The sequence below is a fragment of the Microbacterium testaceum genome, from assembly GCF_020781835.1.
GTDB lineage: Bacteria > Actinomycetota > Actinomycetes > Actinomycetales > Microbacteriaceae > Microbacterium > Microbacterium testaceum_H.
The window spans coordinates 338770-453443 of sequence record NZ_JAJGNJ010000001.1; the positions used below are offsets into that span (position 1 = coordinate 338770).

General features: G+C 70.1%; 108 protein-coding genes and 1 tRNA gene (2 of these 109 only partly in view). 43 read left to right on the forward strand and 66 right to left on the reverse strand.

What is annotated here, in order from left to right; translation table 11 throughout:
* The 3 genes from LL239_RS01620 to menC all read right to left on the reverse strand — a co-directional run.
* Positions 1 to 165, reverse strand: partial view of an ATP-binding cassette domain-containing protein gene (locus tag LL239_RS01620; protein ID WP_228161690.1) — the 5' end (the start) only. 846 nt of this gene lie to the left of the window's left edge; 165 of the gene's 1011 nt are visible here — the first part of the coding sequence; the start codon lies at positions 163 to 165; its stop codon lies beyond the left edge, outside the window.
* A gap of 142 nt (positions 166 to 307) precedes the next feature.
* Positions 308 to 1696, reverse strand: coding sequence for a glycine--tRNA ligase (locus LL239_RS01625; RefSeq protein WP_228161691.1), 1389 nt, complete (start codon positions 1694 to 1696; stop codon positions 308 to 310).
* A 79-nt stretch (positions 1697 to 1775) separates the two neighbouring features.
* A complete protein-coding gene (gene menC / locus LL239_RS01630) occupies positions 1776 to 2909 on the reverse strand; it encodes an o-succinylbenzoate synthase (protein ID WP_228161692.1) in 1134 nt (377 codons plus the stop codon).
* Positions 2910 to 3238: 329 nt separating this feature from the next.
* On the opposite strand from menC, the gene LL239_RS01635 reads away from it, so the two are divergent.
* Entirely contained in the window at positions 3239 to 4045 is an 807-nt protein-coding gene (locus LL239_RS01635; protein ID WP_228161693.1) for an SDR family oxidoreductase, read from the forward strand.
* A gap of 7 nt (positions 4046 to 4052) precedes the next feature.
* Positions 4053 to 4262 (forward strand): multidrug transporter, encoded by a 210-nt coding sequence (locus LL239_RS01640; RefSeq protein WP_228161694.1) that lies wholly within the window; start codon positions 4053 to 4055, stop codon positions 4260 to 4262.
* Between the two features lie 3 nt (positions 4263 to 4265).
* On the opposite strand, the gene LL239_RS01645 is transcribed toward LL239_RS01640, so the two are convergent.
* The 3 genes from LL239_RS01645 to LL239_RS01655 all read right to left on the reverse strand — a co-directional run bounded on the left by LL239_RS01645 (position 4266) and on the right by LL239_RS01655 (position 7003).
* Positions 4266 to 4958 carry a GNAT family N-acetyltransferase gene (locus LL239_RS01645; RefSeq protein WP_228161695.1) on the reverse strand — a complete coding sequence of 231 codons (693 nt, stop codon included), beginning with the start codon at positions 4956 to 4958 and terminating at the stop codon, positions 4266 to 4268.
* Between the two features lie 49 nt (positions 4959 to 5007).
* Entirely contained in the window at positions 5008 to 6324 is a 1317-nt protein-coding gene (locus LL239_RS01650; protein ID WP_228161696.1) for an MFS transporter, read from the reverse strand.
* Positions 6325 to 6436: 112 nt separating this feature from the next.
* Positions 6437 to 7003 carry a TetR family transcriptional regulator gene (locus tag LL239_RS01655; protein WP_228161697.1) on the reverse strand — a complete coding sequence of 189 codons (567 nt, stop codon included), beginning with the start codon at positions 7001 to 7003 and terminating at the stop codon, positions 6437 to 6439.
* 84 nt (positions 7004 to 7087) lie between these two features.
* Here LL239_RS01655 and LL239_RS01660 point away from each other — a divergent pair, with 84 nt between their 5' ends.
* The 3 genes from LL239_RS01660 to purU all read left to right on the forward strand — a co-directional run bounded on the left by LL239_RS01660 (position 7088) and on the right by purU (position 10601).
* A complete protein-coding gene (locus tag LL239_RS01660) occupies positions 7088 to 8206 on the forward strand; it encodes a zinc-binding alcohol dehydrogenase family protein (RefSeq protein WP_228161698.1) in 1119 nt (372 codons plus the stop codon).
* Positions 8207 to 8354: 148 nt separating this feature from the next.
* Entirely contained in the window at positions 8355 to 9557 is a 1203-nt protein-coding gene (locus LL239_RS01665) for a cobalamin-independent methionine synthase II family protein (protein WP_228161699.1), read from the forward strand.
* 156 nt (positions 9558 to 9713) lie between these two features.
* Positions 9714 to 10601, forward strand: a complete 888-nt coding sequence (gene purU, locus LL239_RS01670; protein WP_228161700.1) for a formyltetrahydrofolate deformylase — start codon at positions 9714 to 9716, stop codon at positions 10599 to 10601.
* A 66-nt stretch (positions 10602 to 10667) separates the two neighbouring features.
* Here purU and LL239_RS01675 read toward each other — a convergent pair whose 3' ends face one another.
* Entirely contained in the window at positions 10668 to 11630 is a 963-nt protein-coding gene (locus LL239_RS01675) for a serine hydrolase (RefSeq protein WP_267188770.1), read from the reverse strand.
* A gap of 48 nt (positions 11631 to 11678) precedes the next feature.
* The gene (locus LL239_RS01680) at positions 11679 to 13652 is read right to left on the reverse strand and encodes a M13 family metallopeptidase (protein WP_228161702.1); all 1974 of its coding nucleotides are present in this window, start codon (positions 13650 to 13652) and stop codon (positions 11679 to 11681) included.
* 92 nt (positions 13653 to 13744) lie between these two features.
* Between LL239_RS01680 and LL239_RS01685 the strand changes: the two genes are divergently transcribed.
* Genes LL239_RS01685 through LL239_RS01695 form a run of 3 tightly spaced genes read left to right on the forward strand, consistent with a single transcriptional unit; the run spans position 13745 to position 15996 of the window.
* Complete coding sequence (locus LL239_RS01685; protein WP_228161884.1) at positions 13745 to 15067, forward strand: MATE family efflux transporter; 1323 nt, start codon at positions 13745 to 13747, stop codon at positions 15065 to 15067.
* 51 nt (positions 15068 to 15118) lie between these two features.
* Positions 15119 to 15661 carry a hypothetical protein gene (locus LL239_RS01690; RefSeq protein ID WP_228161703.1) on the forward strand — a complete coding sequence of 181 codons (543 nt, stop codon included), beginning with the start codon at positions 15119 to 15121 and terminating at the stop codon, positions 15659 to 15661.
* A gap of 50 nt (positions 15662 to 15711) precedes the next feature.
* Positions 15712 to 15996: a hypothetical protein gene (locus LL239_RS01695; protein ID WP_228161704.1), complete on the forward strand. Its 285-nt coding sequence runs from the start codon at positions 15712 to 15714 to the stop codon at positions 15994 to 15996.
* Positions 15997 to 16006: 10 nt separating this feature from the next.
* Here the strand turns inward: LL239_RS01695 and LL239_RS01700 are convergent, their stop codons facing one another.
* The gene (locus LL239_RS01700) at positions 16007 to 16663 is read right to left on the reverse strand and encodes a TrmH family RNA methyltransferase (RefSeq protein WP_374197605.1); all 657 of its coding nucleotides are present in this window, start codon (positions 16661 to 16663) and stop codon (positions 16007 to 16009) included.
* A 202-nt stretch (positions 16664 to 16865) separates the two neighbouring features.
* Between LL239_RS01700 and LL239_RS01705 the strand changes: the two genes are divergently transcribed.
* Both LL239_RS01705 and LL239_RS01710 read left to right on the forward strand, forming a co-directional pair.
* On the forward strand, positions 16866 to 18143 hold the full coding sequence (locus tag LL239_RS01705) for an Nramp family divalent metal transporter (protein WP_228161705.1): 1278 nt from the start codon (positions 16866 to 16868) through the stop codon (positions 18141 to 18143).
* A gap of 9 nt (positions 18144 to 18152) precedes the next feature.
* Positions 18153 to 18788, forward strand: a complete 636-nt coding sequence (locus LL239_RS01710; RefSeq protein ID WP_228161706.1) for a metal-dependent transcriptional regulator — start codon at positions 18153 to 18155, stop codon at positions 18786 to 18788.
* 48 nt (positions 18789 to 18836) lie between these two features.
* On the opposite strand, the gene LL239_RS01715 is transcribed toward LL239_RS01710, so the two are convergent.
* Positions 18837 to 21731: an HAD-IC family P-type ATPase gene (locus LL239_RS01715; protein WP_228161707.1), complete on the reverse strand. Its 2895-nt coding sequence runs from the start codon at positions 21729 to 21731 to the stop codon at positions 18837 to 18839.
* 41 nt (positions 21732 to 21772) lie between these two features.
* Complete coding sequence (locus LL239_RS01720) at positions 21773 to 22720, reverse strand: SDR family NAD(P)-dependent oxidoreductase (RefSeq protein ID WP_228161708.1); 948 nt, start codon at positions 22718 to 22720, stop codon at positions 21773 to 21775.
* Positions 22721 to 22909: 189 nt separating this feature from the next.
* Here LL239_RS01720 and LL239_RS01725 point away from each other — a divergent pair, with 189 nt between their 5' ends.
* The 4 genes from LL239_RS01725 to LL239_RS01740 all read left to right on the forward strand — a co-directional run bounded on the left by LL239_RS01725 (position 22910) and on the right by LL239_RS01740 (position 24756).
* Positions 22910 to 23080 carry a CsbD family protein gene (locus LL239_RS01725; protein ID WP_228161709.1) on the forward strand — a complete coding sequence of 57 codons (171 nt, stop codon included), beginning with the start codon at positions 22910 to 22912 and terminating at the stop codon, positions 23078 to 23080.
* Between the two features lie 114 nt (positions 23081 to 23194).
* Positions 23195 to 24025 (forward strand): HAD-IIA family hydrolase, encoded by an 831-nt coding sequence (locus tag LL239_RS01730; protein WP_228161710.1) that lies wholly within the window; start codon positions 23195 to 23197, stop codon positions 24023 to 24025.
* Between the two features lies 1 nt (position 24026).
* Positions 24027 to 24599, forward strand: coding sequence for a YdeI/OmpD-associated family protein (locus tag LL239_RS01735; protein ID WP_228161711.1), 573 nt, complete (start codon positions 24027 to 24029; stop codon positions 24597 to 24599).
* A gap of 16 nt (positions 24600 to 24615) precedes the next feature.
* A complete protein-coding gene (locus LL239_RS01740; RefSeq protein WP_228161712.1) occupies positions 24616 to 24756 on the forward strand; it encodes a hypothetical protein in 141 nt (46 codons plus the stop codon).
* A 29-nt stretch (positions 24757 to 24785) separates the two neighbouring features.
* Here LL239_RS01740 and pyrE read toward each other — a convergent pair whose 3' ends face one another.
* Entirely contained in the window at positions 24786 to 25364 is a 579-nt protein-coding gene (pyrE, locus tag LL239_RS01745; RefSeq protein WP_228161713.1) for an orotate phosphoribosyltransferase, read from the reverse strand.
* Positions 25365 to 25572: 208 nt separating this feature from the next.
* Here pyrE and LL239_RS01750 point away from each other — a divergent pair, with 208 nt between their 5' ends.
* Together LL239_RS01750 and LL239_RS01755 are read left to right on the forward strand one after the other, a co-directional pair.
* Positions 25573 to 26415, forward strand: a complete 843-nt coding sequence (locus tag LL239_RS01750; RefSeq protein WP_228161886.1) for an exodeoxyribonuclease III — start codon at positions 25573 to 25575, stop codon at positions 26413 to 26415.
* 79 nt (positions 26416 to 26494) lie between these two features.
* A complete protein-coding gene (locus LL239_RS01755) occupies positions 26495 to 26725 on the forward strand; it encodes a hypothetical protein (RefSeq protein ID WP_228161714.1) in 231 nt (76 codons plus the stop codon).
* A 105-nt stretch (positions 26726 to 26830) separates the two neighbouring features.
* Here LL239_RS01755 and LL239_RS01760 read toward each other — a convergent pair whose 3' ends face one another.
* Complete coding sequence (locus tag LL239_RS01760; protein WP_228161715.1) at positions 26831 to 27403, reverse strand: NADPH-dependent FMN reductase; 573 nt, start codon at positions 27401 to 27403, stop codon at positions 26831 to 26833.
* Between the two features lie 146 nt (positions 27404 to 27549).
* On the opposite strand from LL239_RS01760, the gene LL239_RS01765 reads away from it, so the two are divergent.
* The 4 genes from LL239_RS01765 to LL239_RS01780 all read left to right on the forward strand — a co-directional run bounded on the left by LL239_RS01765 (position 27550) and on the right by LL239_RS01780 (position 31627).
* On the forward strand, positions 27550 to 28821 hold the full coding sequence (locus LL239_RS01765; protein ID WP_228161716.1) for a sensor histidine kinase: 1272 nt from the start codon (positions 27550 to 27552) through the stop codon (positions 28819 to 28821).
* Positions 28814 to 29512: a response regulator gene (locus LL239_RS01770; RefSeq protein ID WP_228161717.1), complete on the forward strand. Its 699-nt coding sequence runs from the start codon at positions 28814 to 28816 to the stop codon at positions 29510 to 29512. The genes LL239_RS01765 and LL239_RS01770 overlap by 8 nt, the downstream gene beginning before the upstream one ends.
* 106 nt (positions 29513 to 29618) lie before the next feature.
* A complete protein-coding gene (locus LL239_RS01775) occupies positions 29619 to 30503 on the forward strand; it encodes an ABC transporter ATP-binding protein (RefSeq protein WP_228161718.1) in 885 nt (294 codons plus the stop codon).
* Positions 30500 to 31627 carry an ABC transporter permease gene (locus tag LL239_RS01780; RefSeq protein WP_228161719.1) on the forward strand — a complete coding sequence of 376 codons (1128 nt, stop codon included), beginning with the start codon at positions 30500 to 30502 and terminating at the stop codon, positions 31625 to 31627. Before LL239_RS01775 ends, LL239_RS01780 begins: the two co-directional genes overlap by 4 nt.
* Positions 31628 to 31707: 80 nt before the next feature.
* On the opposite strand, the gene LL239_RS01785 is transcribed toward LL239_RS01780, so the two are convergent.
* Positions 31708 to 32397: a hypothetical protein gene (locus LL239_RS01785; RefSeq protein WP_228161720.1), complete on the reverse strand. Its 690-nt coding sequence runs from the start codon at positions 32395 to 32397 to the stop codon at positions 31708 to 31710.
* Positions 32398 to 32447: 50 nt separating this feature from the next.
* Positions 32448 to 34217: a glycoside hydrolase family 15 protein gene (locus LL239_RS01790; RefSeq protein ID WP_228161721.1), complete on the reverse strand. Its 1770-nt coding sequence runs from the start codon at positions 34215 to 34217 to the stop codon at positions 32448 to 32450.
* A gap of 115 nt (positions 34218 to 34332) precedes the next feature.
* Here LL239_RS01790 and LL239_RS01795 point away from each other — a divergent pair, with 115 nt between their 5' ends.
* Entirely contained in the window at positions 34333 to 35700 is a 1368-nt protein-coding gene (locus LL239_RS01795) for a glucose-6-phosphate dehydrogenase (protein ID WP_228161887.1), read from the forward strand.
* Positions 35701 to 35806: 106 nt separating this feature from the next.
* The gene (locus tag LL239_RS01800; RefSeq protein WP_228161722.1) at positions 35807 to 36391 is read left to right on the forward strand and encodes a nitroreductase family protein; all 585 of its coding nucleotides are present in this window, start codon (positions 35807 to 35809) and stop codon (positions 36389 to 36391) included.
* 143 nt (positions 36392 to 36534) lie between these two features.
* On the opposite strand, the gene rraA is transcribed toward LL239_RS01800, so the two are convergent.
* From rraA to LL239_RS01815, 3 genes are all read right to left on the reverse strand, one after another.
* Positions 36535 to 37002, reverse strand: coding sequence for a ribonuclease E activity regulator RraA (gene rraA / locus LL239_RS01805; protein ID WP_228161723.1), 468 nt, complete (start codon positions 37000 to 37002; stop codon positions 36535 to 36537).
* Between the two features lie 282 nt (positions 37003 to 37284).
* On the reverse strand, positions 37285 to 39486 hold the full coding sequence (locus tag LL239_RS01810; protein ID WP_228161724.1) for an ATP-dependent Clp protease ATP-binding subunit: 2202 nt from the start codon (positions 39484 to 39486) through the stop codon (positions 37285 to 37287).
* A 185-nt stretch (positions 39487 to 39671) separates the two neighbouring features.
* Positions 39672 to 40661 (reverse strand): GlxA family transcriptional regulator, encoded by a 990-nt coding sequence (locus LL239_RS01815; protein WP_228161725.1) that lies wholly within the window; start codon positions 40659 to 40661, stop codon positions 39672 to 39674.
* Between the two features lie 84 nt (positions 40662 to 40745).
* On the opposite strand from LL239_RS01815, the gene LL239_RS01820 reads away from it, so the two are divergent.
* Entirely contained in the window at positions 40746 to 40985 is a 240-nt protein-coding gene (locus LL239_RS01820) for a hypothetical protein (RefSeq protein ID WP_228161726.1), read from the forward strand.
* Here LL239_RS01820 and LL239_RS01825 read toward each other — a convergent pair.
* From LL239_RS01825 to LL239_RS01840, 4 genes are all read right to left on the reverse strand, one after another.
* Complete coding sequence (locus LL239_RS01825) at positions 40961 to 42166, reverse strand: glycosyltransferase (RefSeq protein WP_228161727.1); 1206 nt, start codon at positions 42164 to 42166, stop codon at positions 40961 to 40963. The two genes, LL239_RS01820 and LL239_RS01825, sit on opposite strands and share 25 nt — an antisense overlap.
* Positions 42167 to 42170: 4 nt before the next feature.
* Complete coding sequence (locus LL239_RS01830) at positions 42171 to 43379, reverse strand: glycosyltransferase (RefSeq protein ID WP_228161728.1); 1209 nt, start codon at positions 43377 to 43379, stop codon at positions 42171 to 42173.
* A 135-nt stretch (positions 43380 to 43514) separates the two neighbouring features.
* Positions 43515 to 45548 (reverse strand): ABC transporter ATP-binding protein, encoded by a 2034-nt coding sequence (locus LL239_RS01835; protein WP_228161729.1) that lies wholly within the window; start codon positions 45546 to 45548, stop codon positions 43515 to 43517.
* Positions 45545 to 47272, reverse strand: a complete 1728-nt coding sequence (locus LL239_RS01840) for an ABC transporter ATP-binding protein (protein WP_228161730.1) — start codon at positions 47270 to 47272, stop codon at positions 45545 to 45547. The genes LL239_RS01835 and LL239_RS01840 overlap by 4 nt, the downstream gene beginning before the upstream one ends.
* 294 nt (positions 47273 to 47566) lie before the next feature.
* Between LL239_RS01840 and LL239_RS01845 the strand changes: the two genes are divergently transcribed.
* Positions 47567 to 48160: a hypothetical protein gene (locus LL239_RS01845; RefSeq protein ID WP_228161731.1), complete on the forward strand. Its 594-nt coding sequence runs from the start codon at positions 47567 to 47569 to the stop codon at positions 48158 to 48160.
* Positions 48161 to 48509: 349 nt separating this feature from the next.
* Here LL239_RS01845 and LL239_RS01850 read toward each other — a convergent pair whose 3' ends face one another.
* The 5 genes from LL239_RS01850 to LL239_RS01870 all read right to left on the reverse strand — a co-directional run bounded on the left by LL239_RS01850 (position 48510) and on the right by LL239_RS01870 (position 54846).
* On the reverse strand, positions 48510 to 48953 hold the full coding sequence (locus LL239_RS01850; protein ID WP_228161732.1) for a heat shock protein transcriptional repressor HspR: 444 nt from the start codon (positions 48951 to 48953) through the stop codon (positions 48510 to 48512).
* 67 nt (positions 48954 to 49020) lie between these two features.
* Positions 49021 to 50013: a DnaJ C-terminal domain-containing protein gene (locus LL239_RS01855; protein ID WP_228161733.1), complete on the reverse strand. Its 993-nt coding sequence runs from the start codon at positions 50011 to 50013 to the stop codon at positions 49021 to 49023.
* 8 nt (positions 50014 to 50021) lie between these two features.
* Complete coding sequence (gene grpE / locus LL239_RS01860; protein WP_228161734.1) at positions 50022 to 50627, reverse strand: nucleotide exchange factor GrpE; 606 nt, start codon at positions 50625 to 50627, stop codon at positions 50022 to 50024.
* A 12-nt stretch (positions 50628 to 50639) separates the two neighbouring features.
* A complete protein-coding gene (dnaK, locus tag LL239_RS01865) occupies positions 50640 to 52508 on the reverse strand; it encodes a molecular chaperone DnaK (protein WP_228161735.1) in 1869 nt (622 codons plus the stop codon).
* Between the two features lie 553 nt (positions 52509 to 53061).
* The gene (locus tag LL239_RS01870; RefSeq protein ID WP_228161736.1) at positions 53062 to 54846 is read right to left on the reverse strand and encodes a DEAD/DEAH box helicase; all 1785 of its coding nucleotides are present in this window, start codon (positions 54844 to 54846) and stop codon (positions 53062 to 53064) included.
* A gap of 138 nt (positions 54847 to 54984) precedes the next feature.
* Between LL239_RS01870 and LL239_RS01875 the strand changes: the two genes are divergently transcribed.
* Positions 54985 to 56367, forward strand: coding sequence for an MFS transporter (locus LL239_RS01875; protein ID WP_228161737.1), 1383 nt, complete (start codon positions 54985 to 54987; stop codon positions 56365 to 56367).
* A gap of 188 nt (positions 56368 to 56555) precedes the next feature.
* Here LL239_RS01875 and LL239_RS01880 read toward each other — a convergent pair whose 3' ends face one another.
* A complete protein-coding gene (locus tag LL239_RS01880; protein WP_228161738.1) occupies positions 56556 to 57071 on the reverse strand; it encodes a MarR family winged helix-turn-helix transcriptional regulator in 516 nt (171 codons plus the stop codon).
* A gap of 107 nt (positions 57072 to 57178) precedes the next feature.
* Between LL239_RS01880 and LL239_RS01885 the strand changes: the two genes are divergently transcribed.
* A complete protein-coding gene (locus tag LL239_RS01885; protein ID WP_228161739.1) occupies positions 57179 to 57955 on the forward strand; it encodes a MarR family winged helix-turn-helix transcriptional regulator in 777 nt (258 codons plus the stop codon).
* A 96-nt stretch (positions 57956 to 58051) separates the two neighbouring features.
* On the opposite strand, the gene dcd is transcribed toward LL239_RS01885, so the two are convergent.
* Positions 58052 to 58657, reverse strand: coding sequence for a dCTP deaminase (dcd, locus tag LL239_RS01890; protein ID WP_228161740.1), 606 nt, complete (start codon positions 58655 to 58657; stop codon positions 58052 to 58054).
* Between the two features lie 195 nt (positions 58658 to 58852).
* Between dcd and LL239_RS01895 the strand changes: the two genes are divergently transcribed.
* A tRNA-Gly gene (locus LL239_RS01895) sits at positions 58853 to 58923 on the forward strand.
* A 141-nt stretch (positions 58924 to 59064) separates the two neighbouring features.
* Here LL239_RS01895 and LL239_RS01900 read toward each other — a convergent pair.
* Complete coding sequence (locus LL239_RS01900) at positions 59065 to 61575, reverse strand: MMPL family transporter (RefSeq protein WP_228161741.1); 2511 nt, start codon at positions 61573 to 61575, stop codon at positions 59065 to 59067.
* 111 nt (positions 61576 to 61686) lie between these two features.
* On the opposite strand from LL239_RS01900, the gene LL239_RS01905 reads away from it, so the two are divergent.
* Positions 61687 to 62268, forward strand: a complete 582-nt coding sequence (locus tag LL239_RS01905) for a TetR/AcrR family transcriptional regulator (RefSeq protein ID WP_228161742.1) — start codon at positions 61687 to 61689, stop codon at positions 62266 to 62268.
* A 122-nt stretch (positions 62269 to 62390) separates the two neighbouring features.
* Here the strand turns inward: LL239_RS01905 and LL239_RS01910 are convergent, their stop codons facing one another.
* From LL239_RS01910 to LL239_RS01970, 13 genes are all read right to left on the reverse strand, one after another.
* The gene (locus LL239_RS01910) at positions 62391 to 62672 is read right to left on the reverse strand and encodes a hypothetical protein (RefSeq protein ID WP_228161743.1); all 282 of its coding nucleotides are present in this window, start codon (positions 62670 to 62672) and stop codon (positions 62391 to 62393) included.
* Positions 62673 to 62759: 87 nt separating this feature from the next.
* Complete coding sequence (locus LL239_RS01915; protein ID WP_228161744.1) at positions 62760 to 63149, reverse strand: ester cyclase; 390 nt, start codon at positions 63147 to 63149, stop codon at positions 62760 to 62762.
* 224 nt (positions 63150 to 63373) lie between these two features.
* Positions 63374 to 64984: a GMC oxidoreductase gene (locus LL239_RS01920; RefSeq protein WP_228161745.1), complete on the reverse strand. Its 1611-nt coding sequence runs from the start codon at positions 64982 to 64984 to the stop codon at positions 63374 to 63376.
* A 16-nt stretch (positions 64985 to 65000) separates the two neighbouring features.
* A complete protein-coding gene (locus tag LL239_RS01925) occupies positions 65001 to 66500 on the reverse strand; it encodes an MFS transporter (RefSeq protein ID WP_228161746.1) in 1500 nt (499 codons plus the stop codon).
* Positions 66501 to 66630: 130 nt separating this feature from the next.
* A complete protein-coding gene (locus tag LL239_RS01930) occupies positions 66631 to 67407 on the reverse strand; it encodes an SDR family NAD(P)-dependent oxidoreductase (protein ID WP_228161747.1) in 777 nt (258 codons plus the stop codon).
* Positions 67404 to 68414, reverse strand: a complete 1011-nt coding sequence (locus tag LL239_RS01935; protein ID WP_228161748.1) for a fumarylacetoacetate hydrolase family protein — start codon at positions 68412 to 68414, stop codon at positions 67404 to 67406. Before LL239_RS01935 ends, LL239_RS01930 begins: the two co-directional genes overlap by 4 nt.
* Positions 68411 to 69421 (reverse strand): amidohydrolase family protein, encoded by a 1011-nt coding sequence (locus tag LL239_RS01940; RefSeq protein WP_228161749.1) that lies wholly within the window; start codon positions 69419 to 69421, stop codon positions 68411 to 68413. Before LL239_RS01940 ends, LL239_RS01935 begins: the two co-directional genes overlap by 4 nt.
* A complete protein-coding gene (locus LL239_RS01945) occupies positions 69418 to 70551 on the reverse strand; it encodes an FAD-dependent monooxygenase (RefSeq protein ID WP_228161750.1) in 1134 nt (377 codons plus the stop codon). Before LL239_RS01945 ends, LL239_RS01940 begins: the two co-directional genes overlap by 4 nt.
* A gap of 38 nt (positions 70552 to 70589) precedes the next feature.
* The gene (locus tag LL239_RS01950) at positions 70590 to 71582 is read right to left on the reverse strand and encodes a cyclase family protein (protein WP_228161751.1); all 993 of its coding nucleotides are present in this window, start codon (positions 71580 to 71582) and stop codon (positions 70590 to 70592) included.
* Complete coding sequence (locus LL239_RS01955; protein WP_228161752.1) at positions 71579 to 72526, reverse strand: fumarylacetoacetate hydrolase family protein; 948 nt, start codon at positions 72524 to 72526, stop codon at positions 71579 to 71581. The genes LL239_RS01950 and LL239_RS01955 overlap by 4 nt, the downstream gene beginning before the upstream one ends.
* A gap of 2 nt (positions 72527 to 72528) precedes the next feature.
* On the reverse strand, positions 72529 to 73545 hold the full coding sequence (locus tag LL239_RS01960; RefSeq protein WP_228161753.1) for a VOC family protein: 1017 nt from the start codon (positions 73543 to 73545) through the stop codon (positions 72529 to 72531).
* 105 nt (positions 73546 to 73650) lie between these two features.
* Positions 73651 to 74391: a hypothetical protein gene (locus LL239_RS01965; RefSeq protein ID WP_228161754.1), complete on the reverse strand. Its 741-nt coding sequence runs from the start codon at positions 74389 to 74391 to the stop codon at positions 73651 to 73653.
* Positions 74388 to 75434: a Gfo/Idh/MocA family protein gene (locus tag LL239_RS01970; RefSeq protein WP_228161755.1), complete on the reverse strand. Its 1047-nt coding sequence runs from the start codon at positions 75432 to 75434 to the stop codon at positions 74388 to 74390. The genes LL239_RS01965 and LL239_RS01970 overlap by 4 nt, the downstream gene beginning before the upstream one ends.
* 109 nt (positions 75435 to 75543) lie before the next feature.
* On the opposite strand from LL239_RS01970, the gene LL239_RS01975 reads away from it, so the two are divergent.
* From LL239_RS01975 to LL239_RS02000, 6 genes are read left to right on the forward strand one after another with little or no spacing between them, the layout of a single operon-like run.
* The gene (locus tag LL239_RS01975; RefSeq protein ID WP_228161756.1) at positions 75544 to 76818 is read left to right on the forward strand and encodes an ROK family protein; all 1275 of its coding nucleotides are present in this window, start codon (positions 75544 to 75546) and stop codon (positions 76816 to 76818) included.
* A 43-nt stretch (positions 76819 to 76861) separates the two neighbouring features.
* Positions 76862 to 77275 (forward strand): hypothetical protein, encoded by a 414-nt coding sequence (locus LL239_RS01980; RefSeq protein ID WP_228161757.1) that lies wholly within the window; start codon positions 76862 to 76864, stop codon positions 77273 to 77275.
* Entirely contained in the window at positions 77272 to 77721 is a 450-nt protein-coding gene (locus LL239_RS01985) for a hypothetical protein (protein ID WP_228161758.1), read from the forward strand. The genes LL239_RS01980 and LL239_RS01985 overlap by 4 nt, the downstream gene beginning before the upstream one ends.
* Positions 77722 to 77733: 12 nt before the next feature.
* Positions 77734 to 78291, forward strand: a complete 558-nt coding sequence (locus LL239_RS01990) for a hypothetical protein (protein ID WP_228161759.1) — start codon at positions 77734 to 77736, stop codon at positions 78289 to 78291.
* Complete coding sequence (locus LL239_RS01995; RefSeq protein ID WP_228161760.1) at positions 78288 to 79253, forward strand: sugar phosphate isomerase/epimerase family protein; 966 nt, start codon at positions 78288 to 78290, stop codon at positions 79251 to 79253. The genes LL239_RS01990 and LL239_RS01995 overlap by 4 nt, the downstream gene beginning before the upstream one ends.
* Positions 79250 to 80221, forward strand: a complete 972-nt coding sequence (locus LL239_RS02000) for a sugar phosphate isomerase/epimerase family protein (protein WP_228161761.1) — start codon at positions 79250 to 79252, stop codon at positions 80219 to 80221. Before LL239_RS01995 ends, LL239_RS02000 begins: the two co-directional genes overlap by 4 nt.
* Before the next feature lie 120 nt (positions 80222 to 80341).
* Here LL239_RS02000 and LL239_RS02005 read toward each other — a convergent pair whose 3' ends face one another.
* Together LL239_RS02005 and LL239_RS02010 are read right to left on the reverse strand one after the other, a co-directional pair.
* Positions 80342 to 81697 (reverse strand): MFS transporter, encoded by a 1356-nt coding sequence (locus LL239_RS02005; RefSeq protein WP_228161762.1) that lies wholly within the window; start codon positions 81695 to 81697, stop codon positions 80342 to 80344.
* 54 nt (positions 81698 to 81751) lie between these two features.
* Entirely contained in the window at positions 81752 to 82645 is an 894-nt protein-coding gene (locus LL239_RS02010; protein WP_228161763.1) for an alpha/beta fold hydrolase, read from the reverse strand.
* A 114-nt stretch (positions 82646 to 82759) separates the two neighbouring features.
* Here LL239_RS02010 and LL239_RS02015 point away from each other — a divergent pair, with 114 nt between their 5' ends.
* The 4 genes from LL239_RS02015 to LL239_RS02030 all read left to right on the forward strand — a co-directional run bounded on the left by LL239_RS02015 (position 82760) and on the right by LL239_RS02030 (position 87669).
* Positions 82760 to 83680, forward strand: coding sequence for a LysR family transcriptional regulator (locus LL239_RS02015; RefSeq protein WP_228161764.1), 921 nt, complete (start codon positions 82760 to 82762; stop codon positions 83678 to 83680).
* A gap of 125 nt (positions 83681 to 83805) precedes the next feature.
* Entirely contained in the window at positions 83806 to 84900 is a 1095-nt protein-coding gene (locus LL239_RS02020; protein WP_228161765.1) for a tartrate dehydrogenase, read from the forward strand.
* 25 nt (positions 84901 to 84925) lie between these two features.
* Positions 84926 to 86077, forward strand: coding sequence for a glycerate kinase (locus LL239_RS02025; RefSeq protein ID WP_228161766.1), 1152 nt, complete (start codon positions 84926 to 84928; stop codon positions 86075 to 86077).
* A gap of 275 nt (positions 86078 to 86352) precedes the next feature.
* Positions 86353 to 87669, forward strand: coding sequence for a cytochrome P450 (locus LL239_RS02030; protein ID WP_228161767.1), 1317 nt, complete (start codon positions 86353 to 86355; stop codon positions 87667 to 87669).
* A gap of 4 nt (positions 87670 to 87673) precedes the next feature.
* On the opposite strand, the gene LL239_RS02035 is transcribed toward LL239_RS02030, so the two are convergent.
* The 14 genes from LL239_RS02035 to LL239_RS02100 form a co-directional block, all read right to left on the reverse strand.
* Positions 87674 to 88660 carry a Gfo/Idh/MocA family protein gene (locus LL239_RS02035; protein WP_228161768.1) on the reverse strand — a complete coding sequence of 329 codons (987 nt, stop codon included), beginning with the start codon at positions 88658 to 88660 and terminating at the stop codon, positions 87674 to 87676.
* A gap of 149 nt (positions 88661 to 88809) precedes the next feature.
* A complete protein-coding gene (locus LL239_RS02040; RefSeq protein WP_228161769.1) occupies positions 88810 to 89673 on the reverse strand; it encodes a ThuA domain-containing protein in 864 nt (287 codons plus the stop codon).
* A gap of 4 nt (positions 89674 to 89677) precedes the next feature.
* The gene (locus tag LL239_RS02045; RefSeq protein WP_228161770.1) at positions 89678 to 90682 is read right to left on the reverse strand and encodes a sugar phosphate isomerase/epimerase family protein; all 1005 of its coding nucleotides are present in this window, start codon (positions 90680 to 90682) and stop codon (positions 89678 to 89680) included.
* 14 nt (positions 90683 to 90696) lie between these two features.
* Positions 90697 to 91887, reverse strand: coding sequence for a Gfo/Idh/MocA family protein (locus LL239_RS02050; RefSeq protein ID WP_228161771.1), 1191 nt, complete (start codon positions 91885 to 91887; stop codon positions 90697 to 90699).
* Positions 91884 to 92300: a C-glycoside deglycosidase beta subunit domain-containing protein gene (locus LL239_RS02055; RefSeq protein ID WP_228161772.1), complete on the reverse strand. Its 417-nt coding sequence runs from the start codon at positions 92298 to 92300 to the stop codon at positions 91884 to 91886. Before LL239_RS02055 ends, LL239_RS02050 begins: the two co-directional genes overlap by 4 nt.
* An 8-nt stretch (positions 92301 to 92308) precedes the next feature.
* A complete protein-coding gene (locus LL239_RS02060) occupies positions 92309 to 93091 on the reverse strand; it encodes a nuclear transport factor 2 family protein (RefSeq protein ID WP_228161773.1) in 783 nt (260 codons plus the stop codon).
* A 24-nt stretch (positions 93092 to 93115) separates the two neighbouring features.
* Entirely contained in the window at positions 93116 to 94150 is a 1035-nt protein-coding gene (locus LL239_RS02065) for a sugar phosphate isomerase/epimerase family protein (RefSeq protein WP_228161774.1), read from the reverse strand.
* 23 nt (positions 94151 to 94173) lie between these two features.
* A complete protein-coding gene (locus LL239_RS02070) occupies positions 94174 to 95277 on the reverse strand; it encodes a sugar phosphate isomerase/epimerase family protein (protein ID WP_228161775.1) in 1104 nt (367 codons plus the stop codon).
* Positions 95274 to 95681 (reverse strand): C-glycoside deglycosidase beta subunit domain-containing protein, encoded by a 408-nt coding sequence (locus LL239_RS02075; RefSeq protein ID WP_228161776.1) that lies wholly within the window; start codon positions 95679 to 95681, stop codon positions 95274 to 95276. The genes LL239_RS02070 and LL239_RS02075 overlap by 4 nt, the downstream gene beginning before the upstream one ends.
* A gap of 89 nt (positions 95682 to 95770) precedes the next feature.
* The gene (locus LL239_RS02080; protein ID WP_228161777.1) at positions 95771 to 97294 is read right to left on the reverse strand and encodes a GMC oxidoreductase; all 1524 of its coding nucleotides are present in this window, start codon (positions 97292 to 97294) and stop codon (positions 95771 to 95773) included.
* Positions 97291 to 98085, reverse strand: a complete 795-nt coding sequence (locus tag LL239_RS02085) for a TIM barrel protein (RefSeq protein WP_228161778.1) — start codon at positions 98083 to 98085, stop codon at positions 97291 to 97293. The genes LL239_RS02080 and LL239_RS02085 overlap by 4 nt, the downstream gene beginning before the upstream one ends.
* Before the next feature lie 116 nt (positions 98086 to 98201).
* Positions 98202 to 99038, reverse strand: a complete 837-nt coding sequence (locus tag LL239_RS02090; protein WP_228161779.1) for a carbohydrate ABC transporter permease — start codon at positions 99036 to 99038, stop codon at positions 98202 to 98204.
* Between the two features lies 1 nt (position 99039).
* A complete protein-coding gene (locus LL239_RS02095; protein WP_228161780.1) occupies positions 99040 to 100014 on the reverse strand; it encodes a carbohydrate ABC transporter permease in 975 nt (324 codons plus the stop codon).
* A 71-nt stretch (positions 100015 to 100085) separates the two neighbouring features.
* On the reverse strand, positions 100086 to 101378 hold the full coding sequence (locus tag LL239_RS02100; RefSeq protein ID WP_228161781.1) for an extracellular solute-binding protein: 1293 nt from the start codon (positions 101376 to 101378) through the stop codon (positions 100086 to 100088).
* A gap of 225 nt (positions 101379 to 101603) precedes the next feature.
* Here LL239_RS02100 and LL239_RS02105 point away from each other — a divergent pair, with 225 nt between their 5' ends.
* The 4 genes from LL239_RS02105 to LL239_RS02120 all read left to right on the forward strand — a co-directional run bounded on the left by LL239_RS02105 (position 101604) and on the right by LL239_RS02120 (position 106052).
* Positions 101604 to 102542 (forward strand): LysR family transcriptional regulator, encoded by a 939-nt coding sequence (locus tag LL239_RS02105; RefSeq protein WP_228161888.1) that lies wholly within the window; start codon positions 101604 to 101606, stop codon positions 102540 to 102542.
* 194 nt (positions 102543 to 102736) lie between these two features.
* Positions 102737 to 103900 carry an FAD-dependent monooxygenase gene (locus LL239_RS02110; protein ID WP_228161782.1) on the forward strand — a complete coding sequence of 388 codons (1164 nt, stop codon included), beginning with the start codon at positions 102737 to 102739 and terminating at the stop codon, positions 103898 to 103900.
* Between the two features lie 20 nt (positions 103901 to 103920).
* Positions 103921 to 105372: a GH39 family glycosyl hydrolase gene (locus tag LL239_RS02115; RefSeq protein ID WP_228161783.1), complete on the forward strand. Its 1452-nt coding sequence runs from the start codon at positions 103921 to 103923 to the stop codon at positions 105370 to 105372.
* Positions 105373 to 105428: 56 nt separating this feature from the next.
* A complete protein-coding gene (locus LL239_RS02120) occupies positions 105429 to 106052 on the forward strand; it encodes a TetR/AcrR family transcriptional regulator (RefSeq protein WP_228161784.1) in 624 nt (207 codons plus the stop codon).
* Positions 106053 to 106273: 221 nt separating this feature from the next.
* Here LL239_RS02120 and LL239_RS02125 read toward each other — a convergent pair whose 3' ends face one another.
* The 6 genes from LL239_RS02125 to LL239_RS02150 all read right to left on the reverse strand — a co-directional run bounded on the left by LL239_RS02125 (position 106274) and on the right by LL239_RS02150 (position 113338).
* A complete protein-coding gene (locus LL239_RS02125; protein WP_228161785.1) occupies positions 106274 to 106864 on the reverse strand; it encodes a hypothetical protein in 591 nt (196 codons plus the stop codon).
* Positions 106865 to 106971: 107 nt separating this feature from the next.
* Positions 106972 to 108447 carry a C-glycoside deglycosidase beta subunit domain-containing protein gene (locus LL239_RS02130; RefSeq protein ID WP_228161786.1) on the reverse strand — a complete coding sequence of 492 codons (1476 nt, stop codon included), beginning with the start codon at positions 108445 to 108447 and terminating at the stop codon, positions 106972 to 106974.
* An 11-nt stretch (positions 108448 to 108458) separates the two neighbouring features.
* Entirely contained in the window at positions 108459 to 109643 is a 1185-nt protein-coding gene (locus LL239_RS02135) for a GDSL-type esterase/lipase family protein (RefSeq protein ID WP_228161787.1), read from the reverse strand.
* Positions 109644 to 109648: 5 nt separating this feature from the next.
* Positions 109649 to 110950, reverse strand: coding sequence for a C-glycoside deglycosidase beta subunit domain-containing protein (locus LL239_RS02140; RefSeq protein ID WP_228161788.1), 1302 nt, complete (start codon positions 110948 to 110950; stop codon positions 109649 to 109651).
* Positions 110951 to 111170: 220 nt separating this feature from the next.
* On the reverse strand, positions 111171 to 112472 hold the full coding sequence (locus tag LL239_RS02145) for an MFS transporter (RefSeq protein ID WP_228161789.1): 1302 nt from the start codon (positions 112470 to 112472) through the stop codon (positions 111171 to 111173).
* A gap of 62 nt (positions 112473 to 112534) precedes the next feature.
* Positions 112535 to 113338: an SDR family NAD(P)-dependent oxidoreductase gene (locus tag LL239_RS02150; RefSeq protein WP_228161790.1), complete on the reverse strand. Its 804-nt coding sequence runs from the start codon at positions 113336 to 113338 to the stop codon at positions 112535 to 112537.
* An 82-nt stretch (positions 113339 to 113420) separates the two neighbouring features.
* Here LL239_RS02150 and LL239_RS02155 point away from each other — a divergent pair, with 82 nt between their 5' ends.
* Complete coding sequence (locus tag LL239_RS02155; protein WP_228161791.1) at positions 113421 to 114110, forward strand: GntR family transcriptional regulator; 690 nt, start codon at positions 113421 to 113423, stop codon at positions 114108 to 114110.
* A gap of 15 nt (positions 114111 to 114125) precedes the next feature.
* Here LL239_RS02155 and LL239_RS02160 read toward each other — a convergent pair whose 3' ends face one another.
* Positions 114126 to 114674 carry the 3' portion of an SDR family NAD(P)-dependent oxidoreductase gene (locus LL239_RS02160; RefSeq protein WP_228161792.1) on the reverse strand. It continues 186 nt past the right edge of the window, so the window shows 549 of its 735 coding nt (coding positions 187-735); its start codon lies beyond the right edge, outside the window; the stop codon is at positions 114126 to 114128.

Below are 114674 nucleotides of genomic sequence, written 5' to 3' on the forward strand. Positions count from 1 at the left end.
CATGCTGATGGTGGTGGTCTTGCCGGCACCGTTGGGGCCGAGAACGCCGTAGACGGTCCCGGCTTCGACGACGAGGTCAACGCCGTCGACGGCCCTGTTCGAGCCGAACGTCTTGACGAGCCCTTCGGCTCGCACCGCGGGAACGCGGGTGGTTGAGGTGGTCATGACGACAGGATGCGCCGGGCGCCCTGTCGCGCCGCTGTCACGGCGGGGGCGGTGCTGTCACGGCGCTGTCACGGGCGGACACCGAAGAAGAAGACCGGATGCCATGACCCCGGGTCATGGCATCCGGTCTCTGTCGTTGATCTCAGGCGCCGCGCAGGCGCTCCGCCAGGTAAGCGTGCAGGCCGTCGAGGGGGATGCGCTCCTGGCCCATCGTGTCGCGGTCGCGGACGGTCACGGCGTTGTCGTCGAGCGAGTCGAAGTCGACGGTGACGCAGTAGGGCGTGCCGATCTCGTCCTGGCGGCGGTAGCGGCGGCCGATCGCGCCGGCATCGTCGAAGTCGACGTTCCAGCCGGCCGAGCGCAGCGTGTCGGCGACTTCGCGGGCCAGGGGCGACAGGCGCTCGTTGCGCGACAGCGGCAGCACGGCGGCCTTCACGGGCGCCAGGCGCGGGTCGAGCTTCAGCACCGTGCGGGTGTCGGTGCCGCCCTTGGCGTTAGGCACCTCTTCCTCGCGGTACGCGTCGACGAGGAACGCCATCATCGCGCGCGTCAGACCGAACGAGGGCTCGATGACGTACGGGGTGTACTTCTCACCCGACGCCTGGTCGAAGTACGTCAGGCTCGAGCCCGAGGCATCCGAGTGGCTCTTCAGGTCGTAGTCGGTGCGGTTGGCGACGCCCATGAGCTCGCCCCACTCCTTGCCCGGGAAGCCGAAGCGGTACTCGACGTCGATCGTGCCTGCCGAGTAGTGCGCGCGATCCTCTTCGGGGACATCGAAGCGCTTCATGTTCTCGGGGTCGATCCCGAGCTCGACGAACCAGTTCCAGCACGCCTCGACCCAGTGCTCGAACCACTCCTGCGCCTCCGCCGGGGGCGTGAAGTACTCGATCTCCATCTGCTCGAACTCGCGCGTGCGGAAGATGAAGTTCCCGGGGGTGATCTCGTTGCGGAACGCCTTGCCCACCTGACCGACGCCGAACGGGGGCTTGCGACGCGATGCCGTGAGCACGTTCGAGAAGTTCACGAAGATGCCCTGCGCGGTCTCGGGCCGCAGGAAGTACAGGCCCGACTCGTCGTCGACGACGCCGAGGTAGGTCTTCACCAGCCCCGAGAACGCCTTCGGCTCGGTGTACTGGCCCTTCGTGCCGCAGTTGGGGCACGGAATGTCGGCGAGGCCGTTCTCGGCCTTGCGGCCCTTGCGGGCCTCGAAGTCCTCGATGAGGTTGTCGGCGCGGAAGCGCTTGTGGCAGTGCAGGCACTCCACGAGCGGGTCGGTGAACGTCGCGACGTGACCCGACGCCTCCCACACGCGCTTGGGCAGGATGATGCTGGAATCCAGCCCCACCATGTCGCCGCGGCCGCGCACGAACGTCTGCCACCACTGCCGACGGATGTTCTCCTTCAGCTCGGTGCCGAGGGGGCCGTAGTCCCACGCCGAACGCGAACCGCCGTAGATCTCACCGGCCTGGAACACGAACCCGCGGTGTCGAGCGAGCGAGATGACCTTGTCGAGGCGGGACTGTTCGGCCACGGTGGCTCCAATGGTCGGGAAAGCGGTGGGATGCCGCGAAAACGCGCGGGAACTCTAGTTTATCGAGCGGCGCCGCGCCTCATCGCGCGATCCGCTCGGTGCGCACCGTGAACGCGTCGAGCGCCGCCTCATCGATCTCGACGCCGAGCCCCGGTCCAGTCGGGACGCGCACGTGGCCGTCCTCGATGATGGCGGGCTCCGTCACGATGTCGCGGTCGTAGAAGCGGGCGGATGCCGAGATGTCGCCGGGGAGCGTGAAACCCGGGAGCGCCGCGAGCGCGGCGTTGGCGGCCCGCCCGATGCCGGTCTCGAGCATGCCGCCGCACCACACGGGGATCCCGGCGGCGCGGCACCGGTCGTGGATCGCGAGCGCTTCGAGGTAGCCCCCGACCCGCCCGGCCTTGATGTTGATGATCGCCGCGGCACCGAGCTGCAGCGCGTCGGCGGCGGCCTTGTCGGACACGATCGACTCGTCCAGGCAGATCGGGGTGGAGAGCCGCCGGGCCAGGGTCGCGTGGTCGACGATGTCGTCCTCCTGCAGCGGTTGCTCGATGAGCAGGAGGTCGAAGGCGTCGAGCCGTTCCAGCGTCGGGGCGTCCGCGAGGGTGTACGCGGAGTTGGCATCCACTTGCAGGGGAATGCCACCGAAAGCCGCCCGCACGGCGGCGGTGTCGTCGATGTCACGGCCCGGTTTGATCTTGATCTTGATGCGCACGTAGCCCTCGTCGAGGTACGCCGCCACCGCGTCGACGAGCGCGGCCGGGTCGCGCTGGATCCCGACCGAGACGCCGGAGGGCACGCGCTCCTTCTCCGCGCCGAGGTACTCGCCGAAGCTGCGGCCCTCGGCGCGCAGTGCGGCGTCGATCACGGCGAGCTCGAGTCCGGCCTTGGCCATGCGGTGCCCGACGACCGGAGCAAGGGTGCCGGCGACCTCCTCGGGCGCGAGCGTGCGGCGTTGGAGCAGGGCCGGCGCGAGAAAGCGGGTGAGCACGTCCCACGCGCCGTGCGTGTACTCGCTGGAGTAGGAGGGTTCCGCCTGCGTGACGACCTCGCCCCAGCCGACGCCGTCGGCGGTCTCCGCGCGGACGACGATCACCTCGCGCACGGTCTCGGTGCCGAACGACGTCGTGAACGGCGACACCAGGGGGATCTGCAGGACGCGCAGCTCGACGGCATCCAGGATCACGGGGGCGGCGGGGGTGCGGGGCGGCATGAGGGCAGGGTATCCGGCGTTGTGTCCCCGACCAGCCGCACACCTCCGGCAATTCGACCCACGCACGGACCCGGATGCCACGGCACCGACCGGTTCTGCAGGAGTTACGCCTCCCGCAACCCCTCGTACGCGGCATCCACGGACCCGCACCCGCATCCCCTCCGTCATGCCCCCGATCAGCCGCACAACTCCGGCACAACAACCCCGGCACGACCCGGATGCCAAGGCACCAACCGGTTCTGCAGGAGTTGCGCCTGCCGCCGTAACCCCTCGCGCGCGGCGTGGCAAGGCCGCTGTCGCGACGGGAACCCCCGCGTAGCGTCGCGGTCATGAGCGACTTCACTCCCCGTCACGCGATCGTCACCGGTTCGGACTCGGGCATCGGCGCCGCCACCGCCCTCGCGCTCGCCGAGGCCGGTATGGACGTGGCCATCACGTACCACAGCGACAAGGACGGCGCCGAGGAGACGGCCGAGGGCGTCCGAGCACGAGGCGGCCGCGCGATCGTCGCGCAGTTCGACGCGACCGATTTCGCCTCTGTGCCCGGCGCGGTGAACGCCATGGCCGACGACCTCGGCGGGCTGGACGTCTTCGTCAACAACGCCGGTGGCGGCATCGGCGGACCGTTCCTCGACCTCGACCTCGACACCTGGCGCACCGACATCGCGCTGAACCTCGACGGCGCCTTCCTCGCCCTGCACACGGCCGCCCGGCGGATGGTGAAGGCCGGCAACGGCGGACGCCTCATCGCGGTGTCGAGCGTGCACGAGCACCAGCCGCGCGTCGGGTCGGCGCCGTACGTCGCGGCCAAGCACGGCCTCGGCGGGCTCATCAAGACCATGGCGCTCGAACTCGGGCAGTACGGCATCACCGCGAACGCCGTCGCGCCGGGCGAGATCGCCACGCCCATCAACGACATGGACCCCGAGGATGCCGACCGCGTCCACCGTCCCGGCATCCCGCTCGGCCGCCCCGGAAAGCCGACCGAGATCGCCGACGTCATCCGGTTCCTGGCTTCGCCGTCGGGGTCGTACGTCACGGGTGCGAGCTGGGTCGTCGACGGCGGGATGCTGCAGATGGGCCCGCAGGCGGGATCGCACATGGAGTCGGACGCGTGGCGTTCGGCCGGAGAGTGAGGACGCGATGAGCGACGAGAAGAGCTTCGAAGAGAACCGTCACGACCAGCTGACCAGCGCCCCGAAGGCGACGGAAGAGGATGCCGCGCCGCGCTTCGATGTCACGAAGCACGACGGTGTCACCCGCATCGACGTGCGCGACGACGCCGCTGTGCGTCCGGGTCCCGGGCAGGGCGATCCCGCCGCCGAGAGAGACGAGCCTGTTTCGGGCGACTGACGCTCAGACCAGCAGGTAACCGCGCCGGTCGACGCCGCCGATGCGGAGACCGGATGCCAGGTGCTCCCGCAGCGCGTCACGCACGCGGTACCGCCACTCGGCGGCGGCCGTCGGGTCGCTGCGGCGGAGCGTCTCGACGTCATCGGGGATCTCGACGATCGCGCGCACCTCGTCGTCGCGGGGCGTCGGCGACGGCGGCTCGGCCACGGCCCACGACACCATCAGCCGGTCGGACTCGTCGCCGCGGTTGACGTCGTCCGGCATCTCGCCGTACTGATTCACCAGGTATTCGGTCGCGCGGGCGCCGAGGATCGCGAGGTTGAAGTGGGCGTTGCGGCGGATGAGCGGATCGAACGTCCAGGTGATGCGTCCGATCCCCCGCTCCAGCGCCCACTCGCGCTGATGCGCCTTGAGCTGCCGTCCGAGCCCGCGCCCCTGGTACCCGGGCAGGATGCCGGTGATGTGCGAGTGCATCGTGCGCTCAGCGGGCGGCCCGAAGAACGCCGCGGACGCGCCGATGATCTCGTCGCCGTCGTACAGCCCGACCACGTAGTTGCCGGAGTGCTCGAGCGCCCGCAGGATGTTCGACGGCATCGTCGCGCGATCGCCGACCCACACCTCGTCGAACAGCCGGGACCCGGCCTCGATCGCCTCCAGGGTGTCCAGCGGGCGGATGTCGATGCCGGTCGTGCTCATGCGTCGAGTCTGGCACCCGGGATGCCGTCCCGCCGTGCCGCTCGTCGCGTCAGCGCGGCAGCACTCCCCCGACATGGCGGATCGTGCGTCCGCGCTCGACGACGATCGCGATGCCCCCGACCAGCCACAGCGGCACCTGGGTGAGGAACGCCCAGCGGAAGGCATCCAGGGAGTACGTCTCGGGGGTGCCGGCGCCCTGGACGTCCATCGCGACTCCGATGAAGAGGATCGCGAGGAGTGCGGCGAGGAATCCGCCACCGTTGACGATGCCGGTCGCCGTGCTGAGGCGGTGACTCGGAGTGAACGTGCGCGCGTGGTCGAACGCGATCATCGAGGCCGGACCACCGGTGGACAGCGCGAACATCAGCACCACCAGAAGCCACAGGGGCGCCTGCCCCGGCCAGACGATCACGACGATCCAGACGACGGCTTGGAACACGACCGTGGGAAGCACCAGCCATCGGGAGCGTCGAGATGGATGCCGGCTCGACAGTGCCCCGATCACCGGACCGCTCAGGATGCTGAACAGCACCAGGGACGTCATCACGAGCGACGCCGTCGGCGGGGCGAGGCCCTCACCCGTGGTCAGGAACGGGAACCCCCACAGCAGCATGAACGCGGTGCCGGCGAACGGCGTGGTGAAGTGCGACCAGAACCCGAGTCGCGTGCCCGGGTGCGCCCACGACTCGCGGAATCCCTGCCGCAGATCGGCGGACGATTTCACGACGCGGATCGCTCCGGTCTGCGTGTCGACCGACGTGTCGACGGGGTCGTCCCGCCGTTCGGGCGGGCGATTGCGGATGATCGCGTACGTCAGCACCGCGAACAGCACGCCAAGTCCCGCAACGCTGCCGAACGCGACGCTCCAGCTCGTGGCGTGCAGCAGGGCGGCCAGCGGCACGACGGCGACGATCTGACCGAGCTGGCCGATGATGCCGGTGAGCTGCACGAGCACCGGGGCGCGCTGCGCCGGGAACCACGTCGCGATGACGCGCAGCACGCTCGGGAAGATCATCGCGTCGCCCGCCCCGATGAGAACGCGGGCCAGGATGCCGATCCCCACCGCATCGGCGAAGGCCATCACCAGCTGACCCGCCGCCATCAGCACCATGCCGATCGCGATCATGGGCCGCGCGCCGTAGCGGTCCAGCAGCAGGCCGACGGGGATCTGCATCGCGCCGTACACGAACAGCTGGATGACGGCGAACATCGACAACGCCGACGCGTCCGCCTGGAAGCGCGTCGCGGCATCCACACCGACCGCTGACAGCGACGTGCGGTTGATGATCGAGACGACGTACGCCAACACCCCGACCACCCACAGCGTCCACGTGCGCCAGCCGGGGCGTTCGAGGGTGCTGATCACGGCGAGTCCTGGGGGAGAGAGGGACGGATGCCACGGGAGGCGGCATCCCCCAGGCTAGCCGTGGGCACCGACACGGCGGGTCGATGCGACCTCGGTCGACGCCCCGCTCGCCTCAGTCCTCGGCGAGGACGTCGGACATTCCGGCGCGGACCGCGGCGAGGTGCTGCGTCAGCGGGGCACCTGCGTCGTCCGCCAGCCATTGCTCGAGCGCGATCTGCAGCAGCTCGACCGCGACTCCCGCGGTGACGCGCGCCGCGAAAGGATCGGCGCCGCGGGCGATGTATCCGTCGCGCAGGGCGTCACGGAGGTCGGCCTGCTTCTGGAGGTCGCGCTCGCGCAGCGCCGGCTCGGACTCGATGAAGCGGCGAGCGGCCTGCATCTGCGCGCGCCGCGGCTCGAACCGCTCGGCGGCGAGGCGGTGGAAACCCTCCCAGGCGATGGCGAACGGTGTCGCACCAGCGGGCGCGGCGGCGACCGCAGCCGCGGCGAGCGCGGGGATCTCGTCGTCGCCGAAGAACACCTCGCGCTTGTCGCTGAAATGCCGGAAGAACGTGCGACGCGTGAGTCCGGCCCGTTCGACGATGGCGGGCACCGTGGTCGCGTCGAAACCTCGCTCGGCGAAGAGTTCGAGCGCTGCGGAGCGGAGCCGCTCCCTCGTGTCCGGTGCCCACCTCGCCATGTCGACGAGCATAAGTGATGACTCGCAGTGTCATCGATGGACTACAGTGAAGACACTCAGTGTCATCACGCGTGGGAGGCATCCATGTCCGTTCACTCCGCCGCCGTGCTGCCCGCCCCGCGCGCGCCGCTCGACGTGGTCAGCGCGACCGTCCCGCAGCCGGCCGCCGACGAGATCCTCGTGCGGGTGCGCGCCGTGGGGATCAACCCCGTCGACTGGGTCATCCAGGGCACGAGCCGGGTCACGTACCGCTGGCTGCGGACCCCCGCGGTCCTCGGGTCCGACGTCGCCGGCGAGGTCGTCGCGGTCGGCTCGGGCGTGACGCGGTTCCGCGTCGGCCAACGCGTGTTCGGTCTCGCCACCGGAACCGACCGCGGCCGCGATCCCCTGCGCGAAGGCGCGTTCCAGGAGTACACGGTCCTGCTCGAACGCCTCGCCGCCCCCCTCCCCGACGCGCTGTCCGACGAGCAGGCCGCCGTCTTCCCACTCGGCGTGTCGACCGCCGCCTGCGCGCTGTTCCAGCCCGCCCACCTGGGACTCCGGATGCCGACCGGCGAGACGGCGGACGGTCAGGGCGGCGTCGTGGTGGTGTGGGGCGGATCGACCAGCGTCGGGATGAACGCCATCCAGCTCGCCCGCGCCGCGGGGTACGACGTCGTCTCCACGGCCTCGCCGCGCAATGCTCCGACCGTCCGGTCCCTCGGCGCCGACGCGGTGGTCGACTACCGCGCTGCGACCGCCGTCGACGACCTCGTCGCCGCGATCGGAGGCCGCCCGGTCGTCGGCGCGGTCGCCCTCGGCGCGGGTTCGACCGACGCGTGCATCGAGGTCCTCCGTCGCACCGGCGGCACGCGGCTGGCCATGGCGAGCACGCCCGTGTCCCTCGCGGAGCTCGTCGGTCGGCGGCACCTCTTCCCCGCGATGCTCCCCGTCTTCACGCGCATCGGTCTGACCACGGTCCGGTCGACACTCCGCGCCCGACGCGCCGGCATCCGGGCGGGGTTCGTGTGGGGCAGCAGCCTGCGCGACGACGAGGTCGGACCGACGCTGTGGGGTGCGGTGATCCCGCGCGCGCTCGCCGACGGGAGCCTCCGCCCGATGCCGGAACCGCTCGTCGTCGGTGAGGGCCTCGCGGAGATCCAGGGCGCGCTCGACCGTCAGCGGGCCGGGGTCTCGGCATCCAAGCTGGTCGTCCGCGTGTAGCTCGCGGGCCGCGTGCCGTTCAGCGGGGTGGGGCGGGGGCGAGGGTGTGCAGGTCACCGCAGACACCATCCGATGCCACACGGCGCAATGCGGATCGTCGTTCCGCGGCATCCGGGAGTAGGTTCGCACCGATCGACCGGAGGACCGTATGAGCATTCAGACCACCACCGCCGGCAGCCTTCCCCGGACGGATGCCCTCATCGCCGCGAACGCCGCACGCACGTTCGCCGAGGACGGCTTCACCTTCGCCCCGGGGGACGCCGCCTTCGACGCGCTCGTGGACGACGCGGTCGCCGACGTCGTTCGGCGGCAGCGCGAGGCGGGCATCACGCTCGTCGGCGACGGCGAGTTCGGCAAGGCCATGTCGAACGCCGTCGACTACGGCGCCTGGTGGTCGTACTCGTTCCAGCGGGTTAGCGGCCTCTCGCTCACCGAGGTCAACGCCTTCAACGAGCAGCCGGTGCGCTCCGGACCGGGCCACGTGCGCCTGACGTCGTTCGCCGACCGCCGCGACCGCGAGCTGTTCGCGGAGGCGTACACGAGCCCCGACAGCGGTATCGCGACCGGCAAGGTCGCCACCGCCTTTCCCACCACGACCGGCCCGATCGCGTACCGCGGCGCCTCCGCCGTCGCGTCGGACATCCAGCACCTCACCGCGGCGCTCGGCGAGGGCGAGACGGGGTTCCTCACCGCGATCGCCCCGGGCAGCGCTGCGCGCGTGCGCAACGAGTACTACACCACCGACGAGGAGCACCTGTTCGCGTGGGCGGACGCTCTGCGCGAGGAGTACCGCGCGATCGTCGACGCGGGGCTCATCCTGCAGCTCGACGACCCGTCGCTCGCCGAGAGCTGGGACCAGATCAACCCGGCCCCCTCGGTCGCCGACTACGTCGCGTTCACCCGCACGCGGGTCGAGGCCCTGAACCACGCTCTCGCGGGAATCCCCCGCGACCGCGTCCGCCTCCACCTGTGCTGGGGCTCGTGGCACGGTCCCCACGTGACCGACATCGAGCTCCGCGACATCCTGCCGGTCGTGCTCGAGGCGAACGTGGGACAGATCTCCTTCGAGGCGGCGAACGCGCGGCACGAGCACGAGTGGACGGTGTGGGCGGATGCCGACATCCCCGACGACCTGATCCTCGCCCCGGGCGTGGTGGGACACGCCACCAACGTCGTGGAGCACCCCGACCTGGTGGCCCAGCGGATCGAGCGCTTCGCCGGGATCGTCGGCGCCGACCGTGTCATCGCCTCGACCGACTGCGGCCTCGGCGGGCGCGTGCACCCGCAGATCGCCTGGGCGAAGCTCGAGGCCCTCGGCGAGGGTGCCCGCCGGGCGGCCGCGCGCGTCTGACGCCGGGTTCGGAGCGGTCGCGTCGGTCCCGGGCGCTGCGAATGGCCCGGGGGCGATGCCCGGCCCGCGCGGCCGCCCGTGGCCTCGGGGGCGATGCCAGGCCCCGAACCGACGGGCGTGTCCGCGGTGGCCGCCCGGGCACGGCAGAATGGTTCGATGGTCTCCGCGAGCCCCCACCTGCAGCCCGATCACGCGTGCCTCATCGTCCACGGCAGCGACACCCCCGGGATCATCGCCGCGGTCTCGGCTCTCATCGCTCGCCAGGGCGGCAACATCGTCGCCTTCGACCAGTACTCCGACGGCACCCGCGGCGGGGCGTACTTCCAGCGGGTGGTCTTCCACCGCCCCGATCTCGCGGCATCCCTGCCCGAGATCGAGGCCGACCTCGATCGCACGCTCAGCGACGGCTTCGACCTGGAGTGGAAGCTCACCGACCTGTCCACGCCGAAGCGCATGGCCATCCTCGCCTCCAAGCAGGACCACTGCCTGCTCGACCTGCTCTGGCGCCACCGCCGCGGCGACCTCCCGGTCAGCGTGCCGATGGTCGTGTCGAACCACACCACCTCTGCCGAGGACGTCCGCTCGTTCGGCGTGCCGTTCTTCCACGTCCCGTCGACGCCGGGTCCCGACAAGTCGGCATCCGAAGCACGCATCCTGGAACTGCTCGTCGGCAACGTCGACTTCGTCGTGCTCGCCCGCTACATGCAGATCCTCTCGCCCGACTTCCTCGAGAAGATCGGGGTCCCGGTGATCAACATCCACCACTCGTTCCTGCCCGCCTTCATCGGGGCGGAGCCGTACAAGAAGGCCAAGGAGCGCGGCGTCAAGCTCATCGGCGCGACCTCGCACTACGTCACGAGCGACCTCGACGAGGGCCCGATCATCGAGCAGGACACCATCCGCGTCACCCACGCCGACTCGGCCGCCGAGCTCGCCCGTCGCGGCGCCGACGTCGAACGTCAGGTGCTCTCCCGGGCCGTGCTGTGGCACGCCGAGGATCGCATCATCCGCCACGGCAACCACACGATCGTGTTCACGTCCTGACGCGCTGCCCCACCCCGGGGCGCGTGGCGTGCGGAGCGTGACGCTTCGTCGCAGAACACGGGCCCGTCAGAACACGTACTCCATCAGCTCCACACCGAGGACGCGGAACGCGTCGTGCGCGCGGAGACGGTGCGCGATCGAGAGATCGTCGAAGTTCACGATGAGCGCGTAGGCGACGCCGGCGCGGGGGCCGCCGAGCACGCCGGCCTCGGCGCGCACGCCCTCGGAACGCCCGGTCTTGTTGACGAAGAGCAGCCCGTGACGATCGTTCTCGTGCGCGAACGGATCGAGACCGGTCGCGGATGCCACGAGCGACAGGTCGTGGTTCAGGCTCAGCCACTCGGCCACCTGGGCGCTCACGCCCGGCGACACCACCGTCGAGTTGACCAGACCTGCGAACACCGCCGCCATCTCGCGCGCGGTGGACAGCGCGACGTGCGGGGCGTCGTCGGGTCCGCGATCATCGCGGAACCGGTCGAGCAGGGCGGTACGGCGCAGCCCGAGCTGCTCGATACGCGAACGAACCGAGGGCAGTCCGACCCGCTGCAGCAGCGCGTTGGCGGCCAGCGCGTCGCCGGCCGAAGCCGCCAGGACCGCCGCGTCCGCCAGGGGGAGCGCGGGGGCCTTCAGGTGCTGCCAGACTCCCCCCGCCGTCGCGCTGTGCACCGTGGCGCGGTCGACGATCTCGAGCGCGTCGACGCGGCCCGCCTCGATCGCGGCCGCCACCTCGATCAGCAGCGGGACGACTCCCAGCCCCCCGACCGGCAGGGTGACGAAGTCATCGCCCTCGAGCACCGCCGAGCCGCCGTCGAGGTCGTCGATGCGCACCGACACCTTCGCCCCGGATGCCGCGAGCTCGTCCAGCGCGCGGAGCGTCGCCGTGAACGACCGGCGTCCCGCCGCGGCGCGCCGAGGCAGGCGACGCGGTCCCTTCCGTGCGGACCCGCGGAGGGCCGGAGCGTCGCGTCGCGACGACTCCACAGGCCCCCCGGCGGGCTCGGGTGCGGCAGGCTCGGGAACCGGTGGCATGCCCACGAGCGTGGCTCCTTCCGGGTCAGAAGAGCAACAAACGCGACCTCACCAAATGGTGACGCGCTGGTCGGCGTCGAGCCACAGGGCGTCCGCCTCGGTGACCTCGAACGCGTCGTAGAACGCGTCGATGTTACGCACGATCTGGTTGCAGCGGAACTCGTTCGGCGAGTGCGGGTCGATCGTCAGCAGCCGGATGGTCTCGGCATCCCGGCCCTTCTGCTGCCAGATCTGCGCCCAACTGAGCAACAGCCTCTGGATGCCGCTGTACCCGTCGACCACGGGGCCGTCGGCCGGCTGGTCCTCGCCGAGCGACAGCCGGTAGGCGCGGATCGCGATGCCCAGGCCCCCGAGGTCGCCGATGTTCTCGCCGATCGTGAGGGCGCCGTTGACGTGGTGCTCCTCGCTCAGCCCCTGGGGAACGAGCGCCTCGTACTGGGCGATGAGCGCCTTGGTGCGCTCCTCGAACGCCGAGCGATCGGCATCCGTCCACCAGTCGCGCAGCGACCCGTCGCCGTCGAACCGGCTCCCCTGGTCGTCGAACCCGTGCCCGATCTCGTGGCCGATGACCGCACCGATACCGCCGTAGTTGGCGGCCGCATCGCGCTCGGCGTCGAAGAAGGGGTACTGCAGGATCGCCGCGGGGAACACGATCTCGTTCATGAGCGGGTTGTAGTACGCGTTGACGGTCTGCGGCGTCATGTACCACTCGTCCCGGTCGATCGGCTGGCCGACCTTCGCGAGCTGACGGTCGTGCTCCCAGACGTGCGCGCGGCGGACGTTGCCGACGAGATCGGCCGCGTCGATCTCGAGCGCGGAGTAGTCCTTCCAGCGCACCGGGTAGCCGATCTTCGGCGTGAAGGCGTCGAGCTTGGCGAGGGCACGCTCGCGGGTCTCGGGCGTCATCCACTCCAGCGACTGGATCGACTCGCGGTACGCCTCGATGAGGTTGCGCACGAGCACGTCCATGGCATCCTTCGCCGCGGGCGGGAAGTGACGCTCGACGTACACCTTGCCGACGGCCTCGCCGAGCGCCGCCTCGACCAGGCCGACGCCGCGCTTCCACCGCTCGCGGTTGACCGGCACACCGGTGAGCTGCGTGCCGTAGAACGCGAAGTTCTCGGCCACGAACTCCTCCGACAGGAACGCCGCGGCGGAGTGCACGACGGCGAACCGCAGCCACGCCTTCCAGTCCTCGAGACGGTCCTCGACGAGCAGCCCGCCGAGCGACTCGACGAAGCTCGGCTGGTACACCACGACCTCGGCGAAGGCGTCCTCGTGTCCGGGGGCCACACCCGTGCGCCACGGCACGAGATCGAGGCCGGCGAGACCGACCATCTCGTCCCACGTGCGCAGGTTGTACGTCTTCACCGCGTCACGGCTGTCCTCGCGCGACCAGTGGTGCGTCGCGAGCTCGGTCTCGAGCGCGAAGACGCGGTCGGCGGATGCCTCGGGCTCGGCGACCCCGGCCAGGCCGAACATGCGCTCGATGTGCGCGCGGTACGCGGCGCGCGTCTCGGCGAAGTTGTCGAGGCGGTAGTAGCTCTCGTCGGGGAGCGACAGACCGCCCTGGTAGATCACCGGCACGTAACGGGTGGGGTCGCCCGGATCGGGCTCGACGAAGAGCGTGAGCAGTCCGCTCACGCCGTCGCGCTCGAGCTCTCCGACGAGCCGGAGGAAGCCGGCGATATCGGACACGTCATCGACGCGCGCGAGCTGGTCGGCCAGCGGCGCCGCGCCCGCCTCTTCGATGCGGGCGGTGTCCATGAAGCTCGCGAACAGGTCGCCGATCTTGCGGGCTTCGCTGCCCGGTTCGGCCTGCTGCGACTCCTCCACGATGGTGCGCACGTCCTTCTCGGCCCGCTCGGCGATGAGATGGAAGCTGCCCCATCGGGCTTTGTCGTCGGGGATCTCTGTGCGCTCGAGCCAGCGGCCGTTCACGTGGCGGAACAGGTCGTCCTGCGGGCGGATCTCGTCGCTCAGTTCTTCGAGCGCGAGACCGGAGCGGGGGGTCTCGGTCATGCAGACAGGATATGTGCCCACGATCCACGACGGCTCCGGATGCCGGGCACACCGGCCGTGTCGGAGGCCCCCCTTAGGCTCGGACGGTGACCATCCCCGTACCGGCGACGCTGAACCGCGCGATCGTGCGGCTGGCCGTGCCGGCGCTGGGCGCCCTCATCGCCGAGCCGCTGTTCCTCATCGTCGACGGCGCCATGGTCGGTCACCTCGGCGTCGCGCCGCTGGCGGGGCTCGGCATCGCCGGCGCGGTGCTGCACACCGTCGTGGGGCTCATGGTCTTCCTCGCCTACGCCACCACCCCCGCCGTCGCCCGCCGGTACGGCGCGGGAGAACCGGGCCGCGCCGTGTCGGTGGGAATCGACGGGATGTGGTTCGCGCTCACGATCGGTGCGGTGCTCGCCCTGGTCGGCGTCCTGGCCACCCCCGCGCTGGTCGACGTGTTCGGAGCCGCCTCCGACGTCGCCGAGAACGCCCGGGTGTACCTGTCGATCTCGATGTGGGGACTCCCGGCGATGCTCGTGGTCTTCGCCGCCACGGGACTGCTGCGCGGCATGCAGGACACGGTGACGCCCCTGTGGATCGCCGGGCTCGGCTTCGGCGTCAACGCGCTGCTCAACGCCCTGTTCATCTACGGCTTCGGCTGGGGCATCGCCGGTTCGGCGGTGGGCACGGTCGTCGCGCAGTGGGGAATGGTGGGCGCGTACGTGGTCATCGCCACGCGCCTCGCCCGGCAGCACGCGGCCTCGCTGCGTCCCGAGGTCGGCGGCCTGCGCGGCACCGCCCGCTCGGGTGGCTGGCTGTTCCTGCGCACCGTGAGCCTTCGGGCGGCGTTCCTCGCGACGGTGGCGGTGGCCACGGGGCTCGGGTCGGCCGAACTCGCCGGATGGCAGATCGCCTTCACGATCTTCTCGACCGCCGCTTTCGCCCTCGACGCCCTGGCGATCGCGGCCCAGGCCCTCGTCGGCAAGTCGCTCGGCGCGGGCGACATCGCCGGCGCACGGCACGTCCTCTCCCGCACGGTGGCGTGGGGGCTGTGGTTCGGCGTCGCCGTCGGAGCGCTGGTGGCCGCGGCATCCGGGGTCCTCGGGCTCGTCTTCACCGGCGATCCCGCGATCGCGGCCCTGATCCAGCCGGCGCTCCTCGTGCTCGCCGTCGCCCAGCCCCTGGCCTCGTTCGTGTTCGTCCTCGACGGGGTGCTCATCGGCGCCGGCGACGCCCGCTACCTCGCGATCGCGGGCCTGCTAAACCTGGTGCCGTACATCCCGGCGCTCGTTCTGGTCGCGCTGTTCGCGGGCGGCGGGCCGGTGGGCCTGGCGTGGCTCGCCGCGGCCTTCTTCGGGGTCTACATGCTGGCGCGGGCCGCGACCCTGGGCCTACGCGTCCGCGGTCGCGCCTGGATGACGGCGGGTTCCTGAACGCACTTCGATGTCCACGCGACTCCCAGGAGGCGCGCGTACGGTGCGGGCATGAGGTCGACACCCCCGGCCCTGGTGGCCCTTCCCGCCCTGCTCCTCCCCGCGCTGCTCCTGCTCGCGGGATGCACCTCGACCGATACGGCGGCACCGACCTCCTCCTCCCCCTCGTCCACGGCGGAGACTCCCTCGCTCTCGCCCTCGGCTCCCTCGCCGGGCGCGACCCTGCCCGACGATGCGACGGGGCTCGAGCAGTGGGCGGCGGCCGCGCTGCCCGAGAACGGGCTGGGCGGCAGCACCGCGGTCGCACGCGGAACCGGCAGCGTCGGACCCGCCGGCGCCAGCGTCGACCTCGACCCGGTCGGCGGGTCGTGGGATGTCGTCGTCGCGTGCGAGAGCACCACCGGGGCGCCCCTCACCGTCGAGATCGACGGCGCCGCGGGAACCACGGCCGACGTCGCCTGCGGGACGCCCGGCGAGACCGGCGCCGCTCCCACGACGATCCGGTGGGATGCCACGGCGGCAGGCACACTGCGCGTGGACTCGACGACCGAGGCGGTGTTCGCCTACGAGGTGCATCCGCGCGCAGGAGGGTGAGTTCGCGCAAAGTTCACACGCTTGACACTCGACATCTCTATCCTGGTCGGATGCGGGGGCATGTGGCGGCAACGCTGATCGTGACCGTCGCGCTGATCCTGGCCATGGCCATCTTCTGCGCGGGCGGTTTCTACTTCGTGGAGTACCAGGAATGGGATGCCGCGTCCGCGGCATTCGTGTACCGGAGCCGACCGTTCTCGGTGGTGGTGCTCGGTGCGTCGGTCGTCGTCAGCGCCGTCGTGCTCTTCGGCGCGGCCCTGATGCTCCTGCGGACCGGTCGCGTCCACGGCTCGCCCGCGGTCGATGAGTGCCCCGCACGCACAGACGTGCACTGATCACGGTGGCTCACGCCCAGCGGCGGCACCACTCGTACATGACGACCGCCGCGGCCGAGGCCGCGTTGATCGACCGCGTCGACCCATACTGGGTGATCTCGATGACGCCCTCGGCCGCGGCGAGCGCTTCGGGGGAGAGCCCGGGCCCCTCCTGACCGAAGAGCAGGACGCAGGACTCGGGTAGGTCGGCACGGTCGACCGGCACGGACCCCGCGACGTTGTCGATCGCGAGAACGGGGAGACCCTGCCCGCGTGCCCACGCCGCGAACGCGGTCACGTCGTCGTGGTGTCGCACGTGCTGATACCGGTCGGTGACCATCGCCCCGCGGCGGTTCCAGCGGCGCTTGCCGATGATGTGCACCTCCGCCGCGAGGAACGCATTGGCGCTGCGGACGATCGAACCGATGTTGAGGTCGTGCTGCCAGTTCTCGATGGCGACGTGGAAGGGGTGCCGCCGCGCATCGAGGTCCGCGACGATCGCCTCCATCGTCCAGTAGCGGTACGCGTCGACGACGTTGCGCCGGTCTCCCTCGGCCAGCAGTTCGCGGTCGTAGCGCGGATCGTCGGGCCACGCGTCGGGTCCCCCGGGCCACGGGCCGACGCCGTGCAGGGGTGTGGGCTCCGTCTTCTCCGGCCCACCGTCCGCCGCGGCACTCTCGCGCCGCACGGGTTCTGCGACGTCGCCGGCCGGGGTCGCTCCCGAGGGTGCGGAGGTCGCGTCGCCGGGGTTCACGGGTCCAGGCTATCCGGCGCCGCACGGCGCGCCGCGGCGCCCGGACCGGGAGGGCTGCGCACGGGGCGCGGGGGCAAGTCGTCGACATCGCCCTGCTCCGCTTTTCGGTAACCCGAAATATCGCTAGGATTTCGGCATGCCGAAAACGATGGATGCCACGATCCCCCGGCGCGGCACGGGGCGGGCGATGTGGCTGCTGGGGCCCGCGCTGGTCGCGGGTGTGGCCTACCTCGACCCGGGGAACGTCGCCAGCAACATGACGGCCGGCGCCGTGTTCGGCTACCTGCTCGTATGGGTGGTCGTGCTCGGCAACGTCATGGCATGGCTCATCCAGTACCTCTCGGCCAAGCTCGGGATCGTGACGGGCGAGAGCCTGCCGCAGGTGCTCGGCAGGCGCATCCGCCGCCCGTGGGCGCGGCGAGCGTACTGGCTGCAGGCCGAACTGGTGGCGATGGCCACCGATGTCGCCGAGGTCATCGGCGGCGCGGTCGCGTTGAACCTGCTGTTCGGCATCCCGCTGCTGTGGGGCGGAGCGATCACGGGCGTCGTCTCGATCGGCCTGCTCGTGGTGCAGTCGCGGCGCGGCGCACGCGCCTTCGAGACGGTGGTCATCGGTCTGCTGCTCATCATCGCCGTCGGCTTCACCGCGGGGCTCTTCTTCGCACCACCCGACCCGGCCGGCGTGGTCGCGGGCCTGGTCCCCCGGTTCGACGGGGCGACGTCGGTGCTGCTGGCCGCCTCGATCCTCGGCGCGACGATCATGCCGCACGCGATCTACGCCCACTCGGCGCTCAGCCGCGACCGTTTCGCTCCCCCGCGACCCAGCCGGCCCGCCGATCTCGAGGCCGCCCGTGGGCTGTCGACGCCCCGACTGCTGCGCGCGACGCGATGGGATGTGACGATCGCCCTCGCGATCGCCGGCACCGTCAACCTCGCCATCCTCCTGCTGGCCGCGGCGAACCTCGCGGGCGTGAGCGGAACCGACAGTCTCGAGGGGGCGTACGCGGCGCTGCGCGACGGACTCGGTCCCGTCGTGGCGACACTGTTCGCGGTGGGACTGCTCGCCAGCGGCTTGGCCTCGACGTCTGTGGGCGCCTACGCGGGCGCCGAGATCATGCACGGGCTGCTGCACATCCGCGTGCCGTTGCTCGTGCGCCGGCTCGTCACCCTGATCCCGGCTCTCCTGATCCTCGGGGCCGGCATCGACCCCACCCTCGCCCTGGTACTCAGCCAGGTGGTGCTGTCGTTCGGCATCCCGTTCGCCCTCATCCCCCTCGTCGCCCTCACCGCACGGCGCGACGTGCTCGGCGCGTACCGCAATCGCGTGCTCACGACGGTCGCGGGGGTGGCGGCGTCGGTCTTCCTCGTCGCGCTCAACACCGTGCTCCTGTGGCTGGTGTTCACCGGCGGTTAGGCTGATCGCGTGGAATCGCCCGTGGCCGACGACTATCTCAAGGCCATCTACCACCACACCGAGTGGCAGGACGACCCCATCACGCCCTCGCAGTTGGCCGGTGTGCTCGGCCTCGCCCCCTCGAGTGTGACCGAGATGGTGAAGAAGCTCGCCGCGCAAGGTCTGGTGAGCCATCGCCCCTACGGCCCTGTGTCTCTCACGCCGGCCGGTGAGCGGCGCGCGGCGTCGGTCATCCGCCGCCACCGTCTGATCGAGACCTGGCTGGTGCGCGAGTTCCGCTACTCGTGGGACGAGGTCCACGACGAGGCAGAGGTGCTCGAGCACTCGCTCAGCGACCGGCTTCTCGAGGGCATCGACGAACGGCTCGGACGCCCGCGGTTCGATCCGCACGGCGATGCGATCCCGGATGCCACCGGCGCGGTGCACCGCGAACCCTTCGTGCTCCTCCAGGACGCGGCATCGGGTCACTCCGGCCGCGTGCTGCGGGTCAGCGACCGCGACCCCGCGCTGCTGCGCGCCCTGGTCGACCGGCGCATCGATGTCGGCCACGAGCTCGAGGTGGTCTCGCGCGACGTGGTGCGCGCAGACGGTGTCGAGGTGACGCTGCCCGAGGGCGCCGGCGGCTCGGTCTGGCTCACCCGCTGAGCTCACCGGCAGGGCGTGTCCACCGCCCTGAGGTGCGAGCCCGCCGATTCAGATCATCGGAGAAGGGTCCGCCGCCGAGACGCCGGGGCGGAAGTAGTGTCGCGCGGTCGGCGGGATCCAGACGGCTGCGACCACGGCGACCGCCGCGAGCAGCGCGACGGCGATCGTCGGGTCGAGCTCGGTGAGCGCCAACGCGAACGCCTGCAGGATCACGAGCACCGTGAGGTAGACGGTCAGCAGGGTCCGAGCCAGCCGGCTGCCGCGGGCGAGCGACGAACCGCCGGCGACAGTGAGCAGGCCCAGCAGGATCGTCGCCGCACCCACGAGCGATACGGGGAGGATGTCTTCGGCATCCATGTCGTAACGGGCGAGGAGCACGAGCACACCGAGGGCGGTGTTCGCGAGCCCGCCGAGGTACACGAGAACCACCGCGACGGTGACCAGGAGCGGTCGTCTGAGCGCGACGACGTTCGTCGCGGCCGCCTCGCCCGCGGCGGATCCCGGGAGCCCGTGGCGCGGTGACCGGGCGGACTCGCGCAGCATCCGCCGCACGAAGCGACGGTGGGCGAACCGCACGATCTCGATCGCGCCCACGGCGGCGATCACGACCCCGGTCACGAGCCACGCGCCGTCCTCCCCGGGGTCCTGCAGCTGGAAGAACTGCCCCAGCGCCGGGATCGTGAAGATCGCCGTGAGGGCGATGAACATTGCCCCGATCACGAGCACCTTCACGCGGGTGACCGGGCGGGAGAGCACCGTCAGCACCCAGATCGCCACGATCGCGAGGATGACCGTCGCTCCCGTCCGGAGCTGTTCCACACCGAGCCCCAGCGACATCGCCGCCCGCGTGTACAGGGTCAACGCCACGGCGATCACCAGCCCCGCCGGGATGGCGAAGCTCAACGAGCGCCGCAGGAAGCCCGGCACGTAGCGTTGGGCGTTCGGCAGCAGCGCGAGGAAGAACGCCGGGATGCCGATGGTGAGGCCGTCGGTGATCGACAACTGCCGCGGCAGGAACGGGAACTCCATGACGAGTGCGCCGAACAGCACGGCGAGCCCCGTCGCGTAGGCCGTCTTGGTGAGGAACAGCATCGAGACGCGCTCGATGTTCGCGATGACCTGACGCCCCTCGGCGACGACCGAGGGAAGGTGCGAGAAGCGCCCGTCCAGCAGCACGAGCCGCGCGACGGCCTTCGTGGCGGCGGCACCGGAGTTCATCGCGATCCCGATGTCGGCGGTCTTGATGGCCAGCGCGTCGTTCACGCCGTCGCCGGTCATCGCCACGACGTGCCCGCGGGCCTGAAGGGCCGTCACCATGCGCTTCTTCTGGTCGGGCGTGACCCGCCCGAACACCGTGTGCTCCTCGAGGATGCGGCCCAGTTCGCCGTCGTCGTCGGGAAGGCCGCGGGCGTCGTACCCCTCGTCGACGTCGAGCCCCACCTCGCGGGCGATCGCCGCGACGGTGCGGGGGTTGTCGCCCGAGATGACGCGCACGGCGACGCCCTGCTCACGGAAGTACGCCAGGGCCTCCGGCGCGTCCGGACGCACCGCCTCGACGAACGTGAGCACCGCCACGGCGACGGCACCGGCAGGAAGACGCTCGGCCGCGACGTCGGCGGCATCCAGCGGGTCGGCCGTATGGGCAAGAACGAGGGTGCGGCGTCCCGACGATGCCAGGCGGGTCACGGCCTCACCGAGCTCCGTCGCCGGGTCCGCCGCGGTGTCGCCGAAGACCATCTCGGGCGCGCCGAGCACCCACGTCCCCGCGGCGCCACCCGCGAACGACACCGCACTCCACTTGCGCGCGGAGGAGAACGGGATGCGCTCGGCGACGCCGAGTGGCGTGGTGACCGGGAACGGGTCACGGAGGCACTGCGCGGTCGCGTTGGCGTCGTCGGCCGCACCGTACCAGGCCAGCGCATCCCGCCAGCCGTCGATCGGCTGCAGCTCGAGCGCGGCGTCGAAACGGATCTCACCGGCCGTCAACGTCCCGGTCTTGTCGAGGCAGATGACGTCGACCCGTGCGAGCCCCTCGACGGCGGGCAACTCGTTGACCAGGACCCTCTTGCTCGCCAGCCGCGCTGCGCCGACCGCGAAGGCGATCGAGGTCATCAGTACCAGGCCCAGCGGGATCATCGCCGTCAGAGCGGCGATGGTGTTGACCACCGCCTGAGACCACGTGCCCTGCTGCCAGGCCCGCACCCATCCGCCCGCGACCATCATCTGCGCGTTGAGCACGAGCAGGCCGATGGGGCCGATGCCCCACCCGACCCACTTCAGGACGCGGTCGATCGAGGTGCGCAGTTCGCTGGAGACGAGCTGGAATCGCTTCGCCTCACTCGCGAACGTGTTCGCGTACGACTCGGCCCCGACGCGCGCGGCGCGGGCCGTCCCCTCACCCGCGACGACGATCGACCCCGACAGCGCTTCGTCACCGGGCCGCTTGTCCACGGCATCCGACTCGCCCGTCAACATCGACTCGTCGATCTGCAGCGCCCGCGACGAGGCCACGACCGCGTCGGCGGGGACCTGATCCCCCGCGCGCAGCACGAGCAGATCGTCGCGGACCACCTCTGCGGGGGCGATCTCGACGTCGACGCCGTCGCGGCGCACGCGCGCACGCGGAGCGTTCAGCAGCGCGAGGCGATCGAGAGCGGCCTTGGCACGGAACTCCTGCACGCACCCGATGACGGCGTTGGAAAGGGCCGCGACACCGAACAGCGCATCCTGCCACCGACCGAGCAGAAGCAGAACGAGGAAGCAGGCACCCACGATCCCGTTGAACAGTGTGAAGACGTTCGCCCGCACGATGTTCCACGCCGATCGGCTGCTGTCTGCGACGAAGGCATTGGCCTGCCCCGCGGCGACCCGCTCGGCGACGGCGGAGGCCGAGAGCCCGCGCACATCGCCGACGTCGGTGCCCTCGACGGTCGTCTGGTCCATGCGATCACTGTAGGGGCAGACCCCGACGTCGCAGGATCGCTTCAGGAGGCCGTGCGCCGCACCCTCTCGAACGGCCATCGGACGTGCGTCGCCGTCTCGCATGCACGCCAGAGATCGGCCCCCAGAGCCCCGTCGCGCGTACGCCGGGCCGGAGTGGCGGACCGGGGCGCACCGCGGGCCACGAGCGCGGGGCCGTACATCGATCCTCCCTCGGCGTGAGGATCGACCAGCGCCCGGACGAGCGCCCACGCCCCCTCGTCCTTGGACTGCGTGAAGGGGGCCTGCAGGTTGTCCACGAAGCGCGTGAGACGCGACGGCTCGTTCACTCCGCGGATGCCGCGCGTGCGGCCGCTCGTCGAGTACCCGGGATGCGCGACGAGGCTCTCCACCGGCACGCTGTGGGCGCGCAGCCGGCGGTCCGCCTCCAGTGCGAGCGCCGTGGTGGCGGCCTTGGACTGGACATAGGCCCGCCAGGGCGTGTAGCCCTCCATCAGTTCGGGGTCGGTGGGCACGTGCTTCCAGATGGACGTCGACATGCTCCCCACCCACACCATGCGCCCGCGCGCGGTGGCGAGGGGCGTGAGCAGCTCCCCCGCCAGAGCGAAGTGCCCGAGCACATTCGTCGCGAACACGCGCTCGTGACCGCCGGCCAGCTCGCGCGTCTTCGGTGGGTGCACGATGCCGGCGTTCATCAGCAGTCCGTCCAGCCGCCCGCGGGCGCGGACCGTCGCCGCAGCCGCGCGCACCGACCCGAGGTTGCTCGTGTCGAGCAGGAGCGTCTCGATCGAGGCATCCGGATGTGTCCGACGCACCGCCTCTTTCGCCCGCACGAGTCGGTTCGGATTGCGTCCCGTCAACACCACGTGCGCGCCCGCACCGGCGAGCTGTTCGCACGAGAAGTAGCCGAGACCGCGGGTGGCCCCGGTGACGAGGTACGCGCGGCCCGAGAGGTCGGGGAGGTTCCGGGGGTCCCACTCGTCGCGCGCCACCCTACGACCCTAACGAGATCGCCGGAGCCCGTCACCGGTTCATGCCGGATGCGGAATACCGATCGTGTGAACTTTTTCGCTCGATCGCGTGACGAACCACGCGCTCGTCTCGTCTCAGAACCGAGCGCTCCTGCTCCGCCGGGCCGGCCGGGCCCGCGCGACGTCTCACGCAACGGGAAGGAACCGATCATGGGTCTCGACGACAAGATCAAGAACGCCGCTGAGGGCATCGTGGGCAAGGCCAAGGAGGCCATCGGCAAGGCGACGGACAACGACAAGCTCGCCGCAGAGGGCAAAGCCGACCAGGCCAAGGCCGACGCGAAGAAGGCGGGCGAGAACGTCAAGGACGCCTTCAAGTAACTTCGCGGGCGCAGCGGGCCGTCGCGACAGGGCACGGCCCGCTCCGGTCCACCGGCGGCCATGTCGGCTCGGTTCACCGGCGGTCATGTCGGCGCGCGGGGCTAGGCTGAGGCCATGCGAACCCGTGGCGACGTGGAGTGCTGGCTGACCGATATGGACGGCGTGCTCGTTCACGAGAACACGCCTGTGCCCGGCGCTGCCGAGCTGCTCGCCCAGTGGCGGGCCGAGGGCACGCCGTTCCTGGTGCTGACCAACAACTCCATCTTCACGCCACGCGACCTCAGCGCACGGCTGCGGGCATCGGGGCTCGTCGTCCCCGAGTCCTCCATCTGGACCTCCGCCCTGGCCACGGCCGACTTCCTGCGCTCGCAGATGCCCGGCGGCTCCGCCTTCGTCATCGGCGAGGCCGGGCTCACCACCGCGCTGCACGAGGCGGGGTTCATCATGACCGAGACCGCCCCCGACTACGTCGTCGTCGGCGAGACCCGCAACTACTCGTTCGAGGCGATCACCAAGGCCATCCGCTTCATCCGCGACGGCGCCCGCTTCATCGCCACGAATCCGGATGCCACGGGCCCCTCGACCGAGGGGGTGCTGCCCGCGACCGGCGCGATCGCGGCACTCATCACCAAGGCGACCAACAAGGAGCCGTACATCGTCGGCAAGCCGAACCCGATGATGTTCCGCTCGGCGCTGAACCGGATCGGCGCGCACTCCGAGAACACCGGCATGATCGGCGATCGTATGGACACCGACATCGTCGCCGGTATCGAGGCCGGGCTGCACACCGTGCTGGTGATGACGGGGATCAGCGACGAGCGCGAGATCGAGAAGTACCCCTTCCGTCCCGACGAGATCCTGTCGTCCGTGGCCGAGCTCGTCCGCGACGAACCGGTCGAGACCGACCTCGCCGACGGCGAAGAGGGACTCAGCCAAGGACTCTGACATGGGCGCGCTCGACGACGGGGTCAAGGTTGCGGCCGTCGATGCCGCCGCCTGGGGCCGCTGGCTCGAGGAGAACCACACCGTGTCGAAGGGCGCCTGGCTGCTGCGCGGCCGCGGCACCGCCGCCAGTCGGTACATCGCCTACGAGGAAGCCATCTGCGAGGCACTGTGCTTCGGCTGGATCGACGGGCCGGTGCGCGTGTTCGACGAGGTCAGTTCGGGACTGTGGTTCGCTCCGCGACGCCCGAAGAGCGGCTGGGCGGCGACGAACAAAGCCCGCATCGCGCGCCTCGAGGCGGAGGGGCGACTTCGCCCCGCGGGCATCCGCGCGCTCGAGATCGCGCGCGCCAACGGCGCATGGGAGGTGCTCGACGGACCCGAGGCGGGCCTCGAGCCACCCGAGTTCAGCGCGGCACTCGACGCCGACCCCGCGGCGCGGGCCAACTGGGACGCGTTCCCGCCGTCGAGCCGCAAGTTCGGACTGACGCAGATCGCGATGGCGGTCCGCCCGGAGACGAGGCTCGCACGGATCGCCAAGATCGTGGCGGACGCCGCCGCGGGCAAGCGCCCCTGATCGGAAGGATGGACGCATGGACGACCGCACGCTCTGGCTTCTCACGGCGTTCCTCATCACCGCCGGGACGCTCGTTGCGTTCCTCGTGCAGTGGCGTCGTTCTCGGCGCGGAGGACGCCGAGACCCGTTCGACGGCCCGGGCGACGGCACCGACTGATCCGTCGCCCCGCGGCGACGGCATCCGGATCACTGCGGCTGCAGGCCCAGGTCGTCGAGGTCGATGGATGCCAGCCACTGCAGGCCCTCGGCCTCGATCGCGGCCTGCGCACCGGTCTTACGGTCGACGATCACGGCGACGGCGACGACCTCCGCGCCTTCGCGTCGCAGCGCCTCGACGGCCTTGAGCGCGGACTGACCGGTGGTGGACGTGTCCTCCACGACGACGACGCGCTTGCCCGCGACATCGGCGCCCTCGATCTGGCGCCCGCGGCCGTGGTCCTTCGGCTCTTTGCGCACGACGAACGCGTCGAGCGGGTGACCGGCGTGCACCGACTCGTGCATGACGGCGTTCGCGATCGGGTCGGCGCCGAGCGTGAGGCCGCCGACGGCGACGACGCCGTCGAGGTCCTTCACGAGGTCGAGCACGAGACGGCCGATCGCGGGGGCGGCGCGGTGATCGAGCGTGAGCTTGCGCATGTCGACGTAATACGTCGCCTTCTTGCCGCTCGAGAGCGTGAAGTCGCCGTGGAACACCGCCTCGTCGGAGATGAGGCGGATCAGCGCCTGGCGGTCGGCTTCGAGCTCGGGAGTGGAGGCGACGGTCACGGCGTCGAGTCTATTGCTCCATATGGACACGCCCCCGGTGATCAGAACAGATCAGGCCGCTGTCCGTGGCATCCGTACCGCGGACTTCCCGTCCGACACGCCGTGCCCGGGCCCGGCGAACGGCGTGTCGCCGACGGACCCCGCGCGACGGCCCGGGCTGCTCGCCGCGCGACCGGCGATGTCGGCGGCCGAAAGTAGGCTGGATGCCATGCGCCTGGCCACCTGGAACGTCAACTCCGTCCGCGCCCGCGTCGCCCGCACCGTCGAGTTCTGCGTGCGCGAGCACATCGACGTGCTGGCCATGCAGGAGATCAAGTGCAAGACGGAGCAGTTCCCCTACGCCGCGTTCGAGGAGGCGGGTTACCACGTCGTCGCGCACGGGCTGAACCAGTGGAACGGCGTCGCGATCGCCAGCCGTGAGCCGATCGACGACGTCGAGATCGGCTTCCCCGGCATGCCCGGTTTCGAGAAGGGCAAAGAGGGCCCCGACCTCCCGAAGGAGGCGCGCGCGATCGGCGCCACCGTCGACGGCGTGCGCGTGTGGAGTCTGTACGTGCCCAACGGCCGCGGCCTCGACGATCCCCACTATCGTTACAAGCTCGACTGGCTCGGGGCCCTCCGCCAGCACACGGAGGACACCCTCGCGGCGAACCCCGGTCTTCCCCTCGCGCTCACCGGCGACTTCAACATCGCCCCGACGGATGCCGACAACGGCGACCCCACGGTGATCGAGGGCGTGACCACGCACGTCTCGCCGCCCGAGCGCGCTGCGTTCGCCGCGTTCGAGTCCGCCGGGCTCAGCGACGTCGTGCGACCGCTCATCCCCACCGGCTACACCTACTGGGACTACAAGCAGCTGCGCTTCCCCCGCAACGAGGGGCTGCGGATCGACTTCATCCTCGGGTCGCCGGCGTTCGCCGACGCGGTGCAGGGCGCCGAGATCCACCGCGACGAGCGCAAGGGCGAGGCGCCCAGCGACCACGTGCCCGTCGTCGCCGACCTCGACCTCTCGCGCGACGAGGACGACGACCTCCCGATGATCTTCGGCTGACGGCATCCAGGGCTCCGTCTCACGGGGGAGTCACTGCGACGTGATCCCTCGTACGCTCGCACGGACGAAGGAGATCTTCATGGCACCGACGAATGACCCACAGGACTCCCCGACGGTCTGGTATTTCATCGCCGCGACCTTCATTCTGACGCTTCCCACCCTGCTGTTCCAGGACCTGCACGTCGCCGTCAGAATCGCGACCCTCCTGGTCGGCGTCGTCGTCATGGGACTGGGTTTCGTGCGCCTGCGGGGGGAACTGGCCGCAGGGAATCGGCCCTCCTCCGACGGCCCACCGGCCGACGAGGACTGACCCCGGCGTGAGCCGCGCGGGCGCCCCGCGGGTGTGGGGCGCATCTCGCGCAGCGGGGCGTGAATTGCACGCCCCACTGCGCGGATCGCGCCCCGAACCGGACCGTCAGGCCGCAGGGACCTCGGCGGGTGCCGTGCGCTTCACCAGGGTCACGAGCGCCTCGATGATGGAACGGAGGAAGGCGGCGGTGCCCTCGTCGGTGACGGTGCCGTCCTCTTCGAACAGGCCCGGCGTCGACTGAATGTATCCCTCGGGCTGACCGAGCACGAGCGCGTTGTAGTGCAGGAGGACCGAGCGCAGGTGCTGCTGACCGGCGGCGGTGGCGATGCCGCCCTGCGAGGTGCCGACCACGGCGGTGGGCTTGTCGTTGAACGAGGCCTCGCCGTACGGGCGGGCCGACCAGTCGAGGGCGTTCTTCAGCACTCCGGGGATCGAGCGGCTGTACTCGGGGGTGACGATGATGACACCGTCGGCATCCTCGATCGCGCTCTTGAACTCCCGTGCGACCGGAGGGAAGTTCCCGTCGTAGTCGGGCGAATAGAACGGGAGGTCCTTGATCGGGATCTCCTTCAGCGTCACGCCCTCGGGCGCCACCTTCTCGAGCGCCTTCGCCAGGCGGCGGTTGATCGAGGTGCTGGAGATGCTTCCGACGATGTAGCCGATCGTGTACTCGGTCACGGTGATCCTCTCTGGGATGACGGGGGGCGCACGCGCGCCCGATGCATGCACGTGCAAGCTTTTCCGGCGTGGGCCTATTCCCCGCGGGGGTTGACTCCCTCCGAAGGGGGATGCCGGAGGTCGGGGGTCCCCCATAACGTGGAGGGATGCCGAACCTCACGCGCGCGCAGTGGCGCAGCGACATCGTGCTCGCGGCGGTGCTGTTCGTCGGCGGCCTGCTGAGCGCGGTGCTCTCGGCCGTCGCGGGGCTCTACGGCGACCAGCAGGCGGAGTTCGTCCTCGCCGTGGTGTACGTCGCCGTGCTGTCCGTCCCGCTCGCGTTCCGACGCCGCTGGCCGTCGATCGTGGCGGTGATCGTGTCGCTGGCGTACTTCTTCGCCGTGACGCTGCGCGTCCCCGAGGTGTACGCGGGCAATATCGCCATGTTCATCGCGATCTACACGGTCGGTGCGTGGTCGACGAACCGGCGTCGCGCCACGCTCGTGCGCGTGGCCATCATCCTCGGCATGTTCGCCTGGTTGTTCGTGGTGATGTTCCAGGACGCCACGATGCCGGTGGATCAGGTCCCCGAAGGCTTCCCGTCCCGAACGGGCGCGTTCTCGCCCTTCGTCGCGTCGCAATTGCTGGCGCTGGGGCTCAACGCGCTGTTCTTCGGCGGCGCGTACTTCTTCGGCGAGCGCTCCCATCAGCAACGCATGCAGCGCAGGGCCCTGGAGGAACGCACCGCCGAGCTGGAGGCCGAGCGCGAGATCACCGCGGCGCAGGCGGTGGCCCTCGACCGGGTGCGCATCGCACGCGAACTGCACGACGTCGTGGCCCATCACGTGTCGCTGATGGGCGTCCAGGCCGGAGTCGCCCGCTCCGTCATGGACCGCGATCCCGCGAAGTCGCGCGAGGTGCTGAGCGGCATCGAAGAGTCCGCGCGGACGTCGCTGCGGGAGCTGCGGCAGCTCCTCGAGACGCTGCGGACCCCGGATGCCGATGACGCGGGCGAGCCGAGCACCGACACCGCTCCGACGACCCACGGCCTGGCATCCATTCCGTCGCTCGTGGCCGAGGCCACCGCTGCGGGCCTCCCCACGACGTTCGCCGTGATCGGGGAGGCCGCCGCCGAGCCGCCTCCCCTCGTTCAGGTGAATCTGTTCCGCATCGCGCAGGAGGCGCTGACCAACGCCCGTCGGCACGCGGGCCCCGGTGCGACGGCCGATGTGCGCGTGCGTTTCGACGACACCAGCGTGGAGCTCGAGGTGACGAACACCGGCCGCCGCGGATCCGCCGCACCGGGTCTCGGACAGCGGGGGATGCGCGAGCGCGCCGCCGTCTCGGGCGGAAGCATCGAGATGGGTCCGCGCACGCGCGGAGGGTATCTCGTCCGGGTCCGGGTGCCGATCGTCGAGTCGGAGGTCTCGCATGCCTGAGCTACGGGTGCTGCTCGTCGACGACCACGCGATGATGCGGGCCGGCTTCCGAACGATCCTGTCTCTGGAGGACGACATCGAGGTCGTCGGCGAGGCGCGCACGGGCATGGAGGCGATCGCCGCGGCCGCGACGCTGCGGCCGGACGTGATCTGCATGGACGTGCAGATGCCCGACATGGACGGACTCGAGGCGACGCGGCGCATCGTCGCCGACCCCGCGTCGGAGGCGGCGGTGCTCATCGTCACGACGTTCGACCGCGACGACTACCTGTTCGACGCGCTCGCGGCGGGGGCCAGCGGGTTCCTGTTGAAGAACGCCGGCCCGGAGGAGCTCGTGAGCGCCGTTCGAGTGGTGGGCGCGGGCGATGCGCTGCTCGCACCCGAGGTCACGCGCCGCGTGATCGCCCGTTTCGCGGGCGGGGACGCCGGGGCGACGGCATCCACCCCCGTCCATTCCGGCGGCTCGCCGGCGATCCCGGTGGCGCCTCTCCCCCTGGTCGAGCCGCTGACCGATCGCGAGGCCGAGGTGCTCCGACTCGTCGCCGAGGCCCTCAGCAACGCCGAGATCGCGGCCCGTCTCTACATCGGCGAGGCCACGGTGAAGACGCACGTGTCGAATGTGCTGCAGAAGCTCGGCGCGCGCGACCGCGTGGAGGCCGTCGTGCTCGCGCACCGCCACGGTCTGACCTGACCGTCAGCCTCCCCCTTGCGGTGGAGCAGCAGAACCCTCCCCCGGACGGATGCCGGGCGGAACCGCCCTCCGTAGCGTGGACGCCATCACCAGAAAGGGGTGGACCGTGCTCGAACTGGACGGCATCACCAAGAGCTACGGCGGACGCCGCGTTCTCGACGACGTGAGCTTCACCGTGGCGCCGGGTCGGCTGACGGGCTTCGTCGGCGGCAACGGCGCGGGGAAGACGACGACCATGCGCATCGCCCTGGGCGTGCTCGCCAAGGACGCGGGGACGGTCGCGATCGACGGGGAACCGCTCACCGCCGCGGACCGGCGCCGGTTCGGCTACATGCCGGAAGAGCGCGGCCTGTACCCGAAGATGAAGGTCGTCGAGCACATCGCCTACCTCGCCCGGCTGCACGGCTTCGGGAAGGCCGATGCCACGGCCAAGGCCACGGCGCTCCTCGAACGGCTCGGGCTGGGCGAACGCCTCGGCGATCTGGTCGAGACGCTCTCGCTCGGCAACCAGCAGCGCGCGCAGATCGCCGCGTCGCTCGTGCACGAGCCCGACGTCCTGATCCTCGACGAGCCGTTCTCGGGCCTGGACCCGCTCGCGGTCGACGTCGTCGCCGGGGTGCTGCAGGAGAAGGCGGCCACGGGCACGGCGGTGCTGTTCTCGTCGCACCAGCTCGACGTCGTCGAGCGCCTGTGCGACGACCTCGTCATCATCGCGGGCGGCACGATCCGTGCGGCCGGCAGCCGCGAGGCGCTCCGCGCCGAGCACGCGACGCACCGGTACGAGCTGCTCTCGGGCGGCGACGCCGGCTGGCTGCGCGTTCAGCCCGGCATCACGGTGCTCGACTTCGACGGCGGGTACGCCGTGTTCGACGCCGACGACGATGCATCAGCTCAGAGCGTCCTGCGCGCCGCGGTCGCCCGCGGCGACGTCGCGAGCTTCGCGCCGCAGCGCCCGACCCTCGCCGACATCTTCAAGGAGGTCATCCAGTGAGCACCGCAACGACGCCCCGGCGGTCGACGCCCGGCGCGCCCGGCGAGCTGCAGAGCGTGTGGCTCGTGGCGGAGCGCGAGATCGGCTCCAAGCTGCGCAGCAAGGCCTTCGTCATCTCGACGGCGATCCTCGTCGTCGCCGCCCTCGCGTCGGTGCTGTGGGGCGGTTTCGCCGCGCGCGACGCGGTGGGCAGCGGCATCCCGGTCGCCGTGACGAGTCAAACCGAGGCCGCGGTCTCGGGGCTCCAGGGGGTCGAGGCGACGGTCGCCGACTCCGACGCCGCCGCCCGGGCGCTCGTCGAGGACGAAACGGTGGATGCCGCCCTGGTGTCCGGCTCGTCGAACCCGGCGTTCGACTACACCGTCGTGGTGAAGGACGGCGTGCCGGGCACGCTGCTGCAGATGCTGAGCGAGACGCCCACGGTGGAGTCGCTGGAACCGGGCGCCGGAGCGGCGGACGCGCTCCGCTACTTCATCGCGCTCGGCTTCGGTGTCGTGTTCCTCATCGCCGCGAGCACGTTCGGCGGCACGATCGCCCAGAGCGTCGTCGAAGAGAAGCAGACGCGCGTCGTCGAGATCCTGATCTCGGCCATACCGGTGCGGGCGTTGCTGGCGGGCAAGGTGCTCGGCAACACGATCCTGGCGATGGCGCAGATCGTGCTGCTGGCGGCGGTGGCCGTAGTGGGGCTCGCCGTCACCGATCAGGTCGGCGTGCTCGGCGCCCTCGGGGCGCCGATCGCCTGGTTCGCGATCTTCTTCCTCTTCGGGTTCGTGCTGCTGGCGTCGCTGTTCGCCGCGGCGGCGGCGATGGTGTCGCGCCAGGAGGACATCGGCGCCACCACGACCCCGATCACGATGCTGGTCATGGCGCCGTACTTCCTGGTCATCTTCTTCAACGACAACCCCGTCGTGCTGACGATCATGTCGTACGTGCCCTTCTCGGCTCCGGTGGGGATGCCGCTGCGGATGTACCTCGGCGACGCCCAGTGGTGGGAGCCCGTGCTGTCGCTGCTGATCCTCATCGCCTCGTGCGTCGCCGCGATCGCGATCGCCGCGCGGATCTACCAGAACTCCCTGCTGCGCATGGGGGCCCGCGTCAAGCTGGCGGAGGCCCTGCGGGGCTGACCGGCTCGAACCCGATCTCGAGGGGTGGATGCCACGGCTTCTGGCATCCACCCCTCGTTCTGTCGTCCGGGCCCCGCGTGTCAGCCGGTGACGAACGCGGTCACCGAGTCCGACAGGCGCACGGGCGTGCCCTTGATCGACATGCGGCTCGCGTCGCCCAGCGCGATGCTCAGGTGCTCGTCGACCCCGAACACGGCTCCGTCGTCGAAGGGGCCCCCGGTCGTGCAGCCGGCCGCCCAGGGTTCTCCGTCGTCGACGGTGAAGGTGACGACGCACACCCCCTCCCCGCGCTCGCGCGCGGCGAGAAATACGCGGAACCCGAAGATGACGGCGATGTAGCGAGTGCTCGACGGATCGATACCGCTGTCGTCGATCAGGGGAGCCGAGATGAGGTCGTCATCGGTCTGCGGGAACGCGAGCTCGGGAAACGCGGGGGCGGTCGGGGTGGGCGTCGAGGTCGGTGCGGCGACGAACGCGGGCGAAGACGCACCGGCGGCGAATCCGGCGGCGAGGAGCAGACCGGCGGCGACGACCGCGGCCACGGCCGCGACGGCACGACGGCGCGGGGGCGTGGCATCCGGGGGCTCGGGCTCCGCGGCGATGGCGCTCTCGTGCGTCTCGCGCGCGGCCGAGGATCGCGGCGCCCGGCGCTCCCGCTCGGCGTCTTCGAGTTCGGTCAGCCGCGCGATCTCGGCCGCGGTCGCCGACCCTCCGTGGCCGCCGTAGACGCGCGCACGCAAGCGGTGGAGCTCGACGTCATCGTCGCTCATGGCTCGACTCTAGAGCGCGGGGCGGGCGGCGGGGCGGCCCTCCCCCGACGTCAGGATGCCGTCTCCTCCAGAGCGTCGGCGGCACCGACGAGCCCGAGGTGAGACAGCGCCTGCGGCGTGTTGCCGACGTGGTGGCCGCCGATCGGGTCGAACTCCTCCGACAGCAGTCCCACGTCGTTGACGACAGAGGTGAGGCGACGCATGAGGGCGACCGCCTCCTCGCGGCGACCGCTTCGCGCGTACTGCTCGACCAGCCAGAAGGAGCACGCCAGGAACGGATGCTCGTCACCCGTCAGCCCGTCGACACCGGTCGTGCGATACCGCAAGAGCCAACCGTCGGGCATGAGTGTCTGCTCCATGCGCGCGACCGTGGCGAGCATGCGGGGATCGTCGTACGCGCAGTAGCCCACCCTCGGCAGGATGAGCAGCGACGCGTCGACCTCGTCGGTGTCGAAATGTTGGGTGAACCAGCCGCCCGCGTGGACACCCCGGGAATCGATGTCCGCCCGGGCACGGTCGCGCAGTTCGCGCCACGTGTCGACCTCGCCGTCCAGACCGTCTCGTTCGACGGCCCGGATGCCACGATCGAACGCCGCCCACACCATCGCGCGCGAATGCGTGAAGAAGTGGGGGTCGCCGCGCATCTCCCAGATGCCGTTGTCGGGGCGGTCGAACCACTCGGCGAGCTGGTCCAGCAGAGCCCGCTGCAGCGACCACGAGAACGTCGTCTCCTCGACACCGGCGTCTCGCGCCGCCTCGAGGGCGACCATCACCTCGCCGATGACGTCCGCCTGATACTGGTCGACCGCCCCGTTCCCGATGCGGACCGGGCGCGCGCCGTCGTACCCGGGCAGGCTCGTGATCTCGCGCTCGGGCAGGTCGCGCTCGCCCGCGATGCCGTACATGATCTGCACATCGGCGGGATCGCCCGCGATCGCCCGCAACAACCACGTGCGCCACCGATGCGCCGCCTCGAGGTAGCCGTGGTCGATGTAGGCGCTCAGGGTGAGGGCCGCGTCGCGCAGCCACACGTAGCGGTAGTCCCAGTTGCGCTCTCCCCCGAACGCCTCCGGCAGCGACGTCGTGGCCGCGGCCACGATGCCCCCGGTCTCGGCGTGCGTGAGGGCGCGCAGCACGAGCAGCGAGCGCGTGACGAGCTCGGCGTGCTCGCCGGCGGCTTCGACCCGTCCCGCCCATTCGGCCCACCACTCGGTGGTGCGTTTGAGGGTGGCATCCACGTCGATCGCCGCGGGCGGCTGCTGCCACGAGGGGCCCCACGCGAGCACCGAGTCGACGCTCTCGCCGGCCACCGTGGTCCACAGGGCGCGGTGCGCGGTGTCGACGGCGATCAGGCGCGGACCGCGCAGCACGACCGAATCGGGACCGGCGACGGCGAGGATCGCGTGGTCGTGCGTGTGGCCGATCTGCCGCACCCACGGGATGGCGCGGGCGTAGTCGAAGCGGAAACGCACCTCGCTGACGAAGTCGACCTCGCCCGAGATGCCGACGACACGGCGCACGAGGGCCTCGACCCCCTCGTCGATCGGCATCGCGTCGTGCACCTCCGCGACCCCGGTCGCGGTCTCCCAGCGCGTGATGAGGACGAAAGTGCCGTCGTCGTAGCGGCGAGTGACCACCGCATCCGGGTCGGTGGGGCGCAGCGACCAGGACCCGTGCGACTCGTCGCCCAGCAGCGCCCCGAACATCGACGCGCTGTCATAGCGGGGCAGGCACAGCCAGTCGACGCTGCCGTCCCGGGACACCAGGGCGGCGGATCGGCAGTTGCTGAGGACGGCGTAGTCCTCGATCGGAGTGCTCACCCTGGCGATTGTGGCAGGGGATGCCGACATGGCGGCCGAGCGTCGCGATAGTGGCTTCCCTGCGTCGACGGCAAGCGAGCCGACGAGGTCGGACGTGAGCGATACGGTGGGCGGCATGGCGGCGGACACCACCCTGATCATCCTGGGCGCCTCGGGCGACCTCACCTCGCGGCTCCTGCTGCCTGCCCTGGGGCAGCTGCTGACGCGCGAACCCGACCGGTCGGTGCGGCTGCACGGCGCGGGCATGGACGACTGGACCGACGAGCACTGGCGCGACGTCGTGCGCGCCGCGTTCGCGACGACGGGCGCCGATGCGGCATTCGCGAAGGTGGCCGAGACGACCTACAGCCGCGCCGACATCACGACGGCGGCCGACCTGCAGATGCTCCTGGATGCCGCCGAGGGGCGGCCCGCGCTGTACTTCGCCGTCCCGCCCGCCGTGGCCGAGAAGGCGTGCGTCGCCCTCGCCGACGTGACGATCCCCGCCGGCACGATCCTGGCGCTCGAGAAGCCCTTCGGCACGGACGAGGCCAGCGCGCACGCGCTGAACCTGCTGGTGGCCAAGCTGGTGCCGGAAGAGCAGGTGTTCCGCATCGACCACTTCCTCGGCCGTTCGACGGTGCTCAATCTGCTCGGCGTGCGGTTCGCCAACCGCCTCATCGAGAGCGTCTGGTCGGCCGACGACATCGCCTCCATCACGGTGGACTACCCCGAGAAGCTCGGGCTGGAGGGCCGCGCGGGCTACTACGACCACGCCGGCGCCCTGGTCGACATGATCCAGAGCCACCTTCTACAGGTGATGGCCTTCGTCACGATGGAACCGCCGGCGTCGCTCGACCAGCTCGATCTGAGGGACGCGACCTCTGCGGTGCTACGAGCCACTCACGTGTGGGACGACGATCCGGTGAAGAACTCGCGCCGCGCCCGCTACACCGAGGGGACCATCGACGACCGTCACTTCACGTCGTACGCCGACGAGCCGGGCGTCGACCCGTCGCGGCAGACCGAGACGCTCGCCGAGATGACGGTCGAGGTGCGCACCGCGCGCTGGCAGGGCGTGCCCATCGTGCTGCGTTCGGGCAAGGCTCTGGGGTCGGGCGGAGGCGATCGCGCCGTGACGGTGACGTTCAAGCCCGTGCGGCATCTCCCGGGCGGCTTCGTGGGCGAGAGCTCCCCCTCGGTGCTGACGTTCTCCCTCGGTCCCGACACCATGAGCCTCGGCCTCAACGTCAACGGCGCCGACGACCCGCTGGAGCTCGAACGCGTCACCCTGGGCGCCGATCTCGGCGAAGGCGGCCTGAAGGCTTACGGAGAGGTGCTCTCCGGAATCCTCGACGGCGACGCGATGCTCGCCGTCCGCGGCGACGCCGCCGAGCAGTGCTGGCGCATCGTGCAGCCGGTCATCGACGCGTGGCGCGCCGACGCCGTGCCGCTCGACGAGTACCCGGCCGGCACGGCGGGTCCGGCGTCCTGGGGTCTGTGAGACCGGGGATTTTCTGCGTCACACGGGAACATCGAGCGGGATGACGGCGTTCGATGGGGAGGGTCAACGGCGCCCCGGCTACGTTTCCGTCCCCAGGAGTACCCCCATGTCCCACGTTCTCGACCGCACCGCGCAGACCGATGTCCCGATCCTCGACGTCCTGGCGGAGCGATGGAGTACCCGCGTCTTCGACGCGGAGAGCCCCATCGACGAGGAGGCCCTGCGCGCGGCCCTCGAAGCCGCCCGCTGGTCGCCCTCGGCCAACAACAGCCAGCCGTGGCGGTTCCTGCTCGCCCGGCGAGGCACCGATGCGCACGCCCGCATCGTCGACTCCCTCGTCGGTTTCAACCAGGGGTGGGCACCCGCCGCCGGCGCCCTGCTCGTGGTGCTCGCCGAGTCCACCGACGCCGAGGGCAACGCGCGCCCCTGGGCGACCTACGACGCCGGCCAGGCCGCCGCGTTCTTCACGATCCAGGCGCACGCTCGCGGACTGGCGACCCACACGATGGGCGGCTTCTCGGCCGATGCCCTGCGCACCGCGTTCGACATCGACGCCCGCTTCACGCCCGTGACCGTGATCGCCGTCGGCGCCTTCGGCGACCCGGATGCCGCCGACGAGGCCGTCCGTGCGCGCGAGGCCACACCGCGCGCGCGTCGCCCCCTCGCCGAGACGCTGCTGCTCGACGCCTGAGACGCGTCGCGCTTCGGCACGCGAGGCGCCTGAGCCGCGTCGTACCCCGGCACGCGAGGCGTCGGGCGGGTGATGAGCAGGCTCATGACCGCGATGCTTTGAAAAGTGAAGCGCGCCGTGGCGAGCTGCGACCTACGATCCGATCAGCGCTCGACCAGCACCCCGTCGGCGTCGGCCCACACGTGCCGGCCGGGGGTGAACACCACGCCGGCGATCGTGATCGGTACGTCGATCTCGCCAACGCCGTCCTTCGCGCTCTTGCGGGGATTGGAACCGAGCGCTTTGACGCCGAGGGGCAGGGATGCCATGGCCGCCCGGTCGCGGATCGCCCCGTTCACGATGACCCCCGCCCAGCCGTTCTCGACCGCGGACGCCGCGATGAGGTCGCCGACGAGCGCCGACTCGAGCGACCCGCCACCGTCGACGATGAGGACGGCGCCACCGCCGGGCGTGGCCAGCACCTGCTTGACGAGCGCGTTGTCCCGGTGACAGCGCACCGTTCGGATGGGCCCGTCGAACGCGACGCGTCCGCCGAGGTCCAGGAGCGGCAGGGAGAGCGAGTCGAGCGCGTCGCCGCGCTCGTCGTACAGGTCAGCCGTGGCGATCGTCATGCGGACAGGGTAGCGATACGTGCGCACGCGTGATCCCACCCGGGTCGGCGGCATCCCGTCCCGGCATCCCGCCCGGGACCGCGGCATCCCACCCGGGACTGCGGCATCCCGGCCTGGCATCCCCCATAAACGCGATCTACGACGAGAAACGCGGGGAGATCGCGTTTATGCGTGCCAATCGCGTTTATGGAGGTCTACGCCGCGAAGGGACGCGACCGGCGCCTGCGCGCCGCACGACCGCCCGGCCAACCGGCGGCCGGGGCGGGTATGGCCGGGGCGCCCCTACTCGACGATCTCGGCCTCGATGACGTCGTCGTCCACGTCGCCCTGCTCGGCGGCAGGCCCGGCGCTCGTGAGCACCAGCGACTCGCCGTCGCTCGCGACGTCGACCTTGACGAGGTCGCCGTCGTGGACACCGCCGGCGAGGATCGCCATCGCGAGGCGGTCCTGCACCTCGGACTGGATCAGGCGCCGGAGCGGACGGGCCCCGTACACCGGGTCGTAGCCGCGCTCGGCGAGCCACGACCGTGCGTCGGGCGTGACCGCCAGCGTGAGCCGCCGCTCGCGGAGGCGCTTGTGCAGGGCGTCGACCGCGAGTTCGACGATCTGGGCGAGGTCGTCTTCGGTGAGCGCCTGGAAGATGACGATGTCGTCGAGGCGGTTCACGAACTCGGGCTTGAACGCCTGCCGGACCAGCGCCTGCACCTGCTCGCGCTTGGTCTCGATCGACAGCGTCGGGTCGATGAGGATCGGCGAACCCAGGTTCGACGTCAGGATCAGGATGACGTTGGTGAGATCGACCGTCCGCCCCTGGCCGTCGGTCAACCGGCCGTCGTCCATCACCTGGAGCAGGATGTCGAACACCTCGGGGTGCGCCTTCTCGACCTCGTCGAGCAGCACGACGCTGTAGGGGCGCCGACGCACGGCCTCGGTGAGCTGGCCGCCCTGCTCGTAGCCGATGTATCCGGGAGGGGCACCGACGAGCCGGGCGACGGAGTGCTTCTCGCCGTACTCCGACATGTCGATGCGCACCATGGCGTGCTCGTCGTCGAACAGGAAGTCGGCGAGCGCCTTCGCGAGCTCGGTCTTTCCGACGCCTGTCGGGCCGAGAAACAGGAACGAGCCCACGGGACGGTTCGGGTCGCTGATGCCGGCCCGCGAGCGTCGCACCGCGTCGGACACCGCCTTCACGGCATCCTTCTGTCCGATCAGGCGCTTGCCGAGCTCGCGCTCGAGGTGCAGCAGCTTCTCGGTCTCGCCCTGCAGCAGGCGGCCGACCGGGATGCCGGTCCACGCGGCGATGACGGCCGCGATGTCCTCGTCGGTGACCTGCTCGTTGACCATGCGGTCCCCGGCCGGCTCTTCGCGTTCGGCCGTCATGAGCTGGCGCTCGAGCGCCGGGATGTCGGCGTACAGCAGGCGCGACGCCTTCTCGAGGTTGCCCTCGCGCTGGGCGCGCTCGGCATCCACGCGGGCGGCGTCGAGCCGTGTCTTCAGGTCGCCGACCCGGTTGAGCGACGCACGCTCCCGCTCCCACCGCGCCTGCAGTTCATCGAGCTTGGACTGCTCGGCCGCGAGGGTCTCGCGCAGGGTCGCCAGACGCTCCTTGGAGGCGGCGTCCTTCTCTTTCTTCAGCGCGAGCTCTTCGAGCTTGAGCCGGTCGACATGGCGACGGAGCTCGTCGATCTCGAGCGGGGCCGAGTCGATCTCCATGCGCAGGCGCGACGCGGCTTCGTCGATGAGGTCGATGGCCTTGTCGGGCAGCTGACGCGACGGGATGTACCGGTTGGACAGGGATGCCGCGGCCACCAGCGCCGCGTCGGCGATCGCGACCTTGTGGTGCGCCTCGTAGCGCTCCTTCAGCCCGCGGAGGATTGCGATGGTGTCCTCGACCGTGGGCTCGCCGACGTAGACCTGCTGGAAGCGGCGTTCGAGGGCGGCATCCTTCTCGATGAACTCGCGGTACTCGTCGAGCGTGGTCGCGCCGATCAGGCGCAGCTCGCCGCGGGCGAGCATGGGCTTGAGCATGTTGGATGCCGCGACCGAGCCCTCGCCACCACCCGCGCCCATGAGCACGTGCAGCTCGTCGATGAAAGTGATGATGCGCCCGTCGGACTCGGTGATCTCTTTGAGGACGCTCTTCAGGCGCTCCTCGAACTGGCCGCGGTACATCGCGCCGGCGACGAGCGCCGAGATGTCGAGGGCGACGAGCTCTTTGTTCTTGAGGCTCTCGGCGACATCGCCCGCGACGATGCGCTGAGCGAGCCCCTCCACGACGGCGGTCTTGCCGACGCCGGGCTCACCGATGAGGACGGGGTTGTTCTTGGTACGGCGAGTGAGCACCTGGCTGACGCGCCGGATCTCGCTGTCACGCCCGATGACGGGGTCGAGCTTGCCCTGGCGGGCCCGGTCGGTGAGGTTGATGCCGAACTGCTCGAGGGCGCTACGCGCGTCCTCCTGTCCCGGCTGTTGTGTGGCGTTCATGGTGTGGCTCCTGGAAATCTGTCGCAAACTTGAGTTGCGTTGACTCAAGTTTAGCAGCGCGCGGTGGCCGAGGCAATGGCCCGAAGCTGTTGAGGGCCGCTCCGCGAGGCATCATCTGTCGGCGTGACACGCGCAGCGACAGAGGAGTCGCCGGCGCGGTGACGTCATGTGATCCACCGCACGCGTCAGGCCGGAACGGCCTCCCGGGCCGCCGCGATCACCTCGTCGCTGCACGAGAATCGCGCGCGGTACGCGGTGGGGGTCAGCCCCATCGTGCGGGCGAAGTTCTGTCGCAGCACGGCGGCGGAGCCGAAACCGCACTCCGACGCGATCCGGTCGAGACCGAGCTCGGTCTCCTCGAGGAGCCGCTGCGCGTGCAGCAGCCGCTGTCGGGCCAGCCATGCCGCGGGCGTCGCACCGAAGTCGGCTTTGAATCGCCGCGCGAACGTACGCGGCGACATGTGCGCGCGCGCCGCGAGCCGCTCGACGGGCAGGTCGGCATGGAGGTTCTGCAGCATCCATTCCGTGACCGGGGCGAGCGACAGCGCGGTGTCGACGGGCAGTGGAGCAGCGATGAACTGCGCCTGCCCGCCGTCGCGTTGAGGCGCCACGACCATGCGCCGCGCGATGCGGTTGGTGAGTTCGGCACCGAGTTCCTGCCGTAGCAGGTGGAGGCAGGCGTCGAGGCCCGCTGCGGTCCCGGCGCTCGTGATGATGCTGCCCGACTGCACGTACAGCACGTCGGGATCGACCTCGATCTCGGGGTACATGCGGCTCATGGTGTCGGCGTAGCGCCAGTGGGTGGTAGCGCGGCGCCCGTCGAGCACCCCGGATGCCGCGAGGACGAACGACCCGCTGCAGACGCTGAGCAGCCACGCACCCCGGGCATGGGCGCGCCGCACGAGCTCCGAGACCCGCGGGTCCACCGCCTCCCACTGCGTCCGAGGAATCGGGGCGAGAACGAGGATGTCGACGTCTTCGGCGGCCTCGAGACCGCGCTCGATGTTGATCGAGAACCCGATGTTCGAGGGGACGACCCCCGGGTCGGGGCTGACGATCCGGAAGTCGAAGTTCGGGATGCCGTCATCGCTGCGGTCGAGCCCGAACGCCTCGCAGGCGAGACCGAACTCGAAGGGCGCGAACCCGGGCTGGACGACGACGGCGACGGAACGCATGCACTCTCCGATGGCAGAAAACCGATGAACAACGTCCATCATGCCACTCGTTGACATGATTCGTATAGACGTAGTTTCTCTGCCATGGCATACCTGATCGCTCTCGCAGTACTCGCCCTGACCGGGATCGTCGCCTCCGTGTGGCTGATCCGCACCGACGGCTACCGTCGCGTGCCCACCGATCCGCGCCGGCTCCCCGGTGGAACGGACCTCACCGCGCCGACCGACGACGCGGCGCCCGCGATCTCACCGGCCGAAGCGACGGCCCGCGTCGCGCCCCTGTCCTCGCTCCGTCGCACTCAGCGCGGCGCGGCGCGGGCGTAGACCTCGAGCATCGCCGCCGTGCGCGACGACTGCCGGAACCGCTCCCCGATCGTCTTGTCGACGGCGACCGGGGAGCCGGCGGCGATATCGGCGGACGCGCGGCGCAGAGCGTCGGCGAGCGCGGGGACGGTGGCATCCGCGACCCCCCAGCTCCCCCCGCCGAGTTCGGCGGCGATGTCGGGATCGCTGACGATGGCCGGAGTTCCGAGCGATGCGGCCTCGAACACCGTCATCCCCTGCGTCTCGAAGCCGATCGAGGTCTGCACGACGGCGTCCGCCTCGGCGAGTCGCGCGAGCGTCTGGACGTACGGCATCCGTCCCGCGAAGCGAATGGATGCCACCGGCCGCGCGCGCTCCACGAAACGACGTGCCGCGCGCAGCTGCGCTCCACCGCCGATGATCTCGACCTCGGCGTCGACGCCGGACATGGCCACCGCCTCGAGGAACGGCAGCAGACGCTTCTCGGGACTCATCCGACCGATCCAGACCAAGCGCGGACGGCCGTCACGCCGTTCGGCGACACCGGCGGCGAGGGCCGTGTCGAGGATGTCGTCGTCGATGCCGTTCCACACCACGTCGACTCCCCCGCCCGCCGGAACCGCCCCGTGGTCCTCGAGGCGCCGAGCGAAATGCCCCGAGGGAGCGGTGACGGCGGTCGACAGCCGCGCGAGTCGCCGCAGGTAGGCCCACCCGTCGGAGCCGTCGCCGCGCCCGCGGCCGCGAAGCGCTGCGCGCAGCGTACGCCGCGCCCACGCGTTCAGCACCCGCAGCACCAGCCGGGGGAACGGCGCCGTCGCCTCGATCCCGACGTCGACGCGGTTGTGCATCGTGTGCACGACCGGCAGCCCGTGGCGCGCGGCGTAGCGGTGGCCGATCAACGCCCCCCAGAAGTCGGCCTGTACGTGCACGACGTCGACCGGCGGTCGGGCCGCCATCGCGGCATCCACGGAACGGTCGGTGCGAACACCGGGCCAGGTCAGGGCGTACTCCCGGTCGGGGGTGACCGGGATCGACGGCAGGTCGATGTACGCGGGGTCGGTGGGGGCGGGGCGGTGCATCCGTGGGGCGACGATCGTCACGGTATGGCCGGCACGCTCGAGGAAGCGCCGCTGCAGTCGCATCGACACCTGTGCGCCGCCCAGCGACTCGACGTGCTGGTCGGCGAACATCACCACGTGCACGCGGTCACTCCGGAAGCGGACGTCCGCGGTACAGCGCCTCGAAGGTGTCGAGCGTGCGACCGATGTCGTGCACCTTCACCCCGTCGAGGGAGGCCCGCTGCATGCGGCGGCGTGTCTCCGGGTCGGCGGTGAGGACGTCGGTCAGCCGCGCGGCGAGCTCGTCGACGTTCCCGGGCTCGAACAGGTAGCCGTTCTCGCCGTCGTGGACGAGATGGGGCAGAGCGACGGCGTTCGCGGCGACGACCGGGAGACCGGATGCCATCGCTTCCATCGTCGCGATGGACTGCAGTTCGGCGATCGAAGCGATGGCGAAGACGCTGGCGCGCGTATACAGGGCGCGCAGCTCCTCCTCGGAGGCGTGCCCGTGGAACGTGACGCGGCCGGCGACGCCCAGCTGCTCGGCGAGCTGCTCGAGGTTGCGCCGCTGGTCTCCGCCGCCGACGACGTCGAAGGTCGCGTTCAACCCGGGTGCGAGCTGCGCGAGCGCGCGCAGGATGACGTCGATGCCCTTCTCGGTCGTCAGGCGCCCCACGAACAGGATGCGGTTCGCGTCACGCGGCTCGAGGTCGGCGGTGTAGTTGGTGCGGTCGATACCGCACGAGATCGGGATGACACCGTGGATGTCGATCGTCGACTCGAGGAAGTCGGCCGCGCGACGGGTGGGAGTGGTGACCGCGCGTGTGAGGGCGAACGTGCGCTTCGCGTCGGCCCAGGCGAGCTTGACGAGGACGCGGTCGAGGAAATCGGGGAGGGTCGTGAAATCCAGGATGTTCTCGGCCATCACGTGGTTGGTCGCGATGACAGGGATGCCGCGCTTGCGGGCCTCGCGTGCGAGACCGCGACCGATGACGATATGCGACTGGATGTGCACGACGTCGGGTTTCACCTCGTCGAGCACCCGCCGGGCGTAGTGCTTGGACCGCCACGGCAGGACGAAGGTGAGCCAGTCGTGCGGGAGGAAGCGGTAGGCCGGGAGGCGGTGCATCGTCATCGACTCCCCCTCGATGACCTCGGTGAACGTACCGGCATTGCCGTGCCCGACGCTCGGCGCCATCACATGGACGTCATGGCCGCGAGCGACGAGTCCCGCGGCGAGACGCTCGGCGAAGCGAGCGGCACCGTTGACGTGCGGAAGGAAGGTGTCGGCTCCGATGAGGACCGTGAGCGGGCGGTCGGCGGGAGACGAAGCGGCGGGCGTCGCAGGAGTGGTCACGGGTGGTGAGGCCTATCTGTGCGGCGGAACGGGTCGCACGGTGCGGTGCATGCGCTCGTCAACTGTACCCGAGGGGTTTTTCCCGGCCCCGGACGCCGCGGCGACCGTCCCGAACGCCCTCCCCGGTGCGACGACTCAGTTGTGCGCGACCGGCGGCTCCGCCTCGGCCTCGACCACGGCGTCGTCGGCCGCCGCGCTTTCGAACTGCGACTGGTAAAGGCGCCAGTACGCGCCGTGCGCGGCGATCAGCTCGTCGTGCGAACCCTGCTCGACGATGTCGCCGTGCTCCATCACCAGGATGAGGTCGGCATCGCGGATGGTGGAGAGCCGGTGCGCGATCACGAACGACGTGCGCCCGTGGCGGAGGGCGGCCATCGCCTGCTGCAGCAGCAGTTCGGTGCGGGTGTCCACGGACGAGGTCGCCTCGTCGAGAATCAGCACCGATGGTCGCGCGACGAAGGCGCGGGCGATCGTGATGAGCTGCTTCTCACCCGCTGAGACGTTCGCGGCATCCTCGTCGAGCACGGTGTCGTAGCCGTCGGGCAACGAGTGCACGAACTGATCGACCCGGGTGGCCACGGCGGCCTCGACGATCTCCTCGTCGGTCGCCGATTCCCGCCCGTAACGGATGTTGTCGCGGATGGTGCCCGCGAACAGCCATGGGTCCTGCAGGACCATGCCGGTGCGCGAACGTACGTCGTCGCGGCGCAGCTCGGCGATGTCCTGCCCGTCGAGGAGGATGCGTCCGCCGTCGAGCTCGTAGAACCGCATGATGAGGTTCACGAGCGTCGTCTTGCCGGCACCGGTCGGACCCACGATCGCGACCGTCTGCCCCGGCTCGACGCGGAACGACAGGTCGCGGATGAGCGGCCGCTCGGGCGTGTACGAGAATCGCACCGACTCGAACTCGATGACGCCGCGACCCTCGACGTGGGCCGGGGCGTCGTCGGCATCCGGGCCCTGCTCGTCGGCGTCGAGGAGCGCGAACACGCGCTCGGCCGATGCCGTTCCGGACTGGACCACCGCGGCCATGCCGCCGAGCTGCGACAGCGGCTGTGTGAACTGCTGCGAGTACTGGATGAACGCCTGCACGTCACCGAGGCGAATCTGCCCGCCCGCGACCATGAGCCCGCCGAGCACCGCGATGCCGACGTAGGTGAGGTTCCCGACGAACATCATCCCGGGCATGATCATCCCGGACAGGAACTGCGCCCGGAAGCTGGCCTCGAACAGCTCGTCGTTCTCGACCTCGAACTTCTCGCGCGCGTCCTTCTCACGGCCGTAAACCTTGACCAGGGCGTGGCCCGAGAACGACTCCTCGACCCGGGCGTTGAGGCGGCCGACCTTCTTCCACTGCTCACCGAAGGCCTTCTGCGACTTCGGGCCGATGACACCGAAGATCACCGCCATGAGCGGGAGGGACACCAGTGCCACGAGCGCCAGTTGCCACGAGATGCTGAACATCATGATGAGCACGCCGACCACCGTCAGCACCGAGGTGAGCGCGCTCGAGAGCGACTGCTGCATCGTTTGCGTGATGTTGTCGATGTCGTTGGTGACGCGGGAGATCAGTTCGCCACGCTGCACTCGGTCGAAGTACGCCAGCGGCAGACGGTTGATCTTGGCCTCGACGTCTTCACGGAGGCGCCACATGGTGCGCACCATGATCACGTTGATGACGTATCCCTGGATCCACGACAGCAGCGACGAGCCGACGTAGATCGCGAGCACGGTCACGATGACGACGCGGAGGGCGTCGAAGTCGACGCCGGCGCCCACCTGGAAGTCGTCCATCGCCGAGACGATGTTGGCGATGTCGCCCTGGCCCGCCGAGCGGAGAGCCTCGACGACCGTCTCCTTCGGCGTGCCCTCGGCGAACCCCTGGGCCAGCGACTTCGATACGACGCCCTCGAAGATGATGTTCGTCGCGTCGCCGAGGACGCGCGGAGCGAGCACCGCGAGCACCACGCCGATCGTGCCGAGCAGGGAGACGAATGCGAAGGCCCAGGCGTGGGGCCGCAGCAGGCCGATGAGCCGGCGGAAGCTGGGACCGAACGCCGCCGCCTTGCCCGGGGCGACGCTGTTCCAGTCGCCAGAGTTCTGGCGGGCTTGCTCGGCGAGCTCGAGCTCGGCGCGGTCTTCCTCGGTGAGGGCATCGGGAGTGCTCATGCTTCCACCCCCAGCTGCGACTCGACGATCTCGCGGTACGTGACGCTGGACTGCAGGAGCTCGTCGTGCGTCCCGAGCCCGACCATGCGGCCGTCTTCCAGCACGACGATGCGGTCTGCTCCGGTGATCGTCGAGACGCGTTGCGCCACGACGATCTTCGTCACGTCGGGAAGCTCGTCCCACAGCGCTCTGCGCAATCGCGCGTCGGTGCTGAGGTCGAGCGCCGAGAACGAGTCGTCGAAGACGAGGATCCGCGGGCGATGCACGATCGCACGGGCGATGGCGAGACGCTGACGCTGCCCGCCCGAGACGTTGGTGCCGCCCTGCGCGATGCGCGCCTCGAGCCCGCCCTCCATCTCTTGGACGAAGTCACGGCCTTGTGCGATCTCGAGCGCGCGCCACAGCTCATCGTCAGTGGCGTCCTCACGTCCGAAGCGGAGGTTCGAGGCCACCGTGCCGCTGAAGAGGAAGGGGCGCTGCGGGACGAGTCCGATACCCCGCCACAGCTCGTCGAGATCCGCCTCGCGCACGTCGACACCGCCGACGCGCACGGCACCGCCGGTGACGTCGAACAGGCGCGGGATCAGCGAGACCAGCGTGGTCTTGCCCGAGCCCGTCGACCCGACGATGGCCACGGTCTCGCCGGGGGATGCCGTGAAGCTGATCCCCGAGACCACCGGCGCCTCGGCCCCGGGGTATGCGAAGGCGACGTCGTCGAAGACGACCTCTCCGGGAGCCGGGAACGCGGTGACGGGCTGCTCCGGCCGGACGAGCGTCGACCGGCTGTCGAGCACTTCGCCGATGCGCTCGGCCGACACGGCGGCGCGCGGGATCATCACCGTCATGAAGCTCGCCATGAGCACACCGCCGAGGATCTGCGCGACGTACTGGATGAAGGCGAACAGCGTGCCGATCTCGACGCCGCCGGCGTCGACCTGGATGCCGCCGAACCAGATGACGCCCACGACCGTGACGTTGAGCACGAGCATCGCGAGCGGGAACAGCAGGACGAAGAGCGATCCCACTTTGCGCCCGACGACGAGGATGTCGGTATTCGCGCCACGGAAGCGCTCCTCTTCGATGCGCTCCCGCACGAACGCCCGGACGACGCGCACGCCCGTCAACTGCTCGCGCATGATCCGGTTCACCGCGTCGAGCTTCGTCTGGTAGCTGCGGAACAGCGGAACCATGCGGGCGATGACGAGCGCGACCAACACGAGCAGCACGGGGACGGCCACACCGATCAGCCAGCTCAGTCCCACGTCTTGCTGCAGCGCCATGACGATGCCCCCGATGGCCAGGAGCGGCGCGCTGACCAGCATGGTCGCGCCCATCATCGCCAGCATCTGCACCTGCTGGACGTCGTTGGTGTTGCGCGTGATGAGCGAGCCCGCGCCGAACTGCGAGAGCTCACGCTCGGAGAAGCCGCTGACGCGCTCGAAGACATCGCGGCGGATGTCACGACCGGCCGCCATCGCGGCGCGCGCGGCGAAGTACGTGGCGATCACGGAGGCCGTGATCTGCCCGAGCGAGATGACGAGCATGATCGCCCCGCGCGACCAGATGTAGCCGGTGTCGCCCCGCGCGACGCCGAGGTTGATGATGTCGGCGTTCAGACGCGGGAGGTACAGCGTCGCGACGGCGGACGCGGCCTGGAAGACGAGGATGGCGACCAAGAGCCAGCGGTACCGCGAGAGGTAGCGGATCAGGAGCTTTCCGAGCACGGCGTTCTCCGGGTGATTCGGTCGCGGTCACCGTGACCGCACGTACAGCCTCGCACGGACCTCCGACATCCGCGTGTCCCGCGGGCGCAGCCAGGTGCACCCTGGCCGTAGCCCGCCCGGTACGCGGGAGAGCGCACCACCCGCGCCTTTCAGCCCGCGCCTGTCACGTGCGCGTGCGGGTCGCCGTCGAGGCGATCGCGTTCGATCCCTCGCCCCCCGGCCGCCGGTGCCGTCGTGCACCCTCGCGGCGACGAGGCCCTGCAGTCACGGCATCCGGGCTCGTAGGCTGGGACCATGCCTCAACTCCAGGCCGACGCCCCCGCCGATCTCTGGGTGCCCGTGACGGGTTCCCTCGGCTGGCGCGGCCGGCGTCACCGCAAGGCCGCCATCCGGATGCTGCTGACGCAGGCGAATCGCGCGGTGGGCGCGACCGAGCGCCCCGGCAGCGGACTCTTCGCCTGGGTGGCGAGCCAGGCCGCCCCGCTGCTCATGCGGCGCGCCGCGGGACGCGTGCTCGTGTGGGTGTGGAGAACCGACCCCGACCTGCTGGTCGTGATGGCGCAGCTGCAGGAGGCGACGCCGCAGCTGCGCGCCGCGCGCGCGATGATGCCGATGGAGTACGACGACACCGAGGCGTTCCGCAACCCGCACCTCGGTGTCGGCGAGAAGCTCGCGATGCCGCTCCCCGCGGATGCGCGGACACCGCCGTTCGCGACCTATACGTGGGACACGGGGGCGCATTTCGTCACCGTCACCGCCGTGTGCGCCGACCGCGAGCGCTTCGGCACGGTGATCGGGGCCGTCGACGATCTCGCCCGCACCTTGCGCGTCGTCGACGACCTGCGCGTCGGCGAGGCCGCGACGGTCCTGCGGCTCGATCCGGCCTGACGGCATCCACGTCGACTGACGCAGCGCAAATCCCGGAGCTAGCGCCGCAGGCCGCGCAACCTCAGCAATCCGCACAACCTCAGCCCCGCGGCACCCACGTCGACTGACGCAGCGAAAATCCCCGAGCCAGCGCCTTAGGCCGCGCACCCTCCGCAGGCCGCACAACCTCAGCAATCCGCACGACCTCAGCCCCACGGCATCCACTCCGACTGACGCAGCGAAAATCCCCGAGCCAGCGCCGTAGGCGGCACAACCTCAGCAATCCGCACAACCTCAGCCCCACGGCATCCACGTCGACTGACGCAGCGCAAATCCCGGAGCCGGCGCCGCGACGCGACGCGGAAACGGGTCAGTCTTCGTGGTCGAATGCGCCGTGCGGACGCCATAGGACCACGTCGGTGGCGCGACGCACGCGCGCTCCGTGGCGGAGCGTCACGACCGAGCCGGTCGCGCCGGCGGCGAACACGCGCGCTCCCGGACGCGACTGACGCTCCGCGACGAGCTGACGCTCGAGGTCGCTGACACGCCGAGCGAGCTCATGGACCTGTTCCTCGAGGGCGAGGAGCCTCGCGATCGCGGGCAGGCTCATCCCCTCGCTCGACAGGCGCGCGACCTCGCGCAGCTGCTGCACGTGGCGGCTGGAGTATCGTCGCGAACCGCCCTGCGTTCGTGCGGGGACGACCAGACCGATCCGGTCGTACTGCCGCAGCGTCTGCGGGTGCATGTTCGACAGTTCGGCGGCGACGGCGATCGCGAAGATCGGTGCGTCCTCGTCGATTTCCTTGTCGGACACGGCCTCTCCTTTCGCGTCGATCGCCGGCTCCTGGCATCCGATTGTCCCGGATGCCAGGAGTTCGGCGTTACTGCCGCGCCTTGGCCAGGAGATCGGCGCGGGGATTTTCCTTCGGTTCGAGTGCGTGGAAGCGCTCGAGAGCCTCGCGGGCCTCGTCGTCGAGGTGGTCGGGAACGGCCACCTGCACCTCGGCGAGGAGATCCCCCGTGCCCTTCGAGGAATGGATGCCACGCCCCTTGACCCGCAGCACCCGACCCGACGGCGTTCCCGGCGCGACGCGCAGCCGCACCGTTTCACCGCCGAGAGTCGGAACCTCGATGGTGGCGCCGAGGGCCGCCTCGGTGAAGGTCACGGGGACCGTCAGCCGCAGGTTGAGCCCGTCGCGGGAGAACACCGGGTGGGGCCGCACCGCGACCGTCACGACGATGTCGCCGCTCTCGCCGCCGTCCGGGGACGGGCGGCCGCGACCACGCAGCCGGATCTTCTGGCCATCCGCGACACCCGCCGGGATCTTGACCTTGAACGGTGCGCCGTCTTCGCCCTGCAGCGTGATGGTCTCGCCCTTGGCAGCGGTGACGAAGTCCAAGGTCGTCCGCGCCGTCACGTCGGCACCGCGCTGCGGGCCTCCGAATCCGCGGTATCCACCGGAGGGCTGACCGAAGCGACCCGATCCGAAGCTCGAACCCTGCTGGTCGAACATCGAGAAGAAGTCGTCGAATCCGCCCGGCATCGGACCCGTGGATCCGCCGCGCTGCTGACCGAAGCGGCTGAAGACGTCTTCGAAGCCGCCCCCGTTCGCTCCTCCGGCCGAGAAGCGCGCCCCCGAGCCCATGGCCCGGATCTGGTCGTACTCCTCGCGCTGCTCGGGATCGCTCAGCACGGCATACGCCTCGCTGATCTCCTTGAACTTCGCTTCGGCCTTCGCGTCACCCGGGTTCGAGTCGGGGTGGTACTGGCGCGCGAGCTTGCGATACGTCTTCTTCAGATCGGCAGCGCTCACGCCCTTGTCGACACCGAGGACCTTGTAGAAGTCCTTGTCGAACCAGTCCTGACTCGCCATGCGTCCTCCTACTCGGCCGGCACGGCGACGACGACCTTGGCCGGTCGCAGCTCGACGGAGCCGAGGCGGTAGCCCACCTCGACGACCTCGAGCACCGTGGCCTGGGTCACGCCCGGGGTGGGCGCCTGGAAGATCGCCTCGTGCTGCTGCGGGTCGAAGGGCTCGCCGGCCGTGCCGTACGAGACCACTCCGAGACGCTCGGCCACGGCGCGCACCTTCTCGCCGATCGCCGCGAACGGCGTGCCCTCGACGAGGTCGCCGTGCTTCTCGGCGCGGTCGAGATCGTCCATGACGGGCAGCAGGCCCTTGACCGCCTCGCCCTTGGCTCGCTCGATCTCGCGCTCGCGCTGCTCCTCGGTACGCCGACGGTAGTTGGCGTACTCGGCCTGAAGCCGCTTGAGGTCGATCAGCAGCGAGGCCTCCTTGTCGGAGGCTCCCTCCGCGGCCGCCTCGGGGGTCTGCTCGGCGCCGAGGATGTCCTCGATCGTCAGGCCCTCGGCATCCGGGGCCTGCTCGCCCGACGGCGCGGGGCCGGAGGTGTTCTCCTCCGGCCCCGTCGTCTCGTCAGGACCGGCGCCCGAGCCCTGGGGCTGTTCGTCGTCCTTGTGTGCCATCAGTTCTGTCGCTTACTTCTTGTCGTCGTTGTCGTCGTCGACCACTTCGGCGTCGATGACGTCTTCCTCGGGGTTCGGCGTCTCACCGTTGCCGGGCTGACCGACGTTGGGGTCGGCCGGCTCGCCGGCGGCCTGCGACGAGGCGTAGATGGCCTCGCCGAGCTTGCCCTGGCTCGCGTTGAGCTTGTCGAACGCGGTCTTGACCGCGTCGTCGTCGTCACCGGCGAGCGCCGTCTTGAGGGCGTCGACGTCGGCCTGCACGTCGTTCTTGACCTCTTCGGGCAGCTTGTCCTCGTTGTCCTTGATCAGCTTCTCGATCGAGTACGACAGGGTCTCGGCCTGGTTGCGGGTCTCGGCGGACTCGCGACGCTTCTTGTCTTCCGCCGCGTTCTCCTCGGCCTCGCGCACCATGCGCTCGATGTCCTCCTTGGGCAGCGACGAGCCGCCCGTGATGGTCATCGACTGCTCCTTGCCGGTGCCCTTGTCCTTCGCGGACACGTGCACGATGCCGTTGGCGTCGATGTCGAAGGTGACCTCGACCTGCGGGATGCCACGGGGAGCCGGCGCGATGCCGGTGAGCTCGAAGGTGCCCAGCGGCTTGTTGTCGCGGGTGAACTCGCGCTCGCCCTGGAAGACCTGGATCGCGACCGACGGCTGGTTGTCGTCGGCGGTGGTGAAGGTCTCGCTGCGCTTGGTCGGGATCGCGGTGTTGCGCTCGATGAGCTTGGTCATGATGCCACCCTTGGTCTCGATGCCGAGGCTCAGGGGGGTGACGTCGATGAGCAGCACGTCCTTGCGCTCACCCTTGAGGACACCGGCCTGGAGCGCTGCGCCCACGGCCACGACCTCGTCAGGGTTGACGCCCTTGTTCGCGTCGCGCCCGGTCTCCTTCTTCACCAGCTCGGCGACCGCGGGCATGCGGGTCGAGCCACCGACGAGCACCACGTGGGCGATGTCGTCGACCTTGACGCCGGCCTCGCGGATGACGTCCGAGAAGGGCTTGCGGGTGCGGTCGAGGAGGTCCTTCGTCAGGTCCTCGAACTTGGCGCGGCTGAGCGTCTCGGACAGCGACACGGGGCCGGAGTCGGTGAGCGACAGGTACGGCAGGTTGATGGAGGTCGACGTCGAGCTCGACAGCTCCTTCTTGGCCTGCTCCGCGGCCTCCTTGAGGCGCTGCAGGGCGATCTTGTCGCCCGAGACGTCGACGCCCGTGGTGTCCTTGAACTGCTTGATGAGGTAGTCGACGACGCGCTGGTCCCAGTCGTCTCCACCGAGACGGTTGTCACCGGCGGTGGCTCGCACCTGGATGGTCGAGAAGTCGTCGTCCTTGCCCACCTCGAGCAGGGAGACGTCGAACGTTCCCCCACCGAGGTCGAAGACGAGGATGAGCTCGTCCTCCTTGCCCTTGTCGAGGCCGTACGCGAGAGCCGCCGCGGTGGGCTCGTTGATGATGCGCAGGACGTTCAGGCCCGCGATCTCACCGGCCTCCTTCGTCGCCTGACGCTCGGCGTCGTTGAAGTAGGCGGGCACCGTGATGACGGCATCCGTCACGCTGTCGCCCAGGTACTCCTCGGCGTCGCGCTTGAGCTTCTGGAGGATGCGCGCGGAGATCTCCTGCGGCGTCCACTTCTTGCCGTCGACGTCGAACGTCCAGGTCGTGCCCATGTGGCGCTTGACGGACGAGACGGTGCGATCGACGTTGGTGACAGCCTGGCGCTTGGCGGTCTCGCCGACGAGCACCTCGCCATCCTTGGTGAAGGCGACGACCGAGGGGGTCGTGCGGAAGCCTTCGGCGTTGGCGATGACCTTGGGCTCGCCACCCTCGAGCACGCTCACGACGGAGTTGGTCGTCCCGAGGTCGATTCCCACTGCACGTGGCATATGTGTCTCCTTGATCATGAGCCGGGCGGATGCCACGACTCGGGGTTGTGCGAAGTCTGCTGCGCGGGTTGAGCCGCGATGACTCAAGGCTAGCGCAGCCCCCCTCCGGCGTCAAGCAGACTTGATATGAATCGGCTCAACTTCTGGCTGGCATGCCTGCGTGGCGGCGCCCATCCGCTGCACTGCGCCGCTACGTGCGCTCGATCGAGCCCCCTCGTCCCACTTATGGCTCGATCGAGCCTCCCTCGTCCCACTTATGGCTCGACCGAGCCTCCCTCGTCCCACTTATGGCAGACCATGTCCCACTTTGTGTCGCTGGGGAGCGCTCCAGACCGCAAAAAGTGGGACATGGTCGGGCGGCGGCGCGGCACAGGGCAGCGGCGCAGGGCAGCGCGGCACAGGGCAGCGGCGGAGCGGCGGCTCAGCGGCACAGGGCAGCGGCGGCGCGGCGGCGCAGCGGCACAGGGCAGCGGCGGAGCGGCGGCGCAGCGGCACAGGGCAGCGGCGGAGCGGCGCAGGGCAGCGGCGGCGCGGCGCGGCGCGCGGCGCGGGGTCAGCCGCGATCGCGATCGCGGCGCTGCGGCCGGTCGCTGCGCTTCGCGGAGCGGCCGCCCTGATCGAGGCGCAGGTCGATGAGAACGCCCGAGATGCGCGTGTCGGTCAGGCGGTCGAGCGTGTCGCGCGACAGGTCGGCGGGGAGCTCGACGAGCGAGAAGTCCTGGCGGATCTGGATCGCTCCGAAGTCGTTGCGGCGCAGGCCCCCCTCGTTCGCGAGCGCGCCGACGATCTGGCGCGGCTCCACCCGCTGCCGACGTCCGACGGCGATGCGGTACGTCGCGAACCGACCGTCGCGCTCGCGACGGGGGCCGCCGTCGCGCCCGCCCTCTCGCGGTGCGCGGTCGCGGTCCCGGTCCCGGTCCCGGTCACGGTCGCGGTCCCGGTCACGGTCACGGTCGAAGCGGGGCTGCGCGATCGTCTCCTCCTCGAGGAGCAGCGGGGTGTCGCCCTGCGCCACCACCGCGAGCGCCGCGGCGACGTCGGCTTCGGGCACGTCGTGGTGCGCGACATAGTGCGCGACGACGTCGCGGAACGTCGCGATCGCGGCGGTGTCCTCGAGCGCGGCGGTGATCGCATCGTCGAAGCGGGTGAGGCGCGTGGCGTTGACGTCGTCGACGCTCGGCAGCGACATCTCGGTGAGCGGCTGGCGCGTCGCCTTCTCGATGGCGGTGAGCATGCGACGCTCGCGCGGGGTCACGAAGCTGATGGCATCCCCGGTCCGGCCCGCGCGGCCCGTGCGGCCGATGCGGTGCACGTACGACTCGGTGTCGATCGGCAGGTCGTAGTTGACGACGTGGCTGATCCGCTCGACGTCGAGGCCGCGAGCGGCGACGTCGGTCGCGACGAGGATGTCGAGCTTGCCCGACTTGAGCTGGTTGACGGTGCGCTCGCGCTGCACCTGGGCGACGTCGCCGTTGATCGCGGCGGCGGTGTAGCCGCGGGCGCGCAGCTTCTCGGCGACCGTCTCGGTCTCGTTCTTCGTGCGGGTGAAGACGATCATGCCCTCGAAGTTCTCGACCTCGAGGATGCGGGTGAGGGCGTCGATCTTCTGCTGGTACGACACCACCAGGTAGCGCTGCGTGATGCTCGCCGAGGTCGTGGTCTTGGTCTTGACCGTGATCTCTTCGGGGTCGTTGAGGTACTGCGCCGAGATGCGGCGGATCTGCGCGGGCATGGTGGCCGAGAACAGCGCCACCTGCTTGTCGGACGGGGTGTCGGCGAGGATCGTCTCGACGTCTTCGGCGAAGCCCATCTTGAGCATCTCGTCAGCCTCGTCGAGCACGAGGTACTTCAGCTCACTGAGGTCGAGCGTGCCCTTGTCGAGGTGTTCCATGATGCGGCCGGGCGTGCCGACCACGATGTCGACACCGCGACGCAGCGCCGACAGCTGCTGGCCGTAGCCCTGGCCGCCGTAGACGGGGAGCACCGAGACACCCTTGATGTGCGCGGCGTACTTCTCGAACGCCTCGCACACCTGGAGCGCGAGCTCGCGGGTCGGGGCGAGCACGAGCGCCTGCGGGTTCTTGTGGCCGGTCTCCATCTGCGACAGCACGGGCAGCGCGAACGCGGCGGTCTTGCCGGTGCCCGTCTGGGCGAGGCCCACGACGTCGCGCCCCTGCAGGAGCACGGGGATGGTCGCGGCCTGGATGGCCGACGGGGTCTCGTAACCGACGTCTTTGAGGGCCTTGAGCACGGCGGCATCCAGACCCAGATCGGCGAACGTGAGCTGCTCGGGGGCGGTGTCCGCCTCTGCGGAGGGGACGGGGGATTCGGATGCCATGACTCCACGGTAGTCCGCCACCCCGGGAAACCCCCGTTCGGGACCGTGCGAGGGTCTAGCCTGAGCGGACGCGCCGACGGCGGCGCACCCGCGCCGGACGTCTCCGCGCGTTCACCGAAGGGTCCTAGCGTGAGCGACATGTCCACTCCCGGCGCCGTGCCCGCGGCATCCACCCCTTCCACCGACGGCCGCCGCCCGGTCTTGGCCTGGGCCCTGTGGGACTGGGGGTCGGCGGCGTTCAACGCGGTCGTGACGACCTTCGTGTTCAGCACCTACCTCTCGAGCACGCTTTTCGTCGACCCGGCGATCGTCGCCGCGGCCGGTGATGACGACACCAACCCGGCGCTCGTGCGGGCGCTCGCCGACAACGCGAGCCTGGTGGGTACGGCGCTCATGATCGCCGGCATCGCCGTGGCGCTGCTCGCTCCCGTCCTCGGCCAGCGCAGCGACGGCACGGGACGCCGCAAGCTGTGGCTGGGCGTGAACACCGGCGTGGTCGTCGTCGCGATGGCCGCGATGGTCTTCGTCGAGGGGACGCCCGCATACCTCGTCCTCGGCGCGACGCTGCTGGCGGTGGGGAACGTCTTCTTCGAGTTCGCCAGCGTCAATTACTACGCGATGCTGTCGCAGGTCTCCACGCGCGAGAACATCGGCCGCGTCTCGGGCTTCGGCTGGGGCATGGGATACGTCGGCGGCATCGTGCTCCTGCTCGTGCTGCTCGTGCTGTTCATCCAGGGCTTCGGCGACCCGGATGCCGCGGGCCTGCTCGCCGTGTCGAAAGACGGCGGTCTCAACGTGCGGCTGGCGGTGTTGGCATCCGCGGTCTGGTTCGCCGTGTTCGCCATCCCGGTGCTCGTGCGGGTGCCCGAGATCCCGGTGCAGAGCCGTACGGTTCGCGTGGGTTTCTTCCGGTCGTACGCGGTGCTGTGGAACACGTTGCGGTCGCTTTGGCGCGACAGCCGCCCGGTGCTGCTGTTCCTCGTCGCCAGCGCGGTCTTCCGCGACGGTCTCGCCGGCGTCTTCACGTTCGGTGCGATCATCGCGGCGCAGGTGTTCGGGTTCTCCTCGACCGAGGTGCTGTACTTCGCGGTCGCTGCGAACGTCGTCGCGGGCATCAGCACGATGTTCGCCGGGCGCCTCGACGACCGTTTCGGCCCCAAGCGCGTCATCGTGTTCTCGCTTTCGGGCCTGATCGTGCTGGGCACCGTGGTCCTCTTCATCGGGACGTCGCAGCCGGCGTTCTGGGTCGCAGGGCTGGGGCTCGGCCTGTTCGTGGGTCCCGTGCAGTCGGCCAGCCGCACGTACCTCTCCCGGGCGACGCCCGAGGGTCGCGAGGGCGAGATGTTCGGCCTCTACGCGACAACGGGCCGCGCCGTGTCGTTCCTGGCCCCGGGCCTGTTCGCACTGTTCGTCGGACTCACGGGCGATACGCGTCTCGGCATCCTCGGCATCGTGCTGATCCTCGCCGTGGGCCTCGCGCTCATGATCCCCGTGCAGAACCGCCCGGCCGCGATCCGCTGACGCAGGCGGCGGGCGAGGCCGGGCTCCGGGCGGGGCCGGGCTCCGGGCGGGGCCGGACTCCGGGCGGGCCGGGCTCCGGAGTCTCCGGCCGATTTCTGCCCTCGACCCGCGATCCGGCCTCCGACCGGCACCCATTCTCCGGAGTGCGGCACGCGTCCTCTTCAGGCACGCGGCCCGGATGCCGCGGGTCAGTCCTGCGGCCAGGCGTCGGCGAACTTGGCCAGGAGGCGTGCGAAGTCGGCGCGCTCGGCGTCGGTGAAGGATGCCAGCGCGGAGCGCACGGCATCCCGTCTCCGGCCGCGGAAGCTCGAGACGAGGCGCTCGCCTTCGGCGGTGAGGCGCACGCGCAGGCGTCGGGCATCGTCGGGATCGGGCTCGCGTTCCACGAGCCGCATCTGCACGCCCTGCTGAACGAGGCGTGAGGCGCGGGGCTGATCGACGCCGACGGCGTCGGCGATCTCGCTCACCGACAGGGGGCCGGATGCCGCGAGCAAGGCGTCCAGCATGCGCAGGCGCGCGACTCCGGCGAACCTCCCCTGCCCAGGCTCGGCCCACGGCGGTCCGCCGGGGAACGCGTGCGGACCGTGCCCGCGATGGTCGTGCGGATGGTGGCCACCGAAACCTCCACCGAACGGCGGACGCGGCCGACGCCCGCGGAGCTTGGCGAGGGCGGCGGCGATCTCGTCGGCGGGGTCGGCGGTCATGCATCGACTTTACATGTCGATTGACAAGCATTCGGAATACATGTCACAGTACATTCGTTGTCACATGACATGTACCGGCGGACCTTCCGCCCACAAAAGGAACTCCCATGACCACCTCCACACCTCTGGATCCCCGCAGCCTCGCCCACCGCCTCACCACGGTCGGACACGCGCTGCACCACCGCCTGTTCGCGCAGCTGCGCGACAGCGACCTCCACCCCAAGACCGTCCTGCTGCTCCGCGCGATCGACGGCCGGATCGACGCTCCGTGGATCGCCGATCGCCTCGCCCGCGGCGGCAAGCGCCTCACCTCCCTCGCCGAGCGAGGGTGGATCGAGCGCACCGACGGCGGCTGGGCGCTGACCGACGAGGGTCGCGCCATCCTCGACCGCGTGGATGCCGACCGCTCGGCGATCCTCGCCGACGTTCCGGCCGAAGAGCTCGAGCGGCTCGTCGCCGCACTCGACGTCGTGTCGGCTGCCCTCGGCGTCGATGACGCCGACGCGGCCCCGTTCGTGCCGTTCGGGCGCGGGCGCGGCTTCGGTCCCGCCGGACGCAGCTTCGGTCCCGGCTTCGGCGGGCACGGGTTCGGTCCTGGCCCCGTCGGCTTCGGCTCCGGTGCCCGCAGCTTCGGCCCGGGCTGGCGCCACGACGCCGAGCACCACGGCCGGCGCGGCGCCGACGGGCACGGCGACGGCGAGCAGCCCGACCCGCGCGACCGCGCGGGTCACGGCCGCGGGTGCGACCCTCGCCGCGGTGGACACGGACACCACCGCGGTCACGACCGCCGGGCGGCGCAGCGCGCCTACGAACGCGGCTTCGACGCCGGGTTCAGCCGCGGCCGCGGGTCGTCGGCATCCGGTGAGTCCACGGCATCCGAGTGATCACCGATAAACGCTCTCCCCGACGAGAAACGCGTGGTCAGCGTGTTTCTCGTCGCGGGAAGCGTTTATGCCGAGATGCGAGAACGGCCCAGCGGCTCAGCCCCCGGTGGAGCCGGCGTCGCTCGTGCCGACGTCGGTGCGGTGGAAATTGAGCGCCGAGCGCGACGCGGTGGGGCCGCGCTGTCCCTGGTACCGGTTGCCGTAGGGCCCCGAGCCGTACGGGTTCTCGGCGGGCGAGGTGAGGCGGAAGTAGCAGACCTGCCCGATCTTCATGCCCGGCCACAGCTTGATCGGCAGCGTCGCGACATTGGACAGCTCGAGCGTGACGTGTCCGGAGAAGCCCGGGTCGATGAAGCCCGCGGTCGAGTGGGTCAGCAGCCCCAGTCGCCCGAGCGATGACTTGCCCTCGAGCCGCGCGGCGACGTCGTCGGGCAGGGTCACGCGCTCGAACGTCGAGCCCAGCGCGAACTCGCCCGGGTGCAGGATGAACGGTTCGTCCGGTTCGACCTCGATCAGGCGCGTGAGCTCGGGCTGATCCTCGGCGGGGTCGATGAACGGGTACTTGTGGTTGTCGAACAGCCGGAAGTAGCGGTCGAGGCGCACATCGACGCTCGAGGGCTGCACCATCGCCGGATCGAAGGGGTCGAGCCCCAGGCGCCCTTCGGCGAGTTCGGTGCGGATGTCGCGATCGGAGAGCAGCACGCGCCCAGCCTAGGGCGTGCCGCGCTTCGGCCGGCTGCGGCCGCATCGCCGAACGGACACGTTTCGCCCGAACGCACACGTTCCGGCCGCGTGGAACGTATGCTCTCGACCGGAACGTGTGCGTTCGACGGGAAACACGGAACCCGGATGCCACGCGAGACGCTGTTATGCTGACGGAAGTGCCGTACGGCGCTCGGGGCTGTAGTTCAATGGCAGAACTTCTGCTTCCCAAGCAGACAGCGCGGGTTCGATTCCCGTCAGCCCCTCCCCTGCCCTCGCGGGCGGCCGTCGGCCGCGCGGGAGGGCTTTCGTGTTCGCCGCGGGTCGAAGCGTTACGCCGCGGCAGGCTCCGCGGCGCCGCCCGCCGCCCGCACGGCGGCTGAGCGCAGGGCGGGCCGCGCCCGGCCTCAGTGGTGCGCGGGATGCCGCCGCTCGAGCGCAGCACCCTCCACGTCGACGTTCGGGATGATGCGGTCGAGCCAGCGGGGCAGCCACCACGCCGACCGGCCGAGCAGGTGCATGACGGCGGGCATCAGCAGCATCCGGACGACGAACGCGTCGAGCAGCACACCCACCGCGAGGCCGAGGCCGAACGACTTGATGATCACCGCCTCGCTCGTGACGAAACCGCCGAAGACGGCGATCATGATGATCGCTGCGGCGATGACGACGGTGCGTCCGGCGCGGAAGCCCTGCGCCACGGCGAGCCGCGCGGGCGACCCGTGGACGAACGCCTCCCGCATGCCGGTGGCGAGGAAGAGCTGGTAGTCCATCGCGAGCCCGAACAGGATGCCGACCAGGATGACCGGCAGGAAGCTCAGGATCGGTCCGGTCTGATGGATGCCGAGGAGCGGACCGAACCAGCCCCACTGGAAGATCGCCGTCACCGCACCGTAGGTGGCGAACAGCGAGAGCACGAACCCGCCGGTCGCCACCAGCGGCACGAGGAGCGAGCGGAAGACCATGACCATGATGAGGAACGACAGTCCGACGACCACCGCGAGGTAGAGCGGCAGGATGTCGGCGAGCCCCTCGGAGATGTCGATGTTGATGGCCGCCTGGCCGGCGACCCCGAGCGCGATGTCGCCGTCGACCGGTGGCAGCGCGCGAAGATCCCGCACGAGACGCTCGGTCGACTCGCTGCTCGGGCCCTCGCTCGGGACCACCTGGAATGCCGCCAGGCGCGAGTCGTCGGAGACCGCGACGGGAGCGACCGCGACGACGTCGTCCTGCGCGGCGAGCACGCGCGCGACCTCCAGCTGCGCGTCCTGCACCTCATCGTCGTCGAGCCCCTCGGGCAGATCGGCGGTCACCAGGAGCGGGCCGTTCACGCCCTGGCCGAACTCGCGCTCGGTGATCGTGTAGGCGCGGTACGCCGTCGAGTCCTCGGCCTCGGAGCCGCCGTCGGGCAGCCCGAGCCGCATCGACAGCGCGGGGATCGCGATGACCAGCAGCGCCACGATCGTGACGGCCACCGTGACAACGGCCCGGGTGCCGGACATGGGCCGCACCCGCGACCGCGGCGTCTCGGGGGTGTCGGCGGCCTGCACGGCACGCGCGAGTGCGCGCTTGCCGAGCACCCGCCGCCCGGCGAGCCCGAGGAACGCCGGGATGAGCGAGACCGCGATGAGGACGGCGATCGCGACGCTGATCGCCCCGGCCGTTCCCATCAGGCCCAGGAACGGGATGCCGGTGATGTTCAGGGCCATGAGCGCCACGACGACGGTGGTCCCGGCGAAGACGACGGCCGTGCCCGCGGTGCCGTTGGCCAGCCCGATGGACTCGACCACGTCGGCGCCGTGGAGCAGCTGACGCCGATGGCGGTACACGATGAAGAGCGCGTAGTCGATGCCCACTGCCAGCCCCAGCATGACGCCCAGGAACGGGGTGACGGATGCCATCTGGATCACGCCCGAGAACGACAGCGTGGCCATGGCGCCGATGGCGACACCGACGAGCGCGGTGACGATGGGGAAGGACGCGGCCAGCACCGAGCCCAGCACGACGACCAGCACGATGGCGGCGATCGCGACGCCGATGGCCTCGCCCACACCGAGGATCTCGGGGACGCCCTGCGAGATGTCGGTCGAGATCCCCACCTCGACACCGTCGATCGGGGTCGCCTCGAAGTGCTCGATGACGGCGTCCTTCGACTCCTGGGCGAGCTCGAGGCGGGGCTCGGTGAACGAGACGTTCACGATCGCGGTCGATCCGTCCTCCGAGACGACGCGGATGCCGTCGGCGTACGACAACAGCTCGGCCCCGCGCTCCAGCTGGGCTTCCGAGGCGTCGAGGGTCGCCAAGCCGTCGCGCACCTGCTGTTCACGGGCGTCCAGTTCGGCCTTCCCGGCGTCGAGCTGCGCCTGCTGCGGCTCGATCGCGGCGAGTCCGGCGGCGCGTTGCGCTTCCGGCGCGTCTTGCAGCTGCGCGCGGGCGGCATCCAGCTGGGCCTGGCCCGCCTCGAGCTGCTGACGCGCTGCATCGATCTGCTGCTGGCCGCTCTCGGCCTGCGCACGACCCGCGTCCAGTTGCGCGCGCCCGTCCTGCACCTGCTGGCGACGGTCGGCGAGTTCCTGGGACGTCGCGAACGGGTCGATGACGTCGGCCACGTCGGGCAGGTCGCGCGCCGACTCGACGAGCGCGGTGATCTCGTCGCGCTGATCGTCGCTGAGGGGCGAACCGTCTCCGGTCGAGAAGACGATGGTGCCGCTCGCGCCGCTGAAGTCGGGCAGCTCCTTCTCGAGCTCGGCGATGACGTCCCCGGATGCCGTTCCGGGGATGTCGAAACTCGACGACAGGCCCTTGAAGCCGACGAGGAAGCCGCCGACGGTCACGGCCAGGATCAGCGTCCAGGCGACGATGACGATCCACGCGCGCCGTGCGGCGAACGTCCCCAGGCGGTGCAACAGCTCGGCCATCGGCATCCTTCGGCTCGTAGACTCGGTGGCCCGCAGCCGAGGCCACGAGGGGCATAGGCTGCCCGTGGAAAGATAACACGCACCGTCTCGTCTCGACTGACAGGAGGCTCCATGGCCCAGACACGAAGCGGTCCCGTCCGCAGCGAGGTCGCACGCCGGTCGATCCTCTCGGCGGCCGCGGAGATCTTCGCCGAGCGCGGTTACGACCACCTGACGATCGAGGGCATCGCGGCCCGCGCCGGCGTCGGCAAGCAGACGATCTACCGCTGGTGGCCGTCGAAGAGCGACATCGTCGCCGAATGCCTGCTCGAACGGGCGCTGCTGCCTGAGCAGCTCGCCCTCCCCGACACCGGAGACATCCGTCACGATCTCACCGCCTGGCTGCGTTCGATCGCGACCGTCGTCGACAGCGACTCCGGTCAGCCGCTCATGCGTTCGCTGATCGCCGCCGCGACGGAGAACGCCGACATCGGACGGCGGCTGCGCGACAGCCTCGCCGACGCCGACTCGCTCGCAGCCCGACTCCGCGCTGCCGCCGGCACCGAGCCCCACCTCCGACCGGACACGCCGTACGTCGAGCTCGCCGAGGCTCTCGTCGGCGCCCTCGTCCTGCGGGTCCTCAGCCGTTCGCCCCTGGATGACGCGGTCGTCGACCGACTCGTCACCGCCATCGTCGGACCCGCCCGCTCCTAAGCGATCCGGATCGCGCCGCGGTCGGCTACGCGGCCCCTCGCACCGAGCGCACGCGGAACCACAGCATCAACTCCGCGGCACGGCGGTGCTCGAAGACGTCATCGAGAACAGGGCCCCGGTCATCAGTGCACCGCCGACCCGGGTAAGGCGTCCGGCACCTGACGCAGTTCGATGACCGGGGGGACGGCGGTCGCCTGAATGTGCGCGTGGGTGACGGCGGTCATCGCCGCGATCAATCCGGGGAAGCGTCCGATGGGACGCGAGCGCCGGTTGTACGCCCAGTAGGTGCCATCGGCCTCGCGATCGATGTACCCGAGGAACACCCCACGCGCGCTCGCGACGTGAAACCCTTCTTCCACGCGCGACCACACGATCCCGGCACCGGGGCGATCGTCACCAGTCATTCGGGTTGTCCTCCTGCCCCGCGGAACGGGGACCCTTCGAACGTACCGGCACCCGCCGACGGCCCGATCCCCGTGACGGACGAGCGGTCACAGCACAGCGGCGCGGATCGCCGCGGCGTCGTCGGTTCCGGATGCCTCGACCACGCGCCCGCGCACGATCCGGTACATCGCGAAGGAGGCGATGCTGACGCGCCGTCGCGTCGGGGGCACGTGCTGGAACACACCGGAATGGGCGCCGCTCCCGCGCAGGTGGACGGCGATCCGGTCATCCTCGACGAGGACCTGGATGCGGCGCCACTGCCAGTCGGGGAACCCGCGGAGCAGATCCGCGTACTCGGAGACCCACGCATCCGCGCCGGCGGGCAGGTGCGCGCGGCGCACGTCCAGCGCGAGGAACTCCCGCAGCGCCTCGGGATCATGACGGTTGAGCGTGTCGAGGAACTCCTGGAACCACTCGCGCATCTCCCAGGGTTCCACGCCTCCATTATCCCGGGCTCGCATCGGTCGAGCCGCCGGGTGGGGCGGCTGGGGGCGGCGCCCGCCGGTCCCGAACGACGCGAGAGCAGGCTGCGCACCGAGAACGGGGCGATCCGCGCAGGATCGGCCTGTTCTCCGCGCATCGCCCGTTCCCCGCGACCGCGCACGGCCGGGTCGCCACCGGCATCCGCACCCGCGCACGGCCGAGTCGGGGCTCGCCCTCCTCAGGCCTTCGCGAGCTCGCCGGTATCCACCGCCGCCGCACCCGCACCGCCGAGTTCCTCCGCGAGCCGGCGCGCGCCGCGGACGGCGATCGCCATGCTCGTCAGCGTCGGGTTCATCGTGTTCGCCGTCGGAATGAGACCGTTGCCCCCGACCACGAGGTTCTCGAAGCCCCACACGTGCGAGTAGGGGTCGGCGACCGAGGTCGCCGGATCGGTGCCCGCGCGCATCGTCCCCATGAAGTGCAGACTCGAGCCGTTCGGCAGAAGCCGCGGTTCGGCGATGAACGAGCCCAACGCGGCGCCGGCGCGACGCAGACGCTCGGTGGCCTCGGCGATCTCGGCATCCTCCCGGTCGGTCAGGGCGTACTCGATGGTGAAGTTGGGCAGACCGCGGTAGTCGAGCTCGTCGTCGCTGAAGGTCACGCCATCCTCGACGCGCGGGAACTTGCGCACGCCGAAGCCCATGTTGATGTACCCCCAGCGGTTCCCGGCGGCCGGGTGCGCGGGGTCGAGCGGGAAGGGCGGGGTCTCGGCGTACATGATCTGCGCCGAGTAGGGGTGGTGGGGCTCGGAGAACGGGATGCGATTGACCGCGGCGACCGGGTCGGCGGGGTTCATCGCGCGCCGGGCGAGCTCGGCCTGCAGTTCGTCGTCGGAGACGAGCTCACTCATGCGTTCACCGTCGAGGACGACGGTGCCGATGACGACGTGGTGCTCGGTGAGGTAGCGGCCCAGCGGCGCCGGGCGGATGCCGGACGCCCAGAGCAGCTGCGGGGAGCGGAACGCGTCCGCGGCGACGACGACCGCGTCGGCCGGCACGAGGGACTCCTCGTGCGTGCGCAGGTCTTCCACGAGCACACCCCGCACGCGCGCGCCGTCGTGCTCGATGCGCCGGACGAGCGTCAGGTCACGCAACTCGAAGCGTGCCGCGGTGTCGGTGCCCGGCTCGATGAGCGGCCCCAGGACGGTGTCGGTCCCGGCCCAGCGCATGGTGCCGTCGGGTTGCGGATCGCCGGCGACCGGCAGGGTGCTCACGCCGTAGCCCTCGGGCAGCTCGGCACCGAACTCGCGGTCGAGCAGGGTGCGGATGGCAGCGCCCACGGGTGAGTCCGAGAACGCCGCGCTCTGCTTGTGCAGCAGATCCTCCGCGGTCGAGATGAGGTCTTCCCATTCGTCGTCGGCGATGAAGTCGAGCTTCTCGCTGAAGGCCGGTCGGGGGATCGCGCACGTCCAGTGCGCACCTTGACCGCCGACGTTCGTGGCGGCGGCCGCCGCCGGGAAGGTCGGCGCGTGCGCTGAGCCTTCTCCGCCGAAGTCGAGCAGATGCGTGCCCTGACGCGCCGTGAACATGCCCTCGACGATGGTGCCGGACGGGATGCCGAGCGAGTCGCGGTACTCGCCCGCCTGGGGTCCCTGCGACCGCTCGCGGGCGCGGGCTTTCTCGTCGGGGTCGGCGATGTTGCGCACGCTCTCGCCGGGGCGCTCGGTGACCTGCGGACCCGCTTCGAACATGATCACGCGCGCGTGCGGAAGCGACTCCAGCAGCACCCGGGCGTAGGCGGCGCCGATGGGTCCACTGCCGACGACGGCGATCGTGGGGGTGTCGGACATGTTCTCTCCTTTGAGATCAAGCAGGCTGACGGTCCGCATCGGACACGGCGACGAGGGGTGCGGGTGCCTCGTCGGAGAGGCGCCCGCCGGGCAGCAGCAGGGCGAAGACGATCCCGCAGACGTAGACGAGCGCGAGCCCCAGGAACACCGGCGCGAACGTGTCATGGTAGATCACCGCGACGGCGTCCTGCACGCCCGGGGCCGCGGCGCGCACCACCGCGGGGGTGAGGGTGTCGGCATCCAGTCCGATGGGGAGACTCGCGGCGACGCCGGAGCCGACCACGCCGCCGACGACCGCCGTGCCGACGGCCGAGCCCACCTGGCGCACGAGGTTGGTGGTGGCCGTGACGGCCCCGAGGTCGGAGCGGGCGGCCGCGCTCTGCACGACGGCGAAGATGAGGTTCGTGAACGAGCCGGTGCCGATGCCGACCATGGCCATCACGGCCATGGGCACCCACAGCGGCAGCCCGACGGGCAGCGCCGCCATGGCCGCCAGCCCCACGGCTGCCAGCACGGTGCCGAACACCGGGTAGAAGCGGTACCGGCCCGAACGGCTGACCAGCCACCCCGTGAGCAGGTTGCTGACGAGCATGCCGAGCACGGTCGCGATCGGCACGAGACCCGAGAGGGTCGCGGTCGTGCGGTAGGCCATCTGGATGTAGGTCGGCACGTAGGCGACGATGGCGAACAGGCCGGCGCCCACGATGAGCGAGAGCCCGAGGCAGGCGAGGATCGTGCGGTTGCGCAGGATGCGCGGCGGCAGGATCGGTTCGGCGGCCCGACGCTCGATGACGACGAGGGCCAGGATGCCGACGACCACCGCCGCCGCGCACGCGAGCGCCGTCGGACGCAGGGCGTCGTCGCCGACCCAGGTCACCGCGAGCACGAGGGCCACGAGCGTGCCCGTGAACACGACCGACCCGGGGATGTCGAAGCGGGGGTGCGCTCCCCCGGGGAGGCGCGGCACCGCGACGGCGGCGAGCGCGAACGCGGCGAGGCCGATCGGGATGTTGATCCAGAACACCCACGACCACCCCCAGAAGTCGGTGATCAGACCTCCCACGACGGGCCCGACGACGATCGCGACAGGGAAGGCGGTGCCGATGATGGCCATGTAGCGCGGGCGCTGACGAGGGCTCGTGACCCGGGCGATGATCGTCTGCGACATGAGCTGAAGCCCCGCCGATCCGAGCCCCTGCACCACGCGCGCGGCGATCAGCCAGCCGAGGTCGGGGGCGAAGCCGCACGCGAGTGACGCGACGAGGAACAGCCCGAGCGAGACGAGGAAGACGCTCCGCGGGCCGACGACGTCGCCGAGTTTGCCGAGCACGGGCAGCATCACGGTGGCGGCGAGGGTGTAGCCGACCATGATCCAGCCCATGTGCTCGAGCGCGCCGAGATCGCCGGCGATCGTGGCGAGCGAGGTCGAGACGACGGTGTGGTCGAGGGCGCCGAGGAACGACACGGCGAGGAGTGCGGCGACGAGGATGCGCAGCCGCGCGGGGGAGAGAGTCATGCGAGGGGCGCCCGTACGACCGGGCGATCGACGCGACCGTGTGTGCCGCTCCGGCTCCCTCACCGGGCGAACGGACCCGGTGGGCCCCGACGTCATGTCCATCATACCCGGCTTATGTCGATTTTCAACATTAGCGGAGTGCGGTCGAGAGCACCGTGGCCGCCCCTGAGAGCGCCTGCCCCCCGTCGACCCCGACCTCCGCCCCGGTGATGAACGCCGCGGCATCCGAGAGGAGGAAGGCGACGAGGTCGGCGACGTCCGCCGGCTCACCGACGCGCTGCAGCGGGATGATCGCGGTGCTCGCCTCGGCGAACGCGGGCGGCGCGGACGCCGTCATCGGGGTGCGGATGAAGCCCGGGTGCACGAGATTCACCCGGATGCCACGGGGCCCGAGCTCCGTCACGCACGCGTGCGTGAGCCCTCGCAGCGCCCACTTGCTCGCGGTGTATGCCGCCGTGTAGTGCCCGGTGAGTCCCGCGACGGAGCCGATGTTGACGATCGAGGCGCCGGCATCCATCAGGGGCAGGAGCGCCTGGATGCCGAGCATGGCCCCGGTGACGTTGACGGCCATCACGTGGTCCCAGTCGGCGCGGACGAGCTCGCCGATGCGCGCGCGATGGGTGATGCCCGCGTTGTTGACGAGCCCGCGAACGCGACGCCCCTGGACGGACGCGGCGAGCGCGGCCCAGTCCTCCTCGGACGCGACGTCGAGGCGGCGGTACTGCAGCTCCCCCGGAAGATCTCTTGCGCGATCGCGCAGCTCCGGCGCGTCGTCGGCCAGGTCCGCGGCGACGACGTCCGCGCCGAGAGAGGCGAGCCTCAGCGCCTCCTCGGCGCCTTGCCCGCGCCCCGCGCCGGTCACCACGAACAGGTGTCCGGCGATGCCCGGGAGACGGAGCTCGGTCATCGCGCGGTCGCAGCTCCCCCGGCGACGGCCGGATGTTCGCGGAACCGCGCGCGCGAACGTTCGCGCGCCCGCGGCACGGGCGGCGCCGGAACCCGCTCCCCCACGACGTTGACGATCTCGCCGACGCCCTCGATGACCATGCGCACCTCGTCGCCGGGTTCGAGCGGCCGCGGGTCGAGGGCCCCGCGCCGTCCCCACAGCTCGCCGAGGCATCCACCGTTGCCGACGGTCCCCGACCCGAGCACGTCACCCGGGACGACCACGGAGTTCCGCGCGGCGTACATCACCAGCTCCGGGAACGGCCAGCCCATGTTCGACACGAGGTCAGCGCCGATCAGCTCGCCGTTGACGAACAGCTCGGCGCGCACCGCGAGGAACCCGTCGGCATCCACGAACGGGTCGAGTTCGTCGGCCGTGACGATCCACGGACCGAGGGTCATCGCGAAGTCCTTGCCCTTCGCAGGGCCGAGCCGCACCTTCATCTCGCGCGACTGCAGGTCCCGCGCCGACCAGTCGTTCATCACGGTGTAGCCGAAGATGTGGGCGGCGGCGGAGGTGGCATCCAGGTTCTCGCCCTCGGATCCGGGCACCCCGCCGATCACGGCGGCCAGCTCCAGCTCGATGTCCAGCCGCTGCGTCTCGGGGATCGCCACGACGTCGCCGGTCGCGCGGACCGTGTGCGGGTTCGTGAAGTAGAACGTCGGTGCGTCGTACCACTCGGGCACGACCTCGCTCTTGCCGTCGACCGACGCGCTCACCCCCTCGACGTGCTCCTCGAACGCGACGAAGTCACGGATCGACGCCGGCACGAGCGGGGCGAGCAGCCGCACCTCGGCCAGCGGCCGCGCCGCCGCGGTGGCCCGCCGCGCGTACAGCGCCGAAGCCGCGGAGAGACCCTGCGCCAGCACCTCGGCCACGCGCAGTCCGTCGGGGAACGGGATCACCGAGGTCCCGTCGACGAACCCCTCGCCGACGTCGGCGCCGTCGGCCCACCGCGCGATCCTCACGCGTTCACCCGCGTCCGCAGCAGCGCCTCGGCGTTGCCGCCCAGGATCGCGTCGACCGCGTCGTCGGGGAGCCCCGCGCCGCGCACGAACGCGACGGGGTCGTCGAGCCCCATGTCGAACGGGAAGTCGCTGCCCAGCAGCACCCGGTCCGCGCCCGCCGCCTCGACGAGCCAGCGCAGCGCCCGCTCGTCATGCACCACGGTGTCGAACCAGAGCTTCGAGAGGTAACTCGACGGAGCGTGGGCGCATTCGTGCGCCTCGGGCCGCACCTTCCACGCGCGGTCCGAGCGGCCGATCGCGGTGGGCAGGTAGCCTCCGCCGTGCGCCGCGATCAGTCGGAGGCCCGGATGCCGATCCAGAACGCCCGCGAAGATGAGGTGCGACAGCGCGACGGCGTTCTCCACGGGCTGCCCGACCGTGTTCGAGAGGTAGAACCGGTCGAGACGCTCGTCGAGCGAGCAGCCGAAGGGGTGCAGGAAGACCACGGCGCGCAACTCCGCGGCACGGGCCCAGAACGGCTCCAGGCGATCGTCGCTGAGCTCGACGTCGCCCGCGAACGAGGAGATCTCCACGCCCGCGAGCCCCCTCCCGAGCACCGCGTCATCGAGCGCGTCGACGGCGAGGTGCGGGTGCTGCAGCGGCACGGTGCCCAGGCCGACGAGACGGTCGGGCGCCTGAGCGACGTGCTCGGCGATCAGGCGGTTGGCCTCACCGGTCGTCCACGTCGCCAGCCCCTCGTTGGCCCACGGGTAGAAGTGGTTCGGAGAGGGACTGACCCACTGCCGGTCGACACCCTGGGAGTCCATCGCGGCCAGGCGCGCGTCGACCGAGGTCAGGCGGGGGAAGCGCTCGCCGATCATGCGCCCCGAGGCCTGCAGGCTCGCCAGGCCGTTGCGACGCAGCTCGAGTTCGGCCGCGGCCTCGACCTCCTCGGGCACCCGCCGCTCCACCTCGGCGTGCAGCCCCGGCATGAGCAGGTGCGCGTGGACGTCGACGACCTCGCTCATGCGCGCGCCGCCGTGAGCTGGGCCACGCGGAACATGAGGCCTCCCATGTCGGCGTCGCGGACGCCGTCCAGCTGCCACTGCCCCAGCTGCACGGAGGCGTCGACGATCGCCGACGCGCGTGCGATGCGACGGTCGTGGAACTCGTCCCACAGCGCCTCGTCGACGGCATCCCGACCCACCAGCAGCTCGGTGAGCACCGCGGCGTCCTCCAAGCCCTGGGCGGCGCCCTGGGCGATCGTCGGCGGGCAGCTGTGCGCGGCGTCGCCGATGACGACGACGCGGCCGCGGTTCCAGGGGGCGTCGACGAGATGCCGCGTGAACCACGTGTAGTTCGCGTCGGCGCCCGCCTCGATGTCGGCGCGGATCGAGTTCCACGGACCGTCGTACGCGCGCGACTGCTCGACCATGATGCGACGCGCGTCCTCGGACGAGACGCCCGAGCGGTCCTCGGCCTTCTCCACCAGGAAGGCGTACATCGTGTCGTCGCCGGTGGGCGTGTACCCCGCGATGTACATCGGTCCGCCGTAGTACAGCTCGCTGCGGTCGACCTCGTCGGGCAGCGACACGAACGTGCGCCAGATGCCCATGCCCGTCTGCTCCGGAGCGACGTGGATGCCGATCAGCTCGCGCACCGTCGAGTGCAGGCCGTCCGCGCCGATGACGAGGTCGTACGTGCCGAACGGCTCTCCGTCGATGTCCACGTCCACGGCATCCGCGGTCTGCGTGAGGCCGGTCACGCGGCGCCCGAAGTGCACGCGCGCGCCGTTCTTCTCGGCCGCGTCGAGCAGGATGCGGGCCAGGTCCGGGCGCGACATGCCCATCGTGGACGGGTAGTCGGGGCCGCCGGTCTTGAGGTCCGGCAGCGACGCCACGATCGGCGCGCCGGGCCCCGGGGCGCGCAGGTTCAAGCCCTCGAACGGCTTGCCCGCGGCGGCGACCTCGTCCCACACGCCGAGCTCGTCGAACACGCGCAGCGCGTTGCCCTGCAGCGTGATGCCCGACCCGCGCGTGGGCAGCGCGGGCTGCGCGTCGAAGACGTCGACGTCGACACCCGCTTTGGCGAGGAAGATGGCGGATGCCAGGCCGGCGACGCCGGCGCCGGCGACGGCGACTCGTTGGACGGCGGTCATGTCAGAACCTCTCTGTTCTTGCGACGAGGGAATCAGGTTTACAGCAGAGCGACCGGATTCACCGGCGACCCGACGGCACCGGTGATCGGGAGCGGCGGCGCCGAGAGCAGGAACTCCCAGCGTCCCGCGGACGCGCACGCCTCGGCGAGCGCGTCGAGGTTCCACATCTCCCCGATCGTGAGCCCGAGGTTGGGGATCACGACCTGGTGCAGCGGTTGGAAGGCCGGCACGTCGAACTCGTTCGGCCGCACCTCGAAGCCCCACGTGTCGGTGGCGATCGCGGCGATCTCCGTCCGGTGAAGCCACCCGGCGGTGGTGAGCGACAGACCGGGGGCCGGGCCTCCCGCGTAGTCACCCCACCCCTCGCGCTGCACGCGCGTGAACTGGCCGGTGCGGACGAGCACGATGTCGCCGCGGCCCACGGCCACGCCCTCCGCGGCCGCGCAGGCGTCGAGGTCGGCGGCGGTGATGGCGTAGCCGTCGGCGAGCTCGCCGGTCTCGGGCGCGAGATGGCGGCCGACGTCGAGGAGCACGCCGCGCGAGACGATGACGTCGGCGGCGTGCTCGATGCCCGTGACGAGGTCGCCGTCGCTCGTGACGACGTCGCCCGCCCGCCGCCCGTTCCAGGCGAACCCGTGGTCGAAGATGTGCCCCAGGCCGTCCCACTGCGTGGAGCACTGCAGGGGCATCGCGATGACGTCGTCGGCGCCGCCGATTCCGTGGGGGAACCCCTGGTTGCCGCGCTCGGCATCCGTCCCCGTGTCGGTCATGGTGTGCACCGGGTTCGTGCGTCGGCGCCAGCCCTTCTGGGGCCCGTCGGTGTCGAAGCGCTGCGAGAGCGAGATCGAGCGCCCCTCACGCACGAGCGCGGCGGCTTCCCGGCGCTTCGCGGCGTCGATGAAGTTGAGTGTGCCGAGCACGTCGTCCTCGCCCCAGCGTCCCCAGTTCCGGTACGCCTCGGCGCGCGCGGCGATCTCGGCCTCGGGGTTGTGCCGGTCGAGGTCGGCGGGGCTCTCGGACGGCGCGCTCACGCGACCTCCTCCGCGACGCACCGGACGGTCTGCGTGCCCAGCACCCCGATCGTCCCGGCCATGACGTCGCCGTCGCGCAGGAACCTCTTCCAGTGCTGTCCGTTACCGGCCGGACTCCCGGTGAGCAGCAGATCGCCCGGCAGCAGCGGATGGGTCTGGGATGCCGCCGAGATCAGTGCCGGCACATCGAAGAGAAGATCGGAGGTGTTGGCATCCTGCATCACCTGTCCGTTGAGTTCGAGCCGCACCGGGGTGTCCGCGGGGTCGACGAACGCGGCGGGCACGAGGAGCGGACCGGTGGGCAGGAATCCCGGCGCGTTCTTCGCCCGGTACCAGTCGGTGCCGATCTCCTTCATGTCCGCGCGGAAGACCAGGTCGCGCGTGGTGATGTCGTTGACGATCGTGTACCCGGCGACGTGGTCGAGCGCCTCCTCGCGTGAGACGCGGAACGCCTCGCGTCCGATGACGACCGCGAGCTCGAGCTCCCAGTCGTGCACCTCGCTGTAGCTCGGCAGCACGAGCGGCACGTCGTCGCCGACGACGCACGCCGTGAGACCGATGAAGAAGTACGGCTCGCCGCTGCGGGCGCGCTCGTCCATCATGTCGGCCGCGAAGGCGCGGGCCTCCTCGGGCGTGCGGTCGGTGTTCTGCGTCAGACCCGCCGCCACGAGCTCGATGACGTGCTGGCGGTAGTTGGCGCCGGTCTGCAGCACCTGCCGCGGCTCGACGGGGGCCGTGAGAGTGACCTCCGAGAGCGGATGCCACTCCCCCGGCGCGCCGACCAGAGCCGCGATGCGCTCCCAGTCGGGGGCGGCCAGGAAATCGTTCAGGCCGCCACCGAGCTCCTCCGCGCCGAGGGGACGGATGCGGTCGTCGGCCACGAGGCCGACGTGCACGGCATCCCCTCGGCGGAAGCGCGCGAGAGCGTAGGGGGCGATCGCCACCATCAACCCCGGCCCTGCACGGCGTAGGGGTTGAGCAGGGCTTCCTTGATCTCGTCGGGCACGCCCTCCTCCGTCGCGCTGGGGCCGTCGGCGGGCGGGAACGACTCCGTCATCGACATCGGCATGGCACCGTTGCGGTACATGTTGTTCGAGCCGAGCGAGGGCTTCCAGGTGTTCGCCTCCCAGTCGGGGACGTAGTTGCGGTAGCCGCCGGTGTTCAGCTCGATGCGCAGCGTCGACGGCTCGCGGTAGTAGAGGAAGGTCTGCTCGCCGATGCCGTGGATGTTGGGGCCGTACTCGATCGGGATGCCGTTCTCCATGAGGGTGTCCGCGGCGATGAGCAGCTCCTCGCGGGTGTCGACCCAGAAGGCGAAGTGGTTGATGCGGCCGGCGCGCGTCGAGCCGTCGAGGACGACACCGAGGTCGTGCGACTTCTCGTTGGTGGTCAGCACCGAGAACACCGAGATGGGGGCCTCGTCCAGGACGGTGCGCGCCATGAAGCGGAAGCCGAGGGTGTCGACGTACCACTGCACGAACGCGTCGACGTTGCTGGTCGCGACGGTGACGTGGTCGAGCTGACGGGGAGCGCCGGCGACCGAGCTGCGCTTCTCGGGACGGTCCGGGAAGATCGACGCGGTGTGCGGCTCAGGGCGGTGGCGCTCGACGTCCCAGTGCAGCGTCATGCTGTGACCGAACGGGCCGGTGAAGCGGTAGGCGCGACCGATGCCGCGGCCCTCGAACCACTCGCCCTGGATGCCGGCCGCCTCCACGCGCTTCGCGGCCTCCTCGAGCGCCTCGGCCGACGAGGTGCGCCAGGCCATGGTGTCGAGCGCGGGCTCGTCGCCGCGGACGACGACGAGGGAGTAGGAGTAGTAGTCGCCCCAGCAGCGGAGGTAAACGCGGTCGTCCTCACGCGCGACTTCGGTCAGACCCACGCGATTGACGTAGAAGTCAACCGAGGCATCGACGTCGGGCGTCGTGACCGCAACGAAGGACAGGTGCGAGAGAAGCTTGATCATCTTCGATCCTTTCGGGGAATCGGGCCGTTCCGACTCTTCTTCCACTATCTGACCGAAGTCGGTATCAGGGAAGCCGATCCTGTGGATGCCGAGTATCGACCCGACTTATTCCACCCCGAGGATCTCGTCGTCGTGCGCGAGCGCGTCCAGGTCGTCGAGCCGGACGCCCGCACCGATGGCATCCCGAAGTCTGCGAAGGGCCACGCGCTCGGCCGCCTCTCGTCTCGGAGGCGCGATCCGCCGGCCCTCGGCGTCGTCGGTCTCGACGTGGATGGTCGCCGCCGCGGAGTCGAGCCGCACCTCCACGCGCCGGGGGCCCAGCGCGATCGCCGTCAGCGCGTCACCGACCGCCGATCCACCCAGGGCTCTCGTGACACTGACTCCCACCGACCCCTGGACGAGCGCCAGCGTGTCGGCGGTCGGCGTCGCCGCGTGGGCGAGGACGTCGAGCGGCCCTCCGGCGAGCACCCGCGCCCAGCCCACGGCGTCGCGCAGAATCACCGCCGCCTCGGACGCCGACCCCCACGCGTCGACCACCACGTGCGCCGCGGGCACCGACGCGACGGCGTCGACCACGTCCGCCCGCAGCCGACGGCGGGCGACGACGACCGGCAGCGCCAGCGCCCGCAGTCGCTCGTGGGCCGCGGCGGGTGCGGGCTGCGGCTCATCCACCACCACCCCGAGCGTGTCGGTCAGCCGTTCCAGACGGTCCCACCAGGCGCCGCGGCCGTCGACGACCCGGAGGACGCCGGTCTCGTCGGCATCCGCCAGGCGCACGAGCGGGGCGAGCTCGGCGACGGCCGCCCGATAGGCGGCGAGGTCGGTCCACACGGGCAGCGCGCTCATGCGTCTCCTCCCGCCCGCACCGCAGCGGCGGCGCCGTCGGCCACGGCGATGACGAACGCGGCATCCGCGCGCAGCTCGTCGTACTCCATCGCCGTCTCACCCCGCAGCAGAGCCGCGAGCGCGCGCCACTCCGCGTCGTATCCGTCGCGTCGGTCGATGGGGTAGATCGTCTGGATGCCGCGTCCGTCGCGGACCGTGGTTCGCGCGCTGCCCGCGTGCACGAACGGCGGCGGGAACTCGACGTCGATGCGTGCGCCGTCGGTCGCGATGGTGACACGCCACAGCGAGTCCGCACCATCGGGACCCATGACGGCGGTGAAGCGCACGACCGCGTCGGGCGATCGGAGGGCGAGATCGAACCCGATCGGGGCGACCGGCCGCGCCCACACGACCTCGGTCGCATCGGGCACGAGGTCGCGCACGAGCGGCAGGTCGTGCACCGCGAGCCCGACGACGAGCTGTCGCACGATGTGCGCGTTCAGCTCGCGGTCGCCCGGGTCGATCGGCGGGCGGGTGGGCCCGGGCGCCGCCGGGAGCGGCGCGCCCGTGACGAGCTGGTGGTACCGGCCGTTCGGGGCGAGGGAGAGGGTCACCGACACCGACCGCACGCGGTCCCGCGTGGCGTGCAGGTGGTGCGTCGCGCGTGACCACGCGGGATCGAACAGATGATTCGTGCCGACCACCAGGAGCGCGCCGGCGTCGGCGCACTCGGCGACGATCCGGTCGGCGTCCTCGATCGTGGTGGCGAGGGGCTTCTCGCAGAAGATGGCGCGGCGACCGGCCGCGAGGCTCGCGCGGACGTGCGCGGCGTGCTGGTCGGGCGGGCTGCAGACCGCGACGACCTCGACCTCGGCGTCGACCAGCAGATCGTCGACCCCGGTCGAGGAGCGCGCACCGAAGCGTTCAGCGATCGCGGCGGCGCGCCCGCTGCCGCCGTCGCTGACGTGCACGAGTCGGAAGTCGCCGGAGGTCCGCGCCAGCGTGGGGGCGTGCAACGCCGCGACGCCGGGCCCCGCCCCGATGATGCCCACACCCCAGGTCATGTCGCTCCTTCGCGCCACTTCAGCCCGAAAGAAACTGAAGTTCGAGACGAATGAACTATAGATGACCGGGAACCAGGAACGAAGAGCGTCCCCTGTGTGAAGATCGAGCATGGCCAACGTCTCCACTCTTCGCTTCGGCGCACAGACCGACGAGGTCACGAGCCTGCTGCGGATCGTCAACATGGTCCGACTCGGCGAGGCGGTGACGCGTCCCGAGATCGGTCGCGTCACGGGGCTCGGTCGCGGCGTCGTGACCCAGCGCGTCGATCGCGCCGTCGAGATGGGCTTCCTCGAGGATGCCGAGTACGCCCCCTCGTCCGGCGGGCGGGCCCCGCGCACGCTCCGCTTCCGCGCCGAGCGCGGACGCATCGTCGTGTGCGCGCTCGGCGGGCTGCACATCCACGTGGGCGTCACCGACCTCGACGGCGAGATCCGCGCGGAGGCGCACCGCGTGTGGGACATCTCCCGCGGTCCCGACGAGACGCTCTCGGTCGCGACGACGATGGTCGACGAACTTCTCGAGGCCGACGAGAATCCTCCGGTCTGGGCCGTGGTCGTGGGCCTCCCCGGCCCGGTCGATTTCGAGACCGGTCGCCCGGTCGCGCCGCCGATCATGCCCGGATGGAACAACTTCGACGTCCGTTCCCGCTTCGAGGAGCGATACTCGGCGCCGGTCTGGGTCGACAACGACGTCAACCTGCTCGCCGCCGGCGAGCGGGCGCGCCGGCGGGAGGACACGCCCGACCTCATCTACTGCAAGGTGGGCACCGGCATCGGCGCCGGGCTCGTGTCGCACGGCCGCCTGCACCGCGGGGCGAACGGCGCCGCGGGCGACATGGGGCACGTCCGCGTTCCCGGGGCGCAGCAGCAGTGCCGGTGCGGGAAGGTCGGATGCCTCGAAGCCGTCGCGGGCGGCTGGGCCCTCGTGCGCGACGCGCGCGAAGCGGTCGCGGCCGGTGGCACCGGCGCGATCGCCGACATCCTCGCCTCGGGCGCCGAGCTGAGCCCCGAAGACATCTCGAAGGCTGCCGAGCGGGGCGACGCCCTGGCGATCTCCCTCATCCAGGCCTCCGCCCGGCAGGTCGGCGAGGCGGTCGCCGCCCTCGTGAACATGTTCAACCCGAGCGTCATCGTCGTCGGAGGCGCCGTCGCGGCGGCAGGCGAACTGTTCCTCGCCGAGGTGCGCCACCGCGTGTACGAGCTCTCGCTGCCGCTCGCGACGCGCGACCTGTCGATCGTGACGAGTGTCAACGACGCGCGCGAACCGCTGCGCGGTGGCGTGGATCTCGCTCGCGAACAGCTGTTCGAGGCGGTCTTCCCCCGCTGGTTCGCGGAGGGCCGCCCGACGCTCGCCGCGATCCGCGGTGAGGCGATCTCGGCGTGATACTTCTTCCTATTTGCGACATTAGTCGGTAGCTTCAGGACCTATGGTCCTCACCGCGCTGCGCGACGATGCGCTGCACGCCCTCCCCGACGGGTATGCGCTCCGCCTGTCCCTGCCCTGGATCCGCTCGCTGCCCCTCGCCGGCCTCGTCGACCCGGAGGTGCGCATCGACGGGCGATCGACCCCGGCGGCCGTGACGCTCGGCGACCGCCGCGTCGGCCCCGCCGATCTCGGAGCCGAGACCCTCTGGTGGCACCTGCAGGACCGCGTCGCGCTGCACGTGACGGATGCCGCGAGCCCTGGCATCCACGAGGTGTCGGTGTCGTTCCATCTCGAGGTTCCCTACCTCGAGAGCGGGCCCGACGGCCCCCTGCGGCTTCCCTTCTTCTTCACCCGCCCGCTGGACACCGAGACGCCGACGACGGGCGTCTCGCGCGACGTCGGGAGCCCCGAATGACCGGCCTCCCCGCGAACTGGACGCTCTCGGCGAGCGCGTTCAACCTCACGCCGGAGATGCTCCGCGCGGAACGCACGGCCCCCGACCTCGCGCTCACGCTGGTCGAGCGCGGCCTCGCCTCCGCGATCGAGGTGGAACTGGGGCAACTGTGGCGCGGCTACCCCGCGGCCACGCCGGACGAGGCCCGCAGCCTGCGCGACCGGCTCGACGCGGTCGGCGGGCGCGTGAGCATCGTCGGTCTCAGCATCGACGAGTGGGACGGCCATCGTCGCCGTGACGACGACGAACGGCTCGCGTTCCTCGAGCCGCAGTTGCGCACCTCCGCCGCGCTCGGCGCGCACGGCGTACGCCTCCCTCTCGGACAGGCCGGCGAGCTCCTCGAGCGCACGCTCCCACTGCTCGAAGAACTCGACCTCGTCCTGTACGAGGAGGCGCAGGGACACTAGACCCCGGCTGCGATGCCCGCGGCGTACGCGCGGATCACCGAGATCGACAGCCCGCGGATCCGCCTGCTGCTCGACATCAGCATGCTCATGCCTGCACTCCCCGTGACCTACCTCGACGAGCTTTCCCGCGGCGGCATCGACCCCGCCCTCGTCGCGCTCCTCACCGACCATTGGCGCGAGCCCGAGACGCACGGGGCGGTCCTCGACTACCTGCGGTCGGGACGGGTGCCGGGACCGGTGCACACGCTCTACATGAACCTGCTCGTGCGGTTCGGGCGCTCCGGCATCGCCGACGTGGCATCCGTCCTGCCCCTGCTCGAGGGCGTGCACCTGAAGTTCTGGGACCTCGACGACGCCGACGGACGCATCACGCGGCCGATCCGCGACCTCGGCGAGGCGCTCCGCCGTACCGACTACGTCGGCACGCTCTGCAGCGAGTGGGGCGGCCAGGAGTGGCTGGACGACGACCCGTGGGACACGACGCGCCGCCACCTCGATCTAGCCCGAGAGACCTTGACCGACCGACCGACCCGCGACGACGCGGACCTCCAGGAAGCGAGAACCCGATGACCACCGACCGCCCTCCCCTCAAGTGGAGCTACATGGACCACTGGCGCGCCCAGGGTCCGGCCGGCCCCTACGACCAGTGGCAGTCGCGCCTGGCGATGAAGCGGTTCCTGCAGCAGGTCGCCGCTGTCGGCTTCGACGCGATCGACACGTTCGATTTCCGTATCTGGCAGATCTTCGAGCAGTACGGCTCCGTGGCGAACTACCAGGAGTTCGTGCAGGAGCAGGGGCTCGAGCGCATCGTCAACACCTTCCACGGCGTCTACTACACGCCCGACCGCTACGCGCCCGAGGTTCCGGCGACGCACGGGACGATCCTGGAGGACTTCCAGCGGACGCTGGACATGTGGTCCGGCATCCAGCTCGACAACATCATCGTCATGCCAGGATCGCGCTACTTCGATGAGGCCGGCGTGCCCGACGACGGGCTCAAGCACGCCGCCGACATCTGGGGCAAGGTCGGCGAGCTCACGCAGCAGTACGGCGTGAACCTCACGTGCCACCACGAGTTCTACGCCGGCATCCGCACGCGCGACCAGATCGACCGCTTCTACTCCTACGCCGACCCGCGCTACGTGAAGTTCTTCGTCGACACCGCGCAGCACTGCATCGCCGACGTCGACCCCGTCGACGTGTACGAGAAGCACCACGAGCGCGTGACGGGCTTCCACTTCAAGGACACCCGCTTCACAGACACCAACGAGGACTACCGGATGTTCCCGGATGCCGAGGTCTCGGCGAAGACCACCGAGAAGTGGTTCTACGAGATGGGCACCGACGAAGGGCTCGTCGACTTCGAGGCGATGATGCGCTCGGTCCGCGACCACGGGTACACCGGCTGGATCAGCGTCGAACACGACAAGGCCGACAAGCTCGGCGGCGACTACTCCGAGAGCACCGCGATCTCGCGCTGGTACGCCAAGAACGTGCTGGACGGCATCTACAACGAGGAGGTGGCGCGATGACCGACGTGCGCTGGGCCTACGCCATCAACCAGTGGGACACCAACATCGACTCGTTCGTGCGCAAGCGCGAGCACGAACGCGCCTTCAAGACCGTCTCGATCAGCGGCTTCTCCGGCGTCGAGCTCACCGCCGTGAGCTTCGGCGCATGGGAGCCGCTCGGGACGCCGCAGCAGATCGCCGACCTCTACGGCTCGCTCGAGGGCTTCCGCGAGGTGCTGGCCTCGTGCGCGCTCGACGCCGTCAGCAGCTACGTCTACGACCCCGCGGTCGGGTTCGAGGTCGAGATGGGTCGCGGCCCCGACCCGCTGGACCCGGAGTCGGTCGGCGAGATCACCCGCACCGCGCGATGGTTCGCGGACGCCCTCCGGCGCCTCGGCGGCAGCGTGCTGGTGGTGCGGGCGGCCCCGTCGGCCTGGCAGACGGGACCCCTCTCGGACGAGCAGATCGGCGTGCTCGCGAACCTCTGGAACACGGTGGGCGACGCGATCGCGGCCGACGGCATCGCGCTCGGCCTCCACGTCGACTTCCTCTCCGCGCTGCGCCTGGGAGATGGCATCCACCGCCTTCTCGCCGCGACGGACCCGGCGAAGGTCGGCCTCGCGATCGACACCGCCGAGTACGCGATCTCGGGCATCGACCCCGTCGCTTTCTACCGTCGGTACGCCGATCGCGTGGTCCACGTGCAGCTGAAGGACGCACGCGAGACGGTCGATGAGGCCGAGGCGTCGACGCCGCACGCGGAGCAGTTCATCCGCACCGAGGGCGGGGCACGAAAGATCCTGCGCTGGTTCTACGAGCCGAGCGACGAGCGCGCGCTGGTCGACTTCGAGGGCTTCGTCGGTGCGCTCGCCGAGCACGGCTACCGCGGCTGGATCGTCGTCGAGTCCGACCAGAGCCCCCACCCCGCCGAGAGCACGATGGTCGCGGGATGGTACGTGCAGAAGGTGCTGCAGCCTCTGCTGGCGTGAGGTTCCGCTTCGCGCACCGCGTCCTCCGGGTCTCCCGGCATGCTGTCCTGCACAGGTGGTTTGCATTGCCCCGGCATCGACGCCGGGAGACCCCGAAATCCCGCCGCCGCCTGTGCGACCTCAGTTCTTGGTGGTGGAGTGTCGCCGGCCCTGGTCCAGGAGGGCGGGGACGACGACGAGTACGGCGGATGCCGTCAGCACGATGCCAACCCCGAATGTCGAATTGGTAGGCGACGCAGTGACGAGCGCGAGAGCCCCCAGCGGTGCGATCGCGCCGGAGACGGCCGTACCGAACTCTCGGGCCGAGCCCACACCACTGGACCGGGTCGCGACGGGGAACTGTCGGCTGTAGAACGACCCCTGGGCGGCGATCATCATCGGCACCAGCAGACCCGATCCGACGATCAGGGCCGTCCAGATCGCCCACGTGTCGCCGTTGCCGAGCAGGAGAAGGAAAGCCCATGCCCAGAGGCCGCTGAGGATACCGCCCAGGATCAGCACGATCTTGCTGCTCCAACGGTCGCAAAGACGCCCGAGGAACGGGATGACGATGACGGCCAAGATGCCCGCGAGAGTGACGCCAAGAGAGCTGGTCGACGAAGGAACACCCTGGAACTGAGTGAGATACGCGAGTGAGAAGGTCTTGAAGATGTAGCTGATCGACGTGTAGCCCAGCGCGATGACGATGACGATGGTGAGCCCGCGCCAATCGTTCTTCATCAGCTGAAGAAGAGGGAACTTCGGCTTCTTGTGCTGCTCCACCTCACGGGCGAAGTCCGCCGTCTCCGGGACCGATGCGCGCACCCACATCCCCACGGCGACGAGGAGGAAGCTGGCTACGAACGGGATGCGCCACCCGATGCTGAACAGGAAGTCGTCGCCGAACATGCTCAGCACGAACACCGTCGCGGACGACATGACGAGGCCGACGTTCATCCCGAGAGCGGGCCAGGAGCCCATGCTTCCTCGCCTGGAGGCGTCGGCGTGCTCGTAGCTGGCGACCGCCGCGGACGCGAATTCAGCCCCCGCACCCAGCCCCTGCATGATTCGGAAGAACACCAACAGAACAGGCGCCCACACGCCTATCGTCTGAAAGTCGGGGATGAGGCCGATCAGGCCGGTCGACACTCCCATGAGCCCGAATGTCATCACGAGCGTGCGCTTGCGACCGATCCGGTCGCCGAGCGACCCGAACACGATGCCGCCGATGGGGCGGGCGAGGAAGCCGACGGCGAAGGTGGCGAATGACTGCAATGCCGCCAGCTGCGGGTCACCGCTGGGGAAGAAAACGGTGGCGAACACGATGGACGCCATCGCGGCGTAGAGATAGAAGTCGTACCACTCAACCGCAGTGCCGACAATCGCGGCCAGAGCCATCTTGCGTTGGCGCACCTGGGCTTGTGCCGCCGTTTCGGTGGACGGTTCGTGCACCGCTGCTGCGGTGGACCTCACTCCATCGGGAGGTGTCGTGGACATGTCGTGCCTCTCAGGATGGCGCGCGAGGTTTCGCGCGCGGGTTCGGGTGGGTGGCTAGCCCTTCGGCGTCGCAAAGAACGTCAACATGTCCTCGACGACCTCAGAGGGAGCCTCCTCGGGGATGTAATGACCGCAGTCGACGGAGTGGCCGGTGACCTCACGCGCGACGGCGCGCCACAGCGAGAGCGGTTCGAACAGTCGCTCGATCACGCCGTGCTGCGCCCAGAGCACGCGGAGAGGCGGTTCGATCAGACGCCCCTCGGCGCGGTCTCGCCGGTCGTGAGCCAGGTCGATGCCAGCGGCGGCACGATAATCCCCGCAGGCGCCGGCTGCGCGGGCCGTTCCCTCAAACCCCGCGACGTAGTGGTCCAGAACCTCTGCAGGAAACGGGGCAAGGCCCGCGTGACGGGCGCCCATGACTCCTTCGATGTACGCCCGCGGATTCGCTCCGATCAGCGTCTCCGGCAGCGGCGCCGGCTGAATCAGGTAGAACCAGTGCCAGTACGCGGTGGCGAATGCCCGGTTCGTCTGCTCGTACATATCCAGTGTCGGCGCAACGTCCAAGAGCATCGCACGCAGCACCCGCTCCGGCGCGTCTGCAGCGAGACGGGCGGCGACGCGCGCGCCGCGATCATGACCGGCGACGAAGAACTGCCTCTGTCCGAACGCGTCCATCAAGGCGAGACAGTCGCGAGCCATCTCGCGCTTACTGTAGGCCTCGTAATCCCTGCCGGGGTCGGGCCTACCCGAGTCCCCGTACCCGCGCAGATCCGGGGCGAACACGTGAAAATGCGCTGAGAGGGCCGGTGCGACTCGATGCCACATCAGGTGTGATTCAGGGTGCCCGTGCAGCAGCAGGAGTGCCGGTTTACCGGCGTTGGGACCGACACGGCCGCGCAGTCTCACTCCATTGACCTCGATGTCGAGTGCATCGAAATTGGGAAACATTCGGGACTCCTTCGTCGCCGCCCCTGAAGGGCGTCTGTCAGATGTTAGGTTTTGGACTGAGCGCAATGAAGGCTTGTTTGCAGAAGAGAGGTTTGCGCACAGCGCAAGGTTCGCATGTCAGCTGATGTCGATGACCTGGAATTCTTCGTAACCCTGGCCGCTGCAGGCACGATGACCGAAGCGGCACGGCATTGGGGCGTCTCGGTGTCCGTCGTCAGCCGACGGCTGAAGAATCTCGAGCGGCGCTTGGGAGCACCCCTGGCAACGCGCCGCGCCCGGGGCCTCGAGCTCACCGCTGAGGGGCGCCAGTACCAGCGGCGCGGAGCAGAAATCCTCCAAGCGGTGAAGGATCTCGAAACCTCTATCAACCCCGACCCCCAGGACCTCACCGGCTCGATCCGGGTGGTATGCACCGTTGGATTAGGGCGGCTGCGCATCGCCCCCCTGCTCAGGCAGTTCCACGATCTGCACCCCGGTACCGACTGCTCACTCGAACTCACGAGTCTGCCGCTCTCCGCATCCCTTCCTGGTTACGATCTCGCCGTCCACGTCGGGCGCGTGCCGGATTCGACCCTGGCGATGCGCCACCTTCTTCGCAATCGGCGGGTTCTGGTGGCGTCGCCCGCCTACCTCGCAACTCATGGGACGCCAGCGAGCCTGCACGACCTGAGATTCCACGACCTGCTGGTCGTGAAAGAGAACGAGGGGGACTCGTCCTGGCGATTCATCGACAACGACAAAGAGATCACCTTGCCCGTACGTGGCGCTCTCACGTGCAATGACGGAATCGTCGCAACAGAGTGGTGCCTCGGCGGTGCCGGTATCGCTATGCGATCCACGTGGCACGTCGAACCGTACCTACGTCGAGGCGAACTCATTCAGGTCCTCCCCGAGATCGCGACCCCTGAAGCCAACGTCGTTGCATTGTTCGCGGCGGGTGCACACACCCCGCCGCGCGTGCGCGCGCTCGTCGACCACCTGCGGGCGGGCCTGTCCGCCAAGACCCCCGACCAAGCCGACGACCTGACCCCCTGACGGCAGCGTTCTCGCACGGACAAAGTGGGCTTGCTCCGAAGGCGGTTCCTCGGCTCTGCGGAGCTTCCTAGCATCGATCGGTAAGCGCGAAAGCCGTCGCTTGCTCGGATTGATGAGGATCTGAAATGTCCAACACCTACAAGATCGCGGTCATCGCCGGGGACGGTATCGGACAGGAGGTGGTCCCGGAAGGCGTCCGAGCACTTCACGCGGCAGCCGACCGGTTCGGGTTCGGGGTCGATCTCACGGAGTTCGACTTCGCCAACGTCGACTACTACCTCGAGCACGGCCAGATGATGCCTGACGACTGGTTCGATCAGCTGCGAGATTTCGACGCCATCTTCTTCGGTGCTGTCGGCTGGCCCGAACTCGTTCCCGACCACATCTCCCTATGGGGCAGCCTTCTGCAGTTCCGCCGGCACTTCGACCAGTACGTCAGCCTCCGGCCGGTGCGACTCTTCCCCGGCGTGGAGAGCCCTCTGGCAGGAAGACGCCCCGGCGATGTCGACTTCTATGTCGTCCGAGAGAACACCGAAGGTGAGTACTCCAGCATCGGCGGAAAGATCTTCGAGGGAACCGATCGCGAAACGGTCATCCAGGAGACGGTCATGACCCGCGTCGGAGTGGATCGCATCCTCGCTTACGCCTTCGAGCTCGCACAGCGTCGTCCACGCCGCCTGCTCACCTCCGCGACCAAGAGCAACGGCATCTCCATCTCCATGCCCTACTGGGACGAACGCGTCGAGCAGATGGCGACGAAGTACTCGGACGTCGACGTGAACAAGTTCCACATCGACATCCTCACGGCGAACTTCGTCCTCCACCCCGACTGGTTCGATGTCGTTGTCGCGAGCAACCTCTTCGGCGACATCCTCTCGGATCTGGGACCTGCCTGCACCGGCACCATCGGCATCGCCCCGAGCGGAAACATCAACCCCGAACGCAACTTCCCCAGCCTCTTCGAGCCCGTCCACGGATCAGCACCCGACATCGCGGGCAGGGGCATCGCCAACCCCATCGGTCAGATCTGGAGTGCGTCGATGATGCTCGAACACCTCGGAGAGCCCGAGGCGGCGAACGCCATCCTCGACGCGATCGAGGCGGTCCTCGCCGCCGGGGCGGTTCTCACCCCGGACCTTGGCGGCTCCTCGTCCACTGTGGAGCTCGGGGTGGCAATCGCCGACCACATCGGCTCCCCCGCACCGGCCGTCGTGCGGTGACGGTCGCGGTAGCCCGGTGCATCGGATGAGCGGGATCTCGGTGCTCGTCGCACCAGACAAATTCAAGGGCAGCCTGACCGCGCGCGAAGTAGCGGACAGCCTCCGCACGGGACTCATGGGAGCCGGGGAGAACCTTCATTGCACGCAGCTCCCTCTCGCCGATGGGGGCGACGGAAGCGTGGAGGCGGCCGTCGCGGCAGGCTTCGAGCGGGTGCCCCTCGTTGTGACCGGGCCCACGGGCGAACCGGTGGCAACCAGCATCGCTTTCGATGGTCACACGGGCGTTCTGGAGGTGGCATCCATATCGGGACTGAGCGTTCTGCCCGGCGGGAAGCTGCGCCCCCTCCACGCCACGAGCTTCGGGGTGGGTGAAGCTATCCGTTTCGCCGTCGAGCACCTCAATGCAAAAAGGGTTGTCGTGGCGTTGGGTGGGAGCGCAACGACGGACGGTGGAGCGGGCATGCTTCACGCCCTTGACGCACGGTTCCTCGATCACTCCGGCACAGCGGTGAGCCCTGCACCGAACGTGCTCGCTGATCTGCGTGAAGTGACGCTCGATCTCGAACCACTCGCCGGCGTCGAACTGGTGGGAGCCAGCGATGTGACGAACCCACTACTGGGGGTGTCCGGAACGGCCACGGTATTCGGCCCCCAAAAAGGGGCGACCCCAGAAGATGTCGCCCGCTTGGAGACAGCCCTCACCCATTTCCGGCGCCTGACCGACCCTCGAAACCAGTACGCCGAGATTTCGGGGGCTGGTAGCGCTGGAGGGCTCGGGTTCGCCATCCTCCTCCTTCAGGGACGGCTCGTCTCCGGCGCTGACTTCTTCCTGGACCTGCTGGATTTCGACGCGCACGCGGCGACGGCCGATCTCATCATCACGGGTGAAGGTTCCCTCGACGAGCAGACCGAGAGAGGCAAACTCGTATCCGTTGTGGCACGGCGGTCGAAAGGCAAGACCGTTATTGCAGTGGCCGGACGGAGCGTTCTGTCGACAGCAGCGGCGGCAGGAATGGGGCTCGCCTCGACTTTTACCCTCACCGACAGGAGCAGAGTCGACACCTCGCACGACCCGCAGCTCTCTGCTCAGCTTCTGCGAGAGATCGGGCTCGAAATCGCCGGAGACATCGCTGCGGCGGGACCCAGCGGCTTCCCTGCGGCGCGGCCCTCGCGCTGACATTCGTCAGCGCAACGGCTCATCCTCGACACCCGACGAGCTACGCAACAGAGGCGCCGACGGTCGCGGTCTCACCGAACCGCAGATCGCCACGCGCGAAACCGAGTCAACGCCCACCCGTACCTCCGATCGCAAGATCGGCACCGTCGACGGCCCGGCTGCTCACCCACCGGTCGGTCGTCCGTCCTTTGAGAGTGGACCACCCACCGATAGCACAGGGTCCTCCCGCGCGCCGCCCCCTCGGGAAGCGACGCCGGTCGTGGAACCGTGAGCGCATGGCATCCCCTCTCGCCCTGCTTCGTGACGACTCGCTCTCGCTCCTCACCCGCGGCTACGGGTTCGGGGAGTATCTATGGCGACGGACCGAGAAGGGCGCTCGCGCGGTGCCGTTCCGCCTGCTCGGGCGACCCGCGCTCCTCGTCCGCGGCGCGGAGGGCGTGCGCCTCTTCTACGACGAGTCCCGCATCCGTCGGCACGGCGCCATGCCGGCGTTCATCCAGGAGTCGCTCTTCGGCCACGGTTCGGTGCACAGCCTCGACGGCGACGCGCACCGCCACCGCAAGGCGACGTTCGTCGATGTGCTGTACGACGACGCCGAGGTCGACCGCCTGCTCCCCGAGCTCGAGCGCGAGTGGCGCGCAGAGCTGGCCGCGTGGGTGGCCGGCGGCGAGCAGTCGGCGTACGGCGCCGCGGTCGGTGCCCTCGGCCGTGCGATCATGCGGTGGGCCGGCATCCCGGGAACCCCCGCGGCCCAGACGCGCTGGGCGCGGCGGCAGGCGCAGATCGTCGATGGCTTCGGCGTGGCCTACTCGCCGGAGTACCTCCTCGCTCTCGTGAACCGCCGATGGTCCGACCGGCACGCCGCGAAGCTCATCGACGCGGTCCGCGACGGGCGCCTCGACCCCGACGTCGGCACGGCGCTGTACGCGTGGGCGCACCACCGCGACCGCGATGGCGCGCTGCTCAGCGCGCGACGGGCCGGGGTCGAGTTGCAGAACAGCTTCCGCCCGATGATCGCCGTCGCGCGGTTCGTCGCCTTCGCCGCGAAGGAACTGCACGACCGGCCGGAGTGGCGTGAGCGCATCGCCGCCGAAACCGCCGAGCGGGGCCTGCTCATCGGCGGGGAGCTGTCGACGATGTTCGCGCAGGAGATCCGCCGCACCGCCCCCTTCGTGCCGATGCTGCCGGCCTGGGCCACGACCGACGTCGAGCTCGACGGACAGCGGGTGGCCGAGGGCGGCCGCGTCGTCCTCGACATCCTCGGCACCGACACAGACGCGCGGGAGTGGGCGCGCGCGTCGGACTTCGACCCGGAACGCTTCCGCGGCGTCGAGGACTACGAAGCCCTCACGGCGTTCGTCCCCCACGGCGGTGCGGACGTGGCGACCGGGCACCGCTGCCCCGGTGAGAAGCTCGCGATCGCCGGGCTCGCGGCATCCATCGCTGCGCTCAGCGACCCGCGGATCCGCATCAGCGGTCGCGGCCTCGACGTGAACCGGCGACGGATGCCGACGAAGCCGCGCTCCGGTGGGCGAGTACGCCGCGCCGATGCGCCGTCCGTCTGCCCGTTCCACCGCCGTTCCGGGGCGTGACGGCTCAGCGCGGCTGCAACCCGGCCGCGCGGTAGATCGCGTCGACCGCGCGCATCGTTCCCACCGCGCGGCGGGCGTCGAGGATGCTGTCGGCGCCGGTGGACAGCACGTCGCGCAGGTGTTCCAGCTGGCGGGAATAGCTGTTCTCCGCGGGGTCGACCGCGAGCTCACGCACTACCGCACCATCCGGTGAGGTCACCGTCAGCGTCGCGCCCCACTGCGGCACGATGACGCTCGTCGCGACGAGCGACGCGGCACGGCCGTCGACGCGCACCTCCATCGCTCCCGCATCGTCGCCGAGGAACGACGCCCGCACCGAAGCGGGGACGCCGCCGGGCAACCGCAGATCCGCATCGGTCTGCAGGTCGATGCGGGGGTCGGCGTCGTACGTTCGCGCCGAGGCCGCCACCACTTCGGGCTCACCCCACGCCGCCCGGAGCAGGTCCACCGCGTAGCAGCCGACGTCCATCACCGCCCCGCCGGCCAGGTCGCCGTCGAGACGGATGTTGCCCGGCTTCACGACGAAGTGCGGGATGCTGAAGTCGACCGCGACCCGCTGGATGTCGCCGAGGATCCCCGACCCGATCGTCGCGAGGAGCTCCGCGATGAACGGATGCAGACGGTAGTGGAAGCCGACGAACGCACGGCGGCCGCTGGCATCCGCCGTGTCGGCGATGGCCGCGGCGGTCGTCCCGTTCGCCGACAGCGGCTTCTCGCACAGCACGTGCTTCCCGGCCTCGAGCGCCCGCGTCGCCCACTCGGCGTGAACGATCGGCGGCAGCGCGAGGTAGACGAGATCCACGCGCGGGTCGGAGAACACGGCGTCATAGTCGCCCCACGCGGGGAGGTCGAGCCGTTCGGCGAACGCCCGCGCGCGCTCCGGGTCGCGCGCGCCGATCCGGACGACCTCGACTCCGTCGACCGTCCGGGCAGGCTCGACCATCGCGCGTTCGGCGATGCCACCCGCCCCGAGAATCCCGACGCCGATCATGCTCGCCCTCCCTCATCCATAAACGCGATTCGCCGACATAAACAGAGCGTCCTCGCGTTTACGGGCGCGAATCGCGTTTATGCCTGCCACTGCACACCGGCGGACGCGGGCACGCGCCCCGCCGCGCGGCGAGACACCGACCCCGGATGTCACCCCTCGCCGTTGTAGTACGGCCAGGGGTTGATGCGGCGGTCGCCGCGGCGGTCGGGGCCGGTGAGCGTGACCTCGCCCGTCGCGGCCCACTCCACACCCCGCGGGAACATGCGGATGAACTCGATGCGCCGGAACGTGTCGATGTCGTGCCCGATGGTGATCGTGAACGACCGGCCCGCGCCGTACTCGTTGATCCACGCGAGCGGCTGATCGGTGTTGATGCCCGGCAGCGCCGCGATCCCCTCCGGCGGGATGTCGACGGGGTAGTGCGACATCGGCCAGACCGGCGCCTTCTCGTACGCCTCGAGGTCGTCGAAGGTCGTCAGCAGCACCTGCGCGCCGTCGTACATCTGCACGCCGACGAGGATGTCGTCACCGGTGACGGTCCACGTCTCGTTGATGCCCTCGGTGATCGGATGCCGGGGCTCGGCCGTCCGCAGGAGCGCCTCGCCCCACGGGCGCGGACGCAGCCCCGTCTCCCACGCGCTGAGCTTGGCTCCGCGCATGACGTTGTACTCCTCCGGGTAGCCCCAGCGGTCCTCCTGCGCGGCGGAGCCGTGGAACCAGACGATGCCCTTGCCCTCGTCGTGCACGAAGCGCAGGATCGCGGCATCCGTCTCCGGCCCGAACCCGGTCGCGATGTCGTGGTAGCCGTCACGGCCCTCGAACACGACGATCAGGACGTCGTACTTGTCGATGACGCTGGCGGGGAGTCCCCGCGGGTCCTCGACGACCCGGACCTTGAAGCGCCCGGTGTCCTCGAGCAGCGTCGTGATCCACTGGTTGTGCAGGCGGAAACTGCGGTGCGCGTTGTCGTGCTCGGTGGTCATGTGCCCCGAGAGGATCAGAACCTTCAGCACGGCTTCAGTCCTTCGAGCTGAACGCCGCGTCGAACAGCTGGTGCGGCGGGGTGATCTCGGCGAGCTTGCGCACGAAGGCGAGGGCCTCGGGGCCGCCGACGAGGCGATCCATGCCGGCGTCCTCCCACTCCACGCTCGTCGGGCCGTCGTAGCCGATCGAGTTCAGCGCACGGAACAGCGGCTCCCACGGCACGGCGCCGTGTCCGGTGGACACGAACGTCCACCCGCGACGCGGGTTGTCCCACGACAGGTGCGAGCCGAGGACGCCGTTGCGGCCGTCGAGGTTGGTCACCGACTCCTTGCAGTGCACGTGGAAGATGTGCTCGGCGAAGTCGAGGACGAACGCGACCGAGTCCAGCTGCTGCCAGACGAAGTGCGACGGGTCGAAGTTGAACCCGAAGCTCTTCCGGTGCCCGATCGCCTCGAGCGTCTTCTTCGCCGTCCAATAGTCGTACGCGATCTCGGACGGGTGCACCTCGAGCGCGAAGCGGACCCCGACCTCCTCGAACACGTCGAGGATCGGGTTCCACCGGTCGGCGAAGTCGCGGTAGCCGGCCTCGATCATCGCGTCGGATGCCGGTGGGAACATCGCGACGTACTTCCAGATGCTCGACCCGGTGAACCCGGTGACCGTCGAGACGCCCAGCTTCGCGGCGAAGCGGGCGGTGTTCTTGAGGTCTTCCGCGGCGCGCTGCCGCACGCCCTCGGCATCCCCGTCGCCCCACACGCGCGAAGGCACGATGTCGTGGTGCCGCTCGTCGATGGGGTCATCGCACACGGCCTGTCCGACGAGGTGGTTGGCGATGGTCCACACCTTCAGGCCGTTGCGCTCGAGGATGTCCCGGCGCGACTGGACGTACTCGGCGTCGTCCCAGCGCGAGACGTCGATGTGGTCGCCCCAGCAGGCGATCTCGAGGCCGTCGTAGCCCCACTCGCCCGCGAGGCGCGCGACCTCTTCGAACGGGAGATCGGCCCACTGGCCGGTGAACAGGGTGATCGGGCGTGCCATGAGGCTCCTTCGCGTCAGGCGACCGGGATGCCGGCGGTCACGCCGGTCCAGGCCGAATCGTTGTTGCTGCTGCGCTCGACGGCGTCGAGGACACGCTGCACCGACAACCCCTCCGCGAACGAGGGGTGCGGGTCGGTGCCGGCGTCGATCGCCTCGACCAGGTCGACGACCTGGTGGGAGAAGCCGTGCTCGTAGCCGAGCATGTGGCCCGCCGGCCACCACGCCGACACGTAGGGGTGCACCGGCTCGGTGACGAGGATCTGCGTGAAACCCTGACGCCCCTCGGGCGCCGTGCGGTCGTAGAACCGCAGGCTGTTGAGGTCCTCCAGGTCGAACGCCAGCGCGCCCCGGTCGCCCGACACCTCGATCGTCAGGGCGTTCTTGCGACCGGTCGCGAACCGCGTCGCCTCGAACGACGCCAGCGCGCCGTTCGACAGGCGTCCGGTGAAGATCGCGGCGTCGTCCACCGTGACCTGACCGACGCCCTCGCCGGCCGACCCCGACAGGCCCGAGCCGGCGGCCTGCAGCGGCCGTTCCTTCACGATCGTCTCGAGGGTCCCCGTGACGCTGTCGATGTCGAGACCCGTGACGAATCGCGTCATGTCGATGATGTGCGCGCCGATGTCGCCCAGGGCTCCCGAGCCGGCGTGCTCCTTCTGCAGCCGCCACGCGAGCGGCATCCGCGGGTCGACGAGCCAGTCCTGCCGGTAGGCGGCGCGCACCTGCTGCACGGTCCCCACGGCGCCCTCGGCGATCATGTCGCGCAGCAGCGTCACGGCGGGCACGCGTCGGTACGTGAACCCGACCATCGACCGGATGCCACGCGCCCGCGCCCGCTCCGCCGCCTCGGCCATCGCCTCGGCCTCGGCCACGGTGTTCGCCAGCGGCTTCTCGCACAGGACGTGCTTGCCCGCCTCGAGCGCGGCGATCGCGATCTCGGCGTGCGAGTCGCCCGGCGTGACGATGTCGACGATGTCGATGTCGGGGCGTTCGATCACCTCGCGCCAATCGGTGGCCGATTCCGCCCAGCCCCACTTCGCGGCGGCGGATGCCACGGCATCCGCGTTCCGACCGACCACGACGGCCATCTCCACCGGGCGCGCCAGATCGAACACGTGCGGCGCCTGCCGCCACCCGACCGAGTGCGCCGCCCCCATGAAGCCGTAGCCGATCATCGCCACGCGGAGGGGCCGGGCGGAGGTCATGCCAGCACCAGTTCGCGCTCGACCGGCACGCGGTTCGTGACGTAGCGACCGGGTCCGCCGTCGACGCCGGGCATGATCTGCATGTAGAGCAGGCGCATCGTCAGCACGACCTCGACGGTGATCCTCTCGCCCGCCGCGGGCGGGGTGTCGAGGCGGATCAGGACGTCGGGGCGGTCGGCGACGAACCACAGGGTGTCCGACTGCTCCGGCAGCTCCTTGACGCGGTACTCGCGACCCGCGAGCGAGAAGCGGAGGTCCTCGGTCGGGACCGCGACACCGTTGACCGTGGCGGCGACACCGTCGACGGCCGAGAGCCAGAGGCTGCGGTACCAGGGCAGCTGCAGCGAGACGGCGAGCCCGTCGTCGGTGCGACGGACGTCCTTATCGGCGAACAGGGAGTTATGGGTGGCCACGGCGACTCCTAGGCGAACGTGTCGACGAAGTGCTCGTGCGCGACCGGCGGCACGGGCTCGAGCTTCTGCGTCGTCTCGGGGCTGTACGGGTGGTTCTTCGTCGGCACCGGCTCGTCGGCCGGGGGCATGAAGACGGGCTTTCCGTCGTCGCCGAAGTACATGAGGTCGAGGTCGAACGCGCCCTGGTTCTTCAGGCCGAAGCTGACCCAGTTCTCCTCGAAGGGCGCGCGGGCCAGCTCGTAGCAGCGGAACTTCCAGAACTTCCACTCGCCGTCCTGCTTGAGGAAGTCGATGGCGTACTTGCACCACACCCAGTGCGCCCAGACCTTCTTGCCGAGCACCTCCTCGGGCGAGTACATGTCGGGGAACGCCTCGGCGACCTTGGGGTCGGTCAGGCCCGACTCGGTGCCGGCCATCATCCACACGCCCTTGGCGGTCTTGCCGTCGGCGGCGACCTCGATCACGGGGGTGGTCGTCGCGTGCAGGATGAGCTTGCCCTCCGGGTGGGGGCGACCGCGGTGGTAGTCGGTGACGCTCTGCCAGGTCGTGTACTGACCGGCGTTGGTGTAGCGGGCGCGGATGCCCTCCGTGCCCTCCTTCACCCACAGCGGGATGATCTGCTCGTCTTCGAACGCGTTGTGCAGGTACATGTAGCGGTTGAACAGGTTCTCGACCTGCCCGCGGTCCTCGGCACGCTGCGCGAGGGCGTGCGCGGCCTCGACCTGCTCACGCAAGCGCGCGACCTCGGCGACGAGGTCGGCGACGGACGCCTCGGCGGTGGTGTTCGACATGGATACTCCTTCGTGATCCGGGACTCAGGCCGGCTGGCGCGCGGCGACGGTCTCTTCGATGGCGGTGCGCATGAGCGCGTGCTGCTTCTTGACGAGGTCGATCGGGTCGCTCTCGCCGAGGTCGCTGAAGGCGTGACCCTCCCATTCGCTGGAGAGGTAGCCCTGATATCCGCCCTCGACGAACTGCTTCACGATGCGCGGGATGTCCATGGCGGGCTCCTGGCCGTCGGCACCGATGTCGTAGAACTTCGCGTGCACGTGGAAGATCTGCGGCATGATGTCGAGCCATTCCTCCGGCGGCACGAGCCCGTGCATGTTGAACGCGAGGCGCGTGAAGGGCCCGAAGCGCAGGAAGTCGACGCCTTCGCCCGAGAGGTAGTCCTCGAATTTCTGGTTGCGCACGTGCATCGGCGCCGGCTCGTGCCAGATCTCCTCCATGACGGGGAAGTGCTTCTCGTCCATGCCCATGTTCCGGAGCGTCCGCAGCAGGGTCGGCGAGAGGCTGTGCATCGTCGAGGAGAAGTCGGCGGTGAAGCCGAGACGGTCACTGTCGAGCTCCGCGTACAGCTCACGGATCTGCTGCACCTTCGGGGTGTTCGGCCCCTCGGGCGCGTGGATCTCGTACCCGAGCTTCTGGTCGTACTTCTCCGCGAGCGGGAGGAGGCTGCGCAGCAGCTCCTTGCCCGCGGAGCGGATGACGATGCGCCGGAACCCGAGCTTGTGGGCCGACGTCAGCTGCCGGGCGAGGAACTCGTGCTCCTCATCGGGCGTCATGTCACGGTCCTTGCGGCGCCCCATGTCGAGGTTGGTTCCCACCGCGCTCGCCTCGAGACCGTACTTCTCGAGGGAGTCGAACCACAGCTTCACGAAGTCGTCGTCGACGTCGGGGTACGACCGCAGGAGCTGCGCGAAGTTGAACTCGACGCCCGGGCCGATGCCCTGCTCGTACACCTCGCGGATCAGCGTCTCGGGGGTGTACAGGCCGGCGGCGAACTCGCTCGTCATCGAATACAGGGTGGTCCCGAGCTTGATGCCGGTCCCGGCGATGCCGTCACTCATGGCGGGTGTCCTTTCAGAGGTGGTCACGCGCGCACGGCGTGCGAGAGGTGGGCGTCGATGGTGCGCCGAGCCTCGGCGGCATCCGTGATCATGCGAGAGCCCGCGGCTTCGGCGGCCGTGCGCTGGATCGCCTGCTCCGCGCGGATGATCTCGAACGGGCTCTGCCAGTGGTTCCAGTGCCAGCTCTCGTATTCGCTCGAGACGGCACCGCTGTAGCCGTTGTCGACGAGCAGCGTGATGAGGTCGGCGACGGGCACCGAGGGCTCCTGACCGTTCTCGTCGATGCCGAAGAACTTTCCGTGCACGTGACGGATCCAGGGCATGATCTCGAGCCAATCGTCCACGCGCGCGGGACCGAAAAGCCCCGTGCCGTTGATCCCGAAGTCGATGCCGAGGTCGGGCCGGCCGTACTGGTGGCCGAGGCCGATGAACCGGCCGAAGCGCTGCCCGTGGTCGGCCTGGTCGGCCGGCGGACCCTGCTCGTAGTACTCGTCCCACAGGGCGACGACCGCGGCGAGCAAGTCCTCGGAGGCCCCGCGGCGGCGGTACGCCTCGATCAGCGACGGCGCAAAGCCGCTCACCGTGGCACCCCAGTCCATCGTGAAGCCGAGGAAGGGCGAGCCGACCTTCTCGTACCGGTCGCGCAGCGCGAGGATCCGCGGGTGCGAGGCGTACTGGTCGGCGTGGACCTCGAGCGCCAGCGTGACGCCGTACTCCTCGGCGATGGGGGCCAGCGCCTCCATCGAGTCGGGCGTGAGCGAGATCTGCACGCGCGCGATGGGGAAGCCGAGCTTCGCCGCCGCCGCGATCTGCTTGCGCATGTAGGCGATGAGCTCGTCCTGGTCCATGAGCTTGTCGGGGCGCAGGCCGATGTCGGCGTTGACCGCGAGCGACGTGCGCACGAGGCCGACCTCGTCGATGAGGTCGGAGAAGCGGCCGGCGAAGTGGTCGTCGATCTCGGGGAACCCGCGGAAGCTGGAGAACCCGATGATCTCCAGACCCGGGCCGAAGCCCTCGGCCGCCGTCTTGCGGATGAGCTGATCGAGGTCGTACTCGCGGCCGTGGAAGGCGCGGGTGAAGCTGTAGAGCGTGACGCCCTGGATGGGCGTGCCCTTCTCCGCGGTCATGCGTGCGCCTCCTCGTCCTGGCGGACCGACATCGTCTTCGTGTCGTGCTCCTCGATGTGGAGCACCTGGTCGTCGGCGATGATGATGTACGGGATGTAGAGCTCGAGGTCGACGCGCACCTCGTGCTCTCCGGCATCCACGGCCAGGTCACCCGAGAGCACGGCGGAGTCGGTGGGGAACCACCACTCCTGCGTGTTCTCCTTCATCTGCGCGAACGTGAACTCCACACCGTTCATCTGCCAGCGCAGGGAATCGGTGGGGGCCTCGGCGCCGTCGATCGTGAGCTTCGCCGCAGAGATGCAGGATGCGGGCAGCGCGCGGTACCAGGGCAGACGAACGTCGACCGCCGCTCGTCCGTCGCGGACACTCAGTGTGCCCTGTTCGATGATGCGATCCGGGATCACCGGGACCTCCTCGTTGGTGCGACCGCAGCCGCAGACCTCTTTGTCTCTATTTCTACACTGTAATGTCGGATTCCTGCATAAGCAAGGAATCAGGCGAGGGATGCCGCGATCGCACGGGCCCCGCGGACGGCCAGCGCCACAGACGTGAGCGTGGGGTTGCACGCCGTCGGGGTGGGGATCACGCCGTTGCCGGCGACGAACAGACCCGGAACCCCCCAGACCTGGCTGTCGATGTCGCACACGCTCGTGCCGTCGTCCACCGTCCCCATGCGCGTCGTGCCCTGGTAGTGCAGCGACGATCCGAGCGGGAGGGTGAACGGCCGGTCGCCGACCGGGTCTCCGACCGCCTCGGCGAGCCGCGAGATCTCCGCCCGCGCCCGCTCGATGACCTCGTGATCGTGAGCCGTGAGGGTGTAGTGGATGCGGGGAGCCGGCATCCCGTACCCGTCGACGTGCTCGTCGTCGAACTCGACACGGTCGTCAGCCTGCAGATCCTTCGCGCAGAACAGACCGAGGCCGACGATCGACCCGGGGACGACGGGGTCGTCCTCGGCGAGCGCGATCGGTGAGGCGTCGAGCTGCATGATCTGCCCGTGGAAGGGCACGGCGTCGGTGAACGGCACCCAGCTGACGCCACTGTACTCGGCCAGGCCGGTCACCGGTGCGCCCGACTCGACCGGGACGAGCGGGGCGACGTCCCGTAGACGCGACGCGTACACCACCTGCGCCTGGTCGTTGAGGTAGCGACCGAGCGCCGCGGGCCGGATACCCGACGCCCACAACAGCTGCGGTGTCCGCAGCGCGTCGGCCGCGACGACCACGAACCGTGCGCTCACTTCGTGCTGTTCGCCGGAGCGCAGATCCTTCACGACGACACCGGCAGCCTTGCCGTCTCGGGTGATCACCGAGGTCACGAGCGACTCGTCGACCAGCGAGAATCGCGGGTTCTGCCGCGTGACCTCGCCCAGCACCACGTCCGAGCCCGACCACACCAGCCGGCCGTCGTCGCGCCGGTGGACGGCCAGCGGCATCCGCTGCACCGTCGTCTCGGCGGTCCGTCCCTCGTCGACCGCGGCCGACAGGCGCTCTCGCACGATCTCGCCGAACGGTGCCGCGTCGAAGGCGTCGGTGGTGACGCCGAGGAGGCGGTCGCCCTCGTCGAGCAGCTCGTCGAGGTCGGGCAGGAACGTGATGCGCTCGCTCTCGTTCGGCCGCGGGCACGCGCCCGTCCAGTGCGCCGCCATGCCCCCGACGTTGCTCGACATCGCCACGACGGGCAGGCCGTCCTCGCCGTCGAAGGCGAACCCCTCCTCCAGGAGGAAGGTCCCGGGCCGGGCACCGCGCGCGCCCACGTTGGCCGCGCCCGGGCTGACGACCTTCTCGCCGCGCTGCCCCGGCCCCTCCGACGCGGCTTGGGCGCGCGTGCGCTCGGCCCTGTCGGCGATGTTCTTCACGTGGGCGCCGGGGGGATCCGAGACCGTCGGCCCCACCTCGAACATGACGATGCTGGCCGCGGGTGCCCGTTCCGAGAGGATGCGGGCGTACGCGGCTCCCGTCGGACCGCTGCCGACGATGACGACGTCGGCCGACGCCGGGTACTGCCGCCCGCTCATGCCGCACGCACCAGTTCGACGATGTGGGCGACGGATGCCGCAGACGCGGTGGTCGGGTAGTACTCGAGGCCGATCGGCCCGTCGTAGCCGCTGGCGCGCAGCACGCGGAGGCGCTCGGCCCAGTCGAGGTCGCCCGTGCCGGGCTCCCCGCGTCCGGGGGCATCGGCGAGCTGCACATACTTCACGAGATCGCCGGCGTTCGCGAGCTCGGCCTCCATGTCCTCGCCCTCGACCGCCGAGTGGTAGATGTCGTACAGCACGCCGAACTGCGGCGAGTCCACGCCGCGCGCGACGTAGACCGCCTCGGCGGTGCGGTCGAGCAGCGAGCCCGGGTGGTCGACGCGGACGTTGACCGGCTCGAGGACGAGCGTGACGCCGGAGCCGTCGATCTGCGCGACGGCCTTCTGATAGATCTCGATCAGCTTGTCCAGCTGCACCTGTCGCTTCCAGCCGCCGAAGCCCGTGCCGCTGCCCACCACGATGCGGGGGCAGCCGAGATCCTGAGCGATCGCGACGCCCTCGTCGAGCTTGCGGTAGAACTCCGAGTGGTCCCACGGCGGGATCATGAACTGCGTGCGGGGCTCGGCCAGCTGGGCCGTGAGCTGGGTGCCGGTCTCCTCGAGCGCGGCCTTCAGCGCCGCGAGGTCCTTGGGCTTCGACGGGGCGTCGACACCGGTCGGACCCCAGATCTCGACGGCGTCGAAGCCGGCCGCAGCGGCCGCGCGCACACGGTCGTGGTAGTCGCCGGCCTCGGTGAAGAGGAGTTCGATGTTGGGAGCGAGTTGATACATGAGGGTCCTTTCGGCGGACGAGGGCGCGACGATCGACGGATGCCCCGCTGCGCGGCATCCATCTGGGCAGGCTCAGCCCGTGAGGCCGGTCTTCCGGCATTCATGAGGAGAGGGCGTCAGCCCTTCAGGCCGCCGGCGAAGCCCTGGATGAAGCGCTTCTGGGCGAAGAGGTAGAAGGCGAGGATGGGGATCATCGAGACGATGACGATGGCGAAGATCTGGTTCCACGCCGAGACCAGCGAGCCGATGTAGTAGTACATGGCCACAGGGAGTGTCTGGTTCGCCGATCCGCCGAGGAAGATCAGCGACGTGAAGAAGTCGTTCCACACGATCAGGCCCGCGAGGATCGCGACCGTGCCTGTGGCAGGCGACATCAGCGGCAGCACGATGCGGAAGAAGATCTGCGTGCGCGTGGCTCCGTCGATCGTCGCCGCCTCCTCGTACTCCGTCCCCAGACCCCGGAAGAACCCGGCGTAGAGGAAGATCGCCAGCGGCAGCAGCATGCCGGTGTAGAGGATGATCATGCCCCAGGCCGACCCGGTCAGACCGAGCGACCGCGCTCCGATGTAGAGCGGCACGGTGCCCAGCTGCGTCGGCAGCACGATGGCGACGAGGAACAGGTAGTAGACGACGCGACTCCAACGCCGCGTGCTGCGGGCGATGACGTACCCGGTCAGGGACCCGAGCAGGACCATCAGCACGATGCTGCCGGCGGTGATGATGATGCTGTTGATCAGGCCCATGATCACGTTCGAGTTGCCGGTCGCCGTCAGCACCTTGAGGAAGTTGCCGAAATCCGGCGCGACCGGCGGCGCCAAGGTCGACGACGTGATCACCTCACGGTCCGACTTCAGCGACGTGGTGATCAGGAAGTAGAACGGCAGCAGGAAGACGAGAGCTGCGAGCCAGAAGAGGAACTCACGGAGCCCGGTGAGCTTGGTGTAGCGGAACATGTCAGTTCTCCTCAGAGCGATCGGCGGTCACACGCTGCTGGATGACGGCGAAGACGAGGATGATCAGGGTCAGCAAGAGGGCGAGTGCAGCGCCGTAGCCGAAGTTGCCGAGGGCGAACGACTGCTTGTACACCTGCGTCGCGAGGGTCTCAGTGGCGGCCGCGGGGCCTCCGCCGGTCAGCGCCATGATCTGGTCGAACACTCGGAGGCCGTTGACGAGGCCCAGAGTGGTCGCGATGGCCACGGCCGGACGAATGGAGGGGAGCGTCACATGCAGGAAGCGCTGCCAGAGATTGGCGCCGTCGATGGCCGCGGCCTCTTCGATCTCGACCGGCACGGAGGCCAGGCCCGCCATGTAGATCACCATGGCGAAGCCGATGTTCTGCCAGACCAGCACGACGAGGATCGTCCAGATGGCCCACGTGGGATCGGCGATCCACGCGCGGGCCACCGAGTCCAGGCCCATCCCCCGCAGCACGATGTTGAGCGGTCCGTTGAAGTCGAAGATGAACTTCCAGATGTACGACGTCGCGAGCGGGCTCAGCACGACGGGCATGAAGAAGAGGGTGCGCAGGATGTAGCGGCTCTTCAGCCCCCGGTTCAAGCCGAGGGCGATGCCCAGGCCCAGGATGTTGCTGAGGATCACCGACCCGAAGGCCAGGAACAGCGTGTTCCACAGCGCCCCGATCTTCGTCGGGTCCTGGAAGATCCGCGTGAAGTTGTCGAGCCCGATCAGCTCGAAGGCCCCGATGCCGGTCCAGTTTGTGAACGCGAAGAACCCGCCGACGCTGGTGGCTACGTAGTGGATGCCGATGACGAAGAGGATGCCGGGCAGGGCCCACCACCAGTAGCCGAACTTCAGCAGTCCCTTGCGGCGGGGAGCGGGTGCCGAGCGACGACGCCCCCCTCGACGGGGCAGGACCACGCGTTCGGTCTCGGTGGGGGCGATCTCGCCGGATCGGAAGGTGGTGCTCATCACGTCCTCGTCATCCTCGATGGGGGTGCGGCTCCGCCGCCCGAGCACGAGAGCTCGGGCGGCGGAATCTCTCAGTTCCCCCAGGCCGCATCCATGTTCTGCAGCACCTGGTCGATGCTGGACTGACCGGTCAGTAGGCCCTGGACACCTGTCGACAGCGCCTCGTAGACGCCCGGGTTGGGCCAGACGTTCGCGGGCAGGGTGGTGTACGAGCCATTCGAGATCTCGTCGACGACCTCGGAGTAGATCGAGTCGCTCAGGTCGAGGTTCTTGTACTCGGAGATGGGGAGCAGGCCCGAGGCCTCGTAGAACTTTTCCTGCGCCTCGGGGGTGGCGAGCCAGTCGAGGAACTTCTGCGCGGCTTCCTTCTTCTCGGACTTCGCGTTGATGGTGGCCGCGTAGTTCGAGCTGCCGAGCACGAAGGGCTTGCCGCCCGCCGCCGGCGGGAAGGGCTGCACCTTGAAGTCCGCCTCCGGCGGGGCCGCGGCTGCGATCTCGACCGCCGAGCCTGACGGGATGAAGCTGCCGACCGAGGTGCCTTGGGCGAGTCCGTTGGTGATGGCGTCGAAGCCGCCGCCCTCGGCACCGGCCTGGAAGCAGCCCTTGTCGTTGAGGTCGACGATGGTCTGCAGCGTGTCGGCCCAGCCCTTGCTCTCGGCGAAGGTGGTCTTGCCCTCCGCCCGCTCGGTGTCGAACTCGGGGTCGGAGGCGTAGACGCGGGTCGCGGCGATGCCCTGCGCGGTGAGGCCGGCGTTGGGAGCTGCGGCGCCGGCGAGGGCGATCATCGACTTGCCGTCGCCCGCCAGCTTGGCGCAGTCGGCGTAGAAGGCGTCCAAAGTGGTGGGCCAGGTGGTGATGCCGTTCATGCCGGCGGTTCCCATGCTGGCGACGACCGCGCCGACGGTGAAGTCGAGCGGCTGACCGTACGTCGTGCCGTCGATCTCGAACAGGGTCTCGCTGCCGGCGGGAACCAGCGAGGTCGCCGTGTCGCCGAGCGGCTCGAGGAATCCGGCCTCGGCGAGGGGGATGAGGCCGCGCGCGTCACCCGCACCCGGCGCGGCGATCAGCACATCGGCGGCGTTCCCGGCCTGCAGCTGGGTGCGGATGGTCTCGCCGTACTTGTCGTTCGGCGTGGGGTTCGACGTGATCGTGACCCCGGGGTTGGCCGCCATGTACTCCTTAGCGAGCGTCTCGTACGGGCTCTCGAGGTTGTTGGACGTGGCGAACGTGAAGGTGAACGAGTTGGAGTCGCCTCCGGAGTCCCCCGACCCCGAGCCGGAACATCCGGCGAGGACGAGAGCGGCGGTGGCGGGGAGAGCGAGAAGACCTGCAAGCCGCGTGGCGCGACGGCGGGAATGGGTCATGGCCAGCCTTTCTGACGACGTTGTCGGCGGCCCCTTCAGTGGGATCGCCTGTGCTGTGTTCTTCAGTATCAGCGCGATGCGCCGAAAAAGCACATAAGTGTCGCGGATGAAGCGCATAAGATGCGTCGGCCATCTGGCATCCACTCACGCGATGACCCCTGGGCCGCGCATAGACGTCATGGATACACTGTGCGGACGCACTCCCGAGCGAAGGATCACACCGTGGTGACCGATCATGCGACGCTGTCGCGCCTCGACCTCAACCTGCTCATCGCCCTCGACGCGCTGCTGACGGAGCGCAGCGTCACGCGCGCTGCCGACCGGCTGCACCTCAGTCAGCCGGCACTCAGCGCCTCGCTCGCTCGACTGCGCACGCACTTCAACGACCAGATCCTCGCCCGGCGGGGCAACACGTACGAGCTCACGCCGTTCGCGGTGCGACTGACCGATCACACGAGCACGGCCCTCGAGGCCGCCCGACGCGTCTTCGAGAGCCAGGCGTCATGGTCGCCCGCCGAGTCGACCCGCGAGTTCTCCATCTACGGCTCCGACTACGGCTTCGTCACCGTGGGCACCGTCGTCTCGCAGCTCGCCGCCGAACAGGCGCCCGGCGTGCGCTTCCGGTACATGCTGCACAACCCCGGCATCGTGGAGGACGCCGCGAATCGCCTGCGCTCGGCCGACGCGATGGTGATCCCGCACGGCCCGGTCTCGGAACTGCCGTACCTCGACCTCTGGCAGGACGACTGGCTCGCCGTCGTCGCCGACGACAACGACGAGGTCGGCGAGTCTCTCACGATGCAGAACCTCGCCGACATGCCGTGGGTCCTCACGTTCCAGTCGCGCTCGGCCTTCACCTCCGCGGCGCGCCAGATCCAACAGCTCGGCGTCGAACCGCACATCGAGGTGGTGCTGGAGAGCTTCCTCTCGGTGGGCCACTTCGTCAGCGGCACGCGCCGCGTCGGGCTCGTCCAGTCGGCACTCGCCCCGCACCTCCTGCGCATCGGCGGCATCCGTGTCGTCCCCCTGCCCTTCGCCGCGACCCCCATCGTGAGCGCCCTGTGGTGGCATCCCTCCCACACCCGCGATCCCGAGCACGAGTGGATGCGCGGCCTGTTCGCCGAAGCCGGCCGCAGGATCGCCGCGGGGCACGCTCCGCACTGAACTCCGCCGTGGGGCCGCGTCCGGCATCACCGACGGTGATGGAGCGCATCCGGAAGCGAGGGCACCCGTCGATCGTCTTCCCCGGAATCCGCGCGCTATCCTCCAAATCAGAATCAACGTATTGATTCGGTAATCGCGCGCCCCGTCGACCCCTGCGTCGACCGCACCGATGTCTGCTCAGAGAGGAGCACACCATGGCACACCCGTTGAGGATTCTGATCGTCGGCGCCGGGATCGGGGGCCTGAGCACCGCCTCGGCCCTGGCCCGCATCGGCGCGAAGGTCGATGTCATCGACGACAAGCCCGAGATCAGCGTCGCCGGCGTTGGCTTCGGGCTGCGCATCAACGGCCTGCGCGCGGTGCGCGACATCGGTCTCTTGGACGACGTTCTCGAGATCGGTCATCCCGCGCCGGGGATCGACAACTACGACGCCGACGGCAACTTCCTCAGCGCCATGAGCTACGGCACGCAGGACGAGGGTCTCCCCGGCTGCGTGACGATGTCGCGGATCGCCTTCCTCGAGCTCGCCGCCCGGCACGCTCTCGACAACGGGTGCACCTTCCGCATGAGCACGACCGTCACCGACATCGCACAGGATGCCGACACGGCGACGGTCACCTTCAGCGGGGGCGACCGGGCCGACTACGACCTCGTGCTCGGCTTCGACGGCCTCCACTCGCAGATCCGTCGCGAGTACTTCGGCGAGAAATACGCTCCGCGCCCGGTCGGTGGCGTGGCGTGGCGCGCGGGCCTGCCCAATCGCCGCAAGATCATGCAGCCCATCATCTGCCAGGGGTACGGCGGCAAGATCATGCTCACGCCCCTCTCGGAAGACACGATGTACATGGTGCTCACCGTGGCCGAGGAGGGACGCCCCCGCTACGACTCGTCCAAGATGGCCGAGATCATGCACGACCGCGCGGTCGCACTCACGCGCGGTTCCGATTTCCTGGCGGACGCGCTCGAGGACGTCCGCCACGCGGAGAACGTCGCCTACACGCCGTACTCGACCGTGTGGGTGCCGTACCCCTGGTTCCGCGGCCGCATCATGATCATGGGCGACGCCGCACACACCATGACCCCGTACCTCGGGTCGGGAGCCGCGATGAGCATCGAAGACGGCGTCGTGCTCGCGCAGGAGCTCGCGACGGACCAATCGCTGCTGGATGCACAGCTGAACTTCATGAAGCGCCGCCTGCCGCGCGTACGCGCCGTGCACGAGCGCTCGATCGAGTCGATGCTCGAGGAGTTCGACTCCGTCACCGACGAAACCTACCGCGCGCGCATCGACTACCTCCGCCGCGACGAACCGATCGCCAACGAGTACGCGAACCGCCTGCTGCGGATGCCGTACTGAGATCCCTCGAGGAGACGCCCATGTCGCACCCTTCCCCCGCCGCCCTCCGCACCCGGACCCTCGTCGTGGATGCCGCCGACGAGAGCGCCTTCCGGCCGTTGAACGGCGTCGGAGGCGTCCCCGGCCCCGTCGAGGCGTACCCGGAGTTCCCCGACATGACACCGCTGTGGCGCGAAGCGGGGGTCACCGTCGTCCGCTCGTTCGACTGGGTCTCCCGCCTCGACACGCGCGACAACCCGACGAGCCTCTTCCCCGACTGGAACGCCGACGTCGACGACCCGGCGAGCTACAACTTCGCGGCGACCGACGAGTGGGTCGAAGCCGTGCACGGCATCGGCGCCGAGGTCATGTTCACGGTGGCCAGTTCCATCCCGAAGAACAAGCTCCCGGCGGAAGACGTCGAAGTCTACGGGCGGGTCGTCGAACACATCGTCCGCCACTACTCCCAGGGCTGGGCCGGGGGTCCGACGAAGCCCATCCGCATCTACGAGTTCGGCGACCAGCCCGACTTCGGGCCACTGCACTTCGCGGGACGGCCCGAGGAGTTCTATGCGATGTACCGCGCGTTCTGCGAGGCGGTGTACCGCGTCGACCCCTCCCTGACCGTCGGCGGGCCGTCACTCGCCTTCTCTCTCGAGAGCGACTCGCCCTATCGCGAGGGCTTCCTCGCGTTCGTGCGCGAGAACGGCCTGCCCTTGGACTTCTTCTCGTTCCTCTGGTTCACCGACGGCAGCCGCGACCCGCTCGACTACCGTTTCGTGTCGCGAGAGCTCCGGGCCGTGCTCGACCGTCACGGGTTCACCGACACCGACCTGACGCTGTCCTACTGGAACTACCTCGCGGTCCCGAGCAGCACCGCACCCGCACCGGAGAAGGGCGCGTTCCAAGCCGCGACCGCGATCTACCTGCAGGACACGGTGATCGACCACGCGTTCTTCTTCCGCGCCGACAGCGGTCGCGACCCGCACTACGGCTTCGTCGATCCGGGCGGCGTGGGCGACGTGGACGGGAATCCGGACGAGCGTTCCCACGCGCTCGCACTCGCCGGGCGCGCCCTGCGGGGACGCCGTCTCGCCGTCACCGGCGGAGACGAATCGGGCCTCGCGTGCGCCGCCGGCCGCGACGGCGACACCGTGCGCGTCCTCGTGGCCAATTACGTCGCCCCCGACAGCGCTCTCGCCCCGCGCACCGAGGATCGCTTCACCTTCCGCATCCCCATCGGCGAGCAGCGCATCGAGCTGGGGCTGACCCTGCCGCCGCAGCGTGCCGATCTGGCATCCGCGGGGGTGGAGTCGGTGCGCATCGAAGTACGGAACCTCCCCTGGTCGGATGCCACCGTCAACGCCACGATCACCTCCCTGACGGGCGCGGTCGACGGGCCGCACCCGGTATCGGTGTCCGCGGAGGGTACTCTCCAGCTGGACATCGCCCTGGCGCCGCAGTCCGTTTTCCTCGTGGAACTGACGGTGTGAGGGCGCGCGAAGCGACGAGAGCGGGAGCGATGGGTGCACGACCGAGTCTGAGCGGAGTGTCCGAGCCCAAGCAGCAGCGCAGCCGGGACTCCTTCGCGAAGGTGCGCGCCGCCGTCCTCCAGCTCCTCCACGAGCGCGGGACGGGGCAGTTCTCGCTCGCCGAGGTCAGTGCGAGGGCCGAGGTGTCGATCGGGTCGATCTACGGCCGGGTCTCCAGCAAGGCCGAGCTGCTGAGAGTCATCCAGAGTCAGGAGTTCGATCGCCTCGATGCCGAGACCGCGGAGCGCGTCGGCGCCGCCGGCGTCGGAGCGGCGAGCTTCGCGAGCGCGACGGCCGAGATCGTCACCGCGTACGCCGGGATCCTGCGCGAGAACCGCGACCTCCTGTCGCCCTTCTTCCTCCTGGGGGTTGAGGATGCCGAGATCCTCGCGCGCGGACGGCGGTCCGGGGATGCCGGGCAGGCGATCTTCATCCGCGCACTCGTGGCGGCCGCCGAGGAACACCGCGTCGAGCTCCCCACCGAGAGCGCCCACTGGGCGTTCGAGGTCTTCTACAGCCTGTGCGTGCGCTATCTCGGCCTCGGGGTGACCGCGACGGCCAGCCCGGACCACGCCTACGCCTGGCCGGACCTCCTCGAGCGCCTCGCCCGCACGGTGTACCTCACGATCTCGGCGGAGTAACCGAGCCAGTCCGCTGACCAACGATCCCCCGACAGGCGAAGTGGGCGGCGAGCACGACGATTCCCTGCACATCTGGACTCCGTCAGCTCCTCGATCGGATCTCTTGGAGTCGTAGCCTCGTGACCAGATACGTGTCAAAATGGACGTGCCACCCGTTGCGACGGGAACGGAAGAAGGCCTCAGAACCCCAGCCGGACGACTGGATCTGGGGCCCTTCGCTCTTAAGTCCGGAGCGAGTCCGCTGTGCGGCGCTGAACGACGATCGTTTCCTGCAGCGCTTCGAGGTGGGCCGGGTAGCCGAGTTCCGCCGCGTTGATCGCTCCCAGGAGGATGTCCGCGATCCACAGGAGTGGTTCGTCACCGCCTCGCTGATGGTCGATGCGGAGGCGAGGATCGAGGCCCCGGCTTCGAAGCGCGACGAGATGCCCGAGATCCTGCTTGTTCTGGGTGTCCGAACGGTGCTCAAGCAGCAGATCGAACACCTCCATGCCGACCATCTCGTGATACAGGGCTTCGAGGCATTTTCGGCGGCAGCGTTCATTCTTCTTGACTCGCTCGCTGAGGTGAGTGACGACCATGGTCATCGGCGCCAGTTCTGAGATGCGCTTGACGATGGTGCGGCGACGCGGCTCGCTCTCGTCGGTCCAGTGGAGTTTGATCTGGCCGGGCAGAGCGAGTGTGCGAAGGTGCTCGCGGATCTCGTCGCACGACTCGAGAGGAATCAGCGCGGCGCCGACCAGGTACTCCTGGCGAGTGGCAGATCGAACCGTGGAAGATTCGTCGACGAAAGCGCGATAGGAGTCGAGCGGCACCACCCCACATTACGTTCGGTCACGGACACTCCTGCGCTGTCCTCACACGGACAAGACACAGCGAATCGACGTCAGCGCCGCCCCTCACCGTGGCACGAGGCGCTCCCTCACCCCGCCGGCACCGCCCGCATCGCCGAACGGATGAGGTCGTGCTGGCGCCGAACGAGCAGCAGCGGGTCGACCTCGCCGAGCTCGGCGAACGCGTGCCCCTCCCACTCGCTCGACCAGAAGCCGCGGTAGCCGCCCTCGACGAACACGCGCACGAGCTCGGGGTAGTCGATCGCCGGCTCCTGACCCTGATCGTCGATGTCGTAGAACTTCGCGTGCACGTGCAGGATCTGCGGCATGATGTCGGCCCACTCGCGCGGGTCGACGTGCCCGTGCATGTTGAACGCGAGGTGCGCGAATGCGCCGAGGCGTCCGGGGTCGAAGTCCCGTCCGCGCAGGTAAGCGAGGAACTCCTGCTGGCGCGCCTGCATGGTGGCATCCGTCGCCCAGATCTCCTGCAGACGGGCGACCGCCTCGTCGTCGAGACCCGCCCGGCGCACGGCCCGCAGCAGCGTCGGCGACATCGCGTGCATGGTCGAGGAGAAGTCGGCGACGAAGCCCAGCAGCGGCGAGTCGAGCTCCGCGTAGGTCTCCCGCACGCGCAGGATCGGCTCGGCGTTCGGGCCCATCGGCGCGTGGATCTCGTACGCGAGCTTCAGTTCGAGCTCCTCGGCGATCGGCAGCAGCCGGCGCAACAGGTCGGGCTTGGCCGACTGGATGCGCACGAGGGGGAACCCGAGCTTCTTCGCCCCCTCGAACATCAGCGTCGAGAAGGCGAACTCCTCGTCCGGCGTCATGTCGCGATCACGGCGGCGCCCCATGTCGAGGTTCGCCCCGAACGAGCTGGCGACGAACCCGTGCCGGTCGAACGCGTCGCGCCACGTGCGCACGAAGTCGTCGCCGACGACGGGATAGGTCGGCACCATCTGGGATGCCACGATCTCGATGCCCGGCCCGATGCCGAGCTCCGCCACGCGGTCGAGCAGCCCGTCGAAGTCGTACCACCCGGCGCGGAACTCCGCGCTCGCGGAGTAGAGCGTCAGCCCCAGCTGGAACGGGTCGTCCGCGACGGCGGGAGGCGGGGGCGCCACCTCGTGCACGAGCGCCGGGGGAACGGCATCCGCGTCGACGACGGTCAGGGTCTTCACGTCGTGGACGACGTTCGGCACGTACATGCCCGGTCCGCCGTCCTGCCCGGGCGCGATCTGCATGTACGGCAAGCGCAGCTCGCCGTGCAGGACGACGTCGTGGGTCTCGCCGAGCGCGAGGGGCTCGGCGCGGCGCGCGACCAGCAGTGGATGCCGCTGGAGGAACCACAGCGTCTCGCTCTGCTCCGGCAACTCGTCGAGCCGGTAGGAGCGGTCGCCGTACTCGAACCGGAGGTCGTCGGCATCCACCCGCTCTCCGTCGACGGTGAGCTCGAGAGCGGACACGGACGAGAGCCAGAGGCTCCGGTACCAGGGGATCGTGAGGCGCAGCGCGAGCCCGTCCGGGTGGGGGCGGAGGCTGTCGTCGTGGATGAGTCCGTTGGGCATGGCGGGGTCCTTCAGGTCTGGCCGACGGCCGGGGTCGTGGAACGGGATGCCTGCGCCACCCAGCGGGCGACGGTCGGAGAAGCGGCGAAGCGCTGGGCCATCAGCCGGTAGCCGGCCGGGCTCGGGTGCAGGCCGTCCGGCAGCTCGGCGAGGTCCGCGTCGCCGAACAACTCGAGCCCGTCGAGGTAATGGAGGGCCGGGTCGTCGGCCGCGCGCAGCGCGACGATGTCGCGCAGGATCTCGCGCACCGCCCGCAGGGTGAGCGGGGGGTCGAAGATGTCCGGGGTCGTCACCGGAGTCCCCCGGCGCTGCCCCGTCGCGGGATCGGTGACCGTCGGCCCCGGGGTGTCCTCGTGCATGGGGCAGATGATCGGCGAGACGACGAGGATCGGCGTGTCCGACGACCCCTCGCGCAGGGTGTCGAGGAACCCGTGCACGGCGGGGATGAACGTGCGCCGCTTCATCGTGTCGCCGCCGACGATGTTGATGCCGATCTTGAGGCTCCACAGGTCCGCGCCCGAGTCGCGCATCGCACGGGCGGTGAACGGGTCGAGGTGGGCGTTCGCGGCGAAGCCGAGGTTGGTCACGTCCAGGCCGAGGTCGCTGGCCGCCCTGACCGGCCACACGCCCAGCGGGGTGTCCGCCTCGATGCAGTGGCTGATCGAGCTGCCGTGGTGCCACCAGCGCAGCTGACCGGAAGGAGCCGCGGGTCGCAGCGGCGCGTCCGCGCGCACGTCGCGGAGCTGCACGGTCTCGGTCTGCGGCAGCCACACCGTGACGCGGCGCACGGTCATGCCGTCGCCGCCCAGCTCGCCGCGCACCACCGCCGGCTGACCCCGTTCGAAGCGCGGACCGCCGGGCTCGGCCAGGTGCATCTTCGATCCCCCGGTGACACGCGCCTCCCCGACCGGGTGCCCGTCGACCATCCAGGAGAACACCGACCAACGGTCGCCGCCCGGGATCCAGGGGAGGAACAGGCCGGTGGTCTCGACCGTCACCTCGATCCAGGTCGCGGCGGTCTCGAACTCCAGGCGGACACCGGATGCCTGTTCCGAGGCGATCCGCATCCAGTCCGAGTCCATCTGCGGGCGGACGCGCCGCGGCAGGCGAAGGGGCGTGAGACCGTCGGCATCCTGTTCGATGTCGACGGCCCCGCGCACGCTCGCCCGCAGGAGCTCGCGCGTGCTTTCGTCCACGGTGCTCAGAGCCGGTCGGCGATCTGACGGATGAGCGAGTGCTGGCGGCGCACCTGCTCGATCGAGCGCCAGGGTTCGCGCTCGCCCTCATACTCGCTCGAGAGGTAGCCGGTGTAGCCGGCGTCCTTCAGCGCACGCAGCACGGGCTCCCACGGGATCTGCTTGTCGTCGAGCTCCTCGTCGATGTCATGGAACTTCGCCTGGATGAACACGACGTTGTCGATGACGTCGAACACGTCGGCGGGGTCGACGTGGATGCCGTCGAGGAACGCCGGACGCTGGCCCGGCAGTTCGCCGGGCTTGAGCGGAATCGGGCGGTCCTGGAAGATCCCGGTGTCCAGCAGCAGCCCGAAATGCTTCGTGCCGGTGCGGCGGATGAGGGCGATGTAGTCGTCGACGACCTCGTGCTTGATCGGGGTCGGGGAGTGGATCTCGGGGCAGATGATGACGTCGAGCTCCTCCGCGAGCGGCAGGGAGGCCTCGACCGCCTCGGTCCAGATCGGGTGCGGGATGAGGTCGCTCGAGACGACGCCGATCTTCGGCCGCACGAACCGGAACCCGAGTCGCTTCGCGAGCCGCAGGTCGCGCTGCAGCGCCGCAGCCCCTTCTTCGACCGTCATGTCGCGGCCGTTCGGGCCACTGGAGTGCAGCCGCGTGTCGATCCACGAGCCGTAGTTCGTCGGCTCCAGGCCGTACTTCTGCAGCAGCGCGAACCACTGGTCGACCCATTCGTCGGAGGGGTTGGGGTAGTTCGGGATGTGCGCCTCGCCGAGGATCTCCAGCCCCGTCGCGCCGATGTCGGCGATCGACGCCATCGCGGTCTCGAGGTCCATCACGGTGCCGAAGTCGCTCATGTAGCTGTACAGGGAGACGCCGTACTGGAACGGAGCTCCGGATGCCTCGGGCGCGAGCGTGACGTGCTTGGTGACGCGGTAGGTGCTGGGCTGGTGCTCCTGCGGGATGTAGGACATCCGCAGCCGCAGCTCGATCGACAGCTCGTGCACGCCGTCGGGGAGACCGCCCGGAAGCGGCACGGTGACGATCGCGGCGTCCTCGAGCGGCCAGCGTACGCCGTCGCCGTCCCACAGCTCGGCGAGCGTGTACTGCTTCCCCTGGAGGGTCCACAGCGGCACGTCGGGCGCGACGTCGACCAGGCCGGGGATGCTGACGCCGATGCCGTCGATCAGCGAGGCCGCCATGCCGCGGTAGGACGGCATCCGCACGCGGAACTGGAAGCCGGTGATCTCGCCGCCCTCGCGGACGTTGCGGAATCCGACGGACTGGATGAGGTCTCTCTCGAGAAGCATCGTCGCTCCCTCTCTGTGGGGTTCGCTTCGACGCTACCCGCTTATGCCTTAATCAGACATAAGCGTTCCTGATCCTCCGCATCACGCCGCTCGTGCACGGGCAGGAGAACAGGGGATGTCCGAGAACAGGCCGATCCTGAGCGAAACGGCCTGTTCTGGCGGCATCCCTTGTCTCTGCTTCAGTCGCCGGCACCCGCGCACGGATGCGGACCGGCGACGATCACTGCACGCGGATACGACGGCTCGCCAGAACCGCTCCGATCCCGACGATCGCCAGGACCGACACGAGAGCGGTCAGGAGGTACGTCCCACCGTTCGCGGCGCCTACGAGACCCGTCGCGACCAGCGGCGCGAACCCTGCCGCGATGGTCGCCGCGAGCTGGTAGGACACCCCGACGCCCGTGAAGCGGTTGCGCACGGGGAACAGGTCGGCCATGTAGGCGGCGAGCGGACCCGTGATCATGGCGTTACCGATGGGCTGGAGGATGATGAAGGCCACGAGCACCGCGCCGAGGTTCGGCTGCGACAGCAGGGCGAAGGCGACCCACACGAGCACTCCGGTGACCACGAACCCGACGACCATCATCCGTACGCGACCGAACCGGTCGGAGAGCACGGCGAAGAAGAGGGTCGCGAAGATCGTGAGGGCGTTGCTCACCGTCAGCATCCACAGCGCCGGACCCTGCGCGTTGCCGTGGCCGATCGCGTACTGCAGCCCGAACGTCGAGGTCACCGACTGCAGGAAGAAGGGCGAGAGCGCCGTCAGCACGACCAGCAGGACGCTGAGACCGTTCTGCGAGAACGTCGACACCAGCGGCACGCGCGCGGTCTCGGCGGAGCGCTCGGCGGCCGCGAACTCCGGCGATTCCTTCACACCGAGGCGGACCAGGATCGCGACGATGACCAGAACGGCCGACGCAAGGAACGGGATACGCCAGCCCCAGGCCAGGAGCACGTCCTGCGGCATGAGCGAGACCAACGCGAACGTGAGCGTCGCGAGGACGGCACCACTGGGGCCTCCGCTCTGCACGACCGCGCCGGCGAAGCCGCGCTTCTTGGCCTGGGCGTGCTCGATGGACATCAGGCTCGCCCCGGCCCACTCCCCGCCGACGGCGAAGCCTTGGACGACGCGCAACGTCACCAGGAGCACCGCGGCGAGGCCCCCGATCGCTGCGGAGCCGGGGATCACGCCGATGCCGATCGAGGCGATGCCCATGATGATCATCGTGACGACGAGCATCTGCCGCCGGCCGAGTCGGTCACCGAAGTGACCGAACACCACGGCGCCGACCGGTCGGGCGATGTATCCGGCCGCCAGCGTCACGTACGACAGCACGACACCCAGCGCCGGATCGATGCCCGAGAAGAACACCGCCGGGAAGACGATGGCGGATGCCGTGGAGTAGATGACGAAGTCGTAGAACTCCAGCGTGGCGCCCAGATAGCTGCCGAGGGCGGCCCGACGGGCGTCCCGCGGATTCTTCGCGACGTCGGGATGGACGGTTGCCGGTGCGGTGGACATGGCTCTCCTTCGAGCAGGGGTGGGTCGGTCGTGTCGGGACGGGGCGCGCGGGTTGGGGCCGCTCACTCGGACGAGAAGGAAGCGAGGATGCGGTCAGACCGCTCTCGCGGGCGGAATGCGAGTTCGGGATGCGTGACGACGTACAGCTGCCCGGCATCCACACCCCGGAGGATGCGATCGGCGGCCTCGGCGGGCTCGATCATGTGGTCGACGATGGGGCCGCGCAGCTCGGCGTCCGCGAGTGCGTACGTTCCGTTCGCGTCGCGATGCCGGGCACTGGTGTTGATGTTGGTGCGGATCGGGCCCGCCAGCACCGCGGACACGGCGACACCGTCGGGTGCGTCGGCCATCTCCGCGGCGAGCACCTCGCTCAACGCCAGCACGCCCGCCTTCGCCGCCGCGTACGCTCCGAGACCGGGCACCGGCGCCACGGCCGACATCGAGCAGGTGTTGACGATGCGCCCGCCCCGCGCGCTGCCCCGCAGCGACGGCAGGAACGACGTGATCCCGTTGATGACCCCGTGGAGGTTCACGCCGAGCATCCACGCCCAGTCGTCGGAGGTCATGCGGTCGAGGGGCCCGTGCGAACCGACCCCGGCGTTGTTGAACAGGTCGTCGACCCCTCCGAAGCGCTCGAGCGCGAACGCGTGCAGCGCGGCGACCTGCGTCGGGTCGGCGACGTCGCAGGCGAAGGCGACACCGCCGACGCGCTCGGCGACCGAGGACGCGGCTGCCGCATCGATGTCGGACACCACCACGCGATGACCTCGGGACGACAGCGCCGCCGCGAGCGCGGCACCGATGCCCGAGCCGGCGCCGGTGACGACGGCGACGCGGCTCTCGCCGTCGGGGTGCTGCTGGGCCACGATGCCTCCAAGCTGTCTGACAGACTGATAGTAGGTGAGCTGCTCAACCGACGCAAGACGCGATACGCCTATGCTGACTCGCATGGAACTCGCGCCCGGCGCATCGATGGCTGTCACGCGGCATCCCACGATCCGGGATCAGATCGCGAACTCCCTTCGGCGCGCGATCGCCGATCTCGAGCTCAAGCCCGGACAGCTCCTCATCGAACGCGAGCTGACCGAGCGGACGGGTGCAAGCCGGCCGTCGGTGCGCGAGGCGCTCCGACAGCTCGAGGCCGAGGGTCTCATCGAGTCGCGCAACGGCCGGGGAACGTATGTCCGCGTCCTGAGCCTGGGGGAGGCTCGGGACGTGTACGAGGTCCGCGCGCAGCTCGAGGGGCTCGCCGCGCGCCTGTTCTGCGAGCGCGCCGACGAGCCCACCCGGGCACGGCTGGCGGCCGCGCTCGAGGCCCTCCGCACCGCGACGGACGCCAGCGAGGACCACCGGGCCATCCTCGAGGCGCAGTCCGAGTTCTACCGCACGCTGTTCCACGGGGCGGGCAACCCCGTCCTCGACCGCACGATCCAAGGGCTCCAGGTGCGCGTCGCGCAGCTGCGCGCCCTGACGCTGGGCGTCGCCGGCCGCGACCGCGCCTCCCTCGCCGAGTTCGAGAGTCTGCACCGGGCGATCGAGTCGGGCGACCCGGATGCCGCCGAGCGCGAGGCCGCGGCCCATGTCCAGGCTGCCGCGCGCGCGATGACCTCGGCGCACGACCTGCTGCCCCCGAGCTGAGCCGGCGCGAGGCCGTCAGAGGCCGCCGTCGACGTGGAGCAGATGCCCCGTGACGAACCCCGCATCCGGTGCGAGGAGGAAGGCGACGGCCCCGGCGATGTCCTCGGGTGTGCCGAGGCGCCGCAGCGCGGTCATGCCCCGCCGGATCTCGTAGCCTGCGTCGTCGACGACCTCCCGGGCGCCGGGCGTGGGCACGGCGCCGGGCACGATGGCGTTGACCCGGATGCCGTCGACTCCCAGCTCGCGCGCCGCCTGCAGCGTCATGCTCGCGACCGCCCCCTTCACCGCGGAGTACGCCGAGCTCCCGTCGAATCCGCGCGTCGCCGCTGGCGACGACACGTTCACGATCGCACCGCCGCCTTGTTCGCGGAAGTGGGGCAGAACGGCCTGCGTGGTCCAGAACGCCGCCTTCACCCCGATCCCGAACATGCCGTCGAGCACCTCCTCGGTCATCTCGCCGATCGGGGCGTACCGCACCCACATCGCGTTGTTGACCACGGCATCCACACTCCCCCGTCGCGCGATCACGCCCGCGACGAGGTCGGCCACCGCGGCGCGGTCGGT

Coding starts and splice junctions, on each gene's coding strand:
- LL239_RS01910 (WP_228161743.1), bottom strand. CDS start 62,672: ATGACTGGTGACGATCGCCCCGGTGCCGGGATCGTGTGGTCGCGCGTG.
- LL239_RS01940 (WP_228161749.1), bottom strand. CDS start 69,421: ATGAGCGAGGTCGTCGACGTCCACGCGCACCTGCTCATGCCGGGGCTG.
- LL239_RS01970 (WP_228161755.1), bottom strand. CDS start 75,434: ATGACCTGGGGTGTGGGCATCATCGGGGCGGGGCCCGGCGTCGCGGCG.
- LL239_RS01960 (WP_228161753.1), bottom strand. CDS start 73,545: ATGATCAAGCTTCTCTCGCACCTGTCCTTCGTTGCGGTCACGACGCCC.
- LL239_RS02100 (WP_228161781.1), bottom strand. CDS start 101,378: ATGACCCATTCCCGCCGTCGCGCCACGCGGCTTGCAGGTCTTCTCGCT.
- LL239_RS01690 (WP_228161703.1), top strand. CDS start 15,119: ATGAGGTCGACACCCCCGGCCCTGGTGGCCCTTCCCGCCCTGCTCCTC.
- menC (WP_228161692.1), bottom strand. CDS start 2,909: ATGCCGCCCCGCACCCCCGCCGCCCCCGTGATCCTGGATGCCGTCGAG.
- LL239_RS01900 (WP_228161741.1), bottom strand. CDS start 61,575: ATGGCCGAGCTGTTGCACCGCCTGGGGACGTTCGCCGCACGGCGCGCG.
- LL239_RS01680 (WP_228161702.1), bottom strand. CDS start 13,652: ATGACCGAGACCCCCCGCTCCGGTCTCGCGCTCGAAGAACTGAGCGAC.
- LL239_RS01675 (WP_267188770.1), bottom strand. CDS start 11,630: ATGCCACCGGTTCCCGAGCCTGCCGCACCCGAGCCCGCCGGGGGGCCT.
- LL239_RS02110 (WP_228161782.1), top strand. CDS start 102,737: ATGGCACACCCGTTGAGGATTCTGATCGTCGGCGCCGGGATCGGGGGC.
- grpE (WP_228161734.1), bottom strand. CDS start 50,627: ATGGCACACAAGGACGACGAACAGCCCCAGGGCTCGGGCGCCGGTCCT.
- LL239_RS01640 (WP_228161694.1), top strand. CDS start 4,053: ATGAGCGACGAGAAGAGCTTCGAAGAGAACCGTCACGACCAGCTGACC.
- LL239_RS02095 (WP_228161780.1), bottom strand. CDS start 100,014: ATGAGCACCACCTTCCGATCCGGCGAGATCGCCCCCACCGAGACCGAA.
- LL239_RS02015 (WP_228161764.1), top strand. CDS start 82,760: ATGTCAGCTGATGTCGATGACCTGGAATTCTTCGTAACCCTGGCCGCT.
- LL239_RS01655 (WP_228161697.1), bottom strand. CDS start 7,003: ATGGCGAGGTGGGCACCGGACACGAGGGAGCGGCTCCGCTCCGCAGCG.
- LL239_RS01815 (WP_228161725.1), bottom strand. CDS start 40,661: ATGCGTTCCGTCGCCGTCGTCGTCCAGCCCGGGTTCGCGCCCTTCGAG.
- LL239_RS01645 (WP_228161695.1), bottom strand. CDS start 4,958: ATGAGCACGACCGGCATCGACATCCGCCCGCTGGACACCCTGGAGGCG.
- LL239_RS01855 (WP_228161733.1), bottom strand. CDS start 50,013: ATGGCGAGTCAGGACTGGTTCGACAAGGACTTCTACAAGGTCCTCGGT.
- LL239_RS01995 (WP_228161760.1), top strand. CDS start 78,288: ATGACCACCGACCGCCCTCCCCTCAAGTGGAGCTACATGGACCACTGG.
- LL239_RS02080 (WP_228161777.1), bottom strand. CDS start 97,294: ATGAGCGGGCGGCAGTACCCGGCGTCGGCCGACGTCGTCATCGTCGGC.
- LL239_RS02140 (WP_228161788.1), bottom strand. CDS start 110,950: ATGCTTCTCGAGAGAGACCTCATCCAGTCCGTCGGATTCCGCAACGTC.
- LL239_RS02145 (WP_228161789.1), bottom strand. CDS start 112,472: ATGTCCACCGCACCGGCAACCGTCCATCCCGACGTCGCGAAGAATCCG.
- LL239_RS02085 (WP_228161778.1), bottom strand. CDS start 98,085: ATGTATCAACTCGCTCCCAACATCGAACTCCTCTTCACCGAGGCCGGC.
- LL239_RS01905 (WP_228161742.1), top strand. CDS start 61,687: ATGGCCCAGACACGAAGCGGTCCCGTCCGCAGCGAGGTCGCACGCCGG.
- LL239_RS01795 (WP_228161887.1), top strand. CDS start 34,333: ATGGCGGCGGACACCACCCTGATCATCCTGGGCGCCTCGGGCGACCTC.
- LL239_RS01930 (WP_228161747.1), bottom strand. CDS start 67,407: ATGACCGAGCTCCGTCTCCCGGGCATCGCCGGACACCTGTTCGTGGTG.
- LL239_RS01635 (WP_228161693.1), top strand. CDS start 3,239: ATGAGCGACTTCACTCCCCGTCACGCGATCGTCACCGGTTCGGACTCG.
- LL239_RS01715 (WP_228161707.1), bottom strand. CDS start 21,731: ATGGACCAGACGACCGTCGAGGGCACCGACGTCGGCGATGTGCGCGGG.
- dnaK (WP_228161735.1), bottom strand. CDS start 52,508: ATGCCACGTGCAGTGGGAATCGACCTCGGGACGACCAACTCCGTCGTG.
- LL239_RS02130 (WP_228161786.1), bottom strand. CDS start 108,447: ATGCCCAACGGACTCATCCACGACGACAGCCTCCGCCCCCACCCGGAC.
- LL239_RS02070 (WP_228161775.1), bottom strand. CDS start 95,277: ATGACCGCGGAGAAGGGCACGCCCATCCAGGGCGTCACGCTCTACAGC.
- LL239_RS01725 (WP_228161709.1), top strand. CDS start 22,910: ATGGGTCTCGACGACAAGATCAAGAACGCCGCTGAGGGCATCGTGGGC.
- LL239_RS01735 (WP_228161711.1), top strand. CDS start 24,027: ATGGGCGCGCTCGACGACGGGGTCAAGGTTGCGGCCGTCGATGCCGCC.
- LL239_RS01730 (WP_228161710.1), top strand. CDS start 23,195: ATGCGAACCCGTGGCGACGTGGAGTGCTGGCTGACCGATATGGACGGC.
- LL239_RS02045 (WP_228161770.1), bottom strand. CDS start 90,682: ATGGCACGCCCGATCACCCTGTTCACCGGCCAGTGGGCCGATCTCCCG.
- LL239_RS02005 (WP_228161762.1), bottom strand. CDS start 81,697: ATGTCCACGACACCTCCCGATGGAGTGAGGTCCACCGCAGCAGCGGTG.
- LL239_RS01835 (WP_228161729.1), bottom strand. CDS start 45,548: ATGAGCACTCCCGATGCCCTCACCGAGGAAGACCGCGCCGAGCTCGAG.
- LL239_RS01765 (WP_228161716.1), top strand. CDS start 27,550: ATGCCGAACCTCACGCGCGCGCAGTGGCGCAGCGACATCGTGCTCGCG.
- rraA (WP_228161723.1), bottom strand. CDS start 37,002: ATGACGATCGCCACGGCTGACCTGTACGACGAGCGCGGCGACGCGCTC.
- LL239_RS01845 (WP_228161731.1), top strand. CDS start 47,567: ATGCCTCAACTCCAGGCCGACGCCCCCGCCGATCTCTGGGTGCCCGTG.
- LL239_RS01705 (WP_228161705.1), top strand. CDS start 16,866: ATGCCGAAAACGATGGATGCCACGATCCCCCGGCGCGGCACGGGGCGG.
- LL239_RS01750 (WP_228161886.1), top strand. CDS start 25,573: ATGCGCCTGGCCACCTGGAACGTCAACTCCGTCCGCGCCCGCGTCGCC.
- LL239_RS01880 (WP_228161738.1), bottom strand. CDS start 57,071: ATGACCGCCGACCCCGCCGACGAGATCGCCGCCGCCCTCGCCAAGCTC.
- LL239_RS02155 (WP_228161791.1), top strand. CDS start 113,421: ATGGAACTCGCGCCCGGCGCATCGATGGCTGTCACGCGGCATCCCACG.
- LL239_RS01810 (WP_228161724.1), bottom strand. CDS start 39,486: ATGAACGCCACACAACAGCCGGGACAGGAGGACGCGCGTAGCGCCCTC.
- LL239_RS02030 (WP_228161767.1), top strand. CDS start 86,353: ATGGCATCCCCTCTCGCCCTGCTTCGTGACGACTCGCTCTCGCTCCTC.
- LL239_RS01975 (WP_228161756.1), top strand. CDS start 75,544: ATGGCCAACGTCTCCACTCTTCGCTTCGGCGCACAGACCGACGAGGTC.
- LL239_RS01985 (WP_228161758.1), top strand. CDS start 77,272: ATGACCGGCCTCCCCGCGAACTGGACGCTCTCGGCGAGCGCGTTCAAC.
- LL239_RS01770 (WP_228161717.1), top strand. CDS start 28,814: ATGCCTGAGCTACGGGTGCTGCTCGTCGACGACCACGCGATGATGCGG.
- LL239_RS02025 (WP_228161766.1), top strand. CDS start 84,926: ATGAGCGGGATCTCGGTGCTCGTCGCACCAGACAAATTCAAGGGCAGC.
- LL239_RS01820 (WP_228161726.1), top strand. CDS start 40,746: ATGGCATACCTGATCGCTCTCGCAGTACTCGCCCTGACCGGGATCGTC.
- LL239_RS01755 (WP_228161714.1), top strand. CDS start 26,495: ATGGCACCGACGAATGACCCACAGGACTCCCCGACGGTCTGGTATTTC.
- LL239_RS01990 (WP_228161759.1), top strand. CDS start 77,734: ATGCCCGCGGCGTACGCGCGGATCACCGAGATCGACAGCCCGCGGATC.
- LL239_RS01980 (WP_228161757.1), top strand. CDS start 76,862: ATGGTCCTCACCGCGCTGCGCGACGATGCGCTGCACGCCCTCCCCGAC.
- LL239_RS02035 (WP_228161768.1), bottom strand. CDS start 88,660: ATGATCGGCGTCGGGATTCTCGGGGCGGGTGGCATCGCCGAACGCGCG.
- LL239_RS01920 (WP_228161745.1), bottom strand. CDS start 64,984: ATGTCCGACACCCCCACGATCGCCGTCGTCGGCAGTGGACCCATCGGC.
- LL239_RS01800 (WP_228161722.1), top strand. CDS start 35,807: ATGTCCCACGTTCTCGACCGCACCGCGCAGACCGATGTCCCGATCCTC.
- LL239_RS01695 (WP_228161704.1), top strand. CDS start 15,712: ATGCGGGGGCATGTGGCGGCAACGCTGATCGTGACCGTCGCGCTGATC.
- LL239_RS01740 (WP_228161712.1), top strand. CDS start 24,616: ATGGACGACCGCACGCTCTGGCTTCTCACGGCGTTCCTCATCACCGCC.
- LL239_RS02065 (WP_228161774.1), bottom strand. CDS start 94,150: ATGAGTGACGGCATCGCCGGGACCGGCATCAAGCTCGGGACCACCCTG.
- LL239_RS01925 (WP_228161746.1), bottom strand. CDS start 66,500: ATGACTCTCTCCCCCGCGCGGCTGCGCATCCTCGTCGCCGCACTCCTC.
- LL239_RS01785 (WP_228161720.1), bottom strand. CDS start 32,397: ATGAGCGACGATGACGTCGAGCTCCACCGCTTGCGTGCGCGCGTCTAC.
- LL239_RS01945 (WP_228161750.1), bottom strand. CDS start 70,551: ATGACCGCCGTCCAACGAGTCGCCGTCGCCGGCGCCGGCGTCGCCGGC.
- LL239_RS01875 (WP_228161737.1), top strand. CDS start 54,985: ATGTCCACTCCCGGCGCCGTGCCCGCGGCATCCACCCCTTCCACCGAC.
- LL239_RS02020 (WP_228161765.1), top strand. CDS start 83,806: ATGTCCAACACCTACAAGATCGCGGTCATCGCCGGGGACGGTATCGGA.
- LL239_RS01660 (WP_228161698.1), top strand. CDS start 7,088: ATGTCCGTTCACTCCGCCGCCGTGCTGCCCGCCCCGCGCGCGCCGCTC.
- LL239_RS01665 (WP_228161699.1), top strand. CDS start 8,355: ATGAGCATTCAGACCACCACCGCCGGCAGCCTTCCCCGGACGGATGCC.
- LL239_RS02010 (WP_228161763.1), bottom strand. CDS start 82,645: ATGTTTCCCAATTTCGATGCACTCGACATCGAGGTCAATGGAGTGAGA.
- LL239_RS01885 (WP_228161739.1), top strand. CDS start 57,179: ATGACCACCTCCACACCTCTGGATCCCCGCAGCCTCGCCCACCGCCTC.
- LL239_RS02090 (WP_228161779.1), bottom strand. CDS start 99,038: ATGTTCCGCTACACCAAGCTCACCGGGCTCCGTGAGTTCCTCTTCTGG.
- LL239_RS02115 (WP_228161783.1), top strand. CDS start 103,921: ATGTCGCACCCTTCCCCCGCCGCCCTCCGCACCCGGACCCTCGTCGTG.
- purU (WP_228161700.1), top strand. CDS start 9,714: ATGGTCTCCGCGAGCCCCCACCTGCAGCCCGATCACGCGTGCCTCATC.
- LL239_RS02060 (WP_228161773.1), bottom strand. CDS start 93,091: ATGTCGAACACCACCGCCGAGGCGTCCGTCGCCGACCTCGTCGCCGAG.
- LL239_RS02000 (WP_228161761.1), top strand. CDS start 79,250: ATGACCGACGTGCGCTGGGCCTACGCCATCAACCAGTGGGACACCAAC.
- LL239_RS01870 (WP_228161736.1), bottom strand. CDS start 54,846: ATGGCATCCGAATCCCCCGTCCCCTCCGCAGAGGCGGACACCGCCCCC.
- LL239_RS01965 (WP_228161754.1), bottom strand. CDS start 74,391: ATGAGCGCGCTGCCCGTGTGGACCGACCTCGCCGCCTATCGGGCGGCC.
- LL239_RS02050 (WP_228161771.1), bottom strand. CDS start 91,887: ATGACCTCCGCCCGGCCCCTCCGCGTGGCGATGATCGGCTACGGCTTC.